The sequence below is a fragment of the Amycolatopsis sp. NPDC104587 genome, from assembly GCF_055583645.1.
Window position 1 is genome coordinate 47,949 of sequence record NZ_JBVJNO010000019.1, and the last position, 107,231, is coordinate 155,179.

Sequence of the window (107,231 nt, forward strand, 5' to 3'; positions counted from 1 at the left end):
CCTCCCCTCGTGCCCTATCCCCCCCCCCCCCCCCCTCCCCCCCCCCCCCCCCCCCCCCCCCCCCCCCCCCCCCCCCCCCCCCCCCCCCCCCCCCCCGGCCGTCGTCGAGGGGTCAGCCCTGGCGGCCCTTGGCGCGCGGGTTGTCCTTGTTGATCACGAACACACGCGTGCCGCGGCGGATCACCTGGGCGCCCGGCTGACGGGCGAGCGAACGAAGCGAACTGCGGACCTTCATGGCGAGCCGTCCCTTCCTGGTCGGCGGTGCGGGCCCCGAGTGCGTCCCGCATCCGTGTGAACCATCCGAGGGTCGGTTTTAATCCACAACTCAGCTGGTCTCGCGGGCAACCCAGCCCTGGAGGTCGTCGCCGCGGACGGCGGCGGCCATCAGCTCCGGGAACTGGTCCGGGGTGCACGCGAACGCCGGGACGCCCAGCTCCGCCAGGGACGCCGCCGTCTCGTGGTCGTAGGACGGCGCGCCCGAGTCGGACAGGGCCAGCAGCGTCACCACCTGGACGCCCGCGCTGGTCAGTTCGCCGATCCGATGCAGGAGCTCGTCTTCGTCGCCGCCTTCGTAGAGGTCGCTGATCAGCACCAGCAGCGTGCGCTCGGGCTTCGCCACCAGGCCCTGGCAGTAGGCGATCGCCCGGTTGATGTCCGTGCCGCCGCCCAGCTGGGTGCCGAACAGGACGTCGACCGGGTCGGCGAGGTGCTCGGTGAGGTCCGCGATCTCGGTGTCGAACGCCACGAAGCTGGTCTTCAACGACCGCATCGAGGCCAGCACCGCGCCGAACAGCCCGGAGTACACCACCGACTCCGCCATCGAGCCCGACTGGTCGACGGCGAGGATGACGTCACGCTGGACCGCCTGCCGGCGCCTGCCGAACCCGATCAGCCGCTCGGGCACGATCGTGTGCAGCTCGGGGGAGTAGTGCTTGAGGTTCGCGTGGATCGTGCGCGCCCAGTCGACGTCGCCCGGCCGCGGCCGGTGCGTGCGCGACGCCTTGTCCAGCGCGCCCGTGATCGCCGAGCGGGTGCGCTCGGCGAGCCGTTCCTCGAGCTCCTGGACGACCTTGCGGACGACCTCGCGCGCGGTCTCCTTCGTCTCTTCGGGCAGCACGCCGTTCAGCGAGAGCAGGGTGCCGACCAGATGGACGTCCGGCTCCACGGCCGAGAGCAGCTCCTTCTCCAGCAGCATCCGCGTGAGCCCCAGCCGGTCGACCGCGTCCCGCTGCATCACCTGCACGACGGTGCTGGGGAAGTACCGCCGGATGTCGCCGAGCCAGCGCGCGACCCGCGGCGCCGACGCGCCCAGGTTCGCGCTCCGCGGCCCGCCCGCGGCTTCCTCGTCCGGCTTGTCGTAGAGGGCGGCCAGCACCGCGTCGACCCCGCTGTCCTCTTCGGACAGCTGGGCCTCGGCCAGGCCCGAACCCGGGCCCGCGCCTTCGCCGCCCAGCACGAGCCGCCAGCGCCGCACCCGATCGGTGTCCGTGCTCAAACCCCCACCCCCAGCAGTGTCGCGAGCACGGGCAGCACGCGCTCGGCCCGCTCCTCGTCCAGTTCGTCGGCCACCGGCACGACCCGCGCAGTGCCCTTCAGCCCGGCCGCGCGCCGGCCGATGGCCCGCTTCTCGGGTCCGCTGAACGCGCCGAACGTGCGGCGCAGCAACGGAAGCACCTCGGTGAAGACGTCGTCGGGGATCGCCGCGAGCCAGGCGTCGATCACCTGCAGCAGGCCTTCGTCGTGCACCAGCAGCAGCGCGCCGCCGTCGAAGAACCCCTCGACGTAGGCCGCGCCCGCCGACGGCGCGATACCCGGCGTGAGCGCCCGGCCCAGCCGCAGCTCGATGTCGAGCGCGTCGAGCAGCCCGGCGTCGTGCAGGATCCGGGTGAGCCGGCCGGCCAGCAGCGGGGGCAGTGACGGCCGTTCCGCCAGCCGCACCAGCGCGTCGAGCCAGCGGCCTTTCGCCTCTTCACCCAGCAGCGACGTCGCGTCGTGCACCCCGTCGACCAGCTTGGCCAGCCGGGCCGCGGCGTCGTCGTCGATCCCGTGGGCCGCCGGTGGCAGCCCGGCGCAGATCCGGTCGAGCATGCGGTGGGCGACCGCACGCAGCGAGCCGGTGTCGGTGCCGCGCACGTCGCCGTAGCGGGTCGCCCGGGACAGCGCGGGCAGGGCGGCCATCAGCCGCGCGACGTCCGCGTCCGCGGCGGCCCGCGCGTCGAGCGCCGCCAGCGCGTCGGGCAGCGCCTCCGGCAGGTCGGCGAGCAGGCAGTTCTCGACGGCCGTGGTGACCTCGTCCAGCGGCGGGGCGCCTTCGACGGTGCCGCGGACCGCCGCGGTGGCGGCCGAAGGCACGGTCGTGCCGTGGACGGCGGCCGCAACCAGATCGACCTCGAACGACGGCTCCCAGCTCAGCGCCCAGGTCTCCCGGAACGTGCCGCGGTTCCGCCGGGCCGACGCCTCCCGGCTGCCCCACTCGATGCCGAGGATCCGCAGCCGGTGCAGCAGCTTCGAGCGGTCGAGCCCGCCGGGTGTGCGCAGGTCGAGGTCGAGCTCCTTGACGACGGGGTCCTTCTTGAGCCGCAGGCGTTTCGCCGTCGCGGTCAGGTCCGCGGCCAGCGGCGGCTGCGGCACCCGCTCGGGCACCTCGCCGAGCCGTTCCCCGACCACGAGCCGCCGCGTGACCAGCTCGACCTGCACCTCGTCCCCGCCGCACAGCACGGCGCGGGTGGCTTCGGTGACCTCGGCGAGCCCGGCCGACGACCGCCCGCGCAGCGTGCCGAGCGTCTCGGCCAGCCGGACCGCCTCGATCACGTGCGCGGTCGACACCGGCAGGTCTTCTTCGCGTAACACCGCGGCGACGCCGGCGAGCCAGCGCGCGGTGACGTCCTCGGCCGTGGTGAAGAGGTGGTGGTACCAGCCCGGCGACCGCACCCCGGCGCCGTAGCCGCTGGTCGTGGCGAGCCGGCCGTGGGTCCACGGCACCCAGGTGCACGCGACCTTCCGCTTCGGCAGTCCTTTGAGGACGGCCTGGTCGTGCGACGCGGGCGGCAGCGGGTCGGCCAGCGCCGGCACGTGCCACGCGCCGCAGACGACGGCGATGTTCTCGAAGCCGTCCTTGCGCGTGCGGCGCAGCACCGAACGCATGTAGGCCTCACGGCGCGCTTCGTTGCCCTGCGGTGGTTTTTCGCCCTCGCGGACCGCGGTCATCGCGTCCGCGATCACGTCGAACGGGTTCTCGCTGTCCCGCCGGGACTCGACGACGTCGTCCCACCAGCGTTCCGGGTCGTCGTAACCGCCGGCCGAGGCCAGCAGCGCCAGCGGGTCGACCGGCGGCCCGGCGTGCTCGTCCGGCCCCGCGGCGAAGGTGTTGGCGGCCGGGAGGTCGCAGAACCGCACCGGGATCCCGGCTTCCCGCGCGTAGGCGAGTGCCTGCCACTCGGGGCTGAAGACGGCGAACGGCCAGAACGCGGCCCGCGAGACGTCGTCGGTCGCGTACGCCAGCAGCGCGACCGGCGGCGCCATCGCCGGGTCTTCGGTCAGCTCGACCAGGGCGTCGGCCTCGGGTGGTCCCTCGATCAGCACGACGTCCGGTTCGAGCTCGGCCAGCCGCGTCGCCACGGCGCGGGCCGAACCCGGGCCGTGGTGGCGGATGCCGAGCAGGTGTGTCGTCACGAAATCTCCTGGCCCGCCCGGTAGAAGTCGGCCCAGCCGTCGCGTTCGCGCACGACCGTCTCGAGGTATTCGATCCAGATCGCGCGGTCGGCGACCGGGTCCTTGACCACCGCGCCGTGGATGCCGGCCGCGACGTCGTGCGGGCGCAGCACACCGTCGCCGAAGTGCGCCGCCAGCGCGAGGCCGCCGGTGAGCACACTGATCGCTTCGGCCGTCGAGAGTGTGCCGGACGGCGACTTCACCGCCGTGCGGCCGTCTTCGGTGCGCCCGGAGCGCAGCTCGCGGAACACGGTGACCACCCGGCGGATCTCGGCCAGCTCGGCCGCCTCGGCGGGAAGCTGCAGTGACGCGCCCAGCTGGGCGACCCGCCGGCTGACGATCTCGACCTCGGCGTCGGCGCTGTCCGGCAGCGGCAGCACCACGGTGTTGAACCGCCGCCGCAGCGCGCTCGACAGCTCGTTGACGCCCTTGTCGCGGTTGTTCGCCGTCGCGATCAGGTTGAAGCCCGGCCGCGCCTGCACCTCGGTGCCCAGCTCCGGGACCGGCAGCGTCTTTTCCGAGAGAATGGTGATCAGCGAGTCCTGGACGTCGGCCGGGATGCGCGTCAGCTCCTCGAGCCGGGCCAGCTTGCCGTCCCGCATCGCGCGCAGCACCGGGCTTTCGACCAGCGCGGCGGCGCTCGGGCCCTCGGCGATCAGCCGGGCGTAGTTCCAGCCGTAGCGGATCGACTCCTCGGACGTGCCCGCGGTGCCCTGCACCAGCAGCGTCGAATCCCCGCTGATCGCGGCGGACAGGTGTTCCGATACCCACGTCTTCGCCGTGCCGGGCACGCCGAGCAGCAGCAGCGCGCGGTCGGTGGCCAGGGTCGCGACGGCGACCTCGATCAGCCGCCGTGGGCCGACGTACTTCGGGGTGATCACGGTGCCGTCCGGCAGGGTGCCGCCGAGCAGGTACTGGACGACGGCCCAGGGGGAGAGGTTCCAGCTGGGCGGCCGGGTCCGGTCGTCGGCGGCGGCCAGCGCGGCCAGCTCGGCGGCGTGGTCCTGTTCGGCGTGCGGCCGGAGGACGGTGGCGGCGGTCATGCGAGCTCCTCGTACATTTCGCGGCGGAAGTTCAGCGTTTCGGTGAGCGCCCGGCGCCACGGCCCGGCGTCCATGGTCAGGCGAGTGGTGGCCAGCGGGTGGCCGAGGCACGTCCGCGGGACCGCGCGGGCGATCACGACGGCGGCGTGCGAAACCAGACGGTGGTCGTCCTGGCGGGCGATCCAGTCGAGCAGCGCGGTGCCGAGCTCCTTCGTCCACGGCCGGGGCAGCTCGTGCACCAGCCGCGCGAACGACTCGACGGGCAGCCGGCTCACCAGGTGCCCGACGGTCTTGGCCTGGCTCGCCGGGCTCAGCGCGCCGAGCAGCGGCGGGGTGGTGCGCCCGCCGGGGTCGGCGCCGATCAGCGCCTGCGCCCAGGTTTCGTCGCGCTGGCGCAGGGCCGCGGTGGCCCAGGAGTCGCGCAGGACGCCGGGCGGGCAGCCTTCGACGGTCATCCGCACCACCTCGGCGGGCGGCCCGAACTCGGTCCAGAACCCCAGGGGAGCGGCCGCGACCAGCGTGCGCAGCCGGACGGTGCCCTCACCGCGTTCGCCTTGGGGCAGCGACACTTCCAGCACGCGGCCCCGGCGGCGCACCAGCGGCCGCAGCCGTTCGGCCATCTGCTGCCCGTAACGCGTGCCGGGCAGCCGGCCGAGCAGCTCGGCGGCCCGTTCGCGGACGGCGGCCGCGCGGTCGGTGAGCGCGGCTTCGAGGAAGGCTTCGTCGCCGGGGCGGACGTGCCCGGCGAGCACCCCGAGGAAGTCGGAGCGGACGTCGGCGGGTTCGGTCTTCCACGACGTGCCGAGTGCTTCCCGGGCGGCGTCCGGGTCTTCGGCCAGCCGGGCGGCCAGCCAGCGGCGGCGCTGGGCGAGGCTGCCGTACTGCCAGACGTCCGCGGTGTCTTCGGCGGGCGCGGACAGGAAGGCCCAGTCCGGGTTCCGCTGCCCGAGCCACGCCCCGAGCGGCCCGGCGACCGCGACGAGCGGCCCGCGCAGGGCGGCCTTGCTCCGGGCCGCTTCGGCCAGCAGGGGCAAGGTTTCCGGCGGGACGCGGTACGCCGTGCCCGCCACGATGCCGAGCCATTCCAGCAGCAGGTCGGGATGGCTGGCGGCCAGCAGCCGCGCGAGCCGCTCCCGCGCGAGCGGCGGCACGAAGGCCCGCTCGTCGGGCGCGGCGGCCGGCAGCGGTTTGACGTTCGACAGCGGCCGTTTCCCGGCGCGCCGGTAGGTGGTGAGCACGGCCGCCGCGGTGAGCAGCTGGTCCGCGGGCTCGGCCCGGTCACCGGCGAGCGCCTGGACGGCGGGCGGCTGCGTGGCGGGGTCGAGGGGCCGGCGGCGGGTGCCGAGCAGCGCGGTGCCGACTAGGTCTTCCCAGGCTTTCACGGGTTCACCGCCTTCCGGGGCTTGAGGTACAGGGGCATCACAGTCGCACCGCCCGGTCGCCGGTCCAGCACGTCAGGGGACGCAGGCCCGCGAGGCTCCACTCGCCCGCGACCGTCACCGGGCAGCCGGCGGACATCGCCAGCAGCGACCACGGGAACGCGTACGGCACCAGCGGCAGCGCGGTACCGTCCTCTTCGGACAGACACCAGCCGCCGGCGTGTTCGGCCGGGGTGACACCGGTGAGCAGGACCGGCCAGCGCTCCAGCCACGGGTCCGCCGCCATCGCCCGCGCATACGCCGACAGGGCGTCTTCGATCGAACCGCCGTCGGCGGCGGCCGCCGGCAACGGGATCCCGCGCTCCACCACCAGCGCGCGCAGCGGCGCCGCGCCCGGGTAGAACGCCAGCTCCGCCGTCAGGAAATGCCCCGGGGGCAACGAAGAATCCAGCGGACGGCCCGGCGGCGCGAACGACAGCACCAGCGCGTCCCGGCCCGTGCGGCCGCCGCGCAGCCAGGTGCGGCGGGTGAGCAGCCGGTCGTTCTCCTCGTCGGCCGCGCCGGTGATCAGCCAGTCGTCGGCCACCCGCTCGCCCTGCTCGAGCACCCGCGCCGTCTCCACCGAAAACCCGAGCCGCGTGCGGACCGTCTCGGCCAGCGGAGGCGGCAGCGAGTCCAGCCGGCTCGCCGCGTCCGCCAGCAGGTACAGCAAGGACAGCTCGCCCAGCAACGCCTCCGGCCAGTCGTGGCGGCCGACGATCCCGGCCGCCCGCCGCAGCCCGCCCGCCAGGCCGGACGCCTGCGCGTCGACCATCCGGGCGGCGACCGTGCGCAGCTCTTCCCCGCCGCTGCGGTCGAACCCGGCGAACCCGGCGCCGATCCGGTCGGTGAGCCAGACCTTCAGCTCCGCGACACCGCCTTCGACCCGCGCCGCTCGATCCGAAGCGCGGCGCGCGGCGGCTTCTTCGTCCTTGGGACCGGCTGCTTCCGCGCGTTTCTCCGCGCGACGAGCCCGATCGGCCCGCTCGGCGAGCCACGTGTGCACCCATTCCGGCGGCTCCCCGGTGTCGAGCCGGCCGGCCGCCCAGAGCATCAGCAACCCCAGCGCGTGTTTGCACGGGAACTTGCGGCTGGGACAGGAACACCGGAACGCGGGCTCGGCGAGCTCGACGCACGTCTGGTACGGCTTCTTGCCGCTGCCCCGGCAGAAACCCCACACGGCGTCTTCGGACGCACTCGCGCCCGACCACTTCGCCGGCGCGGCGAGCGCCCGGCCCGCCTTCTCCGACGCGGGATCCGGCGCCAGGCCGGCCACGCGCTCCGCGGTCCACGGCACCGCCGTCACCACCTGTCCCCCCACTGTTCCCCCTCGGTTCCGTTACTCGCTGAAGCATGCCATCACCCACCGACAATTTCCGGAGCCGAAGTATTCTAGTGCTAGAGTACGGCCGTGCTGACGGACGCGGAACTGACGGTGCTCGGCCTCGTGGTCGAGCGGCCGAGGCACGGGTACGAGCTGGACGAAGTCGTCTCGGAGCGCGGCTTGCGCGAGTGGACCGCGCTGGGATTCAGCTCGATCTACTACGTGCTCGGCAAGCTCCGCGACCGCGGCCTGGTCACCGAGGTCGCGGGCGAGCGCGCGCACGCCAAGGCCAAGAAGACGTTCACCGCCACCGACGCGGGCCGCGAAGCGTGCGCGCGGGCGGCGGAGGCGGCCGTCGCCGAGCTGCGTCCGGTCCACCCGCCGGTGCTGATCGGGCTGGCCAACGCGCCCGCCGTCCCGCCCGACCGGCTCGCAGCGGCGCTCGCCCGCCGGGCCGAGGCGGTCCGGGAGCGGCTGGCCGAGGTCCGCCGCGCGGCCGCGGCCGACGTCCCGCCGTTCGTGCGCCCGATCTTCGACTACTCGATCGGCCAGCTCGAAGCGGAAGCCGAGTGGCTGGAAGGGATGACCTGATGCCTTACGACGTCAAGAAGGACCTGAAGGAGCTGTACGCGCCGAAGAACCGCGACTGGGCGCTGGTGGAGGTGCCTGAGCAGCAGTTCCTGGCGGTCGACGGCCGTGGCAACCCGAACACCGCGGAGAGCTACGCGCGGGCTGTCGAAGCGCTTTATGGCGTTGCGTACACGATCAAGATGACGGCCAAGCTCGGTAGCGAGGACTTCGTCGTGGGTCCGTTGGAGGGGCTTTGGTGGGCCGACGATTATGCGGCGTTCACCGTGCGGGCCAAGGATTCCTGGCAGTGGACGATGCTGATCAGCCAGCCGTCGTGGATCGGTGAAGACGCGGTCGAAGAGGCTCGGGAAACGGTGCGGCGCAAGAAGAAGATCGAGGTCCCGGTGCGGCTCGAGAAGCTGCACGAGGGGCGGTGCGCGCAGGTGCTGCACGTGGGTTCGTACGACGACGAGGGTCCGCTGCTGGCCCGCCTGCACGACGAGTTCCTTGTGGCGCAAGGGGTGCGGCCGACCGGGTTGCACCACGAGGTGTACCTCGGCGACCCGCGGCGGGTGGAGGCGGCGAAGCTGAGGACGGTGCTGCGTCAGCCGGTCGGCTGATCCAGCTCGGCGAGGCCGCTTTCCCACCGCTCACGCCGTTGCGCGGAAGTCTGCTCCCACCACGGCTCCCCGCGTTCGCCCAAAGCCACCTTCGCCGTCTGCGTCCGCGCGCGGTCCTGCACGCGCCGCGCGGCCATCAGGTGCTTTTGCAGCCGGTCGCGGACGTCGTCCGGGATCTCCGGGTCCGTCGCGCGCCAGCGACGGCCGTCGACGACGATGTACCGGCCGTCCGGGGTGTGCTCGGGCATCAGTACTCGGACGTCGCCGGCCAGGTGTCGTCGTGCAGGAGCCTCTTCAGGATCTTGCCCGTCGCGTTGCGCGGCAGGTCCGGCACGAAATACACGTCCCGCGGCACCGCGAAACGGGCCAGGCGCTGGTGGATGTACTGGCGGATGTCCTCCGCGTGCAGCGAAGCGCCGCGCCGCGGGACGACGTACGCCGCCAGGCGCTGGCCCCACTCCGCGTCCGCCACGCCGACCACCGCCGCGTCGTGGACGCCGGGCAGGGCCACCAGCGCCTCCTCGACCGGGCGCGGGAAGACGTTCTCGCCGCCGGAAACGATCATCTCGTCGGCGCGGCCGGTGACGAACAGGCGGCCCGCCGCGTCGAGGTACCCGACGTCGCCGGTGGCCATCAGGTCCGCCGCGCGGGCCGGGTCGGTGCCGTTCGTGTAGCCGTCGAACAGCATGTCGTTGCCGACGAAGATCTGGCCCTCGCCGCCGGGCGGGACCGGCATGCGGTCTTCGTCGAGGATCGCGATGCGCGTGCCGAGCAGGCACCGGCCGGCCGTCGTCGGCGCGGCGCGCAGGTCGGCCGGGGCGGCGATGCTCGCCCACGAAACCTCGGTGGAGCCGTAGAAGTTGTAGAGGACGTCGCCGAAGGTGTCCATGAACTGCGTGACGAACGCCCCGGACATCGCCGAGCCGCTGCTCGCGACGATCCGCAGCGACGAGAGGTCGTACCGCGCGCGGATCCGCTCGGGCAGGTCCATGATCCGCTGCAGCATGATCGGCACGGCGAACAGCGCGTCGCACTTCTGCTCGGCGACCATCCGCAACGTCTCTTCGGCGTCGAACTTGCGGGTCAGCGCGAGCGACGCCCGCAGCGCCATGCCGATCTGCATCGCGGCGAGGCCCCAGCTGTGGAACAGCGGCGCCGCGACGAGGATCCGGTCGGCGGCGCGCAGCGGGATGCGGTCGAGGATCGCCGCGGCCGCGCCCAGGCCCTTCGGGGTCGGCCGGCGCGCGCCCTTGGGCGTGCCGGTGGTGCCGGAGGTGAGCACGACCAGCCGGCCCGGCCGCTCGACCGGCTTCGGCGGGTCGGCGGGCGCGGCGTGGATCAGCTCGTCGACGGTGGGGTAGCCGGTCTCGGCGTCCGGCCAGGTGCTGACCCGCGCGAAGTCGCCCGGCACGTTCGCGATGGTCTGCGCGAACTCGTCGTCGGCCAGCACGGCGGCCGGTTCGTGCTCGGCCAGCACGTCCTTGACCGAGGCCCCGGAGAGCCCGGTGTTCAGCAGGATGACGTCCGCGCCGAGCTTGCTCGCGGCGACGAAGGACTCGACCATCGCGGCGTGGTTGCGGCACATGAGCGCGATCCGGTCGCGCTCGCCGACCCCGAGGTCGGTCAGCGCGTTGGCGAGCCGGTCGCTGCGCTCCTGCACCTGGCGGAAGGTGCGGAGGTTGCGCTCGTCGTGCAGGGCGGGCTCGTCGGGGACGCGGCCCGCGGCGGCCTGGTAGCCGCCCGCGACGGTGGCGCCCCACTGCGCGAGCGAGTTGAGCTGGCGCGCCAGCCGATCCGGCCGGGCCGGGCTCAGCACACCGGCGCGCAGCAGGACGCTCGTCGTGCGCAGCTTGGTGGCCTTGTAACTGTCGTTGTCGGCGCCGGGGCCGGACTCGCCGGCCAGGTGGAGGTCGAGGCGCCGGGCCAGCGCGCGGAGGTCCTTCTTCACCGACGAAACCAGGTCGAGGTACGACGGTGGCAGCATCATCCGGACGAACAGCTCGGTCTTGCCGCCGGCCAGGGGTCTCAGCTCGAGGGAGACCCAGGTGCCGTCGTCGGGGACGCCGCACCACACGACGTGTTCGCCCGGCCGGTACACGACGGCCTGCACCTGCGACTCCAGCCTCGGCCCGCGCTCGGGGACGATCCGGATGAGGCCCTTCGGCCCGCGCCCGCGCGCCGGTGGCTCCTGGACCTCGCACCAGCTGATCTCCGGAACGAACCGCGAGTACCACTCCGGCGACCCGACGATCTGCCACACCACGTCCGGCGTGTGCCCGACCACGGCACTCGCCTCGACCACATCGTCACGCATCGTCTGCCCTCACCGAAGTGTCACCGAACACACGTTCAGGTCACGGAGGCGTCACATTAGCAGCAAACGGGTGATCAGGGATACTCCGAACGGCGAGATACCGGGGAGTAACGGACACTCGTAGTAGGTCTTCCTACTGTCCACTAAGGATGGATTAACGCCGTTCACCGAGTATGACGGGCTGGCGGCTCGTCAACAAGTCCGTCCGAAGCGGGCGGAGCGGGTGTTCCGGTGGGTGGGGTGCCGGGAGCGGCCGGGGATTTTGGTTCTATTCGGCATCTCGGTATCGAGGGATTTATCGGGCAAAACGGGCTGATGGTTCCGGCGATCGGCCGCTTCGGTTCGGCTTGGACCGACTCCGGCTGTTTTCGCAATCGGCTGATCATGACCGCTGGGGCTTGCTCATCCAGGGCGCGGGCTGTTCGGATGAAGCCTGGTGATCTTGCCGGGGGCGCCCGTGTCGGTCGAAGACGTCGCCCGTGAAGTGAACGAGGCCCTCGGCGGTCTACCGGCCGGCAGCCTGGACCAGGCCGCTCAGGCGTTGCGGGAAGCGGGCGAGGTACTTGCCCGGGCCACAGTGGGCGCGCGTGGTCAGGAGATCGAGCGGGCTGCCGGCTTTCTCGTGAGCGCGCTCGAAGACCTGGGTCGCGTGCGGCGCACGCTCCAGGCGGCGGCGAACGAGCTCCAGACCTATCTCGACACCATCGGCAAAGGCGGCCCGGCTCCTTCGGCTGACGCTCGGCGGCCGTCGGTGCCGCCACGACAGCAGGGAAAGTCCGGCAGGCTGAGCCCGGGTGATGTGGCGACGTTGCGGGCAGAGCTTCCTCCCGCGGTGCCCAGACCGAACCCTGAGAGCAAGAAGACGCACGGCCGCTGGCTGGATTCGCACGGAAGCGTCCGGACGGCCGTCAGCGGTGACGATCGGTGGTCGGCGAAGGCTTGGGAACTACTTCAGCAGGCCGGTGTGCCTGCCGGGCGTAAGCCGGTGATCACCACGCACGTCGAGGCTAAGGTCGCCGCGGAGATGACCCACGACGATCAGAGACACGGCGAGCTGGTGGTGAACAACCGCCCGTGTGTCGGGCCGATAGGCTGTGACTCTCTCCTGCCTGTGCTGTTGCCGCCGGGCTACAGCGTCACCGTGTACGGTCCCGACGGTTATGAGGAGACGTTCGAGGGAGGCGAGCAGTGGTAGCGCTCGACATCTGGTACGACCAGGCGCCGAAGGACGACGAAGGCAGCGTCGTCATCCGCGTTGACACCACCGCCGAACTGGACGAGCTGATCGACCGCATCCTCGAGGAGACCGCCGGGCACGAAGCGCCGCCGATGATCCAGGTGGCGATCTCGGGGGTGAAGCGCTCGCCCGCGCTGGAAGTGGGCCTCGGCAAGGACAAGGGCTTCATCGGCTACACCTCGCGGACGGAAGGTGGCTGGACCCGTGGCGACGGTGATTCCGGCTCGGTTGTCGACTACCTCTACATGGGCAGCCACAGCGAAGTGCCTGCCGATGCAGAAGTGTCGATGACGGTTGTGCGTCGCGGGCTGCGTGAGTTCCTCGAAACCGGGGAGCGGCCGAGCGTGGTGAGCCTCGGCTAGCCGGGGCACCGGGCGTAACGGGCCACCAGTTCGGCGCCCAGCCGCGCCAGTTCGGCCTGGACGGACTCCGGGCCCTCGACCTCGACCAGTGCGCCCCAGCCGGCGAGCTCCTGGGCGATCATGAGGGGCGCCGGGGCGGCCACCCGGGCGCGGACGCGGTCGCCGGGCAGCTCGGTGACCAGCTCGCAGTGGCGGCCGAACCGGTCGCGCAGCACGCGGAAGTGGCGGCGGGCCAGGACGACGTCCGCCGTGAGGAGGGAACGGCGCTTCTCCACCTCCTCGACGACCTGCTCCCAGACCTCGGCCAGCTCCAGGTCCGACGGCCGGTCCGCGGGCTCGCCGGTCGGGACGGCCTCGATGATCCGGTCGACGCGGAACGTCCGCCTCCCTTGGGGCGTGCCCGCGACGAGGTACCAGACGTCGTCCTTGTCGACCAGGCCCCACGGGTCGACGACCCGCTCCGACCGCTCGCGGCCCGCGTAGGTGAGGAGGACGCGGCGGCGCGCGATGACGGCGTCCCGCAGCGCCTCGACCATCGGCGGCCGGTCCTTCGGGCGCTCGCCCCAGCCCGCCTGGTCGACGACGACCGCCTCCGCCGCGGCCTCGGCGTCCGCCCGGAACGTGCCCGGCAGCGCCCCCATCAGCTTGCGCAGCGCGGACTTCACCTCCGGCGCCCTGGCCGCGGCCGGGCCGGCCAGGAGGAAGAGGGCTTGCGCCTCCTGCGCGCTCAGGCCGGAAAGGTCCGTGCGAGCGCCCCCGACGAGCTGCCAGCCTCCGCCGCGGCCCGCCTGCGGGTAGACGGGCACCCCGGCGGCCGAGAGCGCTTCGAGGTCACGCCGGGCCGTCGCGACGGAGACTTCGAGCTCCGCGGCCAGCTCGCCCGCGGTGACGCGCCCGCGGGTCTGCATCAGCAGGAGGGTGGCCACGAGGCGGTCGGCGCGCATGGGGGAAGTGTCGCAAGAAAAGTGCTCAGATGGTGCGCACTTTCACCTTGCATGATGACCGAGGACAAGAGAGAAGGAGCAGAAATGCTGCGAGGAATGGCCACCGTTTCGTACTTCGCCGACGACCACGAGGCCGCGAAGAGCTGGTACAGCGAGTTCCTGGGGATCGAGCCGTACTTCCACCGCCCGGGGTACGCGGAGTTCCGCATCGGCGACTACCAGCACGAGCTCGGCCTGATCGACCGCAAGTACGTGCCGGACATGGGCGGCGCGAGCGGCGAGATCGTCTACTGGCACGTCGACGACCTCGAGGCGACGCTCGCGCGGCTCGTCGAGCTGGGCGCGAAGGACCACGAGCCGATCACCGAGCGCGGGCCCGGGTTCGTGACGGCGTCGGTCGTCGACCCGTTCGGCAACGTCTTGGGTGTCATGACGAACGTCCACTACCTGGCGGTGCTGAAGGAGCGGTGAGTGTCGCGGATTCGCGACAGGGGCGGCCGTGCGGCGGACGGAACTGTCGGACCCCGGTGACAGAATGCGGTCATGGCGACACCCTTCGCGACACCCCGGGCGAGAGCGCTCGGCTTCGGGCTGCGCAAGTGCCGGGAGGAAAAGGACGTCGGTGTGCGGCAGCTGGCGCGGGTGATCGGGGTGCACGCGCAGGAGGTTTCCAACTGGGAGTACGGGAAGAGGGTGCCGAGGGTCGAGCAGGTGGCCCTGGTGATGGGGGCGCTCGTCGTGGCGCCGGCGGAGCGCGCCAGGCTGTTGGAGCTGGCGCGCACCGCGGCGGAGCCGAGCTGGCTCGAGAAGCAGGTGCCCGGCGTGGCGCCGAGTGCCTCCACGTTCGCGGAGTACGAGCGCGAGGCGACCGCGATGGTCGACTGGGAACCGCTGGTGATCCCCGGACTCCTGCAGACTTCGGACTACACGCGGGCCTTGCTGGGCGGCCGGGATGGTCCGCCGGGGCGGATCGAGAGGATCGTGCACGCGAGGATGGCGCGGCGCGGTGTTCTGATGAGGCGCGATCCGCTCGACTATCACGTGCTGATCGGCGAGGCCGCGGTGCGAGGGGATGTCGGCGATGCGCGGGTGATGGCCGAACAGCTCGCGCACCTGCTGGAAATGGCGCGGCGGAAGAACATTCGGCTGCAGGTGGTTCCGGAGCGATGCCAGCCGCAGGTGGTTTTCCACAACTTCGCGGTGATCGAGTTCCCGGCGCTCCCGGCGATCGTTTTCGTCGAACTCCACCAGGCGAGTGCCTACCTTTACGATGACGATCAGGTGGCCGGTTACCGCGCTGCGGCGCAATCCATGGTGGCGCTGGCGATGGATGAGCGAGAAAGCGGCGAGTTCATCGGGGAGGTGATCGCCGGCCTGGGAGGGACGACATGACCTGGCGGAAGTCCAGCTACAGCGCGACCGAAGACAAGTGCGTGGAAGTGGCGCTCGGAGCCCCGTCGCAGATCCGGGACACCAAGGACCGCTCGGGCGGCACCCTCCTCATCTCCACCCGATCGTGGCACGCCCTCCTCGCCGACCTATGTGCCCCCGCCCCACTGGATCTTCCGAACTTGTAGCTCCCGCACCCATGGCCCGCGACGCGGGTCACGCTTACCGTTCCCGTCCATGACCAGCGATCTGGACGGGCGCACCGCCCTCGTCACCGGCGGGGCCGGCGGTATCGGCCTGGCCTGCGTCCGCGCGCTCGGGGCGGCCGGGGCCAAGGTGCACGTCGTCGACGTCGACGGCGAAGGGGCCGAAGCCGCCGCGGCCGAGGTCGGGGGCTGGGCGCACGTCGCCGACCTCACCGACCCCGCCGCCGTCACCACTCTGCCCGCCGAGGTCGACGTCCTGGTCAACAACGCCGGGATCCAGCACGTCGCGCCGCTGCAGGACTTCCCGCCCGACGTCTTCACGCGCATCCAGGCGCTGATGGTCACCGCCCCCTTCCTGCTCATCCGGCACACGCTGCCGTCGATGTACACGCGTGGGTGGGGGCGGATCGTCAACATGTCGAGCGTCCACGGGCTGCGCGCGTCCCCCTACAAAGCCGCGTACGTCGCCGCGAAGCACGGCCTCGAAGGGCTCTCCAAGGTCGCTGCCCTCGAAGGCGCGGAACACGGCGTCACCAGCAACTGCGTGAACCCCGGCTACGTTCGCACGCCGCTGGTCGACAACCAGATCGACGCCCAGGCGGCCGAGCACGGCATCCCGCGTGAGGACGTCGTCGCCGAGGTGCTCCTCAAGCGCGCCGCCATCAAGAAGCTCATCGAGCCGGCCGACGTCGCCGCACTGGTGCTGTGGCTGTGCTCGCCGCACGCCGGCCACCTCACCGGGGCGTCCCTGCCGCTCGACGGCGGCTGGACCGCCGCCTGAAACCCCGTCCCCACAAGGAAGTGGAGCCCGCAGTGAGCCAACCCCAGCGGCCGGCGATCGCCAAGATCGTCGGCGCGAGCCTGATCGGCACGACCATCGAGTGGTACGACTTCTTCCTCTACACCTCGGCCGCCGCGCTGGTGTTCAACAAGCTGTTCTTCCCGACGGCGAACCCGCTCACCGGCACGCTGCTGGCGTTCCTGACCTACGCCGTCGGGTTCCTCGCCCGGCCGGTCGGCGGCCTCGTCTTCGGCCACTACGGCGACCGGCTCGGCCGCAAGAAGCTCCTGATCGTCAGCCTGGTGCTGATGGGCGGCTCGACCTGCCTGATGGGCGTGCTGCCGACGTACGCGAGTGCGGGCGTCGCGGCTCCTCTGCTCCTCACGCTGCTTCGGCTCGTCCAGGGCTTCGCGCTCGGCGGGGAGTGGGGTGGCGCGGTCCTGATCGTCTCCGAGCACGGTGACGACCGCCGCCGCGGGTTCTGGGCGTCCTGGCCGCAGTGCGGCGCACCCGGCGGCAACCTCCTGGCCACCGCCGTGCTGGCGATCCTCTCCGCGACGCAGTCCGACGCCACCTTCCTGTCGTGGGGCTGGCGGGTGCCGTTCCTGCTCTCGGGTGTGCTGCTGCTGATCGGGCTGTGGATCCGGCTGGCCGTCGCCGAGTCGCCGGTGTTCCTGGCCGCCCAGCAGCAGGCCGACGAGCGCGCCGAAAAGCACGTCCCGGTCGTCGAGGTCTTCCGCGACAGCTGGCGCCAGGTGCTGGTGACGATCGGCGCGCGGATGGCGGAGAACGTCTCGTACTACGTGCTGACGGCGTTCATCCTCGTGTACGTCACGACCGGGCTGCACCTGCCGAAGGGTGTCGGGCTGAGCGCGGTGCTCATCGGCTCGGCCGTGCACTTCGTGACGATCCCGCTGTGGGGCGCGCTGTCCGACCGCGTCGGCCGGCGTCCGGTGTACCTGTTCGGCGCGATCGGGATGGGCTTGTGGGGCTTCGCGTTCTTCGCGCTGCTGGACACGAAGTCGTCGGCGGTGATCGTGCTGGCCACGATCGTCGGGCTGGTGCTGCACGGCGCGATGTACGGCCCGCAGGCCGCGTTCTTCGCCGAGCAGTTCCCGACCCGGGTGCGCTACACGGGCCTCTCGGTCGGCGGCCAGCTGTCCTCGATCGCCGCCGGGGCCGTCGCGCCGCTGATCGCCGTGGCGCTGTTCTCCGCGTGGGGCAGCACCGTGCCGGTGTCGCTGTACGTCGCCGCGATGTGCCTGATCACGGTCGTCGCGCTGCTCGCGGCCCGCGAAACCCGAGGTCAGTCCCTGCACGATGACGACGTTCAGGCGGAAGCGGCGACCGTTTCGCCCTAGCATGACCGCCGTGACCGCACCCAGCGACGCGTTGCGCCGGCTGCTCGACCTGCTCGCCTCCGGGGCGAGCACCGAGCAGCTGGCGCACGTCGTCGTGGCCGCCCGGGCCGGGGGCGCGCTCGGCCCGGCCGACTTGGCCGCGCTGGCCAGCGCCGGTGAGCTGGCCCTGCGGATCCGCGAGACGCTCGCCGAACACCGGCGGCGTGAAGCCCAGCTGGGCGCGCTGTTCGACACCGCGAGCGAGCTCGCCGCACTGTCCGATCCGGACACCGTGCTGCGCTCGATCGTGCGGCGGGCGCGGGCGCTGCTGGGCGTCGACGTCTCCTACCTGTCGCTGAACAACGAGGCCGAGAACAAGACCTACGTGCGGGTCAGCGACGGGTCGGTGTCGGCGGAGTTCCAGCAGATCGTGCTCGGCATGGGGGAGGGCCTCGGCGGGCTGGTCGCGCAGACCGCGCGGCCGTACTCGACGTCGGACTACTTCACCGACGACCGCTTCAAGCACACCCGGCACATCGACTCCGGCGTCAAGGACGAAGGCCTGACCGCGATCCTCGGGGTGCCGCTGGCGATCGGGCCGAAGGTGCTCGGGGTGCTTTTCGCGTCCGACCGCTCGGCGCGGGAGTTCAGCGCGGACGAGGTGGCGCTGCTGTCGTCGCTGGCCGACCACGCCGCGATCGCCTTGGACAGCGCCAACCTCCTGGACCAGACACGCCGGGCCGTCGCCGAGCTCAACGAGGCCAACGCGACGATCCGCGCGCAGAACGAGGCGATGGAACGCGCCGAGGACGCCCACGACCGGCTCACCGACCTCGTGCTGCGCGGCGGGGACCTGCCGGACGTCGCGGCGGCGGTCGCGGGGGTGCTGCACGGCGACCTCACGGTGTACGACCCGGACGGCACGCTGCTGGCGAGCTCCGGCGCCACGGCCCGGCTCGACCCGGACGCGCTCGCCGCGGCCCGCGCCAGTGGCCGCGCGGTGTCCACGAAGGACACCTGGGTGTGTTCGGTGCAGGCCGGTCCCGAACTGCTCGGCAGCCTGGTGCTGGCCGGCCGCGCCGGGCTCAGCGATCCCGACCGGCGGCTGTTCGAACGCGCCGGCGTCGTGACGGCGTTGCTGCTGATGCTCCGGCGGTCGGTGGTGCGCGCCGAGGACGAGGTCCGCGGCGAGCTGCTGACCGACCTGCTCACCGCGCCGGAGCGCAACCCCCGCGCGCTGCTGGCCCGTGGCCGCCGGCTGGGTATCGACCTGTCCGCGCCGCACGCGGTGCTCGTCGCGCACGCCGACGGCGGTTCACGGCGACGCGTGGCGAGCGCGGCCGCCCGGCACGCGACGCTGGTCGGCGTGCACGCGGAGGAGGTCGTGCTGCTCGGCGCGGGCGACCCGGACGAGCTGGCCCGCCGCGTCGCGGCCGAGCTCGGCTCGGTGACCGGCCGTGCGGTCACGGTGGGCGCGGCCGGTCCGGCGAGCGGGCCGTCGGCGATCGCGGACGCCCACGCCGAAGCGGCCCGCTGCGTCCGGGCGCTGCTTGCGCTCGGCCGCACCGGCGAGGGCGCGGCGATGGCGGGGCTGGGGTTCCTCGGCCAGCTGCTGGGCGCGCACGCGGACCTCGGCGCGTTCGTCCGGCAGACGCTCGGCCCGGTCCTGGACTACGACGAGCGGCGCGGCACCGAGCTGGTGGCGACGCTGCGCGCGTACTTCGCGAGTGGTGCGCAGCTGGCGCGCACGAAGGACGTCCTGCACGTCCACGTGAACACCGTGGTGCAGCGGCTGGAACGGGTGGCGTCGCTGCTGGGGGAGGACTGGCAGGCGCCGGACCGGGCCCTGGAGATCCAGCTGGCGCTGCGGCTGCACCGCCTGCGCGACGCCTAGGCCCGGAACGCCTTCGACCGGCGCACCACGAGGGACGCACCCAGGCCGCACAGCACCGCGATCCCCACCGCGGCCGGCAACGCGCCGTGGTCGAGGCTGAACCCGCCGAGCGCGGCGCCGAGCGCGATGCCGATCTGGAACGCCACGATGTAAACGGCCGACGCGAGGTCCGGCTGGCTCTTCGCCACGCGCAGCACCGCGGCCTGCAGCACCACGCCGATTCCCGCGGCCGGCGCCGCCCAGAGCACCACCGCGCCTCCGGCGAGCACGCCCGGACCGGCGACGAGCAGCGTGAGCAGGCAGGCGGCCAGGCCGCCGGTGGTCACCAGCGCGGTGGCCCGCGGCCGTCCGTCGACGTGGCGGCCGATCAGGACCAGGCCGGCCAGCCCCACCAGCCCGTGGCCGAACAGCAGCGCCGACGTCGCCGCGCCGGTCAGGTGGACGTAGTCCGCGATGATCGCCGTGATGTAGGTGAACGCCGCGAAGTGGCCGGTCACCACGACCACGGTCGCGAGGTTCACCGGCCACAGCGACCGGTCGGCGACCACACGCCGGATCGAACCGCGCTCCGGCGACTCCGGCGGGGTCGGCCCGACCGTGAGGCGGATGCCCAGGGCCGCCAGCGCCGCGACCCCCGCGACGACGAGGACCGCGAGCCGCCAGCCGAGCGTCGTGCCGAGCCAGGAGCTGAGCGGGAGCCCGAAGAGGAAGGCCAGGGAGTTCCCGGCGAAGACCACCGCCGTCGCCCGGCCGCCCTGCCCGGGCCCGAGCAGCCGCGCCGCCATCGCCGCGACGACCGACCAGAACACGCCGTGGCCCAGCGCCGCGACGAGCCGCGCGGCCACCGCGACGCCGTAGTCCGGCGCGACGGCCAGCAGCAGGTTCGAGCCCACGACCAGCAGGATCGTGACGAGCGCGGTCGTCCGGCGGTCGCGGTGGGCCGTCCACGCGACCAGCGGCACCACCGAGACCGCGACGACCACGGCGTACCCGGTCATGAGCAGGCCGACGGCCGACTCCGGGACGCCCAGGCCGGCGGCGAGCTGCGGCAGCAGCGCCACGGGCAGGTTTTCCGAGGTCACGGACGCGAAGCAGGCGAGGCTCAACGCCCCGAGCGCGACTCCGGTGCGAGGCACGACCAGCATTGTTTAACGATACACAGCTAAGGTGGGGTCATGTCCAGCCCCGCGCGCGTCACGATGGCCGACGTCGCGCGCCACTGCGGCGTCTCGGCGATGACCGTGTCGTACTGCTACAACCAGCCGGACCGGGTCGCCCCGGAGACGCTGCGCCGTGTCCGCGAGGCCGCCGCCGAGCTCGGGTACCGCGGGCCGGACCCGACCGCGCGGTCGTTGCGCCGCCGCCACAACGGCGCGATCGGCGTCGTGCTCGGCGAACACCTCGCGTACGCGTTCGAGGACCCGCAGGCCCGCCGGTTCCTCGCCGGTGTCGCCGAGGTCTGCCGCGAGCGGGGCAGCGGGCTGAACCTCATCCCGACCACCGGGGCGGCCGACGACGTCGAGCGGGTGCGGTCGGCGTCGGTCGACGGGTACATCGTCTGGACGACCGTCGACACCGATCCTGTGCTCGCCGTGGTGACCGGGCTGGGCAAGCCCGTCGCGATTCAGGGCGGCCCCGCCGTGGCCGGGGCCCGGGTGGTCACCATCGGCAACCGCGCGTCCGCCCGCGAGCTGGCCGCCCGCACCTTCCCCGGCGCGCGGCGGCCCGCCGTGCTCGCCTTCCCCTTCGACCGCGACCGCCGGCCGCGGCTCGAAACCGGCCCGGACCCCGACGAAGTCGAGTTTCCCGTTACGCGCGAACGCCTTCTCGGCGTCTACGACCACTGCCGGGACGCCGGGCGCGATCCCGGCCGGCTGCCGGTCGCGGTGGTCGCCCGCAACGACCGCGAAGAAGCCACGGCGATGGCCGACGCGCTCTTCGACACGTGCGAAGCGGACGCCGTCGTCGCCATGAGCGACCAGCTCGCCTTCGCCGTCCTCGACGCCGCGCGCCGACGGGACCTGCGAGTGCCCGAAGACGTCGCGGTCGCCGGGTGGGACGACGATCCGGACGCGGCCCGGGCCGGGCTCACCACCATCACCCAGTCGCTGTTCGACCAGGGCCGGGACTGCGCGCTGATCGCGCTCGGCGAGCGAGTCCCGGCCCGGCCGGCCGAGTGGACCGTGACGGTCCGCGAGAGCACCGCGTCAGCACTGCCCGTCGGCGATGACCCAGTAACCCGTTGACGTCTCCCGCAGCGCGTGAATCGTGAAGGTGTTCCACAGTCCCATGGCCTGGTTGGAGCCGTTGGCGTAGACCTGCCCGCCGCTCTGGTGCGCGCGCCCGGCCTGGGTGTGGGCGTAGTTGCTGGCGTTCACGCAGGCGCCCGACGGCGGCGGGGTGGTGGTCGTCGTGGTGGTCGGCGGCGGCGGGGTGGTCGTCGACCCCGATCCCTTGTCCAGCCCGAAGAACACGCCGGTGTAGTAGCTGGAGCAGATCCCGGCGAGGAAGTACGCGCCGGTGCTGCCGCACTGCGTCGCGCCGCTGCCGGGGTCGACCGCGGTGCCGTGGCCCATGCCGGCGATCGAGTACAGCTGCACCTGGTCGCCGTAGGTCGTCAACGTGGTGCTGCCGGGCAGGTTCTGCGTGCTCGTCGGGGTCTGCGATAGGCCGTGCACCGCGGTCCACTGGTCCCGCAGCTCGGTGCCGTTGACCGGGTAGACGGTGTAGTCGCCGGTGCCCTGCCAGATCGCGACCCGCGGGTACGGCCCGCCGTAGCCGGGGTACTGCGCCTTGGCCTTCGACGCCCACTGCGCCGGGGTCAGGTTCTGGTTGTTCTGCTGGCAGCTCGTCGCCTGCGTGATGCTCGTGGCGCACTGCGCGGGGATGCCCGCCATGACCCCGCCGCCGGCGAAGACGTCCGGGTAGGCCGCGAGCAGGTCCGCGGTCATCGCGCCGCCGGCCGAGAGCCCGGTGACGAACACGCGCGAGGTGTCCGCACCGTGGTCGGCCACCGCCTTGTCCACCATGGACTTGACCGACGCCGCCTCGCCGTTGCCACGGGTGTCGTCGGCGGTGCCGAACCAGTTGAAGCACTTCAGCGAGTTGTTCGCGGTCGACTGCTGGGGGAACACGACCTCGAACCGCCAGCGGTCGGCCAGCTCAGGCCAGCCGGAATGGGCGTAGTAGTCGGCCGCGCTCTGCGTGCAGCCGTGCAGGGCGACGACCACCGGGCGGCCGGTTTCGAGGCCGGCGGGGGTGTAGGTGTACATCGCGAGCGCACCCGGGTTGGCGCCGAAGTTCGCGACCTGGACCAGGGACGACGGCGGCGGATCGGCGCTGGCCACCCCGACGGTGGTGAGCACGGCGGCGGTGATCGCGGCGAGTCCGGCGAAGACGAGCTTGCGCATGAGGACGTCCTTCTCGTCGTTGAGAGGGTTTCCAGCGACGTTAGGTCGTCCCGCGCGGTCCGGACCATGTGGCCGGCCACCACATCGCGGCGGGCATTCATGGTGGCGGCCGGGATGGTTCCCGGGCCGGGCACACGCTTGGGTTCTGTCCCATCAGACCCCGGAGGTGGACCGTGCGGAGTTGGCTGGCTGTGGTTCTGGCGGGAGCGCTCGCGACGGCGGTGCCCGCATCGGTGTCGGCGGCGCCCGGGCATTGCCGGGTCGCTGTGCCCGGCGCGGAAAAGTCCGTCGCCGTCTGCCTGGACGACCTCACGACGACCGGCACGCTCGCGTCCGGGCACACCGTCGAGGCCGATTGGGCGGGGCTCACCTCGGCGGGCCTGCCGGAGCCGGGGCGGGTTTCCGGCGTCCAGGTCGACGGGTACTTCCCGGACACGTCGACGTCGAACACGAACAACGGCTGGAACCACGACGCCCAGTTCGTGCTGCGCCTGCCGGACCGGTGGAACGGCGGCCTGGTGGTCGCCGGCTCGCCCGGCGTGCGGCGGCAGTACGCGAACGACCGCGCGATCGGCGACCAGGCGCTGGCCGAGGGGTACGCGTTCGCGGCGACCGACAAGGGCAACACCGGCGCGACGTTCTTCACCGACGGCGTCCGGCCCGGCGACGCGCTGGCGGAGTGGAACACGCGCGTCACGCAGCTGACGCTGGCCGCCCGCGGCGCGGTGGCCCGGCACTACGGGCGGCCGCCGGCGCGGACGCTGGCGGCGGGGCTGTCCAACGGCGGGTACCTCGTGCGGTGGCAGCTGGAGAACCGGCCGTGGCTCTACGACGGCGGCGTCGACTGGGAGGGGACGCTGTGGCGGGCCGACGGCCCGAACCTGTTCACGTTCCTGCCGCCGGCGCTGCGGGCTTACCCGGCTTACGCGGCCGGGTCCGAGGCGGCGCACAAATCCATTTTGGACGCCGGGTTCGCGCCCGGGTCGGAGTTCCTGTGGGACTACCACTACCGCGTCTACTGGGACCTGACCCAGCGGATCTACCGCGAGGAGGTCGATCCGTCGTTCGACGGCTCGCTGGCGGCGGGAAATCCCTTCTGCGCCAGCGGAACTCCGACTTGTGACGCGGACTACGACTATGCGTCCCGGCCGTCGTCAGTGGCGCGGGCGGTGGAGCGGATCTCGCTGACCGGGCGGATCGGCAAGCCGCTGCTGACCCTGCACGGCACGCTCGACACGCTGCTGCCGATCACGCGGGACTCCGACGTCTACGACCGGATGATCAGCGCGTCGGGACGCGGTTCTCTGCATCGGTACTACCGAGTGGTCGACGGGAACCACGTGGACGGCTTGGTGGACCAGTACCCGGATCGGCTGCGGCCGCTGGGCCCGTGCTTCCGCACGGCGTTCGACGCCTTGGCGGGCTGGCTGCGCGGCGTGCGGCCGCCGGCGTCCGGGACCATCGCCCGGCCTGCCGGAGCGACCCCGGCCGAGCTGGCCCGCAGCTGCTCGCTGGGCTGAGGCGGTCACCCGTCTTCGGTCTAACGTCCGACACGGGCGCGGCCCCGGGGAGGCACTCGAGCGCGTCGTGCAAAGAAAAGTGAACCGGACGCCGCCGGTGGCCGTACTACCTGGTGAGGGGCTCGTTCAGGCTACCCCAAAACGGGCTCTGACCAGCGGCTTCGCCCCCGGACGGGGCACCTCGTTCGGCCGCTTGCGGGAGCGTTGACCGTCGTTCATGATGGCTCCGGGGTCCGCGAAACATTCGTTCACGTCGAATACCCAGGTGTCGGCCATGCTTCGGAAGAACCGCAAGTCCGGAAGTGAACGCCATGCTGCTACCCGTCGCCGGGGCCACGTGATGTCCGTGGACCTGCCCGGTCTCGCCATCGTCGCCGGTCTGCTGCTCCCCGCGCTCGCCGCCGCGGCCTGGGCGGTGACGCTCGAACGCCGCCGGCCTCGCCGCGCGCCGGCCGTGCCGGACCCGGAGCCGGACTGGACGGTGGCCGGCATCCAGGCGCGCCTGCGGTACGAGCAGGCGTCCCGGCAGCTGGCCGAGGCGGGCACGATCGCGTTGCCGACCCTGCCGATCCCGGAGCAGCCGGGCCGCGACGCGTCCCCGGACCAGCTGCCGTGGCGGCTGCCCCGGACCGTCCCGCCGCCGCGGCCGTCCACCGGCCGGGTGCTGGTGCCGCGGCTGGCGTTCGCGGTCCCGGACACCGAGCTGTTGCACCGCATCCTCGACGGTCTTCGCAAAATGGACTGAAACCCGGCCCGCTCCGCCTAGGCTGGGGGCATGACCGACTCGAGGCGGGGTTCCGGCGAAACGCCGGAGGAGCTGGCAAGCACGTTGCGGGACCAGGCCAGGAGCGCCGCCACCACGGCGTTGCGCACGGGACTGGAAGACATCGAAGACCGGCACGGCCAGCACGTCGCCGACGAGGTCGCCGCCCTGGTCGACGTCGACGCGGTGTTCGCGGGCCTGGACGATCCCCGGAAGCCGGCCCGCCGCGTCGAGGAGGACGACGACGGGCCGTACGAGTTCAAGCCGATGACCGGTCTGTAGCGGTCACTTCCGCCAGTCGTAGCTCAGCGTGGGCGGGTGGTCGGACCCTCTAGTGATCGTGAGGTGCTCCTCGGGGTGCGCGGCGGCGAACCGGGTCATCTCGGTGTACATCCGGTCGCGCAGCTCGGGGTCGCGCAGCTCGATCGTGGCGCTCTGGGCCAGCTCGCCACGCTCCATGCCGGACTCGGTGCGGATCGCCAGGTTCCAGAAGTGCTTCTTGTCGGTGCCGTCCGCGCCCTGGCCGTCGTTGGTGAAGTAGACCTCGCCGGTTCCCTTGTTGTAGATCGTCTGGGTCACCTTCATCTGGTCATCGCCCTGAGCGGCGTTGAAGAACCCGGAACCGTAGTCGGAGTTCATGAACCCGTTGCCGTTCGGCGAATCACTGGTGTAGATCCCGACCTCGCCGCCGAACCCGGCGCCGTTCCCGTAGGTGCCCTTCCACAGTTCCACCCGGTAGGTCTTCCCGGTCTTGGGGTCGGTGAACTGCATGTTGTCACCGTCCGGCGGGCTGGTGCGGTCGAGATCAGCGCCGATGCCCTTCTCCAGCTTGTCGTAGAGGTCGCCCCAGCCGAGGTAGCTCTGCACCGAATGCTCGCCGGTGGTGTAGAAGTCGCCTTCCTCGTTGTACCGGAAGCCGAAGTAGTCGTAGATCTTCTGCGCGACCTCGGGGTTCTGCATGATCTTGTCCCAGTCCTGCTCCTTCAGCGCCTTCCACAGTTCCGGGTACTTCTTCAGCAGCGCGAGGAGGCCGGGTACCTCACGGGCCAGGATCACCCCGATTTCGCCGATGTTCCGCTTTTCGGAGCCCGCGAGCTCCCACACCTGGCCCGTCCTGAACCGCAGCTTCTGGCCCTCGATGAGCAGGATCGCGTCGTAGGTGGTCGTCACCCGCTCCAGGTCGGCCAGCAGGACCAGTGCCTGGGCCTTGACGGCCTTGTCCTGCGCCCAGGCGACCGCGAGGTCGACCTGGCGGATCCCGAAGCCGTGCCAGCCGTGGTCGAGCTTCTTCTGGAGGCCCTGGGCGTCCGCGCGCTTGTTCCGGGCGTCCTGCTGGGCCTTCGCCAGCGCGTCGCGGATCCTTTCGAACGACTTGGCCGACTCCTCGAGGTCGTGGGCCTGGTCGTCGCGGTTCTGCTTGAACGCGTCCAGGGACTTGAGCGCCGCTTCGCCGGCCCCGCCCTGCCAGGCCTCGCTCAGCTGGACGCGCACGCTCTCCAGCAGGGCCTTGGTGTCGGCGAGGGTTTCCTTGGTGGCCCGGCAGGCCCGGGCGCGGTCGTCCAGCTCGGTGGTGCTGCCCTTCTCGACCTGGTCGGCGAGCGCGTAGATCTTGTCGAACACCGCCGTCACCGGTCGATCCTCTCGAAGCTGCTGTCCAGCGCCTTCAGGAACGCGTCCCGGGCCCCGGAATCGGTGCCGTGGTAGGCCTTCGCGGCCGCCTCGATGCTTTCGACCAGGTAGCCGACCTGCTGCTGCGCGGCGTCCAGGTCGTCCTTGCGCGTCGCCAGCCAGACGTCGTAGTCCCCGGCGAAACCGCCGGCGCGGGCGGTGTTCCCGACGTTCGGCGACCCGCCGATGGAAAGCGTCGGCGGCGTCCCCGCACCGAGCTTGGCCGCCGCGGCCTTGATGTCCGCGACGTCGACCTCGAAACCCACCGGAACTCCTCCCCGCCGGCCGAGTGACAGGCCCCGTCGGCAATGTAACAGTTTGCCGCAGGTGGGACGCCCGGGTTCCGTTTTCGGTTCCCCGGTCAGTGGCCAAAACCGGACACGTCCGGGTGAGGCCGAGGCGCTCAGGAACCGAGGGCCGCGGGAGACTCCGCCTCGGGGACCAGCAGCCGGGCCGCGCCCGAGCCGTCGGACGGAACCGCCCAGACGTCCGCGTGGCCGGGCGCCCGGGGGACGCCGTACCCGATCGTGTGATCGTCGAGCCAGGCCGGCTGGTCGTCGACACTGCGGGTCTCGGCCAGCGGGGTCACCTTCGACGTCGCCAGGTCCAGCACCGACAGCCGCCAGCCCTTCGCCGGGTCACCGTCCACTGCGGACTTGAACGCCACCCGCGTCCCGTCCGGGGACAGCGACGGGCACTCGACGTTCTCGCGCAGCGTGCGGACCGTGTGCGCGGTGAAGTCGCCGGCGACGAGGTAGCGGCGCCCGGCCGTCGACATCGTCGCGTAGAAGTGGCGGTCGTCGCGGGTGAACGTGACACCCCAGAAGTTGACGTCGGCCGCCTGGTACGGCTGCCCGTCGAGCGTGACCGCGTAGTCCTCCAGCGTGCCCGCGAGGTCGCCGGTCGCCGTGTCGAGGATGCCGGCGCGGGTGGAGAACATCCCGCCGTTGTAGGAGTCGCCGGTGACGAACACCGTCCACGCGAGCATCCGGCCGCTCGCCGACACCCGCGCCCGGTTCGGCAGCCCGACCAGCGGGATCTCGCGCTTCGAGGCGAGGCCGGCGTCGAGCACCACCAGCTGGTAGGTGGTGAGGTCGCCGTCCGGGCGCAGGCAGAGCCCGGTGCCGCCGGCGGCGTACACCCGGTTGCACGACAGCGGTGACACCGTCCGCGCGCCGCCGGGGTCGGCCGCGGCCACCGTGGCGACGTGCCCGCGGTCGGCGTCGGCCGTGCTGCGGAACAGCAGCCGCGGGCCGGGGGAGAGGCTCACCACGCCGGTCGCCGTGACGTCGTGGCTGCGCGCGCTCGCGAAGCCGACGTACGCAACCGCGGCGCCGGCCAGCACGAGCACACCGGCAACGGCGATCAGGATCCGGGTCTTCACGCAGCCTTCCTCGGGGAGAGCACCACGAACGTCACGCCGATCGCGACCACCGCCGCGCCGGCCGCGACGGCGATCGCGGGCTCCGCGCCCCAGAACTGCCACGCCAGTCCGAAAAGGACGGACGAGGCGAAGTAGGCCAGCGCCTGCGCCGTCTGCACCAGCGAAAGACCCGTGGTGCGCAACGACTCCGGCAGCAGCGGCCCGGCCAGCGCCATCAGGACGCCGTCGGTCGCGGCGTAGAACGCGCCGTACAACGCCAGCGAGAGCGCGAACAGCGGCCAGCCGGACACCGGGCCGGCCAGCAGCAGGTAGACGAGCGCCAGCGCGCCGTAGCCGCCGAGCACCACCGGCAGCCGCCCGACCCGGTCGGCCAGCGCGCCCAGCGGCGCGGCGAGCAGCAGGTAGGCGAGGTTGGTCCCGACCGCGAGCAGCGGGAACCAGCCGGTGGCGATGTCTTCCTTGTGCTGCAGCAGCAGGTAGACGAACCCGTCGCCGACGGTGGCCAGCCCGAGCACGGCCGCCGCGACCAGCAGCCGCCGCACCCCGCTCCCGCGCAATAGAGCCGCCGCGGCCCGGGGCGAGACCGGGGTGGCGGGCCGCGGGGTCCGGCGGTCACGCACGAACAGCACCAGCAGCAGCACGCCGATCGCGGCGACGCAGAAGCTGACGACGAACACCGCGTCGAACGCCTCGGGGTCGGTGGCGCCGACCGCGGCGAGCACGGCCAGCGCGACGAGCGGACCGGCGAACGCGCCGGCGCTGTCCATCGCGCGGTGCACGCCGAACGCGCGCCCGAGCAGCGGTTCGGGGGTCGACAGCGTGATCAGCGCGTCACGGGGCGCGGTCCGCAGGCCCTTGCCGGCGCGGTCGAGCGTGATCACCGCGCCGATCGCGCCCGCCGACGCCCCGGCCGCGAGCAGCCCGAGCTTCGCCACCGCGGACAGCGCGTAACCGGTGCCGGCCACGACCTTGCGCCGCCGGACCCGGTCCGCGACGTACCCGCCGGCGACCCGCAGCAACGCCGTCGCGCCGGTGTAGAGACCGTCGACCAGGCCGTACGCCGCGGGGCTCAGATGCAGCCCGAGCACGAGGTAGACGGGCAGGATCGCCGTGACCATCTCCGAAGAGACGTCGGTGACCATGCTGACGGCGCCGAGCGCGAAGACGTTCGCGCCGATCGCCGAGAGCTTGCGCGGGGACGCTGCCCCGGCGTGCTCCCGGCGACCGATGGTGGAGAGGTACACGCGGCCTACTGCCAGACGTCGAGGATCGGCGACTTGCTCGCCGCGCCGCCGAGACCCGGCAGGCCGTAGGACGCCTCGATCGTGCGCAGCACGGTGTAGTGGTTGATCGATTCGCTGTAGCTGCCGACCTGGACGTGCGCGCCGGTGAAGCTGGTGAAGATCTGGTTCACCGAGGTGCCGCTGTCCTCGTCGAACGTGGTGATCAGCAGGCTGTTGTGGGTCTTCGCCCACTGGGCGTAGGCGTCGAGGTGGTTCTTCAGCCAGGTGTCGCCGGTGCCGACCGAGCAGTCGTGCATGTCGGAGCACATGTTCGGCGTGACGAAGGAGACCGTCGGCAGCTGGGTGAAGTCGGTGGGGAAGCTCGTGTAGCGGAGGTTGCTCGCGGCGGGGACGTTCGAGAAGTCCACCCAGCTGTTGTGCTTGCGCATGTAGGTGCCGCTGGAGCAGCCGGTGTAGCCGTCGGAGGGCATCGACTCGGAGTAGCCCTTGAACGTCTTGCCCGCGTCGATCAGCTGCCGGCCCAGGTTGGCCTTCGCGCCGAGGTCGGCCGGGCAGCTGTCGCTGGTCACGCCCTGCGTCGCGCCCGAGAAGAGGGCGACGTAGTTGGGCTGGCTCGGGTGGGTGATCGCGAAGGAGTTCGTGAACTTCGCGCTCTGCGAGGCGAGGGTGTTGAAGTAGGGCGCGCTGGAACTGCCGTTGATCGAGGAGTACTTCTTGTTCTCGAACATCACCAGGACGATGTGGTCGAACGCCGGCACGGTGGCGGCGGTGGGCTGCACTGCCGGCTCGTCCGTTCCGGTGACGGCGGCCGCCGTGACGGCACCGGCCGTGACCAGGGTCGTGGCGGCGAGCACGGCGAGGATCCGCTTGCGGATCATGGGTCCTCCAACGCTGACGTGGTGGGGCGCCTCATGATGCCCACGGCAGGGGGCCGGTTCGTGCCGTGTTGTCGTCCGGCTCGTGAACACCAGGAAACCTCCGGCGGACAACGGAAAGAGTGAGTGAATCGCTGTCCGGTGTCAACCTCCTTTCGTAGTGTCCACAATGGACAGCCAGGGGTTTGACAGGTCGCTCCCAGCTCGCTCAAAGGAACGGCGCCGACACTCGTTCCCATGGACCCCTACACGACCGGCGGAGCGGCCCGCCGCGAGCACGGCCGCCGCAAGGCCGCCCTGGCCACGGCGGCCGCGGCGGTGCTCGGAGCGGCCGCGGTCGGCGCGATCGGCTTCGGCTTGTCCTCCGCCTCGGCCTCCCAGACGACGACCACCACCACGGGCACGACCGGCGACCAGCTGCAGTCCTCCGACAGCGGCGTGGACTCCGGCTCGGGCAGCGCGCACACGGGCTCGGGTGCGTCATGACGGCGTTTCGCGCACTGGGAACCACGGCGGAGGTCCTGGTGACGGACCCGGCACGGCTCGAGGTGGCGGTGCTGCTGCTGCACGAGGAGCTGGCCGCGATCGACGCGGCGTGCAGCCGGTTCCGGACCGACTCGGAGATTTCACGGCTGCACGAGGTCGCCGGCCGGCAGGTCCGGGTGGGGGAGCTGCTGGCGGAGGCCCTCGGCGCGGCGCTGCGGGCGGCCCGGCTCAGTGACGGGCTGGTGGATCCGACCGTGGGGACGGCCGTGCGGGCGCTGGGGTACGACCGCGACTTCGCGGAGGTGATCGCGGGGGATCGTGGGTTGGATGGCGGCGAGTCGGCCTCGGGCGGGCTTGGCGCGGATCAGCGCATTGCTGAGCCGACCGGCGGCGCACCGGCGCCGCGCGGTCCGGGCGCGGATTCTGGCTTCGCTGCGCCGACCGGCGGCGCACCAGCCCCGCGCGGCCTTGATGCGGATCAGCACTTCCCCGCGGCAGCCGGCGGCGAGTCTCCCTCAACCGCAAGCGTCGCCGTTCTCACCCAAAGCGCCCCCGGCTGGCACCGAGTCCTCTTCGATCCCATCCAGCGGCTCGTCGTCCTCCCCCGCGACATCCACCTCGACCTCGGCGCCACCGCGAAAGCCCTCGCCGCCGACCGGGCCGCTCGGCGGATCCACGCCGCCGTCGGGTGCGGGACCCTCGTCAACCTCGGCGGTGACCTGCGCATCGCCGGCCGCGCTCCCGAGGGCGGCTGGCAGATCGCCATCGGCGACGACCACTCCGAAGCCGTCGCGCGGCCGGACACCACTGTCGCGCTCCACACCGGAGGTCTCGCCACCTCCGGGACCACCCGGCGGCGCTGGCGCCGCGGCGGCCGGGCCGTGCACCACATCGTCGACCCGCGCACCGGGGACGTCGCGAAACCGCGCTGGCGCACCGTCACCGTCGCCGCGAAGTCCACTGTGGACGCCAACACCGCGAGCACCGCGGCCATTGTCCTCGGCGCCGACGCGCCCGGCTGGCTCACCGGACGCCACCTCTCCGCGCGGCTCGTCGGCGTCGACGGCGACGTCGTCCTGACTCCCGGCTGGCCCGGAGAGCGGGCGTCATGAGCACCGCCGTCTGGTACTTCAGCCGCGCGACCGGCCTGGTGTCGCTGGTGCTCTTCACCGGCGTCGTCGTCCTCGGCGCGCTCGGCGCCGGCCGGTTCGCGACGCGGGCGTGGCCGCGGTTCACCGTCGCCGCCGTGCACCGGAACCTCGCGCTGACCAGCCTCGGCTTCCTCGCCGCGCACATCGTGTCGGCGGTCCTCGACGGGTACGTCCCGCTGAGCTGGCTCGACGTCGTCGTCCCGTTCGGCTCGGACTACCGGCCGCTCTGGGTCGGCTTCGGCGCGGTCGCGATCGACCTGCTGCTCGCGATCGTGGTCACCAGCCTGTTGCGCACGCGCATCCCGCCGCGCGCTTGGCGCGCGGTGCACTGGCTGGCCTACCTCTGCTGGCCGGTCGCCCTCGTGCACGGTTTCGGCATGGCCGAAAACGACGCCGCGTACGGCTGGATCGTCGCCCTCGACGTGCTCTGCGTGCTGGCCGCGCTCGGCGCCGTCGGCTACCGCGCCGGCGTGAAGCACGCCGACACCGAAACCCGCAAGCTCTCGCCGCTGGGAGGCACCCGATGAGCACCCTGCCCCCGCACCGGCTCGACCTGGCCGGGCACCGGCGCCGCAACGGCGTCGTGCCGTGGGTCGCCTACCACGGCGAAGACGGCCGAGACCGCCTGATCGACGCCGTCGACGCGGCCGGCGTGCGCGGCCGCGGCGGCGCGGGCTTCCCGACCGCGGTGAAGCTGCGAGCGGCCCGGGCGCGACGCTCGATCGTCGTCGCGAACGGCTGTGAAGGCGACCCGCTCAGCCGGAAGGACGCCGCGCTGCTCACGCTGTCCCCGCACCTCGTGCTCGACGGCCTGCAGCTCGCCGCCCACGCCATCGGCGCCGGCGAGGCCGTGCTCTGTGTCCACGCGGGCAGCCCGGTGCTGCCGAGCGTCACCGCCGCGCTGGCCGAGCGCGACGACCGGGTGCCCATGCGGATCGCCGAGATCCCGCGCCGGTACGTCGCCAGCGAGGAAACCGCGCTGGTCCACTTCCTGACGTCCGGCGACGCGCGGCCGCTCGGCAAGCTGCCGCGGCCCGCCGAACGCGGGGTGCGGGGCCGGCCGACGCTGGTGGACAACGTCGACACGCTGGCGCAGGTCGCGCTGGCCGTCCTGCTCGGCCCGCACCACTACCGCGCGGCCCGCACCGACCTGGTCACGGTGACCGGCGCGGTCCGGCGGCCCGGTGTGGTCGAGGTGGCGCCGGGCGCGTCCGTCGCCGAGACGCTGGCCGCGGCCGGCGGCGAGGCCGAGCCGGTGCAGGCGGTGCTCGTCGGCGGTTACGGCGGCACGTGGACGTCCGACCTGGGTGACGGCCTGACCGGAATCCCGGCGGTGTACGCCCTGCCGGCCGGCGCGTGCGGGCTGGCCCACACGGCCGGCGTGCTGAAGTTCCTCGCCGCCGAGTCGGCCCGCCAGTGCGGACCGTGCATGTTCGGCCTGCCGGCGATCGCGGCGGACTTCGCGGAGCTGGTCCGCGGCGGCCCGTCGACGGCCCGCCTGGCCCACCGCATCCCGCTCCTCACCGGCCGCGGCGCGTGCGGCCACCCGGACGGCGCGGCCCGCCTCGCGGCGTCGGCCCTGCGGACGTTCGCGTCCGACGTGACCGCGCACCTGGCCGGCGGCCGGTGCCGGGTGCTGGAGGGAGTGGCGTGAGGCTTTCGGTGGACCCGATCGGCTGCCGCGCGCACGGGTTGTGCGCCGACCTGCTGCCGGAGTCGGTGCGGCTGGACGAGTGGGGTTACCCGGTGGTGGCGCCCGGCGAGCTGCCACCGGACCTGGTGGCGGACGCCCGTCGCGCGGCGGCCGCGTGTCCCGCGCTGGCGTTGCGGCTGCGGAAGAACTGAGAGTCGGCGCCCGGCTGGGACGCGATCGAAGCCGCGGTCGCGGCGCAGGAACCCCTGCATTGGGCACGGACACCCTGCCCGGCCAGGACGGCGTGTCTTTTCGACCGGCCGGGTGTTCGCGCCGGGCCACCGCATGAACCCGGGCGGCCCGATCACCGGCTCGGCCGGCACGCGCCTCACCGCGCTCGCGTTCGACGAAGACCCGGTACTCGGCGAGATCACCACACCGCATGGCGCGGTCACGTTCCTGACTGTCTTCGGCATCACCGAAGACGAGCTGCGCGCCGCCCAGGAGACGACCACGGCCGAGGTGCTGACGGCGATCCGGGCGGACAACCCCTTGCTGGTCACCGACGCGGCCCGATAACCGGTCGTCCGGACGCGGCGGGCTCGTTAACCTCCGCGCCATGGACGAGAAGCTCCTCACCCGGATCCGCGGTGTCTCCACCGCGTCCGGGATCCCCGGCTACCCGAGCCGCGCGAACGCCTTCATGCTCAAGGACTTCATGGCCGACGCCGACGCGCTCGCACAGCTCGGCGGGCTCTTCTTCGCCGTCGGCAGCTCGCCGCAGGACGCAGACGCCGATTTTGTGGTGCGGGAAGACATCGAGACCGTCGTCCCGGACCTGTGCGACGCCGTGGCGGCCGCGTGATCCGCGAGGCCCGCGACGAAGACTGGCCGCGGATCTGGCCGATCGTCAGCGACGTCGTCACCGAGCAGCGGACGTTTCCCTACGATCCCGCGATGACCGAACCCGAGGCCCGGCGGAGCTGGCTGGTGGCTCCGCCCGCCCGGGTGGTCGTCGCCGTCGACGGGGGCCGCGTGACCGGCACCGCGAACATGTACGCCAACCGGCCCGGGCCCGGCAGCCACGTCGCTTCCGGCAGCCTGATGGTCGCGAAGGCGGCGCGGGGCAAAGGGGTGGGCCGCGCCCTCACGACCGACTTGATCGCCTGGGCGCGGCGAAGCGGCTTCGCGGCGATCCAGTTCAACGCCGTCGTCGACGTCAACACGGCCGCCGTCCGGCTCTACGAGAGTCTCGGGTTCGTCACGCTCGGCACCGCACCCGGCGCGTTCCGCCACCCCGACCTGGGTGACGTCGGGCTGCGGATCATGTGGCTGGACCTGCGTTAACGGCGTCCGCCGAAGCGGGCGGCTCGGGCGTCCGGCTCCCCGGGCGGCTCCCACATGGTGCGGCCCAGGCTGTTGCGCCACCGGCGGATCAGCACGTCCAGGTAGACGCCGGCCTGGTAGGCGGGCTCGTCGAAGGTCGGGCCGCGGGTGATCATCCGCTCCGCGTAGCCGTCCATATAGGATCAGTGCGGTCGCGGTGGTGGCAGAAGAACTCCATACCCTTCGGTCTCTCCGGCTGGCAGACTGCGCTGGTGCACGATCCCGCGTCGCTCACGGATCCGGAGAACTGGACCGGCGGCTTCTACGAGCTTTCCCTCGAACTCGACGACGAGCGTTTCGACGCCGCGGTGAGCGCGGTGTGGCGAGCCGCGGGCGCGGTGCCCGCGCTGGAGACGTCGTCCGGCCACCTGCGGGGCACGGTGACCTTCGGTGGCCCGGTGGTCTGCGGCAGTCTTGTCACCCGCTACGACGACGGCCCGGACTGCGTGACGTTCTACCTCCCGCTCACCGCGCTGTCGCGGCTCGAACACCGGATCGGCGGATTCCCGTCCGGGTCCTCGAGCGGCTCCGGGTCGCCGGCGTCGCGGGCGGCGCTGGACTCGTGGCTGGCCGGGGTGGCGGCGAAGGCGTTCCGCGAGGTCGGCTTCCGCCTCGGCCTGATCGGCTTCGAGCTGGACCCCCTGACGGCGGCCGAGGTCGGCGGGGTGGTGCCGGAGGAGCGGTGGGCCGGCTACCTGCTGCCGGTCGACGGCCGCCTGGAGTACACCCCGGCCAACCGCTAGCGCGCCGCCCGGGGTACCGGTCGCCGGAACCCCGGGGAAACCGACCTCAAGCCGACGTCAGCGGCGCCGTCGCCAGCAGGTGGTGCGCCGCGACGCTCGCGCCGTCCGCACGGACCCGGGCCGCGAACCGCCGGGCCGTCCCGGCCACGGACGGGTTCAGCGCCACGCCGAGAGCCGCCGTCAGCGCTTCGGTCGTCGGCACCCCCGGCTCGGTCGCCGCGCCGAGGCCCAGCTCGCGGACCCGGCCCGCGAAGTAGTGCTGGTCGTACATCTGCGGCACCACCACCTGCGGAACGCCCGCGCGAGCCGCCGCTGTCGTGGTGCCCGCGCCGCCGTGGTGGACCACCGCGCCGACCCGCTTGAACAGCGCCTGCTGGTTGATCTCGTCGATGCCGAAGCAGTCCGGCTGCCCGGCCACCGCGGCCAGCCCGGCCCAGCCGCGGGCGATGACCGCCCGCCGGCCGTGCGCCCGCGCCGACGCGAGCATCACTTCGGCGAGCTCGCCCGGCGCGCGCATGCTGCCGAACCCGAAGTACACCGGCGGCTCACCCGCGTCGAGGAACTCGAGCAGGTCGTCCGGCAGCGGCCGCTCGTCCGGCCAGACCCACGCGCCCGTCTGGACGACCCGCGCGTCGCCCGGCTCGGGCCACGGCGCCAGCGCCGCGTCGGCGGCGAGCCACGGCCGATCGGAGAACACGTGCGCCTGCAGGTCGTCCACCGGATCCTGGCCGGCCGCCGCGCGGCAGGCGTTCACGTGCCCGCCGAAAAGCGCTTTCCAGCGCTGCGCGTCCTCGTCCCAAAGGGCACGGTTCTCCGCCTTTCCGGGCGTCCGCCACGGCATCGGCGGCGGCGCGTGCAGATCCGACGGCAGGGTGATCGGGCAAAAACTCGCATAGACGTAGGCGGCGCCGGTCCGCTCGGCGATCGAACGGGTGGCGAACTGCAGCGCGCCCGCGGCGAGGAGGACGTCACATCCCTTCGCCGCCAAGGCGATCGTCTCGAACTGCGTCGTGACGGTGTCTTCGACCGCCTTGCGCACCTCTTCGGGTGTCGGACGGTTCCCTGTGGCGGTCCCACGCAGCTCAGGGCCGATCGGCACGACGTCGAACCCGAGCTCGTCGAGCCAGTCCCGGAAGTCCGGGGGCACGCACAGGCGGACGTCCTGCCCGAGCGCTCTCAGCTCCGAGGCCAGCGCCACGACCGGCTGAACCTCGCCCCGCGAGCCGATCGTGGACAGCAGCACACGCATGACGGAATCCCCTCCGCTGGAAAAAGGTGAGCCCGAATTGTGGACCCGCACCGGGGTCTTGCCACAAGCCCCGGGGTCGGCTATATGTTGAAGTGGGGAGAGGGAATCCCGCCGCGGTCGAGGTCGCCCGGAATCAGCCGAGGGTGAACGGATCCCGCGTCCCGCCGGTCAGCTCGACCCACACCGCCTTGTCGACCAGGTACTCGTCGATCGCGTGCACCCCGTTCTCGCGGCCGAGGCCCGAGCTCTTGACCCCGCCGAACGGCACCGACGGCGCCACTACGCGATAGGCGTTCACCCACACCGTCCCGGCCTTGAGCTTCGCGGCGACGCGGTGCGCGCGGTGCACGTCCTTCGTCCAGACGGCGCCGGCGAGCCCGTACGGCGTGTTGTTGGCCAGCCGGATCGCCTCGGCTTCGTCGGTGAACGTCAGCGCGGCCAGCACCGGCCCGAAGACCTCTTCGCGCACGACCGTCGACTCCGGCGTCACCCCGGTCAGCACGGTCGGCCGGACGAACAGCCCGCCCAGGGTCGGTTCCGCCTCGCCGCCGCAGACGACCGTCGCGCCTTCGGCCTTCGCCGTTTCGAGGTAGTGCAGCACCTTCTCGTACTGCGGCGCGTTGGCGACCGGGCCCATTTCGGTGCCGGGCTCGTTCGGGTCGCCCAGCCGGATCGCCTCGGCGCGCTCGGCGATGAGCCGCACCAGCTCGTCGTGGACGTCGGCGTGCACGATCAGCCGGGAGCCGGCCATGCACGTCTGGCCGGTGGCGGCGAAGACGCCGGCGACGACCCCGTTCGCGGCCGCGGCGAGGTCGGCGTCGGGGAACACCACCTGCGGCGACTTGCCGCCCAGCTCCAGCGTCACCTTGGTGAGGTTCCCGGCGGCGGCCACGGCGACCGCGCGGCCGGTGGCGGTCGACCCGGTGAACGCGACCTTGTCGACCCCCGGGTGCCCGGCCAGCGCCGCGCCCGTCTCGCGCGAGAGCCCGGTGACGACGTTGACCACGCCGGGCGGGAACCCGGCTTCGGTGACCAGTTCGGCCAGCCCGAGCGTCGAGACGGGCGAGTGTTCCGACGGCTTCACCACGAACGTGCACCCGGCGGCCAGCGCGGGCGCGAGTTTCCAGGTGAGCAGCAGCAACGGCGAGTTCCACGGCGTGATGGCCGCGACCACGCCGGCCGGCTCGCGGCGGGTGTAGACGAGGTAGTCCGGGTTCGGCGCCGGGATCTGGCGGCCCTCGATCTTGTCGGCCAGGCCCGCGAAGTAGTGGTACCAGCCGCCGAGCCCGGTGAGCTGGCCGATCATCTCGCGGTAGAGCTTGCCGGAGTCGTTGACCTCGAGCCGGGCGAGGCGCTCGGCGTGGTCGCCGATGAGGTCGCCGAACCGGCGGAGGAGGGCGGCGCGGGCGAACCCGGTCGTCGCGCCCCACTCGCCATCGAGCGCCGCGCGGGCCGCGGCGACGGCGTCGTCGACGTCCTCCGGGCCGCCGTCCGGGACGACCGCCCACGGCTGTCCGGTGTACGGGTTCTGCGACTCGAACGTGCGGCCGGAGCGGGCGCCGACGGCCTTGCCGTCGATCAGCAGGGAAAACCGGGGGAGCATGGGCCGTCCTTTCGCTGTGCGACCTGATCAGCCTGCACCCATCGGGGTGTCACGCGAAAGGGGGTATGCCGGAATTGATCACGCTGCTTCGGAAAGCGTTTCCGGCCCGGTCAGTTCTTCGGCGAAGATCGTGTCGATCTTCCGCGACGCGGTCCGCAGTTTCGCGACACTCGCGGCGAGCAGCAGGACGGCCGCGGCGGGCACCACGAGCAGCACCGGCGGCCACCCGGCGCCGACCACCGCGACCACGGAGAAGATGGCCATGACCAGGAAGACTGCCCGGCCGGCGACCCGCGGCCACGCGGGACGGGGCTTGGCGTGCCGGCCACGCGACGTACGCAGAACCGGCCGCACCAGGGCAGCGTGGACACTCATTCCGACCTCCGGAAAGTCGACGAACCGGCCGCGACGGGGATTCCCGGCGGTGGGTGCCGGCACCGCGTTCGGCGCGGCGGACACGGTGGATGTGTCGGAGCCGAGCCGGTTCCGGTTACCGGTCGTTATTGCTTCGAGTCCGAATCCGAGGAATCGAATTCGACGCGCATTACGGTCTATTTCACGGCGGTTCCGGGCACTAGGGCCGATGGGCCCGGTTCGTGCGGCCGGAGGTCCTCAGGACTGGTCGTGGCCGGGTCCCTTGCCTTTGCCCTTGCCACTGTTCCCGGTCTTCGGCGGCTTGGGCGGCTTTGGCCCTTTCGGCGGATGCACTGCACTCGAACGGGTGACGGCGGCGGGTTCGAGATCCGCGGCTTCGGTGACCCTCGGCGCGGGTGCGGGGTTCCCGGACTCGGCCAGCGGGGCCGAGGAAGGCGGAGCGGTCGCGGGCGCGGAGGAGTGGGGGGCAGGTTGCTGGGCGGGGGTGGTGGTCCCGGTGCCGGGAATGGTGAGCAGCACGGCCGCGAGGGTGGCAGCGGCAACGGCCGAGATTCCGACGGCGAGGGCGAGCCGACGGGGGCGGGCCGGGGGAGGCCCGACGTGCTGGGCGGGGCGGGTGTGGGGGAGGGCGCGGTTGCTGGTGTCGGCGGGGTGCGGGGCTTGCTCGGCTGCGGCGGGTTCCGGCCACGATGGGGCGGGCGTGTCGCCCCGCGGAGCTGTTCCGGCGGCCGCTGGGTGAGCTGCGGCAGCTGCCGCGATGCCCGGCGAAGCCGACCCGGCTCCGGCGGTTGCCGGGTGGTCGGCGTCGGCCGGTGAGTTCGCTGCGTGCGACGCTGCTGCCGCGATGTTTGGCGAGGCCGGCCCGGCTCCGGCGGTTGCCGGGTGGTCGGCGCCGGCTGGGGAGTTCGCTGCGGAGGCTTGGTGTGAGGCTGTTGCCGCGATGGCCGGCGAGGCCGACCCGGCTCCGGCCGGACCATCCGTCGCGGCGGGCTGGTTCGAAGCTGCTCCGGCAGTCCCGGGCTGGGCCGTGGCGTCCGCGATCTCCGAACCCACCGCGGAACCGGCACTCATCGCGTGCGGCTGGGTCGGCGCGAGCACCCCGTCAACCGCCTCCTGCCGCCGCCCGATCGCCGTCAACCCGGCGGCCACCCCGCGGCGCCACCAGGAACGACTGCTCGGCCAGGACACCACCGGCACCGGCGCGTGCAGCAGCTCCAGCACCTCCGCCGCCGTCGGGCGGTCGGTGGGCTCGCGCCTTGTCATCCGCCTCAACGTGTGGGCCAACGAGGGCGGCAAGCCCTCCGGGATCCGCGGTGGCCGCGTCAGACGGGCCATCGCCGCCTCGATCATCGTGCCCGAGTACTCGCGCCGGCCCGTCACGCACTCCAGCAGGATCAGCCCGAGCGCGTACACGTCCGCCGGTGGCCCTGCGGGCTCGCCGCCGACCTGTTCCGGGGCCAGGTACGCCGCCGTGCCCGGGACCACGCCCGTGCCCGTTATGTGCGTCGTGTCGAGTGCGTGGGCGATGCCGAAGTCGCCGATCAGCGGGCCGTCCTGGGACAGGAACACGTTGGCGGGCTTCAGGTCCCGGTGGACGATCCGCCGCGCGTGGACGTGCGCCAGCGCTTCGGCGAGGCCGGCCGCCAGCGCCGTCACCTCGGCCACCGGCATCGGGCCGCCGAGCAGGCGCTCCGCCAGGTTGTCGCCTTCGACGAGCTGCATCACCAGGAACGTCCGGCCGCTCTCGGAGCCGCTGTCCAGCAGCGCCACCACGCCCGGGTGCGTGATGCTCGCCTGGATGTCCATCTCGCGCAGCCGGCGCCGCTGGTCGAGCGCGACGACCTCGCGGTCGTAGATCTTGACGGCGACCTCGCGGGCGAGCCGCGAGTCGAAGGCGCGGTAGACCCGGGCCGTGCCGCCGCTGCCGATCAGCCGGCCGACCTCGTACCGCCCGGCCAGCAGCTCGGGCGGCCGGACGTCCCCGAGGACCGGGTGCGGCGCCGAGCCGAACTCGCTGAGCGCGAAGCGAGCACACGTCACGTCTTCCGCGTCGTCGGCCACGGCCGCGGTGTACCCCGATCCCGTGAAGCGCAAACGTCAGGCGGCCCCGAAGGCGTCCACTCCGGTCAGTTCCGCCGAGAGCGTCCACAAGCGTGCGGCCTGCTCCCGGTCGACGGCGTACGAGCGCACGCCCGAGGCGGTCATGCCCTCGGCGTCGGACAGCTCGGCGACGTCGCAGTCCTCCAGGTACAGCCCGCCGAGCCCGGCCAGCTGCGGTGACGTCGCGGCCCAGACCGTCGTCGCCGCGCCCTGCTCCGGCGTCTTGAACTCCATCAGCATCGTCCCGGCTTCGTCCATCCAGCCGCGCTCGACCATCTCCGCGCGGGACAGGTGCCGCTGCAGCGGCGTCATGATGCCGCCGGGGTGCAGCGCGAACGCGCGGACACCGCGCGAACGGGCCAGTTCGTCGAGGCGGACGGCGAAGAGCACGTTGGCCGTCTTGGCCTGGCCGTAGGCCGCCCACTTGTCGTAGCCGCGGGTGAACTGGACGTCGTCCCAGCGGATCGGCGAGTTGTGGTGGCCGCGCGAGGACAGTGAGACGACGCGGGCGCCGTCGGCGATCGCCGGCCACAGCCGGTTGGCCAGGGCGAAGTGGCCGAGGTGGTTGGTGGCGAACTGGGCCTCCCAGCCCGGGCCGACGCGGGTCTCGGGGCAGGCCATGACACCGGCGTTGCCGATGAGCAGGTCGATCCGCCGTCCGGAGGCCAGGAACCGGTCGGCGAAGCCGCGGACGCTCTCGAGGTCGCCCAGGTCCAGCTCGTCGACCTCGACGTTCCCGAGGCCGGCCAGCGCCTCCTCGGCGGCCGCGCGGCGGCGGGCCGGGACGACGACGTGGGCGCCCGCGCCGGTGAGCGCGCGGGTGGTTTCGAGGCCGATCCCGGAGTAACCGCCGGTGACGACGGCGAGCTTCCCCGTGAGGTCGACGCCCGCGACGGCTTCGGCGGCCGTGGTGGTGGCGCCGAAGCCGGAGCCGAGCTTGTGCTGTGCGGTGGTCATGACGCCGACGGTACGAGCTGGAGTGCGCTCCAGCGCAAGTCGCGCGGCCGGAGCCGAAAGAGGGGACAATCGACGCCGAGAGGCGCCGCCGACCTAGGAAGGCTCTGATGGCCGACTACTACGGGAACCAGCCCCAGGACGTCCGCCCGGGGATCGACGCGCGCCGGTTGTGGGCGGGCGGCGTCGCGACGGCGGTGATCGCGGCCCTGCTCGCGGTGGTCGGGCTGCTGATCGCGCGCGGCGTCTTCGAGGTCGAAGTGCTGGCCCCAAAAGGCGAAGGCGTCTGGGGCAACGCGAGCACCACGACGTACGCACTGGTCGCCGCCGCGGTGGCGCTGCTCGCCACCGGGCTGATGCACCTGCTGAGCGTCGCGACGCCGGCGCCGTCCCAGTTCTTCGGCTGGATCATGGTGCTCGTCACGTTGATCGCGGTGGTGCTGCCGCTGACCCTGACGGTCGCCCCGAGCGCGAAGATCGCCACGGCGGCGATCAACCTCGTCATCGGGCTCGTCATCGCCGCGGTCGTCAACAGCATGGCGGCCAGCGCCCGGACGCTGCACCGGCGCCGCAGCCAGCCGCCCGCGCCGACGCGCCAGTACCCGCAGCAACAACAGCAGCCCCCGACGACGCGCTACTACGACCAGTGACCATGGACGTGCAGGAGACGAACCGCCGCGTGATCCGCCAGTTCCGCGCGGGCGGCGAGGTCGAAGGCATGCACCGCGAGCGCCTGGTGCTGCTCACCACGACGGGCCGGAACTCCGGGAAACCGCGGACGGTCCCGATGATGCACCACCGCGACGGCGCCCGGCTACTGGTGGTGGCGTCCAACATCGGGGCGCCCAAGCACCCGGGCTGGTACCTGAACCTGATCGCCGATTCCCGGGTGAAGGTGGAGGTGGACGGCCACGAGTTCGACGGGGAGGCGCTGCCGCTGCTGGGGGCCGACTACGTGCGGACGTGGGCGGAGCTGGAGAAGCACTACCCGTTCCTCGCCGACCACCAGGCGAAGGCCAGGGAAGCCAAGCGGGTGATCCCGATCGTGGAGCTGTCCGAAGAGGACCTCGGCTGAGGTCCACTTCGGACTACTTGCTCGCCACCCGGCGGTAGCGCGCCGTCGCGAGAGGAGCGAACACCGCGATGATCGCGACGCAGCACAGGATCGCGTACAGCGCCGCGTTCTCCGCCGGCCATCCGGTCGGCGCCGGGCCGAACCGGTTGCCGAACAGATCGCGGGTCGCGTTGATCACCGCCGTGAACGGGTTCCAGTTCGCGATCGCCTTGAGGAACGCGGGCAGCGTGTCGGTCGGGACGAACGCCGAGGAGATGAAGCTCAGCGGGAACATCCAGACCAGCCCCAGGCTCTGCGCGACTTCGACGCTGCGCGCGGCCAGGCCGATCAGCGCACCCACCCAGGACAGGGCCCAGGCGAACATCAGCATCACCAGGTAGCCGAGGAGCGCGTCCCAGAAGCTGCCGCGGATGCGCCAGCCGACCAGCAGCCCGCACGCCGACATCACCACCAGCGCGACCACGCTGACGACCAGGTCGGACGTCGTGCGGCCGAGCACCACCGCGATGCGGGACATCGGCAGTGAGCGGAACCGGTCGATGATGCCCTTCTGCAGGTCGTTCGCGAAGCCGATGACCGTGAACGCCGAGTTGAACGCGACCGTCTGGGCGAAGATCCCCGCGATGAGGAACTCGCGGTACGCCGCGCCGCCCGCCTCACCGCCGATCGCGTTGCCGAAGACGTAGGCGAACAGCAGCACGAACATGATCGGCTGCAGCGTCGCGGCCATCAGCCAGTCCGGGTTGCGGCGGACGTTCATCAGGTTGCGCCACGTGATGATGCCGCCGTCGGAAATACCCTTCGCGAGCGCGTTCACTTCGCGGCCTCCTCGGCGGACTCGGCGCCGTGGCCGGTCAGGGACAGGAACACGTCGTCCAGCGTCGGCCGGTGCAGGGCGACGTCCTGGACGGTGATGCCTTGGCCGTCGAGCCGGCGCAGGGCTTCGATGAGCGCCTTCGGGCCGGTGTCGACGAAGATCTCGGCGCGGCGCGTGTGGTCGTCACCCGACGGGTCGCCGGTGCCGACCTCGCGCAGCACCGCCAGGGTGGCCGGCAGGTCCGCGGCCGAGGCGACGACCAGCTCGAGACGTTCCCCTCCGATCTGGGCCTTGAGCTCGTCGGCCGTGCCGCGCGCGATCACCTTGCCGTGGTCGATCACCACGATGGAGTCGGCGAGCTGGTCGGCCTCTTCGAGGTACTGGGTGGTCAGCAGCACGGTCGTGCCGTCGGCGACGAGCTCCTTGATCACTTCCCACGTGTCGAGGCGCCCACCCGGGTCGAGGCCGGTGGTGGGCTCGTCCAGCACGACGACGGTCGGCTCTCCGACGAGCGCGCCGGCCAGGTCGAGGCGCCGGCGCATGCCGCCGGAGTACCCCTTCGCCGGGCGGTCGGCGGCGTCCTCCAGCCGGAACCGCGCGAGCAGCTCGCGCGCCCGGGCCCGCGCCGAGGCCTTCCGCCTGCCGTAGAACCGCCCCACCATGTAGAGGTTCTCGAAGCCGGTCAGGTTCTCGTCGACGGCCGCGTACTGGCCGGACAGCCCGATCCGGCGCCGCACCTCGTCCGGCTCGGCCAGGACGTCGTGCCCGGCCACCCGCGCCGAACCCGAGTCCGGCCGCAGCAGCGTCGTCAGGATGCGGACGGTGGTGGTCTTCCCGGCGCCGTTCGGGCCGAGCAGCCCGAGCACCTGGCCGGCCGGGATGTCCAGGTCGACGCCGTCGAGCGCGCGGGTCGAACCGTAGGTCTTGACGAGCCCGCGCACTTGGACGGCGCTCTCCGGTTCCGGCATGGCGGTTTCCCCTCTCGGTGACCCCCGACAAGCTAGGCCACGGGCGTCCGCGTTGTCCTCCGGGTTTATCCCTGAGCCGCCGACAGGGTGACGGCGAACTCCGGCGGCGTCCGCAGCGACTGGAAAACGACGCAGTAGCGCTCGGTCAGCTTCTTGAGCGTGGCGAGCTGCTCTTCGGACGCGTCGGTGTCCAGGGCGAACGACAGCCGGATCGCGCGGAAGCCGACCGGGGCGTCCTTCGCGACGGCGAGGGTGCCGCGGAAGTCGAGGTCACCTTCGGCGCGCACCCGCCCACCGCGGACCTCGAGGCCGAGCGACGTCGCGACCGCCCGCAGCGTGACCCCGGCGCACGCGACGAGCGCTTCGAGCAGCATGTCACCCGAACAGGCGAGAGTGCCGTCGCCGCCGGTCGCGGGGTGCAACCCGGCTTCCACGATCGCGCGGCCGGTCTCGACCTTGCAGGAGATGCCGAGCCCGTCCAGCTCGGCGTCGGCGTGCAAGGTGACGAGCGCGCTCTCGGGGCGTTCGCGGTACTGGTCCTTCAGCGGGCCTTGGGTCGCGCGCAGCGTTTCGGCGTCCATGGCGCGATTGTGCCCCCGAAAACGGAGAAACGGGGAGACCGGTTTCCCGGCCTCCCCGTTTCAGCGGTCTAGCTTCAGCTCAGGGTCACAGCCACGTCGTCGATGACGAACGAGGTCTGCAGCGAGCTGTCCTCGGTGCCGCTGAACTTCAGCGCGAGGGTGCCGCCGGCGGCCGACGAGACGTCGATCGTCTTCTGCGCGTACCCGGTCGCCTTGTTCAGGTTGGAGTAGCTGCCCAGCGTCGCGCTGCCGTTGGAGACGGTCAGCTTGTCGTAGGCGGTCGTGGTGGTGGTTTCCGCGGTGTCGATGTGCAGGAAGAACGTCAGGCTGGCGTGGCAGCCCGCCGGGATGCTCACCGACTGCGCGACGGACTCGGTGTGGGTCGAGCCGTAGCCGTCGAGGTAGGCGGAGTAGGTGCCGCCGTGCGCGGCCTGACCCTGCGAAGCCCACTGGCCGATGGCGCCGGTGGTGCCGGTCCAGTTCGCCGCGCCCGACTCGAAGCCGCCGTTGGCGATCTTCTGGCCGGAGCAGCCGCCGGTGGTGCCGACGGTCCACGAGAACGACGCCGTGCCGGTCTTGTTCGCCGCGTCCTTCGCCGTCACCGTGACGTTCGAGGTGCCCGCGGTGGTCGCGGTGCCCGAGATCGTGCCGGTGGAGGCGTTGATGGACAGGCCGGCCGGGAGGCCGGTGGCGGTCCAGCTGTACGGCGCGGTGCCGCCCGAAGCCGACAGCGGCAGGTTCACCGAAGCGCCGGTCACGGTCGACTGGTTGCCCGGGTTCGAAACCGTGACGGTGCCGGTCGCCGAGCAGGTCGGGTCGGCCGACTGGGCCGGGACGGAGATCGCGTCCCACGCCGCCTTGACGGTGTTGAACTCGGTGCAGCTGCCCGGGAACAGGTTCTTCGCCGCGGTCAGCGTCCAGGTGCGGTACTTCAGGTACGAGCTGCTGGAGGTCTTGAGCAGCATCGCGTTGTAGAAGATCTTCACCGCGTTCTGGACACCGATGCCGGTGACGCTGGAGCTGTTGCACGTCGTGCTGGTCGGCTGCCCGTTGGTCGGGTTGGTGCCTTCGGCCAGCAGGTAGAACCAGTGGTTGCCGGGGCCGGCGGCCGCGTGCACCTCACCGTTGGGGACCGAGCTGTCGTAGCAGTTCTTGTCGCCCAGCGCCGACGGGTTGTACATGTTGCGGATCGGGCCGGAACCGACGAGGTTCACCTGCTCGCCGACGAGGAAGTCCGGCTGGTCGTAGGGAGCCGGCTCGTTCGCGAACCACTCCGTGGAGGCGCCGAAGACGTCCGCGACGAACTCCTGGGTGCCCGCACCGGAGATGCCGCCCGGGGTGTGGTCGTCGATGCCGTGGCCGTGCTCGTGCGCGACGACGTCGATCGAGCCGATCCAGCCACCGTTGGTGTTCTTGCCGATCTGGACCTGGGTGCCGTCGTAGTAGGCGTTCTGGTCGTTCAGGCCGACGCGGATCGGCCAGCCGCCGCCGTTGCCGTCGAAGCTGTTGCGGCCCAGCCACTGCGAGAGCATCTTGTTCTCGGTCTGGGCGGCGAACAGCGCGTCGACGCAGCCGGTCTCGCGGCTGGTCGCGTTGCCGTTGCCCCACAGGTCGTCGGGGCCGCTGAAGGTGGTGTTGTTGGCCGCGTCCTGGCAGGACGTGTTGGTGATCGTCGGGTCCTTCAGCGAGTACGTGCTGCCCGAGTGCGTGGTGTCGAGGTGCACCGGGTTCGGGCCGTTCCACGCGCTCGTGCCGTCACCGTTGAGGACGTGCTCCTGCGTCTTCAGCACCTTGCCGGAGGCGGCGTCGACGATGACGTCGAGCCGGCTCGGGCCCTCGGCGTCCCGGCCGACGACGGTGCTCTTCCACGCGAGGGTGGGCGTGCCGAGCGCGTAGACGACCTGCTGCGCGGGGCTGACGCTGTCCACGGCGGACAGCTGCTGCCGCGCGGTCGCCTCGGCCGCGGCCCCGGTCACCTTGGCGGTGGTGGAGGCGAGGTTGATGGTCTGGTCCTGCGCGACCGACGTGCCGAGCACCTGGCCCGTCGAGTTGGTCGCCACCACGAAGTCGCCGCCCACCACGGGCAGGCCCTTGTAGCTGCGCTCGTAGGGGATGTACTGGAGGCCGTTGGTCGAGGAAATCGCTTTCTGGGCCTGGAAAACGTCGTCCGTGCCGGCGTGCAGCGCGGCGGGCCTGCTCGCCACGAGGCCGGCGGCCGCGGAGACGGCCTGGGCCTGGGCGCTGGGCGCGGCGTTCGGGGTGGGTTGGGCCTGGGCGGTACCGGTGATGCAGAGGGCGCCGACGAGCACGCCGGTTGCTGCCAAGACGACAGGACGTCTCAGTTCCATCGAGGAATCTCCTCCGGGCAGGGTGAACCAGGCCCGGGTTCGAGGCCGGGCCGGATCAAGGGGACGAGAGGTGGTGCTGTGGAACGGAAATCAGAATCCGGTGCCGGAGCCTCGTGAACAAGCGACTAACGTACGGTCTTATCTACCGGACGCAATACTTCCCAAAAAGGACATTCGCCCCCATTGGGATTCGATCAGCTGACTGTCCCTTGTGGACTCGGCGGGGATCACCGCCGTTCGGGTGATCTTTGCCGCCGCCGAAACGACGAAGGCCCCTTCGCCGGGGATCGGCGAAGGGGCCTTACGTGGTGCGGATGTATCAGGCGGTCGTCTCGCGCTTCGGCAGCTTCCAGCCCGGGCGCACGAAGTGGCACGTGTACCCGTTCGGAATGCGCTGCAGGTAGTCCTGGTGCTCCGGCTCGGCCTCCCAGAAGTCGCCGACGGGGGCGACTTCGGTGACGACCTTGCCCGGCCACAGCCCGGACGCGTCGACGTCGGCGATCGTGTCCTCGGCGATCCGCTTCTGCTCGTCGTTCTCGAAGTAGATCGCCGACCGGTAGCTCAGCCCGATGTCGTTGCCCTGACGGTTCTTCGTCGTGGGGTCGTGCACCTGGAAGAAGAACTCCAGCAGGTCGCGGAACGACGTCCGCGACGGGTCGTAGACCACCTCGATCGCCTCGGCGTGCGTGCCGTGGTTGCGGTAGGTGGCGTTCTTGACGTCGCCGCCGCTGTAGCCGACCCGGGTCGAGATCACCCCGGGCTGACGGCGGAACAGCTCCTGCATCCCCCAGAAGCAGCCGCCGGCCAGGACGGCCCTCTCGGTTGACGTGGTCACGGCGTCACTCCTTCTCCTCGTGTGGTGCTGCCACCTGTACAACTTCGGTGGTCAGCTGATGATTCCACGCGGAGATTACGAAGGCCTGACGTCAGCCGGCCTGGAGCTTCGCGAGGGTGAGCACGTCGCCGCCGATGCCCCAGCCGCCGTCGGCGACCTCCTCGACCAGCACCATCGTGTTCCCGCGGGCGCGGTCGCCGTACAGCTCGGCGCAGAGGTCGGTCGTGCGGGTGACGATGAGCTCCTTCTGCTCGGCGGTGAGCGTGCCGGCGGGGACCTTGAAGTTGGCGAATGGCATGGCATGTCCTCTGCGTATCGGTGTTACCGGATTTCGAGATCGACGCTAACACGCTTCGCGAATCGGCGCTACGGTCTGGTTGATATCGACGATAACGCCTGGTAGCGTCGTTACCGTGGACTTGAGAACGCGGATCCTGGAGGCGGCGGCCGACCTGCTCTCCCGCTCGGCCGAGGCCGACTTCTCGACGCGCGCCGTCTGCGAGGCCGCGGGGGTCGGCGCGCCGGCGTTGTACCGGCAGTTCGGCGACAAAGAGGGGCTGATGGCGGCCGTCGTCGACCGCGGGTTCGAGAAGTACCTCGCCGGCAAACGGGCCGCGAAGCCGTCGGACGACCCGGCGCGTGACCTGCGCGACGGCTGGGACAACCACGTCGCGTTCGCGCTCGACAACCCCAACTACTACCGGCTGATGTACTCGGGCCTGTCGACCCCGCCCGGCGCGGCCGCGGAGGCGCACGGCCTGCTGCTGGCGGTCCTCGAGCGCAGCGCGGCCGCGGGCCTGCTCAAGCTGCCGCCGGCGCTCGCCGCGCAGATGGTGATGGCGGCCAACGCCGGCGTCGCGCTCTCGATGATCACCCGGCCGGAGCTCTACCCGGACCAGGAGTTCTCGGTCCGCGTCCGGGAGGGCGTGCTGTCCGGCGTCTTCGCCGACGAGCCGGCCCGGCCGGCCGACGACGTCGCGGCGACGGCGACCACGCTCGCCGCCCGGTTGCGGGAGGCCCCGCCGGCGGACCTTTCGCCGGGCGAAGCGACGTTGCTGCAGGAGTGGCTGGGGCGCCTGGGTGTCCACAGTGGACGCTGAGCCGGACGGCCGCACCGGCTGAGCCGTCCGCGTGGCTCCTCGCGGCACAGTGGCTGCCCGGGCTCCCGGGTGGGACCATGGTCCGCGGTGGCCCCGACCCTGCCCTCGAGGAGGCGCGCGATGCGCGACCACGACGGAACCTGTGCGGAACGGGCCGCGGGAGTGCTGGTCGTCGAGGTGCGCGGTGAGCTGGACATCACCTCGGTGCTGCGCTGGACGACGGTGCTCGACACCGCCATCTGCGCACTGCCGAGCCCGCACCTGCTGGCCGTCGACCTGACCGCGCTCACGTTCCTCTCGGCTCGGGGGGCGAGGTCGCTGTTCGAGGGGGTGCGGCGCTGCCAGGCGCGCGGAGTCGCGGGATGCCTGGTCGTGCCGCCGGGCGGCGTGGTCGACCGGGTGGTGCGGCTGGCGGGGTTCGCGGGGGTGGTGCCGGTCTACCCGAACCGGCTGGAGGCGATCGCCGCGAGCCAGCCGGAGGAGATGCGCTGGCTGCCGGTTTGACCGAGCGGCTCCCTGCCTGGGTTCAGGCGGGCCTGGGCACCAGCCGGCTTGACCTCGTCGTCCCCTGCCTGACTCAGGCCGGCTCGCGCACCAACTCCGCCGCAGCCGCCGTGAAAGCGCGTACTCGCGCGGTCGCCGCCCCGGCTCGCCACACGAGCGCCCACTCCAGCCGTGGTGCGTCGCTCAGTGGCACGTACACGACGTCCGGCCGCGGGTAGTACCGCCGGAGGTGCGCACCCACCGGGAGCACACCCTCCCCGGCGCCCGCCAGCGTCAACAGCTCCTGCAGGCCCGCCGACTGCCGGATCTCCGCGTCCGGCGCGTGCTCGTCGAGCCACGGGTCCGGCAGCGCGCACCGCAGCACCGGCACCCGTGCCAGGTCCGCGACCGGCACGGACTCCCGGCGCGCGAACGGATGTCCGGCCGCGACGGCCAGGAAACGCAGCTCGCGCACCAGGACCGGGCCGGTGACCAGATCGGGGCCGTCGAGCGGGAGCCCGGCCAACACGACGTCCACCTCGCCGTCGCGCAGCCACGGCAGGACTTCGCCCGGCCGCACCTCGCGGAACTCGACGCGGCACCCCGGCTCCCGCTTCCGGAACAGCTCCGCGACCCCTGCCAGGAGCTGCCCGCCCGCCGCGTCGCCGAACGCGACGCGCAGCGTGCCCGTCACCCCGCGGCCGGCTTCGACCGCCTTGGCCACGGCCGTCTCGACCGCCGACCAGGCCGGCCCGAGGTCGGCGAGCAGCTGCCGCCCCACCGGCGTCAGCTCGACGCGGCGGCTGGTCCGGGTGAACAGCGGCACGCCGATCCGCCGTTCCAGCTTCCGGATCGTCAGGCTGACCTGCGCGGTCGACACGTGCAGCCGCTCCGCCGTGCGGCCGAAGTGCAGCTCCCCGGCCAGCACCAGGAACGCCTCCAGCTCCCGCGACTCCGGCACGGCCGACCCCCATCGTCAAGTCCTGCTTGACGATCGTGGCACAGGAGCGCGTTGATCGACTTGCCGGACCGCCCGAGGCTGGGGACATGACCACCGACTTGCACGACCGCGTCGAGATCATCGACACCCTGTACCGCTTCGGCCTCGGCCAGGACCTCAAGGACCGCGAGCTCTTCGCGTCATCCTTCGCCGCCGACGCCGCGCTCGACTTCCGCCCGGCGGCCGCCCGCTGGGGCGCCGAGCCGGCGCCGATGACCGGCCGGGACACGATCGTCGACACGATCCTCGCGCTGTTCGAGGGCCGGGTCGACACGACCCACCAGGTGACGAACGAGCGCGTCCGCGTCACCGGCGACACCGCCCGGCTGACCGCGATGGTCGAGGCCCAGCACCTGCTGAGCGCCGACCACGGCACGCACGCCCTGCTGAAGAACCGCTACGAGGCCGACCTGGTCCGCGACGGCGACCGCTGGGTGCTGCGGCGGGTCGTCATCACCAACGCCTGGTACACCGGGGATCCGGTGGCCATCTTCGGCTGAGGCGGTTATTCGCCCCGCATCGAACGGCGGATTTCGGCCAGCCGGTCCTTGGCGGCCTGGTCACGGTCGGCGATCTGCTTGTCGAGCGTCTCGACCGTGTTGTCCGTGCCCAGACCGGCCACTTCGCTCGCACCGGCCGACGTCGTGTAGCGGTTTTCGATCTTGTCGCGGACGAAGTCGAAGCTGGGCACGCCGCCCTCGCTGTAGTCCGGGTCCGGCAGTGCCGGCGAAGGCACCGCGAGGGCGGCGGTCGGTGTCTCGTCGACGATCTCGCCGTCCACGACGTTCGGATCGTCCTGGGGTTTGTCCATCTCCCGACTTTAGCGCCGGTGCTTGCCGCTCGGCTCCCGCAGCGAGTCGCGGACGGCCCGCTCGACGAGGATCGGGACGAACGCGTGGATCCGCGCCGCGTCGAACCGCTGCCGCTCCCGTTCGACGAGGGCGTGCACCGACGGGCGGTCCAGGCTCGTGTAGTCCGCGTTCAGGCGGTCCTCCACCACGTGCAGCTGGAGGTCGAGCTGTTCGGACGCGATCGTGTCGAGCGTCTGCGTAGTCATGCCTGGGTTAATGCCACCGTAGATGTCTCCGGGGTGAACTCAAGATTAACGGCAGGTGATTTGACCGCAGTGGGTAATTCGGCCGTGGAGCGCCGCGCCGCCGTGGGGAATTCTCGGTCCCGTCACGCCGGAGTCCGGAGGGAGCAGACCATGGGTGCCGGGGCCTACCACGCCGAGACGGCGGAAATGGGGACGGTCGTCAAGGCGGTCGAGGACGTCGGTTCGTCCTTCCTGTCGACGACCCGCGACCTGGAAGGCCTGGTGCTGGACGCGCTGTCGTTCGCCGGCATCGGCAGCGGGGTCGCCGCGGCGAACTCGGCGCTGCACTCCTCGCTCGGCAGCGCGCTGCAGAAGTTCCTCAGCCTCATCACGAACGTGAACCAGAACGTCCAGACGGCCGCGAACGGGTACAACGCCGCCGACACCGACGTCGCGCAGGCCTACGGCGGCGGCCAGGCCGCCACCACCGCGCAGGGCGGCGGGGGAGCGGCGGCCGCGGCGGCGCCACCGCAGCTGGACCCGCGGGTCGTCGACTCGATCATGAACTCCGAAGGCGCAACCGGCGAGCAGGGCGGCGTGCCGGAGGCCTACGGCTTCCGGCAGAACATGCACAACGGCTACGACCGGATCATCGCCGCGCGCGAGCAGTACGGCATCGGCAGCGCCGAGGAGCGCGCCGTCGTGTCCGACCTGATGACCGCGAACGCCCGGACGGCGGGCGCGCTCAACTTCACCGACCCCGGCGCCCAGGCCGCGGTCATGTCCGGCGCCCACATGCGCGGCGCCGGCGGGGTCCGCGCGATCATCAACCACATGGCGGGCGACGACATCGTCCAGAGCTCGCGCACGATCAACGACGCGGCGGTCCAGCACGCGCAGGGCCTCACTCCCCAGCAGTTCCAGCAGGAGTTCCACGACGCGCGCATCGAGTACGACCGCCAGGTCTACGGCGACACGACCACCCGCCAGGGCGGGCACACGCAGAACTGGTGGGACCGCTACGGCAACGGGCTGACCCAGCGCTACGACCGTGAGCAGAACGAGTTCCTCCAGCTGTCCCAGCCCCAGAACTGATCATCCCGGTTCGAAGATCGCAAAACGGGGAACCCTACACCGTGTAGCCGATCGACAACGGGAGGCACGCGATGAACCGGAGGATGGTCGCACTACTGGGCGGGGTCGCCGCGATGGCGGGGACCTTGGGCTTCGCGGGAACGGCCGAAGCGGCGTCGACGCCGTGCAGTGCCGAAGCGAAGGCCTGTGTCCAGCGCAGTTCGAATACGGCGTGGCTGACGGACGGCGCCGGCAACGTCACCTACGGCGGGGTCCCGATCACGGTCGGGCTGCCGAAGTACCCGACCCCGCTCGGGAAGTTCCACGTGCAGTACAAGGACATCGACCACTACAGCAAGCAGTTCAACGGGCCGATGCCGTACTCGGTGTTCTTCACGACCACCGGCGTGGCGTTCCACCAGGGCAGCCTGAAGGTCAAGTCCCACGGGTGCGTGCACCTTTCGCACGCGGCCGCGGTGATGTTCTACAACTCGCTGCACCCCGGTGACGTCGTCGAGGTCGTGTCCTGACCCGTCTGATGTGGACGGTGCAGCAGCACGGCGGTGACGGCGCCGAAGACCAGGTGGTCGAGGATCTGCGGCACGCGCGGCAGGGCCCGCACGGCGGGACAAGCGCGTGCCGCGACCCCGAGGTCGAGTGCGGCGATGACGAGTCCGGCCGCCGCGCCCCGGATGAGCCCTGGGCGGACCCGGCGGGCGGCCGCGGCGAGGACGACGGTCCACGTCGCGGAGACCAGCACGTGCGCGACCAGCCCGGCGGCGACGCCGGGCCGGTCGCGCCGGCCGGGGAGCAGGGTGCCCGCCGCGCGGGTCGCGGCCAGGACGTCCCGGCCGGTGAACAGCGCGTGGGCGGTGGAGGGAAACCCGCTCACGACGGCGGCGACGGCTCCGGCGCGGACGGCCCGCCTGACGTCGCCCGAAGTCATCAGCTCGCCGCGAGGTAGGCGGCCACCCGGATCCGCAGGCCACGGATCTGGGGGAGCTCGATCGTGAACGTCCGCGCCGGCCGGTAGCCGGGCCAGGGATCGGCGTGGGTGCACGGCCCGGCGAAGTAGACGAAGCCGTCTTCGTCGTCGTAGCGGCCCGGTGACCACCGTGCGGCTTCGGCCGCGTTCCCGGCCCGCGCCAGCCAGTACGCCTCGTGCTTCATGACGCGTTTGAGCTGTCCGGCGAAGGCCGTCAGCTCGCCTTCCGGCAGGCCCAGGCCGCGACCGCTCCAGACCCGCGGCGCACGTTCGTACGTGCACGCGGGGCAGCCGAAGCTGACCGAGCTTGCGGTGCAACGGCGGGTCCAGCGACCGGGTTCCCTTGTCAGGGCGGAAAAAGAGGATCCGCCGGTGATCTCCAGCGTCATGGGGGAACGATAGTCGATCACGTGCCGACGGGTACCGCCGCGCGGGTGTCGACCAGTGATCCCATGGTGTATACAGTATGCAGTAGGCTACCGTGGGCACAGGAGGCCACCATGTACTCAGTCACCAACCCCGCCACCGGTGAACGGGTGGCGGAGGTCCCGAACGCGACCGACGACGAGGTCCGCGCCGCGATCGAGCGGGTGCACGGCGGGTTCGCGGCCTGGCGCGCCCGGCCGGTCGCCGAGCGCGCCGCGATCGTGCTGCGCGCGGCCGAGCTGTTCGCCGAACGCGCCGACGAGCTGGCCGCGATCATGACCCTGGAGATGGGGAAGCGGATCAACGAAGGCCGCGGCGAGGTCGGCGTGGTCGTCGACATCTTCCGGTACTACGGCGAGCGCGGCCCGGAGCTGCTGGCCGACGAGCCGATGCCGATCCGCGCCGGCGAGGCCGTGCTGACGAAGGAGCCGATCGGCGGGCTGCTCGGCGTCATGCCGTGGAACTTCCCGGCCTATCAGGTCGCTCGGTTCGTCGCGCCGAATCTCGTGCTCGGGAACACGATCCTGCTCAAGCACGCTTCGATCTGCCCGCGTTCGGCGGTGGCTGTCGAGGAGGTGCTGCGGGAGGCGGGGGTGCCTTCGGATGTCTATGTGAACGTTTTTGCGTCGAGTCGGCAGGTTCCTTGGATGCTTGCTGATCCTCGGTTGGTGGGAGTCTCGCTTACCGGTAGTGAGGGGGCGGGGATTTCTGTTGCTGCCGAGGCGGGGCGGAATCTCAAGAAGTGTGTTCTCGAGCTGGGTGGGTCCGATCCGCTGATCGTTTTGGATACTGATGATCTTGATGAGACCGTGAAGGTTGTCGCTACCGCTCGGATGCGGAACTGTGGGCAGTCTTGTAATGCGCCGAAGCGGATGATCGTTCTTGGGGAGTTGTACGACGAGTTTGTTGATCGGTTGGCCAAGCGGGTCGCCGAGTATTACGTGCCGGGGGATCCTGCTGATCCGGCTACTACCTTGCCGCCGTTGGCTTCTGTTGCCGCTGCCGATGAGGTGGCTGCGCAGGTTGAGGCGGCGATCCGGGAGGGGGCGACGCTGCGGGCTGGGGGGCGGCGGGTTCCTGGGCCTGGGGCTTTTCTTGAGGCGACCGTGCTTACCGATGTGACGTCGGGGATGGCTGCTTATCATGAGGAGATTTTTGGGCCGGTGGTGATTGTTTTTCGGGCTGAAGATGAGGATGAAGCCGTTGCGCTTGCCAATGACACGCCGTTTGGGCTTGGGGCGAGTGTTTTCGGTACTGATCGGGAGCGGTGTCTGCGGGTTGCTCGGCGGGTTGAGGCTGGGATGGTTTATCTCAACAAGTCCGGCGGGTCTGAGGCTGATCTTCCCTTTGGGGGGATCAAGCGTTCGGGGATTGGGCGGGAGCTGGGGGTTTTGGGGATTGAAGAGTTTATGAACAAGAAACCGATACGCCTCTGAACTGCTGTTTTGTTGCGTTTGGCCCCGCTGCGCCGTCACAGAATCCTGGGCCGTCTGCTGCGGCCGGCGGGGCTTGAACACGCGGTTGGTCGCCGCCCGAGCCCGCTTGTGGCTCGACGGGACGAGGTGCGTGTAGATCCGAAGCGTGTATCCCGGACGATGGGGAGGGCTGCCACCAGGCCAGACCTGAGCTGCGGTTTCGTCGTGTGAACGGCGAGCATCGGTCAACGGCAACCCGATCGGGTCGCCGGCATCCATCTCATGCCGCCGCTCGCACCGCCCGATCCGGCCACGTCGGACGACCTCACCGGTGCCGAGCGGGCGGCGCTCGCGACACGGCGGGAGGCGGACGAACGGGGCTCCGGATACTCGGCGCAGCAGTCGACCCGGCCGCAGACGGTCGGCTACGGGCTGGTCGACTCGCCGGCCGCCCTCTGCGCCTGGATCGTCGAGAAGTTCTGGTCGTGGACCGAATCCGGTGGCGACCTGCATCGGGTTGTTACCCGGGATGAGCTGCTCGACAACCTGATGCTCTACTGGCTGCCCGGCTCCGGTGCCTCATCCGCCCGGCTGTACTGGGAAAGCCTCCGGCAGGTCAACGAATGGATCTCCGGGTCGGCCGGCGCGCCGGTGACCGTACCCACCGGCTGTTCGGTCTTTCCCCAAGGAGCTGCAGCGCCCGTCTCGGCGGTGGGCGGAGCGCCGGTTCCCGAACATCCGGTACTGGAACGAGCCCGGCAAGGGCGGCCACTTCGCGGCATTCGAGCAGCCGACGTTGTTCGTCGACGAGGTCCGGTCATTCTTCCGGCTGGTCCGCTGATGGTCACCCGTTCTCGGTAAGCGGCTGGCTAAAGATCAACAGGTGCCCATCGGGTGTCCGTACGTTGAAGTCGCGCATCCCGTAGGGCCGGTCAGCCAGTGGCTCGACGATGTCGGCGCCGCGGGCGCGCAGCTCGTCGTGGCAGGAATCGACGTCGTCGACGATAACCGTCACCCTGGCCGGGCCGACGCTGCTTTCGGCGTACAGGTGGAACTCGGCGGTGTCGCGGATGACGGCCGCGTAGCTAGGTGGGGTCTCCCAGGTGAAAATGGTGTCGAATCCGAGTACGTCCGTGAAGTACGACCGCGCTGCCTGCACATCTCGGCACGGCAGCACGGGAATCGCCACCCGCATGACCATTCCGTCACCTTACCTGACTTCGGCTCAAGATCGCTGATCTTGGGTGGGGTACTGGCTGTTGAGCTGCGGTTTCGTCGTGTGAACGGCGAAGATCTGCGCACTGAGCGGCCGGTTCCAGGCTGTCTCTCGTGGCGTATGTGCGCACGGTGAAGACGGCGTCGGGGGTCAGGGCGTTGCAGGCCGGCAGTGGTGCTGGTGGTGGGCCGCTTGCGATCACGTCGTCGCGGATGGGGTGCCTGTGGGACGCGCTCGGCCACGCCTACCAGCTGTTGGGGTTCGAGGAGGCCGCTGGTGGTGACGAGGCGTTCCGATTACTGGTGCTGGCAGGGATCGTCGAGCCGACCAGCAAACTGGACAGTCTGCGGGTGGTCGAGGAGGCAGGTTTCGACCCGCCGGCGTACGCGACCCTCAAGCGGCGTCTGCCCGCGTTCGCGAAAGAGTCCTGGCGGCAGAAGTTGGCCGCGGCGTGCGCCCGCACCGCTGTCAAGAGTGTCAACCGGACCCTGGAAGCCAAGGCACGCGCCCTTGCCGGCCTCAAAGGCTACGTCACCAACCTCCCGGACGTCACCGCCGAGTTCGTGATCGACGCCTACCACCGACTGTTCCACATCGAGAAGTCGTCCAGACAGGCCCGGACGCGACCGGACCCAACCTATTCGGTTGTGACTTTTGCTTTGGGAGACCTACCCCCTCGTCGGATATTGTTTAACACCGGCTGACCGCTGCTGGGACGAGGGGCTGGTTGGGGGAGTGTCTCCCCTCCTCTTTATGGGATGATCCCTCGGGAATTCAGTGCGTCCGTCAGGCGCTCTCTCAGTTCTTTTGCTGTTGCTTCCACGTTTATCTCTGCTGGGGGTGACAGGACCTTTGAGATTACCGTTGACAGGTTTTGGTACGCCGGGGTCAGGGGGCGGACTGCGGCGTCTGTCAGGGCCTTTTGGATGTCGCCCTTCATGGGGTACTGGTCCTGCATTGTCGGGTTTTCCTTGGGGTCCGCGGGTTTTGCCGGGTCCAAGGGTGTGTTGTCGCTGTAGATCGATGTCAGGCTCGGGGGTACTCCGTCGACCAAGGCCTGGTACTTCTGTGATGTTGCGTTACGCAGGCACAGGGCCGCTTCGAATGCCTCTGGCTTGTGCTGGGAGTACGTCGAGACCGCCAGGTTGAAGCCGCCGATTGTCACCCTGCTGGCGCGGCCTGGGATCACCGATGGGTAGCGGGTCCACTTGAAGTGGGTCAGGTCCTGGGGCTTCTCCTTCGCGTACGACGCGTACACGAACGGCCAGTTCAGCTCGGTCGCCGCCTGGCCGCGTTGGAATGCCTGGCGGATGTCGTCTTCCTTCTGGTTCGTCAGGGACGGGTCCGTGATGCCTGCCGTCGTCAGCCTCTTCAGCAGCTCCAGTGCTTGGACCGCGCCGTTGTCCATGACCACCGACTTGCCGTCGTCGGACAGGATGTGGCCGCCCGCTGAGGCGACCAGGGTGTTGTAGAAGACCACCAAGCCTTCGTACTGCGCGCCGGTGAACACCACCTGGTACGGCTTGCCCGCCGCCTTCAGCTGCTGGGACTGGGTCATCAGCTCGTCGAACGTCTTGGGCGGGGACGGCGTTATCCGGTCGTCGTACCAAAGTAGCTGGACGTTCGTGTTCTTCGTTGCGCCGTAGAGCTTTCCGTTCCACTTGGCGGTGGTCAGGGGCCCTGGCAGCACGTCCTGGGTGGCCGCCGCCGCGTTGGCTCCTGTCCACTCCTCGGCCCAGCCCGCCTCGGCGAACTCCGGCACCCAGGTGACGTCGAGGCCGAGGACGTCCAGCGACGTGTCGCCCGCTGCGAGGCGGCGGACCATCTGCTCGCGCTGGCCGTCCGCGCCGCGGGGGAGTTTGTTGTAGACGATCTTGTAGCGGCCCGCGGCCTCCTGCGTGCAGCGGTCGACCACCGTCTGCAGGTGGTCCTCCGGCGAGATGTACAGGTTGATCGTCAGCCCGCCGGCGGAGGAGCACGCGCTGAGCGTGGTGGCGGCCAGCAGGGCCGCGCCGGTGACGGGGAGGAGCAGGCGCATGTCGGCCTCCTTGCCGGGCAGGCAAAACCCATTGCAAGCGCTTGCAGCGATGATTAGCCTTGTTTGGGGCAGCTGTCAATGGTGGTGGCTCGGATGGCTGCAAGCGCTTGCAACGAACGGGGGTGGGGGATGCCGGAGAAGCTCGACGACGTCGCGCGGCTCGCGGGCGTCTCGGCCGCCACCGTCTCGCGGGCGCTGCGCGGGGTTCCCGGTGTTGCCGACCGGACGCGGACGCGGGTGCTCGCCGCGGCCGAGGAGCTCGGCTACGCCATCTCGCCCGCCGCGTCGAGCCTGGCCACCGGCCGGACCGGGACCGTCGGCGTGATCGTGCCCTACGTCGACCGCTGGTACTTCTCGCGGATCATCTCCGGGGTCGAGCGGGTGCTGCGGGACGCCGGGATCAGCCTGCTGCTCTACAACCTCGGCGACGAGCCGGGCCGCGAACGGTTCTTCGCCGGCCTGCCGCTGCGCCGCCGGGTCGACGCGGTACTCGTGCTCTCCCTGCCGCTGACGCGGGCCGAACGCGAGCAAGTGCTGGCGCTCGGCGTCCCGCTCGTCACGATCGGCACCGAGGAGCCCGGCGGCGACTCCGTCGGGATCGACGACCACGGCGCCGCCGTGACCGCGATGCGCCACCTCGTCCAGCTGGGCCACCGCGAAATCGCGTTCATCGGCGAGAGCGCCCCGATCCCGCTCGGGTTCACGACGCCGCTGCGGCGGCTGGCCGCTTACCGGGAGGTCTACCACGAGGTGTGTCGCGAGGACGGCCGCGAGCCGGAGCCCGGGTTCGAGACCGGCGGCGGCTTCTCCGTCGCGGGCGGGGAACGCGCGATGAGCGTCCTCCTCGGCCTGCCGCGCCGGCCGACCGCGGTGTTCGCCGCGTCGGACGAAATGGCGTTCGGGGCGCTGCGGACATTGCGGCGGGCCGGGCTGCGGGTGCCCGGGGACGTTTCGGTGCTCGGGTTCGACGACCACGACCTCGCCGGCCTGCTCGAGCTGAGCACGGTCGCGCAGCCCGTGGCCGAGCTCGGCGAGCGGGCCGGCCGGCTCCTGCTGGCCAGGTTGTCCGGCGGAAAAATCGCGACATCTCCGGCGATTCTCCGGACCCGGCTGGTCCTCCGGGGCAGTACCGCGCCGACCTCAGGACGCTGACCAGCGCTTTTTCCGGCGTTGCTCTGTTCGGTCGATTGCGGGCTACTCGATCTTTAGGTCAAATAATCGCCGACAAGGATTAATCGCCGTGAGGAGCTGGCTGTGCACTGGGGGTCCGTGCTCGAAGAAGGCGGGGCGGGGATGGTCCGCCCGTACTTCCGCACCCATGGCCGCACCCGCCCGACCCGGGACCTCCCGATCGAGACACTCGTGTCGATCACCCAGCGCGGGCGCGCGGTGGTGCGGGGGAGCACGACGGAGGAGACGGAGATCTGCGCGCTGCTGCGCACTTCGCAGTCGGTCGCCGAGGTCGCCGCGCGGCGGCGGATCCCGCTGGGGGTGGCGCGGGTCCTGCTGTCCGATCTGGCGGACCGGGGGATCGTCGCCGTGCACACCGCGCGGAAGGGCTCGGGGAACCGGCCCAGCCTCGAGCTGATGGAACGCATCCTCCACGGTCTCAGCCGGCTGTGAACTCCCGGACGAGCCGGGCGAACTCCGCCGGCTGGTCCAGGGGCAGCAGCGTGTAGCTGTCGGCCACCTCGACAAGGTTTCCCTTCGGTAGCAACGCCTCCAGCCGTCGGCCGTGCTCGAGTGGCATGACGCGGTCCTCGCTCGCCCAGACGAGGAGCACCGGCCGGTCGAAGCTCGGCAGCCGTTCGGCCGCCTCGATCAGGAAGCCCGGCGAAGCGGCCGCCGCCCGCAGGGCGCGGACCGTGTCGCGGCGGATCGCCGCATCGGCCAGCAGGGGGCGGATCCAGCGGGCCGTCGCCGCGTCGCCCCGCTTGGTCAGCCAGCCGAACGCGATCGGGAGCCGCCGCACCGCGCGCAGCCGCATCTGCTGCATGAACACCCCGAACAGGCCCGGCGACAGCTTTCCGGTGGCGACCAGCGTCTTGCCGGTGAGCCCGGGCGGGAAGTTGTCGAACGCGTCGCACGAGCCGAGCACCACCCCGCTCACCCGCGGCGCGCCGCCCGCCATCAGCAACTGCACCAGCGCGCCGCCGGTGTCGACGCCGACGAGCGTGACGTCCCGCAGGTCGAGGCGCTCGAGGAACTCCGTGAGCAGCGCGGCGATGCCGCTCATCGACAGGTCGGCGTCTTCGCGCATCGGCTGCCGGTGCGCGCCCAGCGGCAGGGTCGGGACGACGCACCGGTGGTCACGGGCGAGGTCCTCGACGGGGACGTCCCAGAGTGTTCCGTCCATCAGCAGGCCGTGGACGAAGACGGTCACCGGGCCCGGCCCGCCGGTGTCGGTGTACTCGACGGTGCCCGCGGACAGCTCGACCTGCATGACAGCCTCCCAGTGTGGTCCCCTGGCTGAAGTGAACCACGTGGTTCGCAAACTGTCGAGCGTCAGCCGGTGGCTTCCTCCCGCTCCACCGCGCGCAGCAGCGCCTCGAACCCGGCAGCCGAGCCGTCACCGTCGTCGCTGGTCAGCAGGTCGACCAGAAAACCGCGCAACGTCGCGAGGATCATCGACGCCACCTCGAACTTCCGCGGCTCCGGCCACTGCGGCGGGCAGAAGGAGATGAGCGTCGGCAGGTACTGCTGCGACGCGCCCCGGCCGAGCGCCGCGTACCGCCCCGGGTCGTACATCGCCAGGCCCATCGCCTGGTCGAGGACCCGCCGCAGCTCCGACTCCTCGTCGCGCAGGCTCACCCAGGCTGCGCGGACCCGGTCGGCCAGCGACGACGACGAGGCGGCGACCGCGGTCAGCGCATTGCCGATCCGCCGCTCACGCAGCGAAAAGACCACCTGGCGGAGCAGGTCTTCGGCGCCTTCGAAGTGGTAGAGCAGCACCTTGTGCGTCGTCCCGGCCGACTTCGCCGCGCGCCGCAGCGAGAAGTCCACCAGACCGTTCTCGGCGACGTCGTCGGTGATCCTCGCCAGCAGCTCCCGGCGCCGGGCTTCGCCGCGGGCCGAGCCGGCCGAGCGCCGGTAGCCGGTAGCGTTCTCCATGCGGGACAGCTTGGCACGGGGAGGGGACGGGCATGCGGGTGCTGGTGACCGGGGGCAACGCCGGGATCGGCTATTTCGCCGTCGAGCAGCTGGCTTCGGCGGGGGCGGAAGTGGTGATCGGCAGCCGTGACGCGGCGAAGGCGGAGGCCGCGATGGCCTCGGTCCGCTCGCAGGTCGCCGGCGCGAAGGTGGGGTACGTCAAGATCGACCTCGCCGATCTGACGTCTCTGAAGGCGCTCGACACCGGCGAGCTCGACGCGGTCGTCTGCAACGCCGGGGTCCTGCTCGACCACCCGCCGCGGCGCGAGACCGACGCCGGTCACGAGCTGATGTTCGGCACCAACCACCTCGGCCACTTCGCGCTGGTCGCGGCGCTGATGCCGGTGCTGAGCCCGGAAGCGCGCATCGTCACCACCGGCAGCTTCGCGGCGAAGTCGTCGAGCCTCGACTTCGCCGACCTCCAGAGCGAACGCGACTACCAGCCGAAGCGCGCGTACGAGCGGTCCAAGCTGGCCCAGATGCTGTTCGCGCTCGAACTCGACCGGCGGCTGCGCGACGCCGGTTCGAAGCGGCTGAGCGTGATCGCCCACCCCGGTGGCGCGCTCGACTCGCTGACGCCGTCCCGCCCGCCGGTGCACGTCCGCACCGCCGGCCAGTGGCTGCGCGGCCTGCCCGCCCGCGCGCTGCTGCAGGGCAAGGACGCCGGCGCGCGCCCCGCCGTCCGCGCGGTGCTCGGCCCGGACGTCGCCGGCGGGCAGCTGTGGGGTCCGCGAGTGTTCGGCCTGCGCGGCCGGCCACGACTCGAACCGCGCTGGGCCAACCTCGCAGACGACGCGGCCGCCGGGCGGGTGTGGGCGGAAAGTGTCACGCTGACCGGAGTGGACCCCCTGGGCTGACTGCACGGTGCGGGGTTTGACCCGGACCGCGCTCCGGGTTGCAGGATCGAGACCATGACCGAACTGGACGACTACCGGCCGCTGGGCCGCTCCGGCCTGCGGGTTTCCCCGCTGGCCCTCGGCGCGATGACCTTCGGCACCGGGTCCTTCTGCGCCGACGACACCACTGCGCGCAAGATCTTCCGCGCCTACGTCGAGGGCGGCGGCAACTTCGTCGACACCGCGGACAACTACAGCGCGGGCCGCAGCGAAGAGCTCGTCGGCGAGTTCCTCCGCGACGTCGACCGGGACGACGTCGTGCTCGCCACGAAGTACTCCGGGCCCGGCTTCGGCGGCGGAGAACCGCGGTCGGACCCGCGCCGGCGCAGCAACGGCCGCAAGAACATGGTCGCCTCACTGGAGGCGTCGCTGCGGCGGCTGCGCGTCGACCACGTCGACCTGTACTGGCTGCACATCTGGGACGGCTTCACCCCGGCGGAGGAGGTGATGGCGGCCTTCGGCGACCTGGTGCGCGCCGGGAAGATCCGCGCCGTCGGGCTCAGCGACGTCCCGGCCTGGTACGCGACGAAGGCCGCGATGCTCGGCGGGCCGCCGGTGACGGCGCTGCAGCTCGAATACTCCCTGATCGAGCGCGCCATCGAGGCGGAACACGTGCCGCTGGCGCGGGAGTTCGGCATCGCGGTCCAGCCGTGGGGCGCGATCGGGGGCGGGTTCCTGTCCGGCAAGTACACCTGCGACGGCGCCGGCGAGGGACGGCTCGCCGAGGCGTCCCGGGCCACGCCCGAGAGCCGCTGGGCCGTGCTGGACGTCGTCCGCGACGTCGCCGCCGAGGTGGGCGCGACCCCGGCCCAGGTCGCTCTGCACTGGGTGACGCGCCAGGCCGCGATGCCCGCGCCGCTGATCGGCGCGCGGTCACCCGAGCAGCTCGCCGACTCCCTCGGCTCGCTCACCCTCGACCTCACCGAGGCCCAGCTCGACCGGCTGACCGAGGTCAGCGCGCCGGACCTGCCGTTCCCGCACGGTGTCCTGGCCCGGCTCAACGCCGGTTTGCCGTCCTAACCGCGGCCGCGGTGGCCGCCGCTGTCGTCGGCGACCGTTTCGGCGTGCGGCTCGCCGTTGAGGCACGTCACGGCCGTCACGTACTCGGCCCCGTCGTTCTTGAACTTCACCGACGCGGTGGCGGCGGGGCCGCGCGCGACGTCGTCCGCGCGGTAGCCCGGGGCCGGGCTCCACGACTTCAGGGTGACCTGGCCGCCTTCGCACGTGGCGACCAGGCTGCCGCCGGAGACGGTCAGGCCGCGCGGCGCCGGCGCGCTCGAGGTGACCGGCGTGGTTGACGGCGCCGGGGTGGTGCTCGTCGGCACGGTTTCGAGCGCGCGGGCGACGTCGTCGGCGGACAGCGGCTGGTTCTGCGGGCCGAGGATGCCCGCGCCGACCAGGTCGAGGGCCACCGTGCCGACCCCGGCGGTGGCCGCGGCGGCCAGCAGCCAGCCCGCCGTCATCAGCAGTCCGCGCCGTCCCATCCGTCCACTGTGCCATCCGGGCGGGTTAAAGCGCGGCTAAGACGTCCTTAGCGTTCGCCAGAAGCCCGGCGAAGCGGCTTCGCCTGTGTAGCCTCCCCGGAATGGCGACCGTGCTGCTCGTCGAGGACGACCCGACCATCCGCACGGCCGTGCTGCGCGCGCTGGGCGAGCGCGGGCACACCGTGACCTCGGCGCCGACCGCGATGTCCGGGCTGCAGGCGGCGGTCACCGACCGGCCCGACGTCGTCCTGCTCGACCTGGGCCTGCCCGACCTCGACGGCCGCGAGGTGCTGCGGATGGTGCGGGCGGTCAGCGCGGTGCCGATCATCGTGGTCACCGCGCGCGGCGCCGAGGAGGAGATCGTCCGGCTGCTCGACGCCGGCGCCGACGACTACGTGGTCAAGCCGTTCGGCGGCGCGCAGCTCGACGCGCGGATCCGCGCGGTGCTGCGGCGGGCCGAGCCGGAGGAGACGACGGGCCCGGTCGTCGTCGGCGGCCTGTCGGTCGACGCGCGGACGCGGGAGGCGTCCCTCGACGGCGCGCCGCTGGACCTCACCCCGCGCGAGTTCGACCTGCTCCACTACCTCGCCGGCCGCGCGGGAACCGTGGTGAGCAAACGCGAACTGCTCGCCGACGTCTGGAAGCTGCCCTACGCCGGCGCGGACAAGACCGTCGACGTGCACCTGTCGTGGCTGCGGCGCAAGCTCGGTGAAACCGCGCAGGAGCCCCGGTACCTGCACACCGTGCGCCGCGTCGGCGTCCGGCTGGCCGAGCCGGGGACACCGCCGTGAGGAAACGGCTCGCGCTGCTGGTCGCCGCCGCGATGAGCCTGGTGCTCGTCGCGTTCCTCGTGCCGCTGGCGATCCTCCTGCGGTCGGTCACGGCGGATCGCGCGGTCACCGCCGCGACGGCGAAGGCGCAGTCCCTCACCTCCCTGGTCGCGACGGCCGAGACGGCGGCACTGCGGCCGGCGGTCGACCAGCTCAACACCACCGCCGGTCACCCGGTGACCGTGTTCCTGCCGGACGGCACCGTGCTCGGCGCGCCGGGTCCGCGCACCCCCGGCGTCGCGCTGGCGGCGGCCCAGGGCAGCAGCCTCACCGTGGCGGACGCGGGCGGCCGGGAGATCCTCGTCGCGGTGCAGGGCCTGCCGCGGGGGACGGCCGTGGTGCGGGCCTTCGTCGACCGCGCGGAGCTGACGCGCGGACTCGGTGCCGCGTGGCTGGTGCTGGCCGCGCTGGGCGTCCTGCTGCTGGCGCTCGGGGTGTTCGTCGCCGACCGGCTGGCCCGGTCGATCGTGCGGCCGGTGCACGAGCTCGCGGCGGTGTCGCGCCGGCTCGCCGAAGGAGACCTCGACGCGCGGGCGCGGCCGGGCGGGCCCGCGGAGGTGCGGTCGGTCGCCGCCGCGCTCAACCTGCTGGCCGCGCGGATCCGCGACCTGGTCCGCCAGGAGCGCGAGGCCGTCGCCGACATCTCGCACCGCCTGCGGACACCGCTGACCGTGCTGCGGCTGGACGCCGAGTCGCTCGCCGACCCCGCCGAGGCCGAGCGGATCACCGGGCACGCCGAGAGCCTGGAACGCCAGGTCACCGCGCTCATCGACCAAGCGCGCGCCCGGGACTCGGCGCCCGGGGCGTGCGACGCGGCTGCCGTCGTCGGCGCGCGAGCGGAGTTCTGGTCGGTGCTCGCGCAGGACCAGGACCGGGCGGCGACGGTCGCGCTCGATCCCGGCCCGCTGCCGGTCGCGGTCGGCGAGCCGGAGCTGGCCGCGTGCCTGGACGCGTTGCTGGGCAACGTCTTCGCGCACACGCCGGAAGGGACGGGGTACACGATCCGGCTCACCGCGACGCCGGACGGCGCCCGGCTGGAGGTCGCGGACGAGGGGCCGGGGTTCGACCTCGGCGGCGTCGAACGGGGTGCGAGCGGCGCCGGATCGACCGGGCTCGGGCTCGACATCGCGCGTCAGACCGCGCGTGCTTCCGGTGGGACGTTCGGTGTTGCCCGGGTGCGGCCCCACGGGGCGCGGGTCGTGCTCGAGCTCGGGAAGGCTTTAGGGATGCCTTAATCCTCGCGCAGTGCGCCGCTATCGTCGGGCGCGGGAAGCTCTTTTTGTTGTCGGAGAACCAAAAGGAGCAGACATGCGCAAGATTCTGGTGATCGCGGCGGCCGGTGCGGTACTCGCGGTCGGAGGTACTACGGCGGCGCTCGCGCAGTCCGGAGCCGACGACGGCACGCAGGTGCCGGCCACCTCGACGCCGTCGGCCACGACCTCAGCGGAGACCTCGACCACCTCGGCCACTCCGGAGACCTCGGCGTCGCCGAGCACGTACCCGACCCGGTCCGCGCCGAGCACCTACCCGACCCGCACCCACGACCTCGGTGACGACCACGGCGGCCGCGGGAACGAGCGCGGCGACGACCACGGTGGCCGCGGGAACGAGCGCGGCGACGACCACGGCGGCCACCACGAGGCCGGTGACGACCACGGCGGCCGCCGCTGACGGGTCCACAATGGACGACACGCGTGTCTGGATGGACGACACGCGTGTCGTCCGCCGGTGGGGTTACGGCTGGGCGGGGCCGGTGGTGACCGGGCCGACGGTCAGGCCGTGCGCCTCGGCGGAGCTGTCGAGCGGGCCCTGGTTCCACGGCAGCGTGATCGCCGGGTCGCTGGTGTCTCCGCGCGGGGTGGTCGTCTGCGGCGCGGTCACCGTGACGCTCGCCGGCGAGACCTGGTTCTCCGGGCCTTCGATGCCGGTCCAGTGCAGCAGCATCGACGCGGGCGCGCCGTCGGCGACGGTGACGCGCGGCGCGTCGGCCGCGGCCGGGTCCGGTGTCACCGTGATGTCCTCGGCGCCGGCCAGGCTGACCGGCAGGGCGCCCTGCAGCGTGCAGGAGTCGCCCGGCTTCGCGGTGAACTGCACGTACGCGTAGCGCTGGCCCGCCCCCGGCGAACCGGCGACCAGGGTGGTGTCGATCTGCGAGGACGTGCAGTTGAAGTCGGTCGGCATCGCGGACGCGGTCCCGGCCGCGGCGACCACGGCGGTCGCGGCGGCGCCGGTCACGGCGAGGGCGGTCACGGTGCGGCGGACGCTCGGACGAACGGACATGAGCGGAACCCCTTCCTGTGTCAGGCGGTCCGGTGAGTTCTCCACCGGAATCCGCGCTCATTGGGAAAGATGCCCACGACACGATCAGGTTAGCCCCAAAGTGCGATTGCCCGCACAAAAGCAACCCTGGGTGATCTTGGACGTCTTAAGAGTGGTTCGTGTGTGCGGACTCAACCGTCTCGCGGACTCGAGCGTGTACTTCGCCGACGGCGCCGGACCGACCGGGGCCCCTGGGGAGGGATCAGGCTCATGACCCGACTTCTGCCGATCGGCGCGGCGGTCGCCGCCGCGCTGGTGACGATGACCACGCCCGCCACCGCGAGCCCGGCCGCCACCTGGCCGAACGACACGTTCCTCGTGTGCGTCCCGGTCGCGCCCTGCCCGGCCCAGACGAACGGCGGCATCATCTGGAGCAGCCGCTCGGCGCTGGTGCAGGGGCAGGTGCGGTCCTTGCCCGGCTCCGGCACCAGCACCGGCACCACCGTGTACTTCGAGGCCTACGCCGGAAGCGTGAAGGTCGACAGCGACACCCGGACCGCCGGTCCCGGCAAAGAGGTGCCGTACGACGTCACGCTCAGCACGGACCTGGTCGGCGGCTTCGACCGGGTGAAGATCCAGATCTGCCTGCCGGGGCCGACGAAGTGCAGCGATCCGCTTCACGCGCACCGCGACGCGGTCGCGGAGCACCTGGTCGGCTGAGCGACACCGGCGCCGGTGGGACCGGGTGCGTCTCAGCCCACCGGCACGCCGCGCACCGCGACCGGCCCGCGGATCGGGTCCAGCTCGACTCCTTGATCCACCCCCGCCGGCGTGAGCACGTCCATCGCCTTTGGCGCCGTGGCCGGGTCCGCGGCGCAGATCGGCGCCGTACCGCCCGCCGCGCAGAGCCCGAACGTGTACTGGCCCGCCGTCGGCGTGAACGGCCGTGCCTGGTCGGGGGAGTTGCCGTCCTGTCCGGTGAGCACCACCGCGAACGTCCAGCCCGCGGCCGGGGTCCCGAACGCCGCCTTCGCCACGCTGACCGTGATGTAGCGCGTCGCCTGCGAAGCCTGCACCGACGGCGAAGCGAGCGTCGCACCCGAAGCGTCGACCAGTGCCGGTTCGGCGAAGCCCTGGACCTCGATGCGACGGCTCCACGCGTCCTGCGCCGCGATCGTGTACGCCCGGCTCGCGAACGGCGGCGCGGTGGACGTCGCCGTCGCCGCCGGGTCGTGCGCGTAGATCGTCAGCAGCTGCGCGCCCAGCGGGGAGCCGAACGTCGGGGTCAGGTCACGGACCTGCGCGCGGAACACGAGGGTGGCGCCCGAGTCGATGACCTGGAACCGCTGCAGGTCGAACGCGCCGGCGTGGAAGTCGCCCGCCGTCGGGTAGGTGTAGGTGCCCGGTCCGGTGTCGTCGCCGTCCGGGTCGGTCGTGTCGAGCAGCACCGTGCCGGTGACGAAGTCCGAGCTGATCGTCTTCTGCGCGTACCCGGTGCCCGCACTGGTGGTCGCGGCTGCCGTGACGACGTTCGCGCCGAGCGGCGTCGGCACCGTCGCGCTGAACGTGCCCGCCGCCGAAGCCCGGGTCGACAGCACGGAAGTCGTCCCGGCGTCGGTGGCCGACACGGCGAGGTCGACCCGGCTACCGGCGGGCGCGGTGCCGGTCACCGCGGCGGTCGCGGTGGACACCGACGCCGGCGCGTCGAGCGTCACCGCCAAGGCCGCGGGCGGCGCGTGCGAGACGTACCGCTCGCGGACGTCGGCGGGCTGCTCGGGCGGGCGGCCGTCGGCCAGCGCCCGGGCCAGCCGCACCGACTGGGACTGCGCCCAGCTCAGCGGCGCGACCGAACCGGCGGGCTGCCCGGGGGTGAACCCGATCGACGCCGTGCGGGGATCCGTGCCGTAGGGCGAGGCCGGCACTGCCGGGTTTTCCCACGCCTGCTCGGGAATCAGGCCGGTGCCGCCGGTCTGGGCCCGCATCGCGCGCAGCAGCGCCGAAGCACCCGCGCGGTCGCCGGTCTGCACGGCCTGCTCGCCGCGCTCGCCCGCGAGCACCGGCCAGAGGTGCCCGGACCCGGTGTTCGTCGTCGGCCAGGGCGCGCCGGTGGGGGCGCAGTTCGTCGGATCCGGTTCGTAGCAGTCGCCGTACCCGTCCTCGCTGCCTGGCGCCGAAGTGCCGTAGCGGTACCAGCCCGGCCCGGCCGGGGTGTCCCGCTTGATCACGCGGTCCACCACCCCGAGGGAGGCGGTGACGTCGGGGTCGTTCGCGGGCAGCACCCCGAGGCGCGTCAGCTCGAGGAACCCGGCGTCGACGACCGCGCGCTGGTCGGCGTCGACCGAACCGTTGCCCAGGTTGTAGAAGTACTCCGAGTTCGGATCGCCGTTCTTGGTCAGCCGCAGGAAGTACCGGCCGCCGTACGGCCCGTTCGACGTCACCGTCCAGCCCTTGATGCTGCGCTGGAAGTGGTCCGCGGTGGCCCGGTAGACGCGGGCGCGCGCCGGGTCGCCGTTGCGGTCGGCGATCACGCCCGCCGCGACCAGCCCGGCGATCTCCGCGGCGATCGTCGAAGGGGAGTAGCCGCCCTGTTCTTCCCAGCGCTCCGAGCCGAACGACGGCCCGTGCGCGACGACGAAGTCCGCCGCCGCGCGGATGTGGCCGGTGTAGAGCGTCCGGTCGCGGTCGAGCCCGGCCTGCAACGCCATCAGGATCGGGTACGCGCTTTCGTCGAGCTGGTCACCGCCGGAGTCGGGCGCCTTCTTGCCGTTGAGCAGCGAGTTGCGCGGGAACCGGCCGTCCGGCTGCTGCTGGCGGGAGAACAGCCAGCGCACGCTCGCCCGCGCGGTGTCGCGGTCACCCGCGGCGAGCAGTCCGGAGAAGCTTTCGTAGAGGTCGCGCGCGAAGATCTCGCGGTAGGACCCGAAGTACACGGGTTTGCCGCCGGGGGCGTCCCCCGCGGAGACGGCCTGGCCCCACGGGCTGCCGAGCGAGGCCACCACCGCGCCCGGGAAAGTCTTGTCCTCACTGGCCTTCAGGACGTTGACCGACTGGAAGTAGGCGTCCGAGTCCTTGCCCCGCAGCGGAGTCAGCCCGTTGTCGTAGTCACGCCAGCCGCGCGCGTAGTCGCGGTAGCTCTGGTCGAACGGCGTGCGCAGGCTCGCACCGGCCGTGGCGACGGCGGCACGCGCGTCCGCGCCGAACCCGAGCGCCAGCACCGCCGGCCGGCGCGGCTGCAGGTCCAGCTGCGCGGTCTGGACGACGTTGCCGTTCACCGCGGACGGTGTGGTGTCGGTCAGCCGGTGGTCGCGGTCCAGCTGGGCCAGCCCGTCGCCGGCCGTGCCGGCAAAACCGCTGGCGGTGCCGAGGAACCGGCGATCCGCGCGCAACGCCGCCGCCAGCGGCGTCCCGTAGTCGCGGGACGGGGCGCTGGAGACGGTGTTCGTGTCGGCGCTGACCAGCGCGCTCGTGCCGGCGTCGACGCTGGCGGTGTCCCCGCCGCCGTTGGCCGGGCCGCCCCCGCCGTTGCCGTTGATGCTCGCGTCGAACCGCACGTAGACCTTGAGGTCCTGGCCCGAGCCGCGCAGCGGCTCCAGGCGGGTCCGGATCAGGACGCCGGTCCGCGCCGGGTCGGTCAGGTACTCGGTGACCAGCCGGTACTTGCCGCTGCGCGGCGTCGACGTCACTTCGCAGGCCATCCCGCCCGCGCTGGTCCGCACGGTGTAGGTCATGTCGCGGGCCTGCAGGTCGGTGAAGCTGCGGCCGTCGGTGACGGCGAACTGCAGCGTCTCGACGTTCGTGTTGTCGATCACCGGCGCGTAAACGTCGGAGAGCACGCCGCCCGCGACCGTGAACCAGGCCTTGCTGGCAGTGGTGCGCGCCGTGCCCAGACAGTCCTTGCGGGCCAGGCCGAAGTGCGAGACCGCGCCCGGTCCCGGCGCGGGCGCCGCGACGGCCACCGGCCCCGGCAGGAGGGTCGCGGCCAGCACCGCGCACAGCACCACGGACGTCGTCGACCGAGTCATCCGCCCATCCGATCACGCCGGTCCGCGGCACACCAGACCCGAACGGCAGCACGGCAGAAGTTATCGGTGATTGAGAAGCTCGGCCGGTGGGTAGCAAACCGACAGTCCCCCGAGGAGGTGAACGTGGAAGAGCACGGATCGGACGGCTGGCGGTACCGCGGCACCATTTCGCCGCGCACATTGCCGAGCTTGCGCAAGCACCTGATTTCGTGGCTGCGCCGCCAAGCTGGAGACGCGGTCGGGCGCGAGGCCGACGACGTGGTGCTGGCCTGCTGGGAAGCGATGGCCAACGTGATGGACCACGCCTACCGGGGCCGCGCGGGCCTGATCGACGTCCGAGCGCGGATCGACGAAGACGTGCTGGTGGTGACCGTCGCAGACCAGGGCCAGTGGGAGTCGCTCGAAGAGAGCGGTGGACGCGGGCGCGGCCTGCGGCTGATCCAGAACCTCGTCGACGGGCTCGACCTCCGCTCGACCGAGGACGGCACGGTGATGACCCTCACCTGGCCGTTCCCCGCTCGCCGCCGCACCGCCTGAGGCGTCAGCCGTCCGAGGACAGCCCGTCGACGAACCGCGCCGCGACGTCCCGGAGCTTCACGTTCGAGTGCTGCGACTCCTCGATGAGCCGTTTCATGGCGTCATCGGCGGTGATCCGGTGCACGGCCATCAGGATGCCCTTGGCCTGCTCGATCACCGCCCGCGATCTCATCGCCGTCTCGAGGTCGGCGGCCCGCTGCCGGGCCTGCTGGTAGCGCCGGGTAGTGCGCAGGCCGAACGAGACGATCGTCGTGTAGAGCGCCAGCAGCCGGGAGTCGGTCTCGGCGAACCCGTGGTCGCCGTACCCGAAGAGGTTGAGCGCGCCGGAGAGGCGCTCGTCCACCCGCAGGGGCGCGGCGAGGTAGCTGCCCACCCCGAGGCCGCGGGCGTGCTCGGTGAACTCGGGCCACAGCTTCCCGGCCGTCGCCAGCGGCAGCCGGACGATCTCCCCGGTCGCCGCCGCCCGCAGGCACGGTCCCTCACCCTGCGCGTACTGGACGCGGTCGATCTCGACGGCGCGCTCGTCGGTGGAGGCCGCCGTGGTCGGCTCGCCGTCCCGGATCGCGGTGATGCTGGCCATGTCGGCGCCCGGGATCACGCGCACGGCTTCGGCGCACACGGCGTCGAGGATCTCGGCTTCGGCGGGTTCGGCTTCCAGCGTGCCCGTGAGGTTCGCCATCGCGGCGGTCAGCTCGTCGAGCTGCTCGGGCAGGATCGGCTCACCGGTCAAAAGGTCATCTCCGTCCCGGACGACTACGGCAGGGTGCCGAACCGCTGCTGCTCAACGTTGGCGGCGAAACCCTACCCGCGGACGATGCACGCTCCGCAACACCCGGGCCCGAAAGGGGGCGGTGGCTCCGGCCCGGCGCTCACTGCTGAACGGCCGTGGGTTGGCGCCGGGAACCACCTCGCGGCGACCGTCGGCACAACCCACCCCGCGACCGTCGCTGCGTTTCTCATACCCGGTGGGCGGCCGTCCAATCCTTCAGCGGAGGGTCACTTTCGCGACCCGCGCCAGCCCGGACACCCGCAGCACGCGGTCGAGCAGCCGCGGCGCGACCAGCCGCAGGTCGTGCTCGCCGGCCCGGTCGAACAGCACCGCGACCCCGGCGCTGTCGAGGTAGGCCACCCCGGTCAGGTCGACGGTGACCGCCGTCCCGGCCGCCAGCTCGCGGTCGAGCGCCGCCCCGAACTCCGCGGCGTTGCTCATGTCGATCTCACCCGTGACGGTCAGGACCCGGTGCCCGTGGTGGCCCGGGCCGGCGACCAGCGTGAGTGCCGTCGTCACGAACCGATCCTCCATTCCAGCGTGACGGTGGTGCCGCCCACGTCGTGGCGGACGGTGACGGTGTCGGCGAGCGCCTCCATCATCGGCACGCCGCGGCCGCGCAGCACGTGGTTGTCCGGCGGCGGCTGCTTCCAGCGGCCGTGGTCGGTCACGGTGACGACCAGGTGCGCGCCGGTGAGGTCGGCCGCCAGGTGCCCGCCCTCGCCGGCTCCGCCGCCGTCGGCGTAGGCGTGCTCGACGGCGTTGGCGCAGGCTTCGCCCACGGCGACCAGCACGTCCTGGGCGAGGTCTTCGTCGAGCGCCGCGTCCGCCAGCCACGCGCGCAGCCCGCGGCGGGTCACGGCGAGGCTGTCCGGGTGCGCCGGGAAGTCCAGCTCGAGCGGGGGCAGCGAGCGCCGGTAGAGCAGCAGGGCGACGTCGTCCTCGTACCCGTCGGCCGGGCGCAGGCGGTCCATCAGGGCCGCCGCCAGGCCGGTCAGGCCGCCGCCCCGCGCTTCGTGGGCGACCGCGGTGGCCCGGTCGATGCCGTCGTCCAGCGGTTCGCGGCGGCGCTCGACGAGGCCGTCGGTGTAGAGCATCAGCAACGAGCCGATCGGGACGACCGCGGTGGCCTCCGGCCGGGCGGCGGCGATGCGGACGGCGAGCGGCACGCTGCCGGCGGCGTCGAGGAACTCCGCCGTGCCGTCGGGGTGCACGAGGGTGGCCGGCGGGTGCCCGGCGCTGCTGTAGGTGAGCGCGCCGGTCGCGGGGTCGAGGACACCGCAGAAGACGGTCGTGCACAGGGCGCCCGGCAGCTGGCCGGCGAAGCGGTCGAGCGCGGTCAGCGTGTGCGCCGGGCTGCTGGCCTCCAGCAGCAGCGCGCGGCAGGCGCTGCGCAGCTGGCCCATCACCGCGGCCGCCGCGAGCCCGCGGCCGACGCAGTCACCGACGACGATCCCGATCCGGTCACCGGCCAGCGCGACGACGTCGTACCAGTCCCCGCCGACCTCCAGGGGCGGGTTCGCGGGCTCGTAGCGCACGGCGAAGCCGTCCGGGAGCTGAGCCGGGCCGAGGATCGAGCGCTGCAGCGCGAGTGCGACCTCACGCTGCCGGTCGTCGCGGTGGGCGCGGCGCAGGGCGTGCGCCAGCGTCCCGGTCAGCAGCGCCAGCAGCGTCCGGTCCTCGGTGCCGAGCGGGCGGTCCGGCGCGGTTTCGACCCAGAGCGTCAGCCGGCCGCCGGGGTGGTCGAGGGTGGCGCCCGCACCGCCGTCCGCCGGGGACGCGTGCAGCGCCGGCAGCGAACGCACCCGGCCGAGCGTCTCGCGCAGCGGCGCGGCGAGGTCGGTCCAGCTCCGGTCGCCGCGGTCGGTCGACAGGAGGCCCGGCTCGCCGTCCCGCGCCCAGGTGACCGCCAGGACACGCTCGGCGTGCCACAGCTCCCGCAGCAGGTCCAGCGCGGTGCGCAGCACCTCCGGCACCCCGCTGACCCCGGCGAGGCGCTGGTTCATCGACGCGAGCGCGGACTCCCGCTGCACGGCGTAGCGCTCCGCGGTGACGTCGCGGATCGTGCCGACCAGCCGGCGGCGGCCCTCGTCGTCGTGCAGCTCGTTGTAGGCGATCGCGGCCCAGACCCGGTGCCCGGCCCGGTGCCGCAGCGGCACCACGAAGCTCCCGGCGGGCTCGGCCTGCGCCCGGCGCAGCGCGGTGACCACCTCCCGGTAGGCGACGGGATCGGCGTCCCGGCTCGGCAGCCACGGGAACGGCGGCGCGTAGGGCAGGCCCTCGGGACCGAACCCGAGCAGCTCGGCGCAGGCGGCGTTGATCTCGACGACCCGCCCGGCGGCGTCGCAGACGAAGAAGCCCTCCTGCAGCGAGTCGATCATCGCCGAGCGCCACCGGGAGTGCTGCGTCCGCAGGTGGGCCAGCTGGATGGTCGTGCGGACGCGAGCCACCAGCTCCCGCGCCGAGAACGGCTTCACGAGGTAATCGTCGGCCCCGGCGCCCAGCCCGTCGACGGCGGCCTCCTGCCCGGCCCGGGCCGACAGCAGCAGCACGGGCACGGCGGCGGTGCGCGGGTCGGCCCGCAGCTCGGCGAGCAGGCTCAGGCCGTCCATCCGCGGCATCATGACGTCGCTGATGATCAGGTCGGGCGGCTCGGCGCACGCGGCGGCGAACGCCTCGACGCCGTCGCGCACCGCGGTGAGCGTGTAGTCGTCGCGCAGCAGCCGGCCGAGGTAGTCGCGCATGTCGGCGTTGTCGTCGGCGATCAGCACCCGGGCGCTGCCGGCCGGCGCGGCCGCGGGCGGGGTGTCGTGACCGCCGCCGGGCAGCCACCGCAGGGCCTCCTGCACGTACGGCTCCACGGTCTCCGCGGCGATCCCGCCGCCCGAGGGCGCCGGGGCGAGGTGCTCGGCCGGCAGGTGCCCGGTGCCCAGCGGCAGCCGGATCCGGAACGTCGTGCCGGCGCCCGGGGTGCTCTCGACGGCGACCTCACCGCCGTGCATGCCGACGAGCTCGCGCACCAGCGCCAGGCCGATCCCGCTGCCTTCGTTCGAGCGCGCCCGCACCGACGGGATCCGGTGGAACCGCTCGAACAGCCGCGGCAGCTCGGCGGCGTCGATCCCGATGCCGGTGTCGGACACCGCGACGACGGCGTGCCCGTCGTCGAGGACCGCGCTGACCCGGATCGCGCCGTCGAAGGTGTACTTGACGGCGTTGGACAGCAGGTTGAGGACGACCTTCTCCCACATCCCGCGGTCGACGTGCACCGGCCGGGCCAGCGGCGGGCAGTCGACCTCGAACGCCAGCCCGGCCCGCTCGACGGCGGCGCGGAAGACACTCGCCAGCTCCGCGGTGAACGCCGCGAGGTCCACCGGCTCGAAGCGCGCCTGCATCCGGCCGGCTTCGATCCGGGAGAAGTCGAGCAGGTTGTTCACCAGCCGCCCGAGCCGCAGCGCGTTGCGGTGGATGACGTCGACCTCTTCGCGCACCCGCTCGTCGGCGTCGCCGAGCGCCTTTTCCAGCTCGACGACCGGGCCGAGGATGAGGGTGAGCGGGGTCCGGAACTCGTGGCTGATGTTGGCGAAGAAGGTGGTCTTCGCCGCGTCCAGCGCGGCCAGGTCCTCGACGCGCTGCTGCTGGGCCCGGTAGGCGAGCGCGCCGTTGACCAGCGCCGTCGTCTGCTGCGCGACGAGCCCGAGGAACGTCCGGTAGGACTCGTCGAGCGCGTGCCCGGCGCCGGCCGCGAGCACGATGACCCCGGGAGCCGCGGCACCGGCGTCCCCGGGCAGCGGCAGCACGACCGCCTCGGTGGGCGGGCTGGACCAGCCGCCCGCCGGCAGCTCACCGGACGTCTCGACGGTGCGGGCGACACCGTCGGCGAGCACCTGCTCGAGCGGCCAGTCCCCGGCTTCCTCGCCGGGGGTGACGGCGGCGAGCACGAGCCGCCCGGCGTCGTCGCGGAGGTGGATCGAGGCGTACGGAACGTCGGCGCCCGCCCGGCTCAGCACGTCGGCGACCAGCTCGCAGGCTTCGGTCGCGGTGCGGGCGATCCCGGCCTGGGTGCCGAGCTCGCGCAGCGTCGCCAGCCGGCGTTCGCCGATCACGCGCTCGGTGGTGTCGGTGACCGCGGTGAAGACCGCCCGCACGGCGCCGTCGTCGTCGTGCACCGGGCTGTAGGAGTAGGTCCAGTAGGTCTCTTCCCAGTAGCCGTGCCGGTTCATCGGCAGCAGCAGGTCTTCCGACCAGGTCGCTTCCCCGGTGCCCAGCACGCCCTCGAGCATCGGGCCGACGATGTGCCAGATCTCGCCCCAGATGTCCTCACCGCGCTTGGCGAGCGCCGGGTGCTTGGTGCCGAGCAGCGGCAGGTACGCGTCGTTGTAGAGGAACCGGAGCTCCGGGCCCCACCAGACGATCATCGGGAAGCGCGAGGTGAGGCAGATCCGCACGGCGGTGGTCAGGCTGACGGGCCAGTCCGCGGGCTCCCCGAGCGGCGACGACGTCCAGTCGAACTCCCGCATCCGCGCCGCCATCCGGCTGGTCCCGGGAAAAGCGGCCCGCTGACCGGATTCCTCGCCGACGCTCATCACACTCCCGGGTCCACGCGGTCGCGGACGAGCCTACTCGGCCGGGCGTTGTCCCGCTGGCCACGGGGCCGGCGCCGCGAACGGGTCATCGGCGGCGCGCGCGGGTCCGGGGTCGGCGGTGCTCGGGCGTGCGGGCGGGACTGTTGTGAGTGACTCATTCATTACGTCCGGCCCGGTGCTCAGTCTCCCGCGCCGTTGCCCAGCCAGGTCATCGTGACCGTCGTGCCGTCCTCGCGATGGACCTTCGCGCTGTGGTCGGCGAGGCTGTCGATCAGCAGCAAACCGCGGCCCCGCAAGCCGTTCGTGTCCGCCGGGGGCTGCCACGTCCCGTAGTCCGTCACCGTCACCGTCAACCGCCCGCCCAGTGCCTCGGCTCGGACGTCGACCTGGCCCGCTTCGCCTTCGCGGTAGGCGTGCTCGGCCGAGTTGGCCATCGCCTCGTAGCCCGCGAGGACGACGTCCTCCTGCTTTTCCGTGCTGAGGCCGAGGGTGCCCAGCCATGCGGCGAGCGCCTCGCGCAGTTCCGGCAGCCGGTGGGCCAGTGCGACCGTGCGGCGGTGGAACGACGCCGGGGGAGCGGGCGCGCCCGGGGGGAGGGGGTCCGTCATGTGCCGTCCTCTCCGCGGTGGCGGACGTGGATCACGGCGATGTCGTCGTCGTGGCGGCCGTGCGTCAGCTCGTCGACGAGCTTGTCCCAGGCCGTGTCGAGGTCGGCCGCGGTCAGCAGCGCCGGGATCCCGGACAGCAGCCACTCGATCCCCAGCGTGAGGTCGCGGGTGCGGCTCTCGACCAGCCCGTCGGTGTAGAGCACCAGGTCCGAGCCGGGCGGGAAGGCGGTGGTGCGCTGCGGGAAGTCGGTCCCGACGCCCAGCGGCTGCGCCAGCGCCTCGCCGATCTGCTCCGGCTCGCCGCCCGCGCGGACGAGGATCGCCGGCAGGTGCCCGGCGTTCGCGTAGGTCAGCGTGCCGTCCGGCTCGTGGACCGCGTAGAAGCAGGTGACGAAGCTTTCGCCGAACAGCCCGCCGGTCAGCGCGGAGACGTTGCGCAGCACCTCCGACGGCGGCAGCTCCAGCAGCGCGTAGCTGCGGACGGCGGTCCGGACCTGGCCCATCACCGTCGCCGCGGTGACGCCGTGGCCGACGACGTCGCCGATGACGAACGCGGTCGCGCCCGAGGGCAGCCGGATGACGTCGAACCAGTCGCCGCCCACCTTGGCGCCGGTGGCGGCGGGCAGGTACCGGGTGAACACGTCGAGCCCGGGCGTTTCCGGGGCGACCGGCAGCATGCTGCGCGACAGCTCGGTGGCGAGCGTGCGCTCCCGCTCGTACAGCCGGGCGTTGTCCAGCGCGATGGCCGAGTACCCGGCGATGCCCTCGGCGAGGTACGCGTGCCGCTCGGTGAACCGGTCCGGTTGGGAGTGTCCGAAGAAGAACCCGCCCAGCACCTCGCCGGTGGTCGGGCTGAGCGCCGAGACGGCGAGGTAGCTGCACACGGGCAGATGGCCTTCCGGCATCCCGTGGTGCGGCGCGTTCTTGCCGAAGCGCGGGTCCCGCGTGATGTCCGGGCTGCGGACGGTGCCGGTGCCGTCGAAGGTCGGCCCGAAGACCTCGGTGTTGCGCGGCATGGGGAACCGCTCGAACGCCTCCCGCGGCACCCCCGAGATCGTGTAGAGCGTGTACGACTCGCCGAGCTCGTTGACCAGGTTGTAGAAGAACGCGCCGAACTCGGCGCCGGTCGCCTTCGTGGCCGCGTCGGTCGCGTCCTGCACGATCCGGTCGATGTCGAGCTGGGCGGTCAGCTCGCGGCCGGTGGAGTGCAGCGCGTCGACCACCGCGGCCTCGTTGCGCAGCCGCCCCACCGTCGCCGCGAGATGCGTCGTGACGGCCTCGATCGCGGCGGCGATCGGCGGCAGCCCACCGCCTTCCGCGGTGGTGTAGACCAGCGCGGACCGGTCGCCGTCCGCGACCGCCAGCGCGGCGGTGACCACCGGGCCCGGCGCCAGGTCCGCGAGCACCGCCGGGTCGGTCACCGACACCACGACGCGGCCGCCCAGCACCGCTTGCGCCTCGACCGGCCCGAGTGGACGGACGCCGGTGGTGACGGGGGCGCCCGTGCCGTCGACGAAGACCCGGCGCACGGCGTCGAGTACGGCGTCGAAGTCGGACCCGGCCGGCATCAGGGCGCCAGCGCTTCGGGCAGTGACGGGTAGACGGCGAACTCGTCGACCAGCCGGGTCAGCTGCAGCGGGCGCAGCGTGATCCGGTCACGCGCGACCACCCGCAGCGGCGCGGACGTGGCCAGCCCGCGGTGCGCCCGGACGAGCTCGGCCATGCCGGCCGAGGCGAGGAAGGTGACGTCGGTGAGGTCGACGACCAGGGCTTCGGGGTGCAGCCGCACCGCCCGTTCGGCCAGCTGCCGGAGCTTGGGCGCCAGTGCGAGGTCCAAAGCCCCGTCGACCCGCAGCACCGCCGTGCCGTTCCGATGCTCCAACGCCACGCTGCCCGTCTCGTCGCCGCGCGAATTCCCGATCGCGTCCGTTTCGGCCATGACGTTCATCCTGCCTGTTCGCGGGCCCGCGGCAAAGTGGAGGGGGTACTGACACGGCGGCGGGCGCCGGGTGTTGGCATGATTGGGCGCGGGGTTGAGCAGACAGCCTTCGTGATCAAGCGCGCCCACCGGAAATCCCGGGGGCGGCGCCGGAGGCGGGAGAACGCCCATGACTGACCAGGCCCACAATGACGGCTCTGCCACGGCTGTGCCATTCGGCGCGTTCCGGATCGCCCGATCGGACCAGGACGGGGTGATCGTCGTCGAGGTGGCCGGGGACGTGGACACGACCACGGCGCCGGCTCTCGTGCGGGCCGGGGACGAGGCGCTGGCGGCCGCGCCGCGGGTGCTCGTCGTCGACCTGACCAGGGTCGACTTCCTCGCCTCGCCCGGGCTGACCGCGCTGCTGACCATCCACCGCAACGCCGGTTCCGGCACCGCGGTCCGGATCGTCGCGTCCGGCCGGGCGACCCTGCGCCCGATCCAGCTGACCGGGCTCGAAGAGAGCCTTTCGCTGTTCCCGACCCGCGAAGCGGCGCTCACCGCGTAGTAAGCGGTGTCCCGGCCGGTCAGCCGCCGGCCGGGACGGCCACGCGCCGGATGGTGAGCAGGGCGACGTCGTCCTGGGCCGGCTGGTTGCCGATCATCCAGGCCATCACCCGCGCGCAGAGCCGCTCGGGATCCTCGGCCCGCACGGCTTCGGTCAGCTCGGCCATCCCGGTGTCCACCGGCCGGTCGCGCCGTTCGACGAGCCCGTCGGTGTAGAACGTGAGCACGGTGCCCACCGGCAGCTCGACGGTGGTGACGCGCCGCTCGGGAACGCCGATCGTCAGCCCGATCGGGGGGTCCGGCTGCGCCGCCACCAGCTCGGGCGCTTCGCCCGGCCGGACCAGCACTGGTGGCAGGTGCCCGGCGAGGGAAAGCGTCATCGCCTTGCGGTCCGGGCCGATCACGCCGTAGGCGACGGTGGCCATCGCGCCGTGCTCGAAGTGGTTGGCCTTGCGGTCGAGCTTGCCGAGCACCTCGGAGGGGCTCTCGCAGTCGAGGGCGTACGCGCGCAGGGCGCTGCGCAGCCGTCCCATGATCACGGCCGCCTCGAGGCCGTGGCCGGACACGTCACCCATCACGACGCCGACCCGGTCGCCCGGCAGGACGAACAGGTCGTACCAGTCGCCGCCGAGGCCGGTTTCGGCGCCGGGCACGTACCGGGCGGCGAACGCGAGGCCGGGCACGGCGGGCAGCCGGCTCGGCAGCAGGCTGCGCTGCAGGGCCATGGTCGCCGAGCGGTTCTCCTCCAGCGCTTCCACCTGGATCGCCAGGGCGAGGCGGTCGGCGACCAGCTGCAGGACGCTGATGTCGGCTTCGGTGAACACCCGGGGCGCGAGGGAGCCGATGTGCAGCACGCCGACCAGGTCGTCGCCGGCGACCATGGGCACACCGAGCATGGCGTGCAGGCCCCGCTCCCACAGCAGCGCGTTGACGACGGTGGTCTCGTCCACCTGGTCGAGGACGACAGGCTGCCGGCGGAGCGCCACCTGGCCCGCGAAGCCGCTGCCGACCGGGACCCGGACGCCCTGGTGCACCTCTTCTTCGATGCCCGCCGCCGCGACGGCGACCAGCTGCTGCCCACCCGCCTGGTACCGCAGCACGGTCGCGGTGTCGGCCTCGAGCACCTCGCGCAGGCGGTGCAGGGTCTCGCGGAGTACGTCGGTCAGGCCGAGGTGCCCCGCCGGGGCGCCGATGACCGTCTCCAGCAGGTGAAGCCGCTTCTGGGCGTCGAGACTCCGCGACATGTGCAGAATCTAGCCGCCGGCTCTTCGGGCGCCCAGCCATCCCGGGTTTCTTCGGCGGGTCCGCCCGGGTACCAGCCGGAGATGAGCGTCGACCTGGAGTGGGTGGGTGTGCTGCGGCACGGCCAGAGCACCGGAAACGTGGCCCGCGAAGAGGCGGAGGCGGCCGGCGCCGAGGTGATCGACATCGCCGAACGCGACGCCGACGTCCCGCTGACCGAGCTTGGCGAGGAGCAGGCGAGGGCGGCGGGCGGGCTGTTCGCCGAGCGCCCGCCGGACCTCGTGGTGACCTCGACCTATCGCCGCGCCTGGGACACCGCCCGGCTGGCCGCGCCGGACGGCGTGCGGATCGTCCCGGACGAACGGTTGCGCGACCGCGAGCTCGGCGTGCTGGACCTGCTGACCTCGCACGGCGTCCGCGAGCGGTGGCCCGACGAGCTGCGGCGCAAGCGGCGGCTGGGCAAGTTCTACTACCGGCCGCCCGGCGGCGAGTCCTGGGCCGACGTCGTGCTGCGGCTGCGGTCGCTGCTGGCCGAGCTGAGCGCCGGATGGCCGGGCGGGCGAGTGCTGCTGTCGGCGCACGAGATGACGATCTTCGGCCTGCGCTACCTCCTCGAAGGCCTGCCGGAACCCGACCTGATGCGCGCGGAGTCGGTCACCGGGATCCCCAACGGCTCGGTGACGACCTGGGAGCGTGACCGCGACGGCGGGTTCACCATGGTGCCGGCCCAGGAAGTCGGGCACCTGCTCTCCTGACCCGGCGCGTCACCGCTGGGCGGTCGGCCGCACGATGACCTCGTTGACGTCGACGCCCGCCGGCTGGCCGATCGCGTAGGAGATCGCCCCGGCGATCGTGTCCGGGGGCAGCGTCACCGCGCGGTAGGTCCGCATCGCTTCCCGCGCACCGGGTTCGGTGATGGTGTCGGCGAGTTCGGACTCGACGACGCCCGGCGACACGGTCGTGACGCGGATGCCGGCCTCGGCCTCCAGCCGCAGGCCTTCGGTGATCGCGCGGGCCGCGTATTTCGTGGCGCAGTAGACCGCGGCGGTCGGCACGACCTCGTGCGCGCCGGTGGAGGCGATCGTCACGAAGTGGCCGCCGCCCGCGCGCCGGAAGTGCGGCAGGGCCGCCGCGATCCCGTGGAGCAGCCCGCGGACGTTGACGTCGATCATCCGGTCCCACTCGTCGACGAGCAGGGAGTCCAGGCGGGACAACGGCATCACGCCGGCGTTGGCGACGAACACGTCGAGCCGGCCGTGCGCGCGCACGGCGGCGTCGGCGAACCCGGCGATCTCCGCGCGGTCGGTGACGTCGAGGCGGTGCACGTCGGCGGTGCCGCCGGCGTCGTGGATTTCCCCGGCCAGCGTGGTGAGCCGGTCTTCCCGGCGGGCGCCGAGCACGACGTGGTGGCCTTCGCGGGCCAGGCGCAGCGCGGTGGCATGGCCGATGCCGCTGCTGGCGCCGGTGATGAGCACGATCTTTCCGGGCACGACGAACTGCTCCATCCATTGTGGAATGACGGGAAAAGGGAATCTTCAGCCGGCGGCGAGACTGCCGAGCAGGGCGAGCCCGGCTTCCGACGGGCTGCCGGGCTCGGCTTGGTAGACCACCAGCTGCTGGCCGGGCGCGCTGTTCACGGTCAGCGCCTCGTAGCTCAGGACGAGCTCGCCGACCTGTACGTGGTGGAACCGCTTGGTTTCGTGCGTCTTCTGCCGGATGTCGTGACGCGCCCACAACCGGCGGAAGTCCGCGCTCTTGACCGACAGCTCGCCGACCGTCTCGATCAGCCGGGGATCGTCCGGGTCGAGGCCCGCGGCCGCGCGCAGGGCGCCGACGGTGTTCACCGCGACGCGCTCCCAGTCCGGGTAGAACTCGCGCGCGTCCGGGTCGAGGAACACCAGCCGGACCAGGTCACCGCTGTGGCTGTGGCCGCCGAACAGCGCCTCGCCCAGCGCGTTGTGCGCGAGCACCTCGAGGCAGCGGCCGAGCACCAGCGCGGGCGTGTCCGGCCAGCCGTCCATCAGCCGCCGGAGGTTCGGGCCGACCTGCTCCCGCCGCCGCGGGCGACGGCGTCCCGGCGCGGGCCGGGCCAGCCGGTGCAGGTGGGCGGTGGTGTCGTCGTCGAGGGCGAGCCCGCGGGCCAGCGCGTCGAGGACCTGCGCCGACGGGTGCCGCTCCCGGCCCTGTTCGAGCCGGACGTAGTAGTCGGTGCTGACGCCGGCCAGCACCGCGACCTCCTCGCGGCGCAGCCCGGTGACCCGGCGCGCCCCGCCCGCGGGCAGGCCGAGCTCTTCCGGGCCCACCTGTGCACGGCGGGCCCGGAGGAACTCCCCGAGAGCGTTTTCCGCGGCCATGATCCGAGGCTAACCCGGCGCGGACGGGGGAGGGAGGTCGTGGCGCACCCACCCTCAGGTGAGCCGGATCGGCTCCCCGTCCCGCTCCGGCTGCAGCAGGGTCGCGGTGGCTTCGCGCCCGTCGACGTCCAAGGTCATCACGGCGTTCCCGAAGTGCGGCCCCGAGACACACCCCCAGGTCAGCGGCGCGGGCGGGACCCCGACCCGGCGCGCCAGCCCCTCGCTCAGCCGGGTCAGCCCGCGGGCCCAGCCGGCGCGGAACAGGCGGTTCATGTACCAGGGGACGGTGTTGTGCACCGGCGAGCAGGTGAGCTGGTGGACGGGCGCGCCCGGGAGGTCGGCCCGCGCGACGTACGCGTGGTGGACGTCGCCCGAGAGCACGCTCACCGACGCCGTGCCCTCGTCCGCGACCCGCGCGATCAGCCGCGTCAGCCGGTCGAACGACTCGCGGAAGGCCGGCCAGTGTTCGAGGTCGGCGAGCTGCCGGAACCACTCGGACACCCGCCCGACGCGCCCCGGCCGTGCGCAGAGGCGCTCGTTGACCGACTGCGCGGCCGCCAGCGCGGTGGGCATCAGCCACGGCAGCGACGTCCCGATCAGCAGGTGGTCGAACTCGCCCGAGCTCTGCTCCTCGATCCAGCGGAACTCCGCTTCGCCGATCATCGAGCGTTCGCCGCCGGCGAGGATCCGCCCGGCCCGCGAGTCGATGACCAGCAGCCGGACCGGGCCGAAGTCGCGCCGGTAGGACCACCGGGTGCCCTTGGCGCCGTCGGCTTCGCGGTCGGCCCGGTCGGCGAACTCGCGCAGCAGCTCCGCGTTGTCCACCCCCGAGGTGCTCACCCGCTGGTAGAGGTCGTCGCCCTCCAGCTCGCGCGGGCCGAGGTTGCCCAGGTGCTGGTAGACCCAGTACGACACGAGCGCGCCGCGGATCCGCTCGGGCCACCACGAGGTGCCGGCCATCTCCTCGCGCCAGGCCTGGGAGGTGTTCCAGTCGTCGCGGACGTCGTGGTCGTCGAAGATCATCGACGTCGGCACGGTCGACATCAGCCAGCGCACGGCCGGTTCGCACCAGGCCTCGAAGTACAGGTGGCAGTACTCCTCGAAGTCGGCGACCTCCTTGCCGGGCGGCTTGCTCGTGTCACGCCGGGTGGCCAGCCACTCCTGCGTGTCGTCGGTGGTCTCGTCGGCGTAGACCTGGTCGCCGAGCAGCAGCAACGACTCGGGCCACTCGGCTTCGTCGAGCCCGGCCATCCGGTGGGCGTAGGCGGCGAGCGCGTCCGGGCCGAGCGCGTCCTCCTCCCGCGGCTTGCGGCACGACCCGAAGACCAGCCGGAACCGCGGGTCACCCGGGGCCAGCGTCCGGATCCGGCTCGGCGGCAGGTCGCTGTCCGGGTCGGGCCAGACGAGCTCGCCGTCGAGCCGCACCTCGTACGGCGTGCTCCGCCCCGGTTCGAGCCCGGTCAGCACCACCAGCGCGTAGTGGTGCCCGGAGACTTCGAACGTCGGCGCTTTCGCTTCCCCGACAAGGACTTCACACGGGCCGCCGGTCTCGACCCAGATCGTCGCCGAAGTGTCGTCGACGTGGCGGAGCAGCGGTCCCAGGAGGAGCTCGGTCATCCCCGGATCCTTTCAGCACTACGGCCGATCGGCAGTTCGAGCGGCCGGCGAAACATTCCGAAAATCGTTGACCGGTCCCGGGTCGCGAACCAACGATCGTCACAGCTGCGCCCTGCTCCCGGAAAGGAACATCGAGTGCGAAGACTCTTCACCGCTCTCCTCGCCGCAGTCTTGTCGATCGCCACCGCCATCGTGCTGGTGATCACGGCGCAGCCCGCGTCGGCGGCCACGCTGACCCGCGTGACCGGTTTCGGCGCCAACCCCAGCAACCTGAACATGTACACCTACGTCCCGGACCGGGTCGCCGCCCGCCCGGCGCTGCTCGTCGCCATCCACTACTGCACCGGCTCGGCCTCGGCGGTCTTCACCGGCTACGCGCACGACTACGTCACTGCGGCCGACCAGTACGGCTACGTCATCGTGTTCCCCGAAGCCACGCGCAGCGGGCAGTGCTTCGACGTCTCTTCGCCGCAGGCCCTCACCCGCGGCGGCGGCAGCGACCCGGTCGGCATCCTGTCGATGGTCGACTACGCCGAACAGCACTACAACGTCGATCCCGCCCGGGTGTTCGTCACCGGCTTCTCCTCCGGCGCGATGATGACGAACGTGCTCGCCGCCGAGTACCCGGACGTCTTCACCGCCGGTTCGGCGTTCATGGGCGTGCCCGCCGGCTGCTTCGCCACCACCGACGGCTCGAGCTGGAACAGCCAGTGCTCGGGCGGCCAGCTGACCAAGACCGCGCAGCAGTGGGGCGACCAGGCCCGCCGGATGAGCGGCGGGCGCAGCGGCCCGTTCCCGCGGATGCAGCTGTGGCACGGCACCGCCGACGACACCCTCCGCTACCCGAACTTCGGGGAGGAGGTCAAGCAGTGGACCAACCTCGCCGGGGTGAGCCAGACGCCGTCGTCGAGTGACGCGCCGCAGTCCGGCTGGACGCGCACCCGCTACGGCGGCAGCGGTGCGCAGGCGCCGGTCGAGGGCATCAGCGTCCAGGGCGCCGGGCACGTGCTGCCGCAGAGCGGGATGGTGGCGTACGCGATCGTGTTCCTCGGCCTGAACAGCGGCGGGACGACGACCACCACGACGCCGACGTCACCCTCCGCCGGCACCACGCTCGGCGGCGCGGCGAACCGGACCGGCCGCTACTTCGGCACGGCGGTCTCGGCGGGCAAGCTCTCGGACAGCGTCTACACCGGGATCCTGAGCCGCGAGTTCTCCATGGTCACGCCGGAGAACGAGATGAAGATCGACGCCACCGAGCCCGCGCAGAACCAGTTCTCCTACGGCAACGCCGACCGGATCGTCAGCCAGGCGACCGCCCAGGGCGCCCGGATGCGCGGGCACACGCTGGCGTGGCACTCGCAGCAGCCCGGCTGGATGCAGAGCATGGAGGGTTCCGCGCTGCGATCGGCGATCCTGAACCACGTCACCCAGGTCGCGACCCACTACCGCGGCCGGATCTACGCCTGGGACGTCGTCAACGAGGCGTTCGCGGACGGCAGCTCGGGCGCCCGGCGCGACTCGAACCTGCAGCGCACCGGCAACGACTGGATCGAAGCGGCGTTCCGTGCCGCGCGAGCGGCCGACGCGAGCGCCAAACTCTGTTACAACGACTACAACACCGACGACTGGAACCAGGCGAAGACCCAGGCCGTGTACCGCATGGTGCAGGACTTCAAGTCCCGCGGCGTGCCGATCGACTGCGTCGGCTTCCAGTCGCACTTCAACCCCAACAGCCCGGTGCCGTCGAGCTACCAGACGACCCTGCAGAACTTCGCCGCCCTCGGTGTCGACGTGCAGATCACCGAGCTGGACATCGAAGGCTCGGGCACCGCGCAGGCGAACAACTTCCGCACGGTGACCCAGGCGTGCCTCGCGGTGGCGCGGTGCACCGGGATCACGGTGTGGGGGATCCGGGACACCGACTCCTGGCGCGCGTCGGCCACGCCGCTGCTCTTCGACGGCAACGGGCAGAAGAAAGCCGCCTACACCGCGGTGCTCGACGCGCTGAACAACGGCGCCCCGCCGGACGGCGGCCCGACGACGACCACCCCGCCGCCCACCACCACGACCACCCCGCCGCCGGGGAACTGCGCCGCGACCTACACCAGGACCGCGGAGTGGAACGTCGGCTTCAACGGACAGGTTTCGGTGTCGGGCACGAACACCTGGGTGCTCACGATCACCTTCCACGCGCCGCAGAAGGTCATCGGCAGCTGGAACTACACCGGAACCTGGGACAGCACGGGATACGTGCTGACCGCCCGGCCGAACGGGAGCGGGAACGTCATCGGGTTCACCGTGCAGCACGGCGGGAACCTGACGGACCCGAGCGTGACCTGCACGACCGGCTAGAACAGGCGGCCGACCTCGTCCGCGGGCGGTTCCTCGAGGCTGAGGAGGAACCGCTTACGGGTGAGGCCGCCGGCGTACCCGGTCAGGCCGCCGCTCGTGCCGACCACGCGGTGGCAGGGCACGATGACGCTGATCGGGTTCCAGCCGTTGGCGTTCCCGACCGCCTGCGCGGCGCCGGGGTCGCCCAGCTCCGCGGCCAGCTGCCCGTACGTGCGGGTTTCGCCGTACGGGATCTTCGTCAGCAGCGCCCAGACCTGCTTTTCGAACGTGGAGCCACGCGGCGCGAGCTCGAGGTCGAACTCGCGCCGCGTGCCCGCGAAGTACTCGCCGAGCTGACGCTTCACGTCGTCGAAGCCGTCTTCGACGCGGGGGCCGAGGTCGGTGACGCGCGGGGTCCGCAGGTGGCCGTCGAAGTACAGGCCGATGAGCCCGGCATCGTCGCGGACCAGGGTCAGCGGCCCGATGGGCGAGTCGAGGACGGTGTGCCGGACGCTCATGGCGCCAGCCTACCGGTCAGCTGTCGCTGACCTTCACCGACAGCGAGTCGACGCTCATCTCGGCGCCGGGCGTGATGTCGGCGGACGGGCTGGTGCAGCCGCAGACCTTGTTCGGGTAAGAGCCGCCGATCGCGACGTCGAAGATGACGAAGAAGCCGTGGTCGACGGCGGCCTTCCAGGTGGCGTCGGAGACCTGGTTCTGCTGCACCGCGAAGGTCTGGTTGCCGTCGAGGTAGAAGCGTAGCTCTTCGGCCGCGGTGGTGCGGCGGTCCACGATCACCGAGTAGGTGTGGTAGCCCTCCTGGCAGCCTGCGCACTCCTGGAGGTCGCTGGTGATGCCGTCCGGGTCGTGGCACTCGCCCTGCCATTGTCCACAGTGGAATGTGGTGGAGTGCTTGCTCAGCGCGTTGACGTCCTCCATGATGTCGAGCTCGCCGATGCTCGGCCAGTTCGTCGCGCCGACCGGGCGCGCGTCGGCGCCCATCGCCCAGAACGCCGGCCAGTACCCGAGCCCGCTCGCCGGGGACGGCTGCTTCAGCGACGCGCTGATCTCGAGCTGGCCGCCTTCGGGGGCGGCGAAGTCGGTCCGCTGGGTTTCGATCCGGCCCGACGTCCAGTTGCCGGCGGCGTCGCGCAGCGGCTTGATCGCGAGGTGCCCGGCGCCGTCGTGGTGGACGTTGTCGGTCGAGTCCGTCGCCGTCTCGAGCTCGCCGGTGCCCCAGTTCGCCGCGCCACCCGGGTAGCCGGTTCCCTTGTCGTAGAGCCAGTCCTGGGTGTTCAGGCCGGTGCCCGCGGCGCCGTCGAAGGTGTCTTCGAAGACCGTGGTCCAGTTCTCTTCGGCGTGCGCCGGGGCAGCCGTGGCGAGGAATGTCAACGTTGCCAGCACGGCGGTGAGCCGCTTGACGGTGCGCATGGAGGTCTCGCTTCCTGAGGGGAACGGGGTCGTCCACGACCTGCGAGGCCGTCCACTGTCACCGCCGGTTCGTGCCCGCGTCAAGGGATGTGCCCGGAAGTACTGCGCACGCGGTACCCGTGGGCAGTCCCGAAGGGATCGCGTTTGGAATTCGCTCCGGTGGGGCATCGCGCGGGTCGGCTGAAGCGGTGGTCTGGACCTTCTTTCGAAGGGTTGCCAGGTAACGAAAGTGGAGTCATAGTTTGTTGACGTCCACAACGAATCCTGCGAACCGCCCTCGGATGTCCATTATGGACTCCGCCGTATCCTCAACGTGGAGGACGCCATGATCTCCCGTCGCTCGTTCCTCGGTCTCACGGCGGCGACGCTCGCCACGGCCACCGCGCTGCCGCTCGCGCGGTCCGCTTACGCCGCGACACCGGACACGTTCGGCCTCAAGCTGGTCAACAACTCCGGCTCCGGCACCGTGTACGCCTACGTCACCGGCACGACGCCGGACGGGCGGCTGGTGCTGCTGCGCGCCGACGGCTCGCCGTACTACCCGGACTCGCCGTCCGGGCCGACGACACCACTGCCGGAGGACTGCGCGATCCCGGTCGGGTCCGGCGCCCAGGTTTCGGTGCCCAAGATGGGCGGTGCGCGCATCTACGTCGTCACGGACGCGAAGCTCGACTTCTTCCTCGACCCGGGGCCGAACCTGGTGCACCCCAGCTTCCTCAACTCCGGGGACGCCAACTACGGCAAGAACTGGTCGTTCAGCGAGTTCACGTTCAACGACCAGCAGCTGTTCGCCAACATCAGCTACGTCGACTTCGTCGGCATCCCGATGGGACTGTCGCTGACCACGGCCGGCTCCGCCACAATGTCCGTCGCGGGCCTGCCTTCGGGGGCGGTGGACCAGATCGCGTCGGAGCTGTCCGGGCTCGGCGGCGAATGGCCGGGCCTGGTGCAGACCGGCGGAGGCGGGAACCTGCGTGTGCTGTCCCCCCACCACCACGCCGGGCAGTTCGGGGGTTACCTCGACGCGTACATCGACCAGGTGTGGCAGAAGTACGAGGGCGCGGACCTGGTCGTCGACTCGCAGAACCCGGGCCTGGGCACGTTCACGGGCCGGGTTTCCGGCGGGCAGCTGGTGTTCGGCGCCGAGTCGTTCGCCAAGCCCGCCACAGCGGACGTGTGGAGCTGCGACAGCGGGCCGTTCGCGCTGGCGGCGGGAGCGAGCGACGCGCGCAAGAGCATCGTCCCGCGCTTGGCGGCGGCGCTGAACCGGACGACGTTGCTGGACAACCCGAACCAGCCCACGGCGGAGGACCCGGCGAAGTTCTACCAGGGTGACGTGACCAACCACTACGCCCGGATCGTGCACGCGAAACTGCCGGACAACCGGGGATACGCGTTCCCCTACGACGACGTCAGCCCGGGCCCGGACTTCAGTGGCGCGGTGTTCGCGGGCGACCCGCAGGAGCTCACGATCACCATCGGCGCCACCCACGGCTGAGGCCGTGCGAAAACTGTCGGTGGTGGCGGCTAGCCTCTTCTCATGAACACGGACGACGCGACAGTCCCGGCGCACCAGCTCACCAAGGGCCAGTGGTTCTGGCACGAGCCCGCGCCGGGGCTGCCCGCGTGGCAGTTGCAGGTGAATTCGGCGGAACTGCTCGAAGACTCCGTCGAGATCTTCACGACGGACGAGGAACGAGAGCTGGTTTCCTACCCGCGAAACCGCTTGGTGCGGCTGGCCGGCGCGGCCTGAGGTTGTGAGGTAGGCCACTTTCCGGGGGGTGGGGGAAGGTTTGCGGCCGGGGGATCGCTGCAGCCGGGTGAACCGGGTTGAGCACGCTGGGAGTTGCGGCGTTTCCGGTTGAGTCTTTTCCGGCCGCCGGTCAGTTGCGGCTTTCTTTCCCCGACGCCGCCGCGTGCCAGGTCATGCGGATGCTCGTTCCTTCGTCGCTGCTGGTGATGTCGGAGTGGTCCGTCACCTTCTCGATCAGCAGCAGACCGCGGCCGCCCGAGGTGCGCAGGCCCGGTTGGTGCGGGCGGGTCGCGTCGATTCCGCAGCCGGTGTCGGTCACCGTGACCGTCAAGGCGTCTCCGGTGCGCGTGGCCTGAAGGCGCGCCCAGCCGTGGCCGCCCGGGTAGGCGTGCGCCGCGACGTTCGACAGCGCTTCGTACGTCGCCAGTGTGATGTCGTGCTTGCTGTCCGAGCCCAGCGGGAAGCCGCCGAGCCAGTGGGTGAGCTTGCGGCGCAGGTCGGCCATTTCGTTGGGCAAGGCCGGCGCCAGCTCTTCGAACGTCCAGGCGCCCATTGCGCCGACCGGCGCCGGGCTCCCGGGTTCCGGGCTGTGTCGAGGCACGATTCGCTCCCCTCGTTACTGCTTCTTCCACGGGCTACCCACCGCCACGGGATCTCACCCGTTGTGCTTTCTCGCCGGCCTCGCTACAGTGAAGGTGCTCCTCACGGATGTCGGCCCACGGCCGCCCGGAGGAAGCTCCCGGATCCAGGCCACTCGGCCTCTTTCCTCATCTTTCCGGCCCGCCTTCACGTGCGGCCGGCCCTCTCGTCAGGAGACAACCATGTCCTTCCACGGAATCCTCGACCTCTCGGGGAAAACCCCGTACGTCCGCACCGGCCACGCGCCGGGCCCGGGCGACCTCACCTTGCCGCTTTCCTTGGTGCGCAAGCACAATCTGCGGCCCGGTGACACGATCACCGGCACCAACGAGAAGATCACCAGCGTCAACGGCGCCGATCCGGGGGAGCCGCGGCCGCACTTCGCGGACCTCGTCCCGGTGCACCCGGACCAGCGGCTGCTGCTGGAAACCACGCCGACGCGGCTGCTGTCGCGCGTCATCGACCTCGTGACCCCGATCGGCAAGGGGCAGCGCGCTCTGGTCGTTTCGCCGCCGAAAGCCGGGAAAACCACGGTGCTGCGCGAAATCGCCCACGGCGTCGCGGTCAACCACCCGGAATGCCGGCTGCTGGTGCTGCTCGCCGACGAACGTCCGGAGGAGGTCACCGAGCTGAGCCGGACCGTGCGCGGCGAGGTGATCGCGTCCACTTTCGACCGGCCGCCCGCCGAGCACGTCGCGGTCGCCGAACTCACCGTCGAGCGCGCGAAACGCTTGGTGGAGCAGGGCGAAGACGTCGTGCTGCTGCTCGACTCGCTGACCCGGCTCGGCCGGGCGTACAACCTTTCGGCCCGCCCGTCCGGCCGCACGCTGTCCGGCGGTGTCGACGCGGCCGCGCTGCAGCCGATGAAGCGGATCCTCGGCGCCGCAAGGAATGTCGAGGGCGGCGGCTCCCTCACGATCATCGCGACGGCACTGGTGGAAACCAGTTCTCTCGCCGACACGGTGTTCTTCGAAGAGCTGAAGAGCACGGGCAACGCCGAGCTCAAGCTCGATCGCAAGACCGCCGAACGCCGCGTGTTCCCGGCGGTCGACATCGCCGCCTCCGGCACCCGGCGCGAGGAACTCCTGGTCACCCCGGAAGAACTCCACGCGATGCACGACGTGCGCCGGGCTTTGGCGGGACCGCACGCGATCGAGCAGCTGCTCGACCAGCTCCGCAAGACGGGCTCGAACGCCGAGTTCCTGTTCCGCGTGTCCGGAGCGGCCATGGCGCAAGCCGCCTGAGCGTCCGGAGCTCACGGTGCTCCCGAAGCTCGCCGATCACTTGCTGCCCGACACCACGGGCATCCTCGGCACTCTCCGGCGGCGCACCCTTGCCGGGCTCGTAGCGGTCATCTTCCGCCCGCCCGTGGTCCGGCGTGCCGGGCCGCGCGATCTCAGGCTGTTCGGCTGGGACATCCTCGGGTGGTGCCCCCGCCCCGGCGCCGCCCACCGAGCAGTCTCAGGCACCCCGCCCGGTGGTCCGCTGCAGCGCGTCGATCCGCTCCGACGCCTCAGCCTTCGTCAGACCGTCCGGAACCTCTTCACCGGCCTCCTGGGCCAGCGTCTGCAGGTACGACTTCTGCGGCCCGGTCATCGGCTCGTCGCCGGTGGTCCAGTCGCTGGGGTCCTTCTCCGGGTTCGGCTCCACCGAGTCCGTCATGACGCCTCCTATCGAACATTTGTTCGCTCTGGTCCGACTCTAGCGCAGGGGTCCGACAACCGCTCAGGAAGCGGGAGTGCTCGGCGGACCGGCCTCGTGCCCCGGCCGCCCCGGCGTGCGGCGGGCCGCCTTCATCTGCTGTTCCTGCAGGTGGCGGCGCCCGCCGGTGAGGTCGTCGAGCAGCTCCTGCTCGAGGTCGCGGCAGGTTTTGTAGTACCCGTCGTCGTACTCCTCGACAACCTGGAACGTCCACCGTTCGGGGAGCACGTTGAGCCCGATGAGCTCTTCCGAGATCCGCCGCGCCCATTCGCCGTGGCCGGCTTCTTCCAGCTGCTTGACGGCGTCGCCGAACGTGAGGTCCGCCCAGCCGGTGAGCTGGTGGAACGAGTAGAGGTGCCCGCGTGCCCGTTCGATCGTCTCGAAGGCTTCGGTCACCTTGCCGATCGCGTCGAGACTGGCGGTGTCGTGTTCGTCGACCATGCGCGGAAGATGCCCCGTTCCGGGAGTTCTACACATCCCGAACGGGGCATCCGCGTCAGGCGGTCGGCCGCGTGGCGCCCGCGTACTGGCTCTGCAGCGGCGAGATCTTGACGACGTCACCGCTGGTCGGCGCGTGGACCATCTTGCCGTCGCCGAGGTACATCCCGATGTGGGACACCGGAGAGTAGTAGGCGACCAGGTCGCCCGGCTGGAGCTGGTCACGCGACACCGGCGTGCCGAACCCGGCCTGCGCCGAGGACGTGCGCGGGAGGGTGATGCCCGCCTGCTTGTACGCCCACTGCATCAGGCCCGAGCAGTCGAACGTGGAGGGCCCGGTGGCGCCCCAGACGTACGCGCTGCCGAGCTTGCTCAGCGCCGCGTTGACGGCTTTCTGCGCCGCCGCGGTGGGGGCCTTCACGGTCGGCGCCGCGCCGCCCGTGTCCTTCTGCGCGGCCTTGTCGGACGTGCTGAGCGTCCGGCTGGTCGCCTCGAGCTGGTCGATCTGGGCCTGGAGGTTCTTCTTCTTGCCCTCGATGTCCGACGCCAGCTTCGCCGCCGCGTCGCGGGCGTCGGTCGCCCGCTTCGCCGCGTCGGCCGCCGTCTTCTCGGCGGCCACGGCCTTGTCGGCGGCGCCGCTGAGGTTGTCCATCGCGGCGTTCTTGTCGGTCGCGATGACCTCGAGGGCCGCCGAGCGGTCCAGGAAGTCCTGCGTCGACGTGCCGGCCAGCAGCGCCGACAGCTTGTTCATCGCGACGCCGCTGGTGAACGACGCGCCGGCGAACTTGTCCACCTGGGACTGGTACTTCTGCTTGGCCTCGATGGCCTGGGCGCCGGAGTTCTTGGCGGCGGTGACGTCGGCGTTGGCCTTGTCGAGCTGCCCCTGCTTCGCGGCCAGGTCGTCCTGGGCCTTGAGCAGGTCTTCGTTGAGCTTTTCGGCCTGCGCCGCGAGGTCGCGGTACTTGGCCAGTGCTTCCGACCCGGTGGGCGGAGCCTGGAGGGCGGGGATGGGGGCGGCGGTGGCCGTCGGCTGGGCCACGGTGATCACAGTGATCACCGCGGCGGCCGCGAGGGCACCTGACACCACGCGCTTGACGGGATGCGAACGCATTCTCGCGCGGGTCTCCTTTGCTGTTCGGCCGCCGTCGGGCACCGGGCGGGCGAGTCGGGGGCCTCGTCCGCGCTGACCCGGCATCGGCCGCGCTTCACCGCATCTGGTGAAGCCGCGAACGGGGGGTCCGGTCCCCGGCAGGGGGTATCGGCGGCGATCTCGCGTCGCCGTCCATCGACGACCGGGGGCCGCGAGATCTCGAACAGGTTACGAAAAGAACACGGCAGCGTCCAGGTCTCCAGGAAAGCAACTGTGCGTGACGACGAGAAACACGCTTGGACCAGCGGTGCGGGGACCGGGTGTGGCGTGGGTTACAAGCCGTGACGGCTCTTGCATACAGTACCCCCCTAGGGTATCTAGGAGTCATGACAGCCACGACGTACACCGTCACCGGGATGACCTGCGGCCACTGCGCCCGGTCGGTCGAAGAGGAGATCCGCGAGCTCGGCGGCGTCACCGACGTCGCGGTGGACCCGGTCACCGGCTCGGTGACGGTCCACAGCACCGGCGAGCTCGCCGGCTCGGCCGTGCGCGAAGCCGTCGAAGAAGCGGGATACCGGCTGACATGAACACCGCAGCGAAGCTCTCCGCCTACGGTGCGGCACTCGCCCTGGTCGCCGGGGGCGGCTGGGCGGCCGGCACGGCCATCGGTCCCTTCCCCGGCCCGGCCGGGGTGCACGGCGGCGAGGACACCGCGCACGGCGACGGCCACGGCGGCGCCGTCACGGCCGCCGCGGACCACCAGCCCGGCGGCCTGGCCTCGGCCGCGGGCGGGTACACCCTCACGCCTACCGGCACGACGCTCACCCCCGGCGCCACCACGAAGGTCACCTTCACCATCACCGGCCCCGACGGCGCCGCCGTGACCGCCTACGACGTCGAGCACGAGAAGCGGATGCACTTCATCGTCGTCCGCCGCGACACCGCCGGTTACCAGCACCTGCACCCCGCACTGGGTGCCGGCGGCACGTGGACGGTGCCGGTCACGGTCGCCGAGGCGGGCAGCTACCGCGCCTTCGCCGACTTCACGCCCGCCGGCGGCCAGGGACAGACGCTCGGGGTCGACCTCGTCGCGCCAGGGCTGTTCCAGCCGGTCGAGCACCCCGAGTCGCGGGTCGCCGACGTCGACGGCTACCGCGTCCGGCTCGACGGTGACCTCGTCCCCGGCCGGTCGTCCCGGCTCACGGCGACCGTCACCAGGGACGGCCGCCCGGTCACCGACCTGCAGCCCTACCTCGGCGCGTTCGGCCACCTCGTCGCGCTCCGCGGCGGTGACCTCGGCTACCTCCACGTCCACCCGGACGGCGAGCCCGGCGACGGCAAGACGCCGGCCGGGCCCGCGGTGACGTTCTTCGCCGAGGTGCCCTCGGCCGGGACCTACCGGCTGTTCCTGGACTTCCGCCACAACGGCGTCGTCCGCACCGCCGAGTTCACCACGGCCACCGGGGAAGGGGACCGGCCATGACACTGCAGCTGGAGGCCCAGAGCGTCGAGCTCACGATCACCGGGATGACCTGCGCGTCCTGCGCCGCGCGGATCGAACGCAAGCTCGGCAAGCTGGACGGCGTCACCGCGACGGTCAACTACGCGACCGAAAAGGCGAAGGTCTCCTACGGCGGCGACGTCACCCCGCAGGATCTCGTCGCGCAGGTCGAAGCGGCGGGCTACGGCGCGACCCTGCCCGCCGCCGAACCGGAGGAGACCCCGGAGGAAAACCCCACCCGGGTAGTGCGGCAGCGGCTGCTCGGCTCCGCGGTGCTGAGCGTCCCGGCCGTCGTCCTGGCGATGGTGCCCGCGTGGCAGTTCACCTACTGGCAGTGGCTCTCGCTGACCCTGGCCGCGCCGGTGCTGGTGTGGGGCGCGTGGCCGTTCCACCGGGCCGCGTTCGCCAACCTCCGCCACGGCGCCGCCACGATGGACACGCTGATCTCGATCGGCACGATTGCCGCCTTCGGCTGGTCGCTGTACGCGCTGTTCTTCGGCACCGCGGGCACCCCCGGCCTGAAGCACCCGTTCGAGCTCACCATCGAGCGGATGGCCGGCGATGGCGCGATCTACCTCGAGGTCGCCGCCGGCGTCACGACGTTCATCCTGGCCGGGCGCTACTTCGAGGCGCGCTCCAAGCGCCGCGCCGGCGCCGCTCTGCGGGCGCTGCTCGACCTCGGCGCCAAGGACGTCGCCGTCCTGCGCGACGGGCGTGAGCTGCGAATCCCGATCGGCGAGCTGGTCGTCGGCGACCGGTTCGTGGTGCGGCCGGGGGAGAAGGTCGCGACCGACGGTGTCGTCGAGGACGGCGGGTCCGCGATCGACGCGAGCCTGCTCACCGGCGAAAGCGTGCCGGTCGAGGTCGCCCCGGGCGACACCGTGGCCGGCGCGACGGTCAACGTCGGCGGGCGGCTCGTCGTCCGCGCCACCCGCGTCGGCGCCGACACGCAGCTGGCGCAGACCGCGCGGCTGGTCGAGGAGGCTCAGACCGGCAAAGCCCAGGTTCAGCGGCTCGCGGACCGCGTCTCGGCGGTCTTCGTCCCGGTGGTCATCGCGCTGGCCGTGGCGACGCTCGCCTTCTGGCTCGGCGCGGGCGGCTCGCCCTCGGCCGCGTTCACCGCCGCGGTGGCCGTGCTGATCATCGCCTGCCCGTGCGCGCTCGGCCTGGCCACGCCGACCGCGCTGCTGGTCGGCACCGGCCGCGGCGCGCAGCTGGGCATCCTCATCAAGGGACCCGAGGTGCTCGAGTCGACCCGCCGGGCCGACACCGTGGTGCTCGACAAGACCGGCACCGTCACCACCGGCCGGATGTCCCTCGTCGAGGGCGACGGCGAAGTGCTGCGGCTCGCAGGCGCCGTCGAAGCCGCGTCCGAGCACCCGATCGCCCGCGCGATCACGGACGCGGCGCGGGAGCGCTTCGGAACACTGCCGTCCGTTGTGGACTTCCGCAGCATGCCCGGGCTCGGCGTGACCGGCACGGTGGAGGGCCGCACGGTGAGCGTCGGCCGGGCGGACGCCCCGGGAGCCGAGGTGACCACGGTCGCCGTGACGTGGGACGGCGAGGTCCGCGGCACGCTCGCGGTGGCCGACACCGTCAAGCCGACGTCCGCCGAGGCGGTCCGGCGGCTGCGCGGGCTCGGCCTGACCCCGGTGCTGCTCACCGGAGACAGCGCAGCCGTCGCCCACGCCGTGGCCGCCGAGGTCGGGATCGAGCACGTGATCGCCGAGGTGCTGCCGAAGGACAAGGCCGACGTCGTCAAGCGGCTGCAGGAAGAGGGCAAGGTCGTCGCGATGGCCGGGGACGGCGTCAACGACGCGGCCGCGCTCGCGCAGGCCGACCTGGGCCTCGCCATGGGCACCGGCACCGACGTCGCGATCGAGGCGGCCGACCTGACGCTGGTACGCGGCGACCTGCGCGCGGCGGCCGACGCGATCCGGCTCTCCCGCCGGACGCTGGCCACGATCAAGGGCAACCTCTTCTGGGCGTTCGCCTACAACGTCGCCGCGCTGCCGCTGGCCGCCGCCGGTCTGCTGAACCCGATGCTCGCCGGCGCGGCGATGGCGGTCAGCTCGGTCTTCGTCGTGACGAACAGCCTGCGCCTGCGGGGGTTCCGGGCGGGGTGACCGCCCGTTTTGTACGTCCCTTGTATCCGGTGGGGCGATCCTCTGGGCGGTAAGGGAACCCGACCAGTGGAGGACAGGGATGTTCACGAAGGCCGCCGTCCTGACGGCGATGATCGGAGCGGCGTTCGCCGTGGCCGCGCCGGCTCAGGCCGCGCCCGCGGTCACGACGGCGCTGCCCGCGGCGAACATGGAGGCCGTGCTGAAGGCGGCCCAGATCGACCCGCGCCGCGCCGACGACACCCAGACGCCGGGCGCGCACGACAGCGTCCTGCTCGTCGAGCAGGCGCTGCAGGCGAAGGGCCTGCTCGAGAGCAAGTACGTCGACGGGTACTTCGGCACCACGACGATCACGGCGTACTCGCAGTACCAGAAGTCGTTGGGCTACACCGGGATCGACGCCTCCGGCCTGCCGGGCAAGACGTCGCTGGAGAAGCTGGGCGACGGCCGGTACACGGTGAGCTCGCCGGTGTCGGCGGGCAGCCGTGTCTCGTACCGCGGGGTCACGATCAACACCCGCACCAAGGCGATGCTGCTGGAGGCCGAACGCCTTTCCGGCACCACGGTCGGCCTGACGCAGGGTTCGTACAACCCGGGCGGTGTCGACGCTTCGGCCGGGACGCACGACGGCGGCGGCGCGATGGACATCTCGGTGTCCGGCATGTCGTCGACGACCCGGACGAACTTCATCAAGGCGCTGCGCCAGGTCGGCTTCGCGGCCTGGTACCGCACGCCGGCGCAGGGGTTCGCCTACCACGTCCACGCCGAGGCGATCTCCGACCCGGACCTCTCCTCGGGCGCGCAGCACCAGACGGGCGACTACTACCTGGGCAAGAACGGCCTCGCCGGCGGCGGCGCCGACGACGGCCCCGCGGTCACCAAGGTGACGTGGGAGGAGTACCAGCGCGGCTGACGCTCCGGCGCGCGCCCGGCCGTGGTGGCACGGCCGGGCGCACCGGTGGTTGGATCGGGGTACCTGACAACCACGGGGGTGTTCCGATGCCGCAGAAGGCGTTCCGGTTCGGTGTGGTCGCGGCCGCGACCGAAGGCGGCGCGAAATGGCTCGCGACCGCGAAGCGCGCCGAGGAGCTCGGGTACTCGACCCTGCTCTGCCCGGACAACCTGAACATGCCCACCCCGACCGCCGCGCTCGCGGCCGCCGCCGCGGTGACGACCGAGCTGCGCGTCGGCTCGTTCGTGCTGGCCAGCCCGCTGCGCACGGCCCGCGCCGCGGCGTGGGAGGCGCACAGCCTCACCGTGGTGACCGGCGGCCGGTTCGAGCTCGGCCTCGGCACCGGGCTGCCGGCCATGCGCCAGCAGGCCGAAGAGCTCGGCCTGCCCTACGGCTCGGGGCAGGAGCGCCTCGACTCGATCTCCGAGACGATCGACCACGTCCGGCGTCTCGACGGCGACACGCACACGCCGGTGATGGTCGCCGCCGGCGGCCCGAAGGCGCGCCGGCTCGCCGCGGCGAAGGCGGACATCGTCACCCTCGCCGGCGGGGTGCTGACCACCCGCGAGGAGATGGCCGGGTACGTCGAGGAGATCCGCGCCGCCGCGGGCGACCGCGATCTCGAGCTGGGGCTCAACCTCTTCGTCGTCGGCGAGCAGGTGCCGCCGTGGATCCGCGGGTTCATCGGCGTCGACGCGGAAACGCTCATCGAGCACGACTCGCTGACCATGATCCGCGGCAGCCTCGACGACATGGCCGAGGAGCTCGAACGGCGCCGTGAAGAGCTGGGCGTCTCCTACGTCAGCGTCAACTCCGCGTTCATCGAAGAGTTCGCGCCGCTGGTGGCGCGGCTGTCGGGGAAGTGAGCGTCGCGGGGTCGGTGTTGGCCCCGCAGAGCAGGACGGCGACGCGCTCGCCGGGCGCCGGGCGGTAGGCGCCGGCGAGCAGCGCGGCGAACGCCGTCGCCCCGCCGGGCTCGACGGCCAGGCGGTACTGGTCCCACAACGCGGCCCGGGCGTCGAGGATCGTGGTGTCGTCCACGAGCACCGAGCCCACGTTCGCGCGGGTGGCGACGGCGAAGGCGATGTCACCGAGGCGGGTCGCGCCGAGGGAGTCGGCGGCGACCCCGGACACCTCGACCGAGACCGGCGCCCCGGCGGCCAGCGCCGCGTTCAGCGTCGGCGCGGTGCGCGGTTCGACGCCGACCACCCGCGCCCGGCCCTCGACCGCGGCGGTGATGCCGGCCAGCAGCCCGCCGCCGCCGACCGCGACCAGGATCGTGTCGAGCCCCTCGACCTGCTCCAGCAGCTCCAGTCCGACGGTGCCCTGCCCGGCGCAGATCTCGGGCTGGTCGTAGGCGTGGCAGAAGAGCGCGCCGGAGTCCGCCGCGTGCTTCACGGCCGCGTCGTAGGCGTCCGCGTACTTGTCGCCGACCAGCTCGACGGCCGCGCCCAGCTTCCGCAGCTTCGCGACCTTCACCGCGGGGGCGGTCTGGGGGACGTAGACCCGCGCGGCCACCCCGAACTCCCGCGCGGCGTGGGCGACGGCGAGCCCGGCGTTCCCGCCGGACGCCGCCACCACGCCCGCCGCCGCGAGCTCACCCGCGGCGAGGATCCGGTTGAAGGCCCCGCGGGCCTTGAACGACCCGGTGTGCTGGAGCTGCTCGAGCTTGAACCACAGGCCGTCGTCCCCCGCGAGGACCGGCGTGCGGCGGACCCGGCCGTGAATGCGCGCGGCCGCCCGTTCGACATCCGAAGTGCTGATCACGGCTCCAGCATGCGCGTGGCCGCGCGGGCACGCCAGCACCGCCCTCGCGTCAGCGCCGCCGCAGCCGCGGGTCCTCGATCGCCGGGGCCGCCGCCCGGTAGTTGTCGTGCCGGTTGACCTCGGTGCCGGGCGGGACGATCTCGTCGATGCGGTCCAGCACGTCACCGGGCAGCGGTCCCGCCGCGGTCAGCAGGTCGTCGAGCTGCTCGGGCGTGCGCGGGCCGATCAGCACCGACGTCACGGCCGGGTGGCTCAGCACGAACCGCACCGCCAGGTGGGTCAGCGGCATCCCGGCCTCGCCGGCGAGCTTCCCCAGCCGGCCGACGGCGTCCACCCGCGCCCGGTTCTCCGGGATCGCCAGGTCGAACACCTCGGGCATGAGCCCGGCGCGGTGGCTTTGCGCCGGGTCGCGCCCGGTCAGCCAGCCGCTGGAGAGCGGGCCGTAGGTCAGCACGCCCATGCCGTGGCGCTGAGCGGTCGGCAGGACGTCGTTCTCGATGATCCGGGTGAGGATCGAGTACCGCGGCTGCTCCGTGCGGAAGCGGTGGTGCCCGCCCCGCCGGGCGGCCCACTGCGCCTCGACCATCAGCTCGGCCGGGAACGTCGACGACCCGATCGCGCGCACCTTGCCCGCCCGGACGAGCTCCGACAGCGCGCCGAGCGTCTCGTCGATGTCGGTGGTGTGGTCCGGCCGGTGCATCTGGTAGAGGTCGAGGTGGTCGGTGCCGAGCCGGCGCAGGCTGGCTTCCACGGCGCGCTTGACCCACCGCGGCGAGCCGCCGGCCTGGTTGGCGTCGGGGCCCATCGGCATGGAGAACTTCGTGGCGAGCACCACGTCGTCGCGGCGGCCCCTGAGGGCCTCGCCCACGATCTCTTCGGACTCGCCGTGGGAGTAGACGTCGGCGGTGTCGACGAAGTTGACCCCGGCGTCGAGCGCCGCGTGGATCATGCGCACCGACTCGGCGCGGTCGGTGTTGCCCATCGCGCCCAGCATCATGGCGCCGAAGGCGAAGCGGCTCACGGACATGCCGGTGCCGCCCAGGATTTCGCGTTCCATCTCGGTTCTTCCTCGTCTCGGGAACTGGTCTGCTCCCAGGTAACCGCCGAACAGGGTCGGTTGATGGTCGCGAAGGAGGCTCGCTGCTACCGGGGGTCCAGCAGACCCCCGCACGAGCCCGGCCGCCGATCTAGGCTGGGGACATGAGCGAGGGCAACCCCGAACTGCGGGACTTCCTGCGGGCGCGGCGGGCCCGGGTCACCCCCGAAGACGCCGGGCTCGCCCCGGAACCCGGGGTCCGGCGCGTCCCGGGCCTGCGGCGCGAGGAGGTCGCGCGGCTGGCCGGGGTGAGCGTCGACTACTACGTCCGGCTCGAGCGCGGGCGGAACCTGAACGTCTCGGAGTCGGTGCTGGACGCGATCGCGCGGGCGTTGCGGCTCGACGAGACCGAGCGGCGCCACCTGTTCGCGGTGGCCAAGCCGAGCCGCCGCCCGCGGCCCCTGCCGCCGCAGCGGATCCGGCCCGGGCTGCAACGCGTGCTGGAGACCCTGTCCGACGTCCCGGCGATCGTCACCGGCCGCCGGCTGGACGTCCTGGGCAGCAACGCGCTGGCCAAGGCGCTCTACCGCGACTTCGACGCGCTGCCGCCGCGGGAGCGGAACATGGCCCGGTTCGTCTTCCTGGACCCCCTCGCCCGCGACCTGTACGCGGACTGGGCGTCGGCCGCCCGGAGCGTGGTGGCGACCCTGCACCTGTACGCGGGCCGCAACCCGCACGACCCGGCGCTGGCCGCCCTGGTCGGCGAACTTTCGGTGCGGGACCAGGACTTCCGCGGCTGGTGGGCCGAGCACGACGTCTACCAGCGCACCCACGGCACCAAGCACTACCGCCACCCGGTGGTGGGCGACCTGGTCCTCGGCTACGAGGCGCTGACCCCGACCGGCGACCGGGACCAGGTGCTCGGGGTGCACACGGTCGAACCGGGCTCACCCTCGGAGGAGGCGTTGCGGCTGCTGGCGAGCTGGGCCGCCGAACCGGCCCGGTCTCAGCGCGGGCCTTCGTAACGAGCCGACGCGGCGCGCAGTGCGTCCAGGCAGGCGCGCACCGCGCCGTGGTCTTCCTCGCCCGTGCGGCAGATCGCGTAGATCGTGCGGGTCAGGGGCGGGCGCGTGGTCAGGACGCGGACGCCTTCGGGCAGCCGCTCGCGGGCCAGCCGGGGGACCAGCGCCGCGCCGACGTTGCCCGCCACCAGGGCCAGCTGCGTCGGGTAGCTGCCGACCGTGCAGGTGATCCGCGGCTCCACCCGCTGCTTCCGCAGCACCTGAACGAGCCATTCGTGGCACCCGGACCCGGCGCTCCAGCCGATCCACGGCAGATCGTCCACTTCGGACAGTTCGACGGCCTTGCGGTGGGCCAGCCGGTGCCCGGCGGGCAGCACGAGGTCGGCGACGTCGGCGAACAGCTCGATCCGGGCCGTCGACGGCGGGATCACCGTCGGGCGGTCGGTCCAGCTCTCCACCACCGCGACGTCGAGGTCGCCGGCCAGCACCCGTGGCATGGTCTGCTCCGCCTCACCCTCGTTCAGCGTCACCGCGAGACGCGGGTGCTGCGCGGCGAGCGTGGCCAGCGCGGGCGGCAGGAGCGCGTGGACCGTCGTCGGGATCGCGCCGACCCGCAGCGGCCCGATGACGTCCTCGCGCAGCAGCTCCAGGTCCGCCTTCGCCTCGGCGACCTGCGCGAGGATCCGCTCGGCGTGCCCGGCGAGCACCTGGCCCGCCTTGGTCAGCCGGACCCCGCGGCCGCGCGGCTCCAGCAGCGGCTGGCCCGCTTCCCGCTCCAGCTTCGCCAGCTGCTGGGACACCCCGGACGGCGTGACGTGCAACGACGCGGCCGCCGAGGCGACCGAGCCCTGGGTGGCGACGGCGTGCAGCGCACGCATCCGATCCAGTCCGAACACGGTAGAGATGCTACTGGATTCTCCACAGAAACATTCGCTTGTCCTTGACAGTCGAAGACCGCACGCTGGAGGACGTGACCACGACCGCGACCCGCCCCACGCCCGCCCTGCCGCTGACCCAGCGCATCGACCCGCGCCTGCTCGCCGCGCTCGGCGGCTTCTGCATCTCCCTGTCGTCGGTCTTCATCAAGGTCTCGCACGCCAGCGGCGCCACGAGCGCGTTCTGGCGCTGCCTGCTCGCGCTGCCGGTGCTGGTCGCGCTCGCCGCGCGGGAACGGCGGAAGGCCGCGCCGGGGACCCGCCGCCGGGTGCTCTTCCCGCTGCTGGCCGGGGTCGGCCTCGGCCTGGACTTCGTGCTCTGGGGCGAGGCGATCCCGCGGGTCGGCGCCGGCATCGCGACGGTGCTGCTCGCCGTGCAGGTGATCATCGTGCCGGTGCTGGCGTTCGTGTTCCTGTCCGAACGGCCGGCGAAGCGGTTCCTCGTCGCCGTGCCGGTGCTGCTCGGCGGGGTCGTCCTGGCCGGCGGGTTCGCCGGGACCGGCGCGTTCGGCCCCGACCCGGTCACCGGGGCGGTCGCGGCGCTGCTGGCCGGGGCCGGGTACGCCGGGTACCTCTTCCTGATCCGGCTCAGCGGCGGCCACGGGACGCAGTCGTGGTCCCTGCTGCTGGCGACGCTCTCCGCCGGCGTGGTCGCGGTGGTGCTCGGCGTCCCGTCCGGCACGCTCGACTTCGCGCCCGGGTGGCCCACGTTCGGGTGGCTTGCCGCGCTCGCCGTGCTCGGCCAGCTGGTCGGCTGGCTGCTGATCTCGGCCGCGCTGCCGCGGATGTCGGCCACCGCGGGGGCGACGCTCATGCTGCTGCAACCGGTCGGGGCGGTGCTGCTGGGGATCGGCCTGCTCGGCGAGTCGCCCGGGGTGCTGCAGCTCGTCGGCTGCGCGGGAGTGGTCGCCGCGGTCTGCTTCGCCGGCACCGGGCGTTCTGCGGGCCGGCGGGACCCCGGTTAACGTCGCGGGTATGCGAGTACTGGTGGCCGGGGCTTCGGGGTTCGTCGGCAGCCGGTTGTGCCCGGCGCTGGAAGACGCGGGACACGAGGTGCTCGCGATGACGCGGCACCCCGCGAAGTACGAAGGCGCCGGGAAGGCCGTGCGCGGCGACGTCGCCGACGTGGGGTCGTTGCGTGACGCGCTGAAGGGCGCCGACGCCGCCTACTACCTCGTGCACTCGCTCGACAGCGCGGACTTCCAGCGCCGGGACGCCGACGCGGCCCGCGCCTTCGCCCGCGCGGCGGCCGACGCGGGCCTGCGCCGGATCGTCTACCTCGGCGGGCTCGGGGACGACGACGATTCGCTGTCCGAGCACCTGGCCAGCCGGCGCGAGGTCGAGCGGCTGCTGGGGGAGACCGGCGTGCCGGTGACGGTGCTGCGCGCCGGGATCGTGATCGGGCACGGCGGCACGTCGTGGGAGCTGACCCGCCAGCTGGTGGAGCACCTGCCGGCGATGGTCACCCCGCGCTGGGTCGGCACCCGCACCCAGCCGATCGCGATCGCCGACGTCGTCCGCTACCTCGCCGGCGTGCTCGACCACCCGGAGGCCGAGGGCCGGACGTTCGACATCGGCGGCCCCGAGGTGCTGGCCTACCGCGACATGCTGCAGCGCGTGGCGGCGATCGAGGGCCGGCCGCTGCTGATCGTGCCGGTGCCGCTGCTGTCGCCGAAGCTGTCCTCGTACTGGCTTTCGCTGGTGACCGACATCGACGTCACGACCGGGCGGGCGCTGATCGACTCGATGACCAACGAGGTGGTCGTTCGCGACGATTCGATCCGCCGGATCGTCGAGTTCGAGCCGCTGGGCTACGACGAAGCCGTGCTGCAGGCGCTGGGCGAGCGGGCGAAGAACCGGCGGCCGGCGTGACGAAGGGGTTCCTGGCCGCGGTGACGGCCGGCGGGTCCGGGCTGCTCGGCGCGTCACTGGCCAGCAGTTCGGGTTCGCGCCGCTTCCACACGCTCACGGCGTCGGTCGCCGCGACCTGGCTGAGCGGCGCGGCGGCGGCCGGCCCGGTCCGGCGCGGGCGCCCCGACGTCGTCCAGCCGGTCCTGGCGGGCGCGGCCGCGTTCGCGGTGTTCTACGGCGGCGCCCTGGTGGCCCGGCACATCCCGCTGCTGCGCCGGGCGATCGCCGGCGTGCTCGACCACGCACATCGCGGCTCGACCCCTTCGGTGGCGGTGACGACTTTGGTGACGGGCGCGGCCGAGGAGGTATTCTTCCGCGGCGCGGTCTACGACGCGTTCGGCGCGCGCGGCTCGACGGCGGTGTACGTGCTGTCCACGACGGCGACCCGGAATCCCGCACTGGTACTGGCATCGGCGGCCATGGGGACGCTTTTCGCGGTGCAGCGAAGCCGGTCCGGCGGGGTGCAGGCGCCGCTGTTGACCCATGTCGTGTGGTCGGCACTGATGCTGGCGTTCATGCCGCGCCTCTTCCCGCCGGAGAGCACCTAACGGCACCGTCGCGCCCGGTAGCCGAAGCCGGCCGCGGCGCACGAAGCCGCTCCGGCCGCGACGGGTGACACGCCGGCGGTGGCGAGGACGAGCTCGCCGACGATCAGGGTGGTG

The 107,231-nt window shown here is 72.2% G+C and carries 116 protein-coding genes, 1 tRNA gene and 2 pseudogenes (1 of these 119 only partly in view); 59 read left to right on the forward strand and 60 right to left on the reverse strand.

Annotated features, from left to right (window positions below):
- Positions 1 to 112 precede the first annotated feature (112 nt).
- From ACZ61C_RS41880 to ACZ61C_RS41905, 6 genes are all read right to left on the reverse strand, one after another.
- Entirely contained in the window at positions 113 to 235 is a 123-nt protein-coding gene (locus ACZ61C_RS41880) for a ribosomal protein bL36 (RefSeq protein ID WP_247053887.1), read from the reverse strand.
- A gap of 90 nt (positions 236 to 325) precedes the next feature.
- Positions 326 to 1,495: a VWA domain-containing protein gene (locus ACZ61C_RS41885; RefSeq protein ID WP_465313509.1), complete on the reverse strand. Its 1,170-nt coding sequence runs from the start codon at positions 1,493 to 1,495 to the stop codon at positions 326 to 328.
- A complete protein-coding gene (locus ACZ61C_RS41890) occupies positions 1,492 to 3,672 on the reverse strand; it encodes a DUF5682 family protein (RefSeq protein WP_465313510.1) in 2,181 nt (726 codons plus the stop codon). Before ACZ61C_RS41890 ends, ACZ61C_RS41885 begins: the two co-directional genes overlap by 4 nt.
- Positions 3,669 to 4,754: an ATP-binding protein gene (locus ACZ61C_RS41895; protein WP_465313511.1), complete on the reverse strand. Its 1,086-nt coding sequence runs from the start codon at positions 4,752 to 4,754 to the stop codon at positions 3,669 to 3,671. Before ACZ61C_RS41895 ends, ACZ61C_RS41890 begins: the two co-directional genes overlap by 4 nt.
- On the reverse strand, positions 4,751 to 6,136 hold the full coding sequence (locus tag ACZ61C_RS41900) for a DUF5691 domain-containing protein (RefSeq protein WP_465313512.1): 1,386 nt from the start codon (positions 6,134 to 6,136) through the stop codon (positions 4,751 to 4,753). Before ACZ61C_RS41900 ends, ACZ61C_RS41895 begins: the two co-directional genes overlap by 4 nt.
- A gap of 37 nt (positions 6,137 to 6,173) precedes the next feature.
- Positions 6,174 to 7,493: an SWIM zinc finger family protein gene (locus ACZ61C_RS41905; protein WP_465313513.1), complete on the reverse strand. Its 1,320-nt coding sequence runs from the start codon at positions 7,491 to 7,493 to the stop codon at positions 6,174 to 6,176.
- A gap of 90 nt (positions 7,494 to 7,583) precedes the next feature.
- On the opposite strand from ACZ61C_RS41905, the gene ACZ61C_RS41910 reads away from it, so the two are divergent.
- Positions 7,584 to 8,087, forward strand: coding sequence for a PadR family transcriptional regulator (locus ACZ61C_RS41910; protein WP_465313514.1), 504 nt, complete (start codon positions 7,584 to 7,586; stop codon positions 8,085 to 8,087).
- Positions 8,087 to 8,686 carry a GyrI-like domain-containing protein gene (locus ACZ61C_RS41915; protein WP_465313515.1) on the forward strand — a complete coding sequence of 200 codons (600 nt, stop codon included), beginning with the start codon at positions 8,087 to 8,089 and terminating at the stop codon, positions 8,684 to 8,686. Before ACZ61C_RS41910 ends, ACZ61C_RS41915 begins: the two co-directional genes overlap by 1 nt.
- Here the strand turns inward: ACZ61C_RS41915 and ACZ61C_RS41920 are convergent.
- Together ACZ61C_RS41920 and ACZ61C_RS41925 are read right to left on the reverse strand one after the other, a co-directional pair.
- Entirely contained in the window at positions 8,671 to 8,934 is a 264-nt protein-coding gene (locus tag ACZ61C_RS41920) for a hypothetical protein (RefSeq protein ID WP_465313516.1), read from the reverse strand. The genes ACZ61C_RS41915 and ACZ61C_RS41920 overlap by 16 nt on opposite strands.
- On the reverse strand, positions 8,934 to 11,000 hold the full coding sequence (locus ACZ61C_RS41925; RefSeq protein WP_465313517.1) for an AMP-binding protein: 2,067 nt from the start codon (positions 10,998 to 11,000) through the stop codon (positions 8,934 to 8,936). Before ACZ61C_RS41925 ends, ACZ61C_RS41920 begins: the two co-directional genes overlap by 1 nt.
- A gap of 457 nt (positions 11,001 to 11,457) precedes the next feature.
- On the opposite strand from ACZ61C_RS41925, the gene ACZ61C_RS41930 reads away from it, so the two are divergent.
- Complete coding sequence (locus ACZ61C_RS41930; protein ID WP_465313518.1) at positions 11,458 to 12,195, forward strand: DddA-like double-stranded DNA deaminase toxin; 738 nt, start codon at positions 11,458 to 11,460, stop codon at positions 12,193 to 12,195.
- Positions 12,189 to 12,599, forward strand: a complete 411-nt coding sequence (locus tag ACZ61C_RS41935; RefSeq protein WP_465313519.1) for an Imm1 family immunity protein — start codon at positions 12,189 to 12,191, stop codon at positions 12,597 to 12,599. The genes ACZ61C_RS41930 and ACZ61C_RS41935 overlap by 7 nt, the downstream gene beginning before the upstream one ends.
- Here the strand turns inward: ACZ61C_RS41935 and ACZ61C_RS41940 are convergent.
- The gene (locus ACZ61C_RS41940) at positions 12,596 to 13,543 is read right to left on the reverse strand and encodes a helix-turn-helix transcriptional regulator (RefSeq protein WP_465313520.1); all 948 of its coding nucleotides are present in this window, start codon (positions 13,541 to 13,543) and stop codon (positions 12,596 to 12,598) included. The two genes, ACZ61C_RS41935 and ACZ61C_RS41940, sit on opposite strands and share 4 nt — an antisense overlap.
- Before the next feature lie 84 nt (positions 13,544 to 13,627).
- On the opposite strand from ACZ61C_RS41940, the gene ACZ61C_RS41945 reads away from it, so the two are divergent.
- The 6 genes from ACZ61C_RS41945 to ACZ61C_RS41970 all read left to right on the forward strand — a co-directional run bounded on the left by ACZ61C_RS41945 (position 13,628) and on the right by ACZ61C_RS41970 (position 19,153).
- Positions 13,628 to 14,014 (forward strand): VOC family protein, encoded by a 387-nt coding sequence (locus ACZ61C_RS41945; protein ID WP_465313521.1) that lies wholly within the window; start codon positions 13,628 to 13,630, stop codon positions 14,012 to 14,014.
- Between the two features lie 72 nt (positions 14,015 to 14,086).
- Positions 14,087 to 14,935 (forward strand): helix-turn-helix domain-containing protein, encoded by an 849-nt coding sequence (locus ACZ61C_RS41950; RefSeq protein WP_465313522.1) that lies wholly within the window; start codon positions 14,087 to 14,089, stop codon positions 14,933 to 14,935.
- Positions 14,932 to 15,120: a DUF397 domain-containing protein gene (locus ACZ61C_RS41955; protein WP_465313523.1), complete on the forward strand. Its 189-nt coding sequence runs from the start codon at positions 14,932 to 14,934 to the stop codon at positions 15,118 to 15,120. The genes ACZ61C_RS41950 and ACZ61C_RS41955 overlap by 4 nt, the downstream gene beginning before the upstream one ends.
- A gap of 49 nt (positions 15,121 to 15,169) precedes the next feature.
- Positions 15,170 to 15,919, forward strand: coding sequence for a 3-hydroxybutyrate dehydrogenase (locus ACZ61C_RS41960; protein ID WP_465313524.1), 750 nt, complete (start codon positions 15,170 to 15,172; stop codon positions 15,917 to 15,919).
- Positions 15,920 to 15,951: 32 nt separating this feature from the next.
- On the forward strand, positions 15,952 to 17,280 hold the full coding sequence (locus tag ACZ61C_RS41965; RefSeq protein ID WP_465313525.1) for an MFS transporter: 1,329 nt from the start codon (positions 15,952 to 15,954) through the stop codon (positions 17,278 to 17,280).
- 1 nt (position 17,281) lies between these two features.
- Complete coding sequence (locus ACZ61C_RS41970; RefSeq protein ID WP_465313526.1) at positions 17,282 to 19,153, forward strand: helix-turn-helix domain-containing protein; 1,872 nt, start codon at positions 17,282 to 17,284, stop codon at positions 19,151 to 19,153.
- Here the strand turns inward: ACZ61C_RS41970 and ACZ61C_RS41975 are convergent.
- The gene (locus ACZ61C_RS41975; protein ID WP_465313527.1) at positions 19,150 to 20,298 is read right to left on the reverse strand and encodes an MFS transporter; all 1,149 of its coding nucleotides are present in this window, start codon (positions 20,296 to 20,298) and stop codon (positions 19,150 to 19,152) included. The two genes, ACZ61C_RS41970 and ACZ61C_RS41975, sit on opposite strands and share 4 nt — an antisense overlap.
- A gap of 30 nt (positions 20,299 to 20,328) precedes the next feature.
- Here ACZ61C_RS41975 and ACZ61C_RS41980 point away from each other — a divergent pair, with 30 nt between their 5' ends.
- Positions 20,329 to 21,399 (forward strand): LacI family DNA-binding transcriptional regulator, encoded by a 1,071-nt coding sequence (locus ACZ61C_RS41980; RefSeq protein WP_465313528.1) that lies wholly within the window; start codon positions 20,329 to 20,331, stop codon positions 21,397 to 21,399.
- On the opposite strand, the gene ACZ61C_RS41985 is transcribed toward ACZ61C_RS41980, so the two are convergent.
- Positions 21,361 to 22,563, reverse strand: a complete 1,203-nt coding sequence (locus ACZ61C_RS41985) for an extracellular catalytic domain type 1 short-chain-length polyhydroxyalkanoate depolymerase (RefSeq protein ID WP_465313529.1) — start codon at positions 22,561 to 22,563, stop codon at positions 21,361 to 21,363. The two genes, ACZ61C_RS41980 and ACZ61C_RS41985, sit on opposite strands and share 39 nt — an antisense overlap.
- A gap of 191 nt (positions 22,564 to 22,754) precedes the next feature.
- Here ACZ61C_RS41985 and ACZ61C_RS41990 point away from each other — a divergent pair, with 191 nt between their 5' ends.
- The 3 genes from ACZ61C_RS41990 (at position 22,755) to ACZ61C_RS42000 (ending at position 25,128) form a co-directional block, all read left to right on the forward strand.
- On the forward strand, positions 22,755 to 24,083 hold the full coding sequence (locus ACZ61C_RS41990; RefSeq protein ID WP_465313659.1) for a 3-hydroxybutyrate oligomer hydrolase family protein: 1,329 nt from the start codon (positions 22,755 to 22,757) through the stop codon (positions 24,081 to 24,083).
- A 340-nt stretch (positions 24,084 to 24,423) separates the two neighbouring features.
- Positions 24,424 to 24,828 (forward strand): hypothetical protein, encoded by a 405-nt coding sequence (locus ACZ61C_RS41995; RefSeq protein WP_465313530.1) that lies wholly within the window; start codon positions 24,424 to 24,426, stop codon positions 24,826 to 24,828.
- Positions 24,829 to 24,858: 30 nt separating this feature from the next.
- The gene (locus tag ACZ61C_RS42000; RefSeq protein WP_465313531.1) at positions 24,859 to 25,128 is read left to right on the forward strand and encodes a hypothetical protein; all 270 of its coding nucleotides are present in this window, start codon (positions 24,859 to 24,861) and stop codon (positions 25,126 to 25,128) included.
- A gap of 3 nt (positions 25,129 to 25,131) precedes the next feature.
- Here ACZ61C_RS42000 and ACZ61C_RS42005 read toward each other — a convergent pair whose 3' ends face one another.
- The 5 genes from ACZ61C_RS42005 to ACZ61C_RS42025 all read right to left on the reverse strand — a co-directional run bounded on the left by ACZ61C_RS42005 (position 25,132) and on the right by ACZ61C_RS42025 (position 30,020).
- The gene (locus ACZ61C_RS42005; RefSeq protein WP_465313532.1) at positions 25,132 to 26,475 is read right to left on the reverse strand and encodes a DUF4474 domain-containing protein; all 1,344 of its coding nucleotides are present in this window, start codon (positions 26,473 to 26,475) and stop codon (positions 25,132 to 25,134) included.
- Positions 26,472 to 26,780, reverse strand: coding sequence for a hypothetical protein (locus tag ACZ61C_RS42010; RefSeq protein WP_465313533.1), 309 nt, complete (start codon positions 26,778 to 26,780; stop codon positions 26,472 to 26,474). The genes ACZ61C_RS42005 and ACZ61C_RS42010 overlap by 4 nt, the downstream gene beginning before the upstream one ends.
- A 137-nt stretch (positions 26,781 to 26,917) precedes the next feature.
- The gene (locus ACZ61C_RS42015) at positions 26,918 to 27,898 is read right to left on the reverse strand and encodes a TolB family protein (protein WP_465313534.1); all 981 of its coding nucleotides are present in this window, start codon (positions 27,896 to 27,898) and stop codon (positions 26,918 to 26,920) included.
- Positions 27,895 to 29,142 (reverse strand): MFS transporter, encoded by a 1,248-nt coding sequence (locus ACZ61C_RS42020; protein ID WP_465313535.1) that lies wholly within the window; start codon positions 29,140 to 29,142, stop codon positions 27,895 to 27,897. Before ACZ61C_RS42020 ends, ACZ61C_RS42015 begins: the two co-directional genes overlap by 4 nt.
- Positions 29,143 to 29,147: 5 nt before the next feature.
- Complete coding sequence (locus ACZ61C_RS42025; RefSeq protein ID WP_465313536.1) at positions 29,148 to 30,020, reverse strand: alkaline phosphatase family protein; 873 nt, start codon at positions 30,018 to 30,020, stop codon at positions 29,148 to 29,150.
- Between the two features lie 234 nt (positions 30,021 to 30,254).
- On the opposite strand from ACZ61C_RS42025, the gene ACZ61C_RS42030 reads away from it, so the two are divergent.
- From ACZ61C_RS42030 to ACZ61C_RS42065, 8 genes are read left to right on the forward strand one after another with little or no spacing between them, the layout of a single operon-like run.
- Positions 30,255 to 30,503 (forward strand): hypothetical protein, encoded by a 249-nt coding sequence (locus tag ACZ61C_RS42030; RefSeq protein WP_465313537.1) that lies wholly within the window; start codon positions 30,255 to 30,257, stop codon positions 30,501 to 30,503.
- Positions 30,500 to 31,615 (forward strand): FAD:protein FMN transferase, encoded by a 1,116-nt coding sequence (locus ACZ61C_RS42035; RefSeq protein WP_465313538.1) that lies wholly within the window; start codon positions 30,500 to 30,502, stop codon positions 31,613 to 31,615. Before ACZ61C_RS42030 ends, ACZ61C_RS42035 begins: the two co-directional genes overlap by 4 nt.
- A complete protein-coding gene (locus tag ACZ61C_RS42040; protein ID WP_465313539.1) occupies positions 31,612 to 32,181 on the forward strand; it encodes a ferric reductase-like transmembrane domain-containing protein in 570 nt (189 codons plus the stop codon). The genes ACZ61C_RS42035 and ACZ61C_RS42040 overlap by 4 nt, the downstream gene beginning before the upstream one ends.
- The gene (locus tag ACZ61C_RS42045; protein WP_465313540.1) at positions 32,178 to 33,308 is read left to right on the forward strand and encodes an NADH-ubiquinone oxidoreductase-F iron-sulfur binding region domain-containing protein; all 1,131 of its coding nucleotides are present in this window, start codon (positions 32,178 to 32,180) and stop codon (positions 33,306 to 33,308) included. Before ACZ61C_RS42040 ends, ACZ61C_RS42045 begins: the two co-directional genes overlap by 4 nt.
- Positions 33,305 to 33,499 (forward strand): ferredoxin, encoded by a 195-nt coding sequence (locus ACZ61C_RS42050; RefSeq protein ID WP_465313541.1) that lies wholly within the window; start codon positions 33,305 to 33,307, stop codon positions 33,497 to 33,499. Before ACZ61C_RS42045 ends, ACZ61C_RS42050 begins: the two co-directional genes overlap by 4 nt.
- Positions 33,500 to 33,557: 58 nt before the next feature.
- Complete coding sequence (locus ACZ61C_RS42055; RefSeq protein WP_465313660.1) at positions 33,558 to 33,866, forward strand: suppressor of fused domain protein; 309 nt, start codon at positions 33,558 to 33,560, stop codon at positions 33,864 to 33,866.
- Positions 33,867 to 33,906: 40 nt separating this feature from the next.
- Positions 33,907 to 34,152 carry a hypothetical protein gene (locus tag ACZ61C_RS42060; RefSeq protein WP_465313542.1) on the forward strand — a complete coding sequence of 82 codons (246 nt, stop codon included), beginning with the start codon at positions 33,907 to 33,909 and terminating at the stop codon, positions 34,150 to 34,152.
- Positions 34,149 to 34,634 (forward strand): GNAT family N-acetyltransferase, encoded by a 486-nt coding sequence (locus tag ACZ61C_RS42065; RefSeq protein ID WP_465313544.1) that lies wholly within the window; start codon positions 34,149 to 34,151, stop codon positions 34,632 to 34,634. The genes ACZ61C_RS42060 and ACZ61C_RS42065 overlap by 4 nt, the downstream gene beginning before the upstream one ends.
- On the opposite strand, the gene ACZ61C_RS42070 is transcribed toward ACZ61C_RS42065, so the two are convergent.
- Positions 34,631 to 34,810 (reverse strand): hypothetical protein, encoded by a 180-nt coding sequence (locus tag ACZ61C_RS42070; protein WP_465313545.1) that lies wholly within the window; start codon positions 34,808 to 34,810, stop codon positions 34,631 to 34,633. The two genes, ACZ61C_RS42065 and ACZ61C_RS42070, sit on opposite strands and share 4 nt — an antisense overlap.
- A 75-nt stretch (positions 34,811 to 34,885) precedes the next feature.
- Between ACZ61C_RS42070 and ACZ61C_RS42075 the strand changes: the two genes are divergently transcribed.
- Positions 34,886 to 35,416, forward strand: a complete 531-nt coding sequence (locus tag ACZ61C_RS42075) for a hypothetical protein (protein WP_465313546.1) — start codon at positions 34,886 to 34,888, stop codon at positions 35,414 to 35,416.
- 46 nt (positions 35,417 to 35,462) lie between these two features.
- Here ACZ61C_RS42075 and ACZ61C_RS42080 read toward each other — a convergent pair whose 3' ends face one another.
- The 5 genes from ACZ61C_RS42080 to ACZ61C_RS42100 form a co-directional block, all read right to left on the reverse strand.
- Entirely contained in the window at positions 35,463 to 36,665 is a 1,203-nt protein-coding gene (locus ACZ61C_RS42080) for a glycosyltransferase (protein ID WP_465313547.1), read from the reverse strand.
- A 133-nt stretch (positions 36,666 to 36,798) separates the two neighbouring features.
- Entirely contained in the window at positions 36,799 to 38,268 is a 1,470-nt protein-coding gene (locus tag ACZ61C_RS42085; RefSeq protein ID WP_465313548.1) for an aldehyde dehydrogenase, read from the reverse strand.
- A gap of 78 nt (positions 38,269 to 38,346) precedes the next feature.
- Complete coding sequence (locus ACZ61C_RS42090) at positions 38,347 to 38,643, reverse strand: hypothetical protein (protein ID WP_465313549.1); 297 nt, start codon at positions 38,641 to 38,643, stop codon at positions 38,347 to 38,349.
- 237 nt (positions 38,644 to 38,880) lie between these two features.
- The gene (locus tag ACZ61C_RS42095) at positions 38,881 to 40,704 is read right to left on the reverse strand and encodes a serine/threonine-protein kinase (RefSeq protein ID WP_465313551.1); all 1,824 of its coding nucleotides are present in this window, start codon (positions 40,702 to 40,704) and stop codon (positions 38,881 to 38,883) included.
- A gap of 36 nt (positions 40,705 to 40,740) precedes the next feature.
- On the reverse strand, positions 40,741 to 41,700 hold the full coding sequence (locus ACZ61C_RS42100) for an SDR family NAD(P)-dependent oxidoreductase (protein WP_465313552.1): 960 nt from the start codon (positions 41,698 to 41,700) through the stop codon (positions 40,741 to 40,743).
- Between the two features lie 107 nt (positions 41,701 to 41,807).
- Here ACZ61C_RS42100 and ACZ61C_RS42105 point away from each other — a divergent pair, with 107 nt between their 5' ends.
- Together ACZ61C_RS42105 and ACZ61C_RS42110 are read left to right on the forward strand one after the other, a co-directional pair.
- Positions 41,808 to 42,347 carry a DUF6069 family protein gene (locus tag ACZ61C_RS42105; RefSeq protein WP_465313553.1) on the forward strand — a complete coding sequence of 180 codons (540 nt, stop codon included), beginning with the start codon at positions 41,808 to 41,810 and terminating at the stop codon, positions 42,345 to 42,347.
- A 2-nt stretch (positions 42,348 to 42,349) separates the two neighbouring features.
- Positions 42,350 to 42,772, forward strand: a complete 423-nt coding sequence (locus ACZ61C_RS42110) for a nitroreductase/quinone reductase family protein (protein WP_465313555.1) — start codon at positions 42,350 to 42,352, stop codon at positions 42,770 to 42,772.
- Positions 42,773 to 42,785: 13 nt separating this feature from the next.
- Here the strand turns inward: ACZ61C_RS42110 and ACZ61C_RS42115 are convergent, their stop codons facing one another.
- The 6 genes from ACZ61C_RS42115 to ACZ61C_RS42140 all read right to left on the reverse strand — a co-directional run bounded on the left by ACZ61C_RS42115 (position 42,786) and on the right by ACZ61C_RS42140 (position 48,619).
- Positions 42,786 to 43,589 (reverse strand): ABC transporter permease, encoded by an 804-nt coding sequence (locus ACZ61C_RS42115; protein WP_465313556.1) that lies wholly within the window; start codon positions 43,587 to 43,589, stop codon positions 42,786 to 42,788.
- Positions 43,586 to 44,557 (reverse strand): ATP-binding cassette domain-containing protein, encoded by a 972-nt coding sequence (locus ACZ61C_RS42120; RefSeq protein ID WP_465313557.1) that lies wholly within the window; start codon positions 44,555 to 44,557, stop codon positions 43,586 to 43,588. The genes ACZ61C_RS42115 and ACZ61C_RS42120 overlap by 4 nt, the downstream gene beginning before the upstream one ends.
- Before the next feature lie 65 nt (positions 44,558 to 44,622).
- Complete coding sequence (locus ACZ61C_RS42125; protein WP_465313558.1) at positions 44,623 to 45,138, reverse strand: OsmC family protein; 516 nt, start codon at positions 45,136 to 45,138, stop codon at positions 44,623 to 44,625.
- A 74-nt stretch (positions 45,139 to 45,212) separates the two neighbouring features.
- Entirely contained in the window at positions 45,213 to 47,486 is a 2,274-nt protein-coding gene (locus tag ACZ61C_RS42130) for a M4 family metallopeptidase (RefSeq protein WP_465313559.1), read from the reverse strand.
- Between the two features lie 319 nt (positions 47,487 to 47,805).
- Positions 47,806 to 48,321 carry a peptide-methionine (S)-S-oxide reductase MsrA gene (gene msrA, locus ACZ61C_RS42135; protein ID WP_465313560.1) on the reverse strand — a complete coding sequence of 172 codons (516 nt, stop codon included), beginning with the start codon at positions 48,319 to 48,321 and terminating at the stop codon, positions 47,806 to 47,808.
- 91 nt (positions 48,322 to 48,412) lie between these two features.
- Entirely contained in the window at positions 48,413 to 48,619 is a 207-nt protein-coding gene (locus ACZ61C_RS42140; RefSeq protein WP_465313561.1) for a tautomerase family protein, read from the reverse strand.
- A gap of 115 nt (positions 48,620 to 48,734) precedes the next feature.
- Here ACZ61C_RS42140 and ACZ61C_RS42145 point away from each other — a divergent pair, with 115 nt between their 5' ends.
- Together ACZ61C_RS42145 and ACZ61C_RS42150 are read left to right on the forward strand one after the other, a co-directional pair.
- Entirely contained in the window at positions 48,735 to 49,421 is a 687-nt protein-coding gene (locus tag ACZ61C_RS42145) for a TetR/AcrR family transcriptional regulator (RefSeq protein WP_465313562.1), read from the forward strand.
- A gap of 120 nt (positions 49,422 to 49,541) precedes the next feature.
- Entirely contained in the window at positions 49,542 to 49,925 is a 384-nt protein-coding gene (locus tag ACZ61C_RS42150; RefSeq protein ID WP_465313563.1) for an STAS domain-containing protein, read from the forward strand.
- Between the two features lie 73 nt (positions 49,926 to 49,998).
- On the opposite strand, the gene ACZ61C_RS42155 is transcribed toward ACZ61C_RS42150, so the two are convergent.
- On the reverse strand, positions 49,999 to 50,865 hold the full coding sequence (locus ACZ61C_RS42155) for a LysR family transcriptional regulator (protein WP_465313564.1): 867 nt from the start codon (positions 50,863 to 50,865) through the stop codon (positions 49,999 to 50,001).
- Positions 50,866 to 50,951: 86 nt separating this feature from the next.
- Between ACZ61C_RS42155 and ACZ61C_RS42160 the strand changes: the two genes are divergently transcribed.
- A complete protein-coding gene (locus ACZ61C_RS42160) occupies positions 50,952 to 51,404 on the forward strand; it encodes a nuclear transport factor 2 family protein (protein WP_465313565.1) in 453 nt (150 codons plus the stop codon).
- 5 nt (positions 51,405 to 51,409) lie between these two features.
- Here the strand turns inward: ACZ61C_RS42160 and ACZ61C_RS42165 are convergent, their stop codons facing one another.
- Positions 51,410 to 51,715, reverse strand: a complete 306-nt coding sequence (locus tag ACZ61C_RS42165) for a hypothetical protein (protein WP_465313566.1) — start codon at positions 51,713 to 51,715, stop codon at positions 51,410 to 51,412.
- 9 nt (positions 51,716 to 51,724) lie between these two features.
- Entirely contained in the window at positions 51,725 to 51,961 is a 237-nt protein-coding gene (locus ACZ61C_RS42170; RefSeq protein WP_465313567.1) for a three-helix bundle dimerization domain-containing protein, read from the reverse strand.
- A 150-nt stretch (positions 51,962 to 52,111) separates the two neighbouring features.
- Here ACZ61C_RS42170 and ACZ61C_RS42175 point away from each other — a divergent pair, with 150 nt between their 5' ends.
- Together ACZ61C_RS42175 and ACZ61C_RS42180 are read left to right on the forward strand one after the other, a co-directional pair.
- Positions 52,112 to 53,035, forward strand: a complete 924-nt coding sequence (locus tag ACZ61C_RS42175; RefSeq protein ID WP_465313568.1) for a hypothetical protein — start codon at positions 52,112 to 52,114, stop codon at positions 53,033 to 53,035.
- Between the two features lie 71 nt (positions 53,036 to 53,106).
- Positions 53,107 to 53,544, forward strand: coding sequence for a L,D-transpeptidase (locus ACZ61C_RS42180; RefSeq protein ID WP_465313569.1), 438 nt, complete (start codon positions 53,107 to 53,109; stop codon positions 53,542 to 53,544).
- Here ACZ61C_RS42180 and ACZ61C_RS42185 read toward each other — a convergent pair.
- Together ACZ61C_RS42185 and ACZ61C_RS42190 are read right to left on the reverse strand one after the other, a co-directional pair.
- Entirely contained in the window at positions 53,499 to 53,960 is a 462-nt protein-coding gene (locus ACZ61C_RS42185; protein ID WP_465313570.1) for a hypothetical protein, read from the reverse strand. The genes ACZ61C_RS42180 and ACZ61C_RS42185 overlap by 46 nt on opposite strands.
- Positions 53,960 to 54,388, reverse strand: coding sequence for a hypothetical protein (locus tag ACZ61C_RS42190; protein ID WP_465313571.1), 429 nt, complete (start codon positions 54,386 to 54,388; stop codon positions 53,960 to 53,962). The genes ACZ61C_RS42185 and ACZ61C_RS42190 overlap by 1 nt, the downstream gene beginning before the upstream one ends.
- Before the next feature lie 111 nt (positions 54,389 to 54,499).
- On the opposite strand from ACZ61C_RS42190, the gene ACZ61C_RS42195 reads away from it, so the two are divergent.
- Positions 54,500 to 55,861 carry an NAD-dependent succinate-semialdehyde dehydrogenase gene (locus ACZ61C_RS42195; RefSeq protein ID WP_465313572.1) on the forward strand — a complete coding sequence of 454 codons (1,362 nt, stop codon included), beginning with the start codon at positions 54,500 to 54,502 and terminating at the stop codon, positions 55,859 to 55,861.
- 261 nt (positions 55,862 to 56,122) lie between these two features.
- A complete protein-coding gene (locus ACZ61C_RS42200; protein ID WP_465313573.1) occupies positions 56,123 to 56,701 on the forward strand; it encodes an alpha/beta fold hydrolase in 579 nt (192 codons plus the stop codon).
- On the opposite strand, the gene ACZ61C_RS42205 is transcribed toward ACZ61C_RS42200, so the two are convergent.
- On the reverse strand, positions 56,685 to 57,041 hold the full coding sequence (locus ACZ61C_RS42205) for a bleomycin resistance protein (RefSeq protein WP_465313574.1): 357 nt from the start codon (positions 57,039 to 57,041) through the stop codon (positions 56,685 to 56,687). The two genes, ACZ61C_RS42200 and ACZ61C_RS42205, sit on opposite strands and share 17 nt — an antisense overlap.
- Positions 57,042 to 57,169: 128 nt before the next feature.
- On the opposite strand from ACZ61C_RS42205, the pseudogene ACZ61C_RS42210 reads away from it, so the two are divergent.
- A pseudogene (locus ACZ61C_RS42210) lies at positions 57,170 to 57,676 on the forward strand (hypothetical protein); the annotation flags it as partial.
- Between the two features lie 131 nt (positions 57,677 to 57,807).
- Here ACZ61C_RS42210 and ACZ61C_RS42215 read toward each other — a convergent pair.
- Positions 57,808 to 59,094 (reverse strand): ABC transporter substrate-binding protein, encoded by a 1,287-nt coding sequence (locus ACZ61C_RS42215; protein WP_465313575.1) that lies wholly within the window; start codon positions 59,092 to 59,094, stop codon positions 57,808 to 57,810.
- A gap of 129 nt (positions 59,095 to 59,223) precedes the next feature.
- Here ACZ61C_RS42215 and ACZ61C_RS42220 point away from each other — a divergent pair, with 129 nt between their 5' ends.
- Both ACZ61C_RS42220 and ACZ61C_RS42225 read left to right on the forward strand, forming a co-directional pair.
- Complete coding sequence (locus tag ACZ61C_RS42220; protein ID WP_465313576.1) at positions 59,224 to 60,246, forward strand: LacI family DNA-binding transcriptional regulator; 1,023 nt, start codon at positions 59,224 to 59,226, stop codon at positions 60,244 to 60,246.
- A gap of 102 nt (positions 60,247 to 60,348) precedes the next feature.
- A complete protein-coding gene (locus ACZ61C_RS42225) occupies positions 60,349 to 60,717 on the forward strand; it encodes a DUF742 domain-containing protein (RefSeq protein WP_465313577.1) in 369 nt (122 codons plus the stop codon).
- On the opposite strand, the gene ACZ61C_RS42230 is transcribed toward ACZ61C_RS42225, so the two are convergent.
- Together ACZ61C_RS42230 and ACZ61C_RS42235 are read right to left on the reverse strand one after the other, a co-directional pair.
- Entirely contained in the window at positions 60,704 to 61,537 is an 834-nt protein-coding gene (locus ACZ61C_RS42230; RefSeq protein WP_465313578.1) for an alpha/beta fold hydrolase, read from the reverse strand. The two genes, ACZ61C_RS42225 and ACZ61C_RS42230, sit on opposite strands and share 14 nt — an antisense overlap.
- A 62-nt stretch (positions 61,538 to 61,599) precedes the next feature.
- Entirely contained in the window at positions 61,600 to 62,205 is a 606-nt protein-coding gene (locus ACZ61C_RS42235) for a TetR/AcrR family transcriptional regulator (RefSeq protein ID WP_465313579.1), read from the reverse strand.
- A gap of 32 nt (positions 62,206 to 62,237) precedes the next feature.
- Between ACZ61C_RS42235 and ACZ61C_RS42240 the strand changes: the two genes are divergently transcribed.
- Positions 62,238 to 63,101: an SDR family NAD(P)-dependent oxidoreductase gene (locus tag ACZ61C_RS42240; protein WP_465313580.1), complete on the forward strand. Its 864-nt coding sequence runs from the start codon at positions 62,238 to 62,240 to the stop codon at positions 63,099 to 63,101.
- A gap of 54 nt (positions 63,102 to 63,155) precedes the next feature.
- Positions 63,156 to 64,160, forward strand: a complete 1,005-nt coding sequence (locus ACZ61C_RS42245; protein WP_465313581.1) for an aldo/keto reductase — start codon at positions 63,156 to 63,158, stop codon at positions 64,158 to 64,160.
- Here ACZ61C_RS42245 and ACZ61C_RS42250 read toward each other — a convergent pair.
- Positions 64,157 to 64,624 (reverse strand): hypothetical protein, encoded by a 468-nt coding sequence (locus ACZ61C_RS42250; RefSeq protein WP_465313582.1) that lies wholly within the window; start codon positions 64,622 to 64,624, stop codon positions 64,157 to 64,159. The genes ACZ61C_RS42245 and ACZ61C_RS42250 overlap by 4 nt on opposite strands.
- A 101-nt stretch (positions 64,625 to 64,725) precedes the next feature.
- Here ACZ61C_RS42250 and ACZ61C_RS42255 point away from each other — a divergent pair, with 101 nt between their 5' ends.
- The 3 genes from ACZ61C_RS42255 (at position 64,726) to ACZ61C_RS42265 (ending at position 67,125) form a co-directional block, all read left to right on the forward strand.
- Positions 64,726 to 65,415: a response regulator transcription factor gene (locus ACZ61C_RS42255; protein ID WP_465313583.1), complete on the forward strand. Its 690-nt coding sequence runs from the start codon at positions 64,726 to 64,728 to the stop codon at positions 65,413 to 65,415.
- Positions 65,412 to 66,689 carry a HAMP domain-containing sensor histidine kinase gene (locus ACZ61C_RS42260; protein ID WP_465313584.1) on the forward strand — a complete coding sequence of 426 codons (1,278 nt, stop codon included), beginning with the start codon at positions 65,412 to 65,414 and terminating at the stop codon, positions 66,687 to 66,689. The genes ACZ61C_RS42255 and ACZ61C_RS42260 overlap by 4 nt, the downstream gene beginning before the upstream one ends.
- 73 nt (positions 66,690 to 66,762) lie before the next feature.
- Entirely contained in the window at positions 66,763 to 67,125 is a 363-nt protein-coding gene (locus tag ACZ61C_RS42265; protein ID WP_465313585.1) for a hypothetical protein, read from the forward strand.
- 63 nt (positions 67,126 to 67,188) lie between these two features.
- Here ACZ61C_RS42265 and ACZ61C_RS42270 read toward each other — a convergent pair whose 3' ends face one another.
- Positions 67,189 to 67,734, reverse strand: a complete 546-nt coding sequence (locus tag ACZ61C_RS42270; RefSeq protein WP_465313586.1) for a DUF4232 domain-containing protein — start codon at positions 67,732 to 67,734, stop codon at positions 67,189 to 67,191.
- Between the two features lie 249 nt (positions 67,735 to 67,983).
- Between ACZ61C_RS42270 and ACZ61C_RS42275 the strand changes: the two genes are divergently transcribed.
- Positions 67,984 to 68,433 (forward strand): hypothetical protein, encoded by a 450-nt coding sequence (locus tag ACZ61C_RS42275; RefSeq protein WP_465313587.1) that lies wholly within the window; start codon positions 67,984 to 67,986, stop codon positions 68,431 to 68,433.
- A 32-nt stretch (positions 68,434 to 68,465) separates the two neighbouring features.
- On the opposite strand, the gene ACZ61C_RS42280 is transcribed toward ACZ61C_RS42275, so the two are convergent.
- Positions 68,466 to 71,735, reverse strand: coding sequence for a glucodextranase DOMON-like domain-containing protein (locus ACZ61C_RS42280; protein WP_465313588.1), 3,270 nt, complete (start codon positions 71,733 to 71,735; stop codon positions 68,466 to 68,468).
- 123 nt (positions 71,736 to 71,858) lie between these two features.
- Here ACZ61C_RS42280 and ACZ61C_RS42285 point away from each other — a divergent pair, with 123 nt between their 5' ends.
- On the forward strand, positions 71,859 to 72,272 hold the full coding sequence (locus ACZ61C_RS42285; RefSeq protein ID WP_465313589.1) for an ATP-binding protein: 414 nt from the start codon (positions 71,859 to 71,861) through the stop codon (positions 72,270 to 72,272).
- A gap of 4 nt (positions 72,273 to 72,276) precedes the next feature.
- Here ACZ61C_RS42285 and ACZ61C_RS42290 read toward each other — a convergent pair whose 3' ends face one another.
- From ACZ61C_RS42290 to ACZ61C_RS42315, 6 genes are all read right to left on the reverse strand, one after another.
- Positions 72,277 to 73,002 carry an ANTAR domain-containing protein gene (locus ACZ61C_RS42290; RefSeq protein WP_465313590.1) on the reverse strand — a complete coding sequence of 242 codons (726 nt, stop codon included), beginning with the start codon at positions 73,000 to 73,002 and terminating at the stop codon, positions 72,277 to 72,279.
- Between the two features lie 255 nt (positions 73,003 to 73,257).
- Positions 73,258 to 73,560 (reverse strand): STAS domain-containing protein, encoded by a 303-nt coding sequence (locus tag ACZ61C_RS42295; protein WP_465313591.1) that lies wholly within the window; start codon positions 73,558 to 73,560, stop codon positions 73,258 to 73,260.
- On the reverse strand, positions 73,557 to 77,624 hold the full coding sequence (locus ACZ61C_RS42300) for a SpoIIE family protein phosphatase (RefSeq protein WP_465313592.1): 4,068 nt from the start codon (positions 77,622 to 77,624) through the stop codon (positions 73,557 to 73,559). Before ACZ61C_RS42300 ends, ACZ61C_RS42295 begins: the two co-directional genes overlap by 4 nt.
- A 179-nt stretch (positions 77,625 to 77,803) precedes the next feature.
- Positions 77,804 to 78,232 (reverse strand): ATP-binding protein, encoded by a 429-nt coding sequence (locus ACZ61C_RS42305; RefSeq protein ID WP_465313593.1) that lies wholly within the window; start codon positions 78,230 to 78,232, stop codon positions 77,804 to 77,806.
- The gene (locus tag ACZ61C_RS42310; RefSeq protein WP_465313594.1) at positions 78,229 to 79,800 is read right to left on the reverse strand and encodes a PP2C family protein-serine/threonine phosphatase; all 1,572 of its coding nucleotides are present in this window, start codon (positions 79,798 to 79,800) and stop codon (positions 78,229 to 78,231) included. Before ACZ61C_RS42310 ends, ACZ61C_RS42305 begins: the two co-directional genes overlap by 4 nt.
- Positions 79,800 to 80,171 carry an STAS domain-containing protein gene (locus tag ACZ61C_RS42315; protein ID WP_465313595.1) on the reverse strand — a complete coding sequence of 124 codons (372 nt, stop codon included), beginning with the start codon at positions 80,169 to 80,171 and terminating at the stop codon, positions 79,800 to 79,802. The genes ACZ61C_RS42310 and ACZ61C_RS42315 overlap by 1 nt, the downstream gene beginning before the upstream one ends.
- Before the next feature lie 169 nt (positions 80,172 to 80,340).
- On the opposite strand from ACZ61C_RS42315, the gene ACZ61C_RS42320 reads away from it, so the two are divergent.
- Complete coding sequence (locus ACZ61C_RS42320; RefSeq protein ID WP_465313596.1) at positions 80,341 to 80,721, forward strand: STAS domain-containing protein; 381 nt, start codon at positions 80,341 to 80,343, stop codon at positions 80,719 to 80,721.
- A gap of 19 nt (positions 80,722 to 80,740) precedes the next feature.
- Here ACZ61C_RS42320 and ACZ61C_RS42325 read toward each other — a convergent pair whose 3' ends face one another.
- Positions 80,741 to 81,964: a PP2C family protein-serine/threonine phosphatase gene (locus ACZ61C_RS42325; protein WP_465313597.1), complete on the reverse strand. Its 1,224-nt coding sequence runs from the start codon at positions 81,962 to 81,964 to the stop codon at positions 80,741 to 80,743.
- A gap of 81 nt (positions 81,965 to 82,045) precedes the next feature.
- Here ACZ61C_RS42325 and ACZ61C_RS42330 point away from each other — a divergent pair, with 81 nt between their 5' ends.
- On the forward strand, positions 82,046 to 82,717 hold the full coding sequence (locus tag ACZ61C_RS42330) for a histidine phosphatase family protein (RefSeq protein WP_465313598.1): 672 nt from the start codon (positions 82,046 to 82,048) through the stop codon (positions 82,715 to 82,717).
- A gap of 9 nt (positions 82,718 to 82,726) precedes the next feature.
- Here ACZ61C_RS42330 and ACZ61C_RS42335 read toward each other — a convergent pair whose 3' ends face one another.
- The 3 genes from ACZ61C_RS42335 to ACZ61C_RS42345 are packed head-to-tail and all read right to left on the reverse strand — an operon-like array spanning position 82,727 to position 85,741.
- Entirely contained in the window at positions 82,727 to 83,467 is a 741-nt protein-coding gene (locus ACZ61C_RS42335) for an SDR family oxidoreductase (protein WP_465313599.1), read from the reverse strand.
- Between the two features lie 30 nt (positions 83,468 to 83,497).
- Entirely contained in the window at positions 83,498 to 84,316 is an 819-nt protein-coding gene (locus ACZ61C_RS42340; protein WP_465313600.1) for a helix-turn-helix transcriptional regulator, read from the reverse strand.
- Positions 84,317 to 84,370: 54 nt separating this feature from the next.
- The gene (locus ACZ61C_RS42345) at positions 84,371 to 85,741 is read right to left on the reverse strand and encodes an alkaline phosphatase D family protein (RefSeq protein WP_465313661.1); all 1,371 of its coding nucleotides are present in this window, start codon (positions 85,739 to 85,741) and stop codon (positions 84,371 to 84,373) included.
- Between ACZ61C_RS42345 and ACZ61C_RS42350 the strand changes: the two genes are divergently transcribed.
- Positions 85,696 to 85,788, forward strand: a tRNA-OTHER gene (locus ACZ61C_RS42350). The two genes, ACZ61C_RS42345 and ACZ61C_RS42350, sit on opposite strands and share 46 nt — an antisense overlap.
- Here ACZ61C_RS42350 and ACZ61C_RS42355 read toward each other — a convergent pair.
- Positions 85,739 to 85,933 (reverse strand): annotated as a pseudogene (locus ACZ61C_RS42355) (DUF7800 domain-containing protein); the annotation flags it as partial. The gene ACZ61C_RS42350 and the pseudogene ACZ61C_RS42355 overlap by 50 nt on opposite strands.
- A 135-nt stretch (positions 85,934 to 86,068) precedes the next feature.
- Here ACZ61C_RS42355 and ACZ61C_RS42360 point away from each other — a divergent pair.
- A complete protein-coding gene (locus ACZ61C_RS42360) occupies positions 86,069 to 88,288 on the forward strand; it encodes an extracellular catalytic domain type 1 short-chain-length polyhydroxyalkanoate depolymerase (RefSeq protein ID WP_465313601.1) in 2,220 nt (739 codons plus the stop codon).
- On the opposite strand, the gene ACZ61C_RS42365 is transcribed toward ACZ61C_RS42360, so the two are convergent.
- On the reverse strand, positions 88,285 to 88,785 hold the full coding sequence (locus ACZ61C_RS42365; RefSeq protein WP_465313602.1) for a methylated-DNA--[protein]-cysteine S-methyltransferase: 501 nt from the start codon (positions 88,783 to 88,785) through the stop codon (positions 88,285 to 88,287). The two genes, ACZ61C_RS42360 and ACZ61C_RS42365, sit on opposite strands and share 4 nt — an antisense overlap.
- Positions 88,786 to 88,801: 16 nt before the next feature.
- Positions 88,802 to 89,698: a glycoside hydrolase family 16 protein gene (locus ACZ61C_RS42370; protein WP_465313603.1), complete on the reverse strand. Its 897-nt coding sequence runs from the start codon at positions 89,696 to 89,698 to the stop codon at positions 88,802 to 88,804.
- 325 nt (positions 89,699 to 90,023) lie between these two features.
- Between ACZ61C_RS42370 and ACZ61C_RS42375 the strand changes: the two genes are divergently transcribed.
- Positions 90,024 to 91,196, forward strand: coding sequence for a glycoside hydrolase family 64 protein (locus ACZ61C_RS42375; protein WP_465313605.1), 1,173 nt, complete (start codon positions 90,024 to 90,026; stop codon positions 91,194 to 91,196).
- A 42-nt stretch (positions 91,197 to 91,238) separates the two neighbouring features.
- Positions 91,239 to 91,451, forward strand: a complete 213-nt coding sequence (locus tag ACZ61C_RS42380) for a hypothetical protein (protein ID WP_093953761.1) — start codon at positions 91,239 to 91,241, stop codon at positions 91,449 to 91,451.
- Between the two features lie 130 nt (positions 91,452 to 91,581).
- Here the strand turns inward: ACZ61C_RS42380 and ACZ61C_RS42385 are convergent, their stop codons facing one another.
- Positions 91,582 to 92,052, reverse strand: coding sequence for an ATP-binding protein (locus ACZ61C_RS42385; protein ID WP_465313606.1), 471 nt, complete (start codon positions 92,050 to 92,052; stop codon positions 91,582 to 91,584).
- A 220-nt stretch (positions 92,053 to 92,272) separates the two neighbouring features.
- Here ACZ61C_RS42385 and rho point away from each other — a divergent pair, with 220 nt between their 5' ends.
- Positions 92,273 to 93,334, forward strand: a complete 1,062-nt coding sequence (rho, locus tag ACZ61C_RS42390) for a transcription termination factor Rho (protein WP_465313607.1) — start codon at positions 92,273 to 92,275, stop codon at positions 93,332 to 93,334.
- Between the two features lie 217 nt (positions 93,335 to 93,551).
- Here the strand turns inward: rho and ACZ61C_RS42395 are convergent, their stop codons facing one another.
- The 3 genes from ACZ61C_RS42395 to ACZ61C_RS42405 all read right to left on the reverse strand — a co-directional run bounded on the left by ACZ61C_RS42395 (position 93,552) and on the right by ACZ61C_RS42405 (position 95,340).
- Positions 93,552 to 93,752, reverse strand: a complete 201-nt coding sequence (locus ACZ61C_RS42395; RefSeq protein WP_465313608.1) for a DUF3072 domain-containing protein — start codon at positions 93,750 to 93,752, stop codon at positions 93,552 to 93,554.
- A 63-nt stretch (positions 93,753 to 93,815) separates the two neighbouring features.
- Positions 93,816 to 94,232, reverse strand: coding sequence for a hypothetical protein (locus tag ACZ61C_RS42400; protein WP_465313609.1), 417 nt, complete (start codon positions 94,230 to 94,232; stop codon positions 93,816 to 93,818).
- Between the two features lie 55 nt (positions 94,233 to 94,287).
- The gene (locus ACZ61C_RS42405; protein WP_465313610.1) at positions 94,288 to 95,340 is read right to left on the reverse strand and encodes a C40 family peptidase; all 1,053 of its coding nucleotides are present in this window, start codon (positions 95,338 to 95,340) and stop codon (positions 94,288 to 94,290) included.
- A 365-nt stretch (positions 95,341 to 95,705) separates the two neighbouring features.
- On the opposite strand from ACZ61C_RS42405, the gene ACZ61C_RS42410 reads away from it, so the two are divergent.
- The 5 genes from ACZ61C_RS42410 to ACZ61C_RS42430 all read left to right on the forward strand — a co-directional run bounded on the left by ACZ61C_RS42410 (position 95,706) and on the right by ACZ61C_RS42430 (position 100,764).
- Positions 95,706 to 95,909, forward strand: a complete 204-nt coding sequence (locus ACZ61C_RS42410; protein WP_465313611.1) for a heavy-metal-associated domain-containing protein — start codon at positions 95,706 to 95,708, stop codon at positions 95,907 to 95,909.
- Positions 95,906 to 96,805: a hypothetical protein gene (locus ACZ61C_RS42415; protein WP_465313612.1), complete on the forward strand. Its 900-nt coding sequence runs from the start codon at positions 95,906 to 95,908 to the stop codon at positions 96,803 to 96,805. The genes ACZ61C_RS42410 and ACZ61C_RS42415 overlap by 4 nt, the downstream gene beginning before the upstream one ends.
- Positions 96,802 to 98,949, forward strand: a complete 2,148-nt coding sequence (locus ACZ61C_RS42420) for a heavy metal translocating P-type ATPase (RefSeq protein WP_465313613.1) — start codon at positions 96,802 to 96,804, stop codon at positions 98,947 to 98,949. Before ACZ61C_RS42415 ends, ACZ61C_RS42420 begins: the two co-directional genes overlap by 4 nt.
- A 79-nt stretch (positions 98,950 to 99,028) precedes the next feature.
- Entirely contained in the window at positions 99,029 to 99,859 is an 831-nt protein-coding gene (locus ACZ61C_RS42425) for a peptidoglycan-binding protein (RefSeq protein WP_465313614.1), read from the forward strand.
- Positions 99,860 to 99,945: 86 nt separating this feature from the next.
- Entirely contained in the window at positions 99,946 to 100,764 is an 819-nt protein-coding gene (locus tag ACZ61C_RS42430; RefSeq protein ID WP_465313615.1) for an LLM class flavin-dependent oxidoreductase, read from the forward strand.
- Here ACZ61C_RS42430 and ACZ61C_RS42435 read toward each other — a convergent pair.
- Together ACZ61C_RS42435 and ACZ61C_RS42440 are read right to left on the reverse strand one after the other, a co-directional pair.
- Positions 100,718 to 101,665 carry a threonine/serine dehydratase gene (locus ACZ61C_RS42435; protein ID WP_465313616.1) on the reverse strand — a complete coding sequence of 316 codons (948 nt, stop codon included), beginning with the start codon at positions 101,663 to 101,665 and terminating at the stop codon, positions 100,718 to 100,720. The two genes, ACZ61C_RS42430 and ACZ61C_RS42435, sit on opposite strands and share 47 nt — an antisense overlap.
- A 49-nt stretch (positions 101,666 to 101,714) precedes the next feature.
- Positions 101,715 to 102,722, reverse strand: a complete 1,008-nt coding sequence (locus ACZ61C_RS42440) for an aldo/keto reductase (RefSeq protein WP_465313617.1) — start codon at positions 102,720 to 102,722, stop codon at positions 101,715 to 101,717.
- 143 nt (positions 102,723 to 102,865) lie between these two features.
- Between ACZ61C_RS42440 and ACZ61C_RS42445 the strand changes: the two genes are divergently transcribed.
- Entirely contained in the window at positions 102,866 to 103,726 is an 861-nt protein-coding gene (locus tag ACZ61C_RS42445; RefSeq protein ID WP_465313618.1) for a helix-turn-helix transcriptional regulator, read from the forward strand.
- Here ACZ61C_RS42445 and ACZ61C_RS42450 read toward each other — a convergent pair.
- Positions 103,708 to 104,619, reverse strand: coding sequence for a LysR family transcriptional regulator (locus ACZ61C_RS42450; RefSeq protein ID WP_465313619.1), 912 nt, complete (start codon positions 104,617 to 104,619; stop codon positions 103,708 to 103,710). The two genes, ACZ61C_RS42445 and ACZ61C_RS42450, sit on opposite strands and share 19 nt — an antisense overlap.
- A gap of 74 nt (positions 104,620 to 104,693) precedes the next feature.
- Here ACZ61C_RS42450 and ACZ61C_RS42455 point away from each other — a divergent pair, with 74 nt between their 5' ends.
- From ACZ61C_RS42455 to ACZ61C_RS42470, 4 genes are all read left to right on the forward strand, one after another.
- Complete coding sequence (locus tag ACZ61C_RS42455) at positions 104,694 to 105,623, forward strand: DMT family transporter (RefSeq protein ID WP_465313620.1); 930 nt, start codon at positions 104,694 to 104,696, stop codon at positions 105,621 to 105,623.
- A 10-nt stretch (positions 105,624 to 105,633) separates the two neighbouring features.
- Positions 105,634 to 106,530, forward strand: coding sequence for an NAD(P)H-binding protein (locus ACZ61C_RS42460; protein ID WP_465313621.1), 897 nt, complete (start codon positions 105,634 to 105,636; stop codon positions 106,528 to 106,530).
- Positions 106,527 to 107,117, forward strand: a complete 591-nt coding sequence (locus ACZ61C_RS42465; RefSeq protein ID WP_465313622.1) for a lysostaphin resistance A-like protein — start codon at positions 106,527 to 106,529, stop codon at positions 107,115 to 107,117. Before ACZ61C_RS42460 ends, ACZ61C_RS42465 begins: the two co-directional genes overlap by 4 nt.
- Positions 107,118 to 107,228: 111 nt before the next feature.
- On the forward strand, positions 107,229 to 107,231 hold the 5' end (the start) of the coding sequence (locus ACZ61C_RS42470; RefSeq protein WP_465313623.1) for a hypothetical protein. Its footprint extends 195 nt past the window's final position; only the first 3 of its 198 coding nucleotides appear in the window; it begins with the start codon at positions 107,229 to 107,231; its stop codon lies beyond the right edge, outside the window.

Excerpts from the sequence above, each read along its gene's own strand:
- ACZ61C_RS42395 (WP_465313608.1), bottom strand. The coding sequence starts at position 93,752 with ATGACGGACTCGGTGGAGCCGAACCCGGAGAAGGACCCCAGCGACTGG.
- ACZ61C_RS42120 (WP_465313557.1), bottom strand. The coding sequence starts at position 44,557 with ATGCCGGAACCGGAGAGCGCCGTCCAAGTGCGCGGGCTCGTCAAGACC.
- ACZ61C_RS42280 (WP_465313588.1), bottom strand. The coding sequence starts at position 71,735 with ATGACTCGGTCGACGACGTCCGTGGTGCTGTGCGCGGTGCTGGCCGCG.
- ACZ61C_RS42100 (WP_465313552.1), bottom strand. The coding sequence starts at position 41,700 with ATGACCACCGCACAGCACAAGCTCGGCTCCGGCTTCGGCGCCACCACC.
- ACZ61C_RS41960 (WP_465313524.1), top strand. The coding sequence starts at position 15,170 with ATGACCAGCGATCTGGACGGGCGCACCGCCCTCGTCACCGGCGGGGCC.
- ACZ61C_RS42180 (WP_465313569.1), top strand. The coding sequence starts at position 53,107 with ATGAACCGGAGGATGGTCGCACTACTGGGCGGGGTCGCCGCGATGGCG.
- ACZ61C_RS42150 (WP_465313563.1), top strand. The coding sequence starts at position 49,542 with ATGCGCGACCACGACGGAACCTGTGCGGAACGGGCCGCGGGAGTGCTG.
- ACZ61C_RS42240 (WP_465313580.1), top strand. The coding sequence starts at position 62,238 with ATGCGGGTGCTGGTGACCGGGGGCAACGCCGGGATCGGCTATTTCGCC.
- ACZ61C_RS42090 (WP_465313549.1), bottom strand. The coding sequence starts at position 38,643 with ATGAGTGTCCACGCTGCCCTGGTGCGGCCGGTTCTGCGTACGTCGCGT.
- ACZ61C_RS42130 (WP_465313559.1), bottom strand. The coding sequence starts at position 47,486 with ATGGAACTGAGACGTCCTGTCGTCTTGGCAGCAACCGGCGTGCTCGTC.
- ACZ61C_RS42125 (WP_465313558.1), bottom strand. The coding sequence starts at position 45,138 with ATGGACGCCGAAACGCTGCGCGCGACCCAAGGCCCGCTGAAGGACCAG.
- ACZ61C_RS41975 (WP_465313527.1), bottom strand. The coding sequence starts at position 20,298 with ATGCTGGTCGTGCCTCGCACCGGAGTCGCGCTCGGGGCGTTGAGCCTC.
- ACZ61C_RS42315 (WP_465313595.1), bottom strand. The coding sequence starts at position 80,171 with ATGGCCGAAACGGACGCGATCGGGAATTCGCGCGGCGACGAGACGGGC.
- ACZ61C_RS42165 (WP_465313566.1), bottom strand. The coding sequence starts at position 51,715 with ATGGACAAACCCCAGGACGATCCGAACGTCGTGGACGGCGAGATCGTC.
- ACZ61C_RS42200 (WP_465313573.1), top strand. The coding sequence starts at position 56,123 with ATGCCGCCGCTCGCACCGCCCGATCCGGCCACGTCGGACGACCTCACC.
- ACZ61C_RS42160 (WP_465313565.1), top strand. The coding sequence starts at position 50,952 with ATGACCACCGACTTGCACGACCGCGTCGAGATCATCGACACCCTGTAC.
- ACZ61C_RS42365 (WP_465313602.1), bottom strand. The coding sequence starts at position 88,785 with ATGAGCGTCCGGCACACCGTCCTCGACTCGCCCATCGGGCCGCTGACC.
- ACZ61C_RS42265 (WP_465313585.1), top strand. The coding sequence starts at position 66,763 with ATGCGCAAGATTCTGGTGATCGCGGCGGCCGGTGCGGTACTCGCGGTC.
- ACZ61C_RS42440 (WP_465313617.1), bottom strand. The coding sequence starts at position 102,722 with ATGGAACGCGAAATCCTGGGCGGCACCGGCATGTCCGTGAGCCGCTTC.
- ACZ61C_RS42305 (WP_465313593.1), bottom strand. The coding sequence starts at position 78,232 with ATGACGGACCCCCTCCCCCCGGGCGCGCCCGCTCCCCCGGCGTCGTTC.
- ACZ61C_RS42335 (WP_465313599.1), bottom strand. The coding sequence starts at position 83,467 with ATGGAGCAGTTCGTCGTGCCCGGAAAGATCGTGCTCATCACCGGCGCC.
- ACZ61C_RS42310 (WP_465313594.1), bottom strand. The coding sequence starts at position 79,800 with ATGCCGGCCGGGTCCGACTTCGACGCCGTACTCGACGCCGTGCGCCGG.
- ACZ61C_RS42190 (WP_465313571.1), bottom strand. The coding sequence starts at position 54,388 with ATGACGCTGGAGATCACCGGCGGATCCTCTTTTTCCGCCCTGACAAGG.
- ACZ61C_RS42400 (WP_465313609.1), bottom strand. The coding sequence starts at position 94,232 with ATGGTCGACGAACACGACACCGCCAGTCTCGACGCGATCGGCAAGGTG.
- ACZ61C_RS42415 (WP_465313612.1), top strand. The coding sequence starts at position 95,906 with ATGAACACCGCAGCGAAGCTCTCCGCCTACGGTGCGGCACTCGCCCTG.
- ACZ61C_RS42330 (WP_465313598.1), top strand. The coding sequence starts at position 82,046 with ATGAGCGTCGACCTGGAGTGGGTGGGTGTGCTGCGGCACGGCCAGAGC.
- ACZ61C_RS42205 (WP_465313574.1), bottom strand. The coding sequence starts at position 57,041 with ATGGTCATGCGGGTGGCGATTCCCGTGCTGCCGTGCCGAGATGTGCAG.
- ACZ61C_RS42430 (WP_465313615.1), top strand. The coding sequence starts at position 99,946 with ATGCCGCAGAAGGCGTTCCGGTTCGGTGTGGTCGCGGCCGCGACCGAA.
- ACZ61C_RS42230 (WP_465313578.1), bottom strand. The coding sequence starts at position 61,537 with ATGCAGGTCGAGCTGTCCGCGGGCACCGTCGAGTACACCGACACCGGC.
- rho (WP_465313607.1), top strand. The coding sequence starts at position 92,273 with ATGTCCTTCCACGGAATCCTCGACCTCTCGGGGAAAACCCCGTACGTC.
- ACZ61C_RS42370 (WP_465313603.1), bottom strand. The coding sequence starts at position 89,698 with ATGCGCACCGTCAAGCGGCTCACCGCCGTGCTGGCAACGTTGACATTC.
- ACZ61C_RS42325 (WP_465313597.1), bottom strand. The coding sequence starts at position 81,964 with ATGTCGCGGAGTCTCGACGCCCAGAAGCGGCTTCACCTGCTGGAGACG.
- ACZ61C_RS42140 (WP_465313561.1), bottom strand. The coding sequence starts at position 48,619 with ATGCCATTCGCCAACTTCAAGGTCCCCGCCGGCACGCTCACCGCCGAG.
- ACZ61C_RS41980 (WP_465313528.1), top strand. The coding sequence starts at position 20,329 with ATGTCCAGCCCCGCGCGCGTCACGATGGCCGACGTCGCGCGCCACTGC.
- ACZ61C_RS42250 (WP_465313582.1), bottom strand. The coding sequence starts at position 64,624 with ATGGGACGGCGCGGACTGCTGATGACGGCGGGCTGGCTGCTGGCCGCC.
- ACZ61C_RS42275 (WP_465313587.1), top strand. The coding sequence starts at position 67,984 with ATGACCCGACTTCTGCCGATCGGCGCGGCGGTCGCCGCCGCGCTGGTG.
- ACZ61C_RS41945 (WP_465313521.1), top strand. The coding sequence starts at position 13,628 with ATGCTGCGAGGAATGGCCACCGTTTCGTACTTCGCCGACGACCACGAG.
- ACZ61C_RS42270 (WP_465313586.1), bottom strand. The coding sequence starts at position 67,734 with ATGTCCGTTCGTCCGAGCGTCCGCCGCACCGTGACCGCCCTCGCCGTG.
- ACZ61C_RS41925 (WP_465313517.1), bottom strand. The coding sequence starts at position 11,000 with ATGCGTGACGATGTGGTCGAGGCGAGTGCCGTGGTCGGGCACACGCCG.
- ACZ61C_RS42320 (WP_465313596.1), top strand. The coding sequence starts at position 80,341 with ATGACTGACCAGGCCCACAATGACGGCTCTGCCACGGCTGTGCCATTC.
- ACZ61C_RS42425 (WP_465313614.1), top strand. The coding sequence starts at position 99,029 with ATGTTCACGAAGGCCGCCGTCCTGACGGCGATGATCGGAGCGGCGTTC.
- ACZ61C_RS41995 (WP_465313530.1), top strand. The coding sequence starts at position 24,424 with ATGTCCGTGGACCTGCCCGGTCTCGCCATCGTCGCCGGTCTGCTGCTC.
- ACZ61C_RS42110 (WP_465313555.1), top strand. The coding sequence starts at position 42,350 with ATGGACGTGCAGGAGACGAACCGCCGCGTGATCCGCCAGTTCCGCGCG.
- ACZ61C_RS42105 (WP_465313553.1), top strand. The coding sequence starts at position 41,808 with ATGGCCGACTACTACGGGAACCAGCCCCAGGACGTCCGCCCGGGGATC.
- ACZ61C_RS42035 (WP_465313538.1), top strand. The coding sequence starts at position 30,500 with ATGACGGCGTTTCGCGCACTGGGAACCACGGCGGAGGTCCTGGTGACG.
- ACZ61C_RS42080 (WP_465313547.1), bottom strand. The coding sequence starts at position 36,665 with ATGCGTGTGCTGCTGTCCACGATCGGCTCGCGGGGCGAGGTTCAGCCG.
- ACZ61C_RS42045 (WP_465313540.1), top strand. The coding sequence starts at position 32,178 with ATGAGCACCCTGCCCCCGCACCGGCTCGACCTGGCCGGGCACCGGCGC.
- ACZ61C_RS42460 (WP_465313621.1), top strand. The coding sequence starts at position 105,634 with ATGCGAGTACTGGTGGCCGGGGCTTCGGGGTTCGTCGGCAGCCGGTTG.
- ACZ61C_RS42040 (WP_465313539.1), top strand. The coding sequence starts at position 31,612 with ATGAGCACCGCCGTCTGGTACTTCAGCCGCGCGACCGGCCTGGTGTCG.
- ACZ61C_RS42420 (WP_465313613.1), top strand. The coding sequence starts at position 96,802 with ATGACACTGCAGCTGGAGGCCCAGAGCGTCGAGCTCACGATCACCGGG.
- ACZ61C_RS42070 (WP_465313545.1), bottom strand. The coding sequence starts at position 34,810 with ATGGACGGCTACGCGGAGCGGATGATCACCCGCGGCCCGACCTTCGAC.
- ACZ61C_RS41970 (WP_465313526.1), top strand. The coding sequence starts at position 17,282 with ATGACCGCCGTGACCGCACCCAGCGACGCGTTGCGCCGGCTGCTCGAC.
- ACZ61C_RS42300 (WP_465313592.1), bottom strand. The coding sequence starts at position 77,624 with ATGAGCGTCGGCGAGGAATCCGGTCAGCGGGCCGCTTTTCCCGGGACC.
- ACZ61C_RS41915 (WP_465313515.1), top strand. The coding sequence starts at position 8,087 with ATGCCTTACGACGTCAAGAAGGACCTGAAGGAGCTGTACGCGCCGAAG.
- ACZ61C_RS41920 (WP_465313516.1), bottom strand. The coding sequence starts at position 8,934 with ATGCCCGAGCACACCCCGGACGGCCGGTACATCGTCGTCGACGGCCGT.
- ACZ61C_RS42445 (WP_465313618.1), top strand. The coding sequence starts at position 102,866 with ATGAGCGAGGGCAACCCCGAACTGCGGGACTTCCTGCGGGCGCGGCGG.
- ACZ61C_RS42085 (WP_465313548.1), bottom strand. The coding sequence starts at position 38,268 with ATGCTCCCCCGGTTTTCCCTGCTGATCGACGGCAAGGCCGTCGGCGCC.
- ACZ61C_RS41880 (WP_247053887.1), bottom strand. The coding sequence starts at position 235 with ATGAAGGTCCGCAGTTCGCTTCGTTCGCTCGCCCGTCAGCCGGGCGCC.
- ACZ61C_RS42175 (WP_465313568.1), top strand. The coding sequence starts at position 52,112 with ATGGGTGCCGGGGCCTACCACGCCGAGACGGCGGAAATGGGGACGGTC.
- ACZ61C_RS42195 (WP_465313572.1), top strand. The coding sequence starts at position 54,500 with ATGTACTCAGTCACCAACCCCGCCACCGGTGAACGGGTGGCGGAGGTC.
- ACZ61C_RS42340 (WP_465313600.1), bottom strand. The coding sequence starts at position 84,316 with ATGGCCGCGGAAAACGCTCTCGGGGAGTTCCTCCGGGCCCGCCGTGCA.
- ACZ61C_RS41895 (WP_465313511.1), bottom strand. The coding sequence starts at position 4,754 with ATGACCGCCGCCACCGTCCTCCGGCCGCACGCCGAACAGGACCACGCC.
- ACZ61C_RS42000 (WP_465313531.1), top strand. The coding sequence starts at position 24,859 with ATGACCGACTCGAGGCGGGGTTCCGGCGAAACGCCGGAGGAGCTGGCA.
- ACZ61C_RS41950 (WP_465313522.1), top strand. The coding sequence starts at position 14,087 with ATGGCGACACCCTTCGCGACACCCCGGGCGAGAGCGCTCGGCTTCGGG.
- ACZ61C_RS42410 (WP_465313611.1), top strand. The coding sequence starts at position 95,706 with ATGACAGCCACGACGTACACCGTCACCGGGATGACCTGCGGCCACTGC.
- ACZ61C_RS42220 (WP_465313576.1), top strand. The coding sequence starts at position 59,224 with ATGCCGGAGAAGCTCGACGACGTCGCGCGGCTCGCGGGCGTCTCGGCC.
- ACZ61C_RS42170 (WP_465313567.1), bottom strand. The coding sequence starts at position 51,961 with ATGACTACGCAGACGCTCGACACGATCGCGTCCGAACAGCTCGACCTC.
- ACZ61C_RS42185 (WP_465313570.1), bottom strand. The coding sequence starts at position 53,960 with ATGACTTCGGGCGACGTCAGGCGGGCCGTCCGCGCCGGAGCCGTCGCC.
- ACZ61C_RS42375 (WP_465313605.1), top strand. The coding sequence starts at position 90,024 with ATGATCTCCCGTCGCTCGTTCCTCGGTCTCACGGCGGCGACGCTCGCC.
- ACZ61C_RS42245 (WP_465313581.1), top strand. The coding sequence starts at position 63,156 with ATGACCGAACTGGACGACTACCGGCCGCTGGGCCGCTCCGGCCTGCGG.
- ACZ61C_RS42060 (WP_465313542.1), top strand. The coding sequence starts at position 33,907 with ATGGACGAGAAGCTCCTCACCCGGATCCGCGGTGTCTCCACCGCGTCC.
- ACZ61C_RS41940 (WP_465313520.1), bottom strand. The coding sequence starts at position 13,543 with ATGCGCGCCGACCGCCTCGTGGCCACCCTCCTGCTGATGCAGACCCGC.
- ACZ61C_RS42215 (WP_465313575.1), bottom strand. The coding sequence starts at position 59,094 with ATGCGCCTGCTCCTCCCCGTCACCGGCGCGGCCCTGCTGGCCGCCACC.
- ACZ61C_RS42235 (WP_465313579.1), bottom strand. The coding sequence starts at position 62,205 with ATGGAGAACGCTACCGGCTACCGGCGCTCGGCCGGCTCGGCCCGCGGC.
- ACZ61C_RS41955 (WP_465313523.1), top strand. The coding sequence starts at position 14,932 with ATGACCTGGCGGAAGTCCAGCTACAGCGCGACCGAAGACAAGTGCGTG.
- ACZ61C_RS42030 (WP_465313537.1), top strand. The coding sequence starts at position 30,255 with ATGGACCCCTACACGACCGGCGGAGCGGCCCGCCGCGAGCACGGCCGC.
- ACZ61C_RS42380 (WP_093953761.1), top strand. The coding sequence starts at position 91,239 with ATGAACACGGACGACGCGACAGTCCCGGCGCACCAGCTCACCAAGGGC.
- ACZ61C_RS42405 (WP_465313610.1), bottom strand. The coding sequence starts at position 95,340 with ATGCGTTCGCATCCCGTCAAGCGCGTGGTGTCAGGTGCCCTCGCGGCC.
- ACZ61C_RS42025 (WP_465313536.1), bottom strand. The coding sequence starts at position 30,020 with ATGATCCGCAAGCGGATCCTCGCCGTGCTCGCCGCCACGACCCTGGTC.
- ACZ61C_RS42255 (WP_465313583.1), top strand. The coding sequence starts at position 64,726 with ATGGCGACCGTGCTGCTCGTCGAGGACGACCCGACCATCCGCACGGCC.
- ACZ61C_RS41985 (WP_465313529.1), bottom strand. The coding sequence starts at position 22,563 with ATGCGCAAGCTCGTCTTCGCCGGACTCGCCGCGATCACCGCCGCCGTG.